General features: G+C 66.5%; 101 protein-coding genes and 1 pseudogene (2 of these 102 cut by a window edge). 51 read left to right on the top strand and 51 right to left on the bottom strand.

The annotated features are described in order from the left end of the window. Positions 1–279, top strand: partial view of a prolipoprotein diacylglyceryl transferase gene (locus tag AC0VYB_RS14605; protein ID WP_063248872.1) — the end only. It extends 1683 nt beyond the left edge of the window; 279 of the gene's 1962 nt are visible here — the last part of the coding sequence; its start codon lies beyond the left edge, outside the window; the stop codon is at positions 277–279. Between the two features lie 6 nt (positions 280–285). Here AC0VYB_RS14605 and AC0VYB_RS14600 read toward each other — a convergent pair whose 3' ends face one another. The 4 genes from AC0VYB_RS14600 to AC0VYB_RS14585 form a co-directional block, all read right to left on the bottom strand. Then, positions 286–795, bottom strand: a complete 510-nt coding sequence (locus AC0VYB_RS14600) for a putative immunity protein (RefSeq protein ID WP_063248873.1) — start codon at positions 793–795, stop codon at positions 286–288. Then, positions 792–1406, bottom strand: a complete 615-nt coding sequence (locus AC0VYB_RS14595; protein ID WP_063248874.1) for a putative immunity protein — start codon at positions 1404–1406, stop codon at positions 792–794. Before AC0VYB_RS14595 ends, AC0VYB_RS14600 begins: the two co-directional genes overlap by 4 nt. 211 nt (positions 1407–1617) lie before the next feature. Beyond that, positions 1618–3075: an NAD-dependent succinate-semialdehyde dehydrogenase gene (locus AC0VYB_RS14590; RefSeq protein ID WP_063248875.1), complete on the bottom strand. Its 1458-nt coding sequence runs from the start codon at positions 3073–3075 to the stop codon at positions 1618–1620. A gap of 225 nt (positions 3076–3300) precedes the next feature. After that, positions 3301–3621, bottom strand: a complete 321-nt coding sequence (locus AC0VYB_RS14585; protein WP_009376399.1) for a GNAT family N-acetyltransferase — start codon at positions 3619–3621, stop codon at positions 3301–3303. A gap of 123 nt (positions 3622–3744) precedes the next feature. Between AC0VYB_RS14585 and AC0VYB_RS14580 the strand changes: the two genes are divergently transcribed. After that, positions 3745–4332, top strand: coding sequence for a GNAT family N-acetyltransferase (locus tag AC0VYB_RS14580; RefSeq protein ID WP_009376398.1), 588 nt, complete (start codon positions 3745–3747; stop codon positions 4330–4332). An 11-nt stretch (positions 4333–4343) separates the two neighbouring features. Here AC0VYB_RS14580 and AC0VYB_RS14575 read toward each other — a convergent pair whose 3' ends face one another. Both AC0VYB_RS14575 and AC0VYB_RS14570 read right to left on the bottom strand, forming a co-directional pair. Continuing rightward, positions 4344–5750, bottom strand: a complete 1407-nt coding sequence (locus tag AC0VYB_RS14575; RefSeq protein ID WP_475384785.1) for an SLC13 family permease — start codon at positions 5748–5750, stop codon at positions 4344–4346. A 137-nt stretch (positions 5751–5887) separates the two neighbouring features. Then, positions 5888–6919: a YeiH family protein gene (locus AC0VYB_RS14570; RefSeq protein WP_193338277.1), complete on the bottom strand. Its 1032-nt coding sequence runs from the start codon at positions 6917–6919 to the stop codon at positions 5888–5890. Between the two features lie 86 nt (positions 6920–7005). On the opposite strand from AC0VYB_RS14570, the gene AC0VYB_RS14565 reads away from it, so the two are divergent. The 6 genes from AC0VYB_RS14565 to AC0VYB_RS14540 all read left to right on the top strand — a co-directional run bounded on the left by AC0VYB_RS14565 (position 7006) and on the right by AC0VYB_RS14540 (position 13279). Then, positions 7006–7926 (top strand): LysR substrate-binding domain-containing protein, encoded by a 921-nt coding sequence (locus AC0VYB_RS14565; protein WP_475384784.1) that lies wholly within the window; start codon positions 7006–7008, stop codon positions 7924–7926. Between the two features lie 90 nt (positions 7927–8016). Beyond that, positions 8017–9270, top strand: a complete 1254-nt coding sequence (locus AC0VYB_RS14560; protein ID WP_475384783.1) for a trans-sulfuration enzyme family protein — start codon at positions 8017–8019, stop codon at positions 9268–9270. Then, the gene (locus tag AC0VYB_RS14555) at positions 9263–9835 is read left to right on the top strand and encodes a GNAT family N-acetyltransferase (protein WP_259800849.1); all 573 of its coding nucleotides are present in this window, start codon (positions 9263–9265) and stop codon (positions 9833–9835) included. Before AC0VYB_RS14560 ends, AC0VYB_RS14555 begins: the two co-directional genes overlap by 8 nt. 139 nt (positions 9836–9974) lie before the next feature. Continuing rightward, a complete protein-coding gene (locus tag AC0VYB_RS14550; RefSeq protein ID WP_259800848.1) occupies positions 9975–10733 on the top strand; it encodes an enoyl-CoA hydratase in 759 nt (252 codons plus the stop codon). 62 nt (positions 10734–10795) lie between these two features. Continuing rightward, positions 10796–12433, top strand: a complete 1638-nt coding sequence (locus tag AC0VYB_RS14545; protein ID WP_009376391.1) for a long-chain-fatty-acid--CoA ligase — start codon at positions 10796–10798, stop codon at positions 12431–12433. A 132-nt stretch (positions 12434–12565) separates the two neighbouring features. Then, a complete protein-coding gene (locus AC0VYB_RS14540) occupies positions 12566–13279 on the top strand; it encodes a YceI family protein (protein ID WP_259787739.1) in 714 nt (237 codons plus the stop codon). A gap of 54 nt (positions 13280–13333) precedes the next feature. On the opposite strand, the gene chrA is transcribed toward AC0VYB_RS14540, so the two are convergent. Further along, positions 13334–14629, bottom strand: a complete 1296-nt coding sequence (gene chrA, locus AC0VYB_RS14535; protein ID WP_475384782.1) for a chromate efflux transporter — start codon at positions 14627–14629, stop codon at positions 13334–13336. A 163-nt stretch (positions 14630–14792) separates the two neighbouring features. Beyond that, complete coding sequence (locus AC0VYB_RS14530; RefSeq protein ID WP_259787736.1) at positions 14793–15656, bottom strand: hypothetical protein; 864 nt, start codon at positions 15654–15656, stop codon at positions 14793–14795. Positions 15657–15751: 95 nt separating this feature from the next. On the opposite strand from AC0VYB_RS14530, the gene AC0VYB_RS14525 reads away from it, so the two are divergent. Continuing rightward, on the top strand, positions 15752–16729 hold the full coding sequence (locus AC0VYB_RS14525; RefSeq protein WP_259787735.1) for a 3-hydroxyacyl-CoA dehydrogenase NAD-binding domain-containing protein: 978 nt from the start codon (positions 15752–15754) through the stop codon (positions 16727–16729). Positions 16730–16732: 3 nt separating this feature from the next. On the opposite strand, the gene AC0VYB_RS14520 is transcribed toward AC0VYB_RS14525, so the two are convergent. Continuing rightward, complete coding sequence (locus AC0VYB_RS14520; protein WP_259787734.1) at positions 16733–17086, bottom strand: nuclear transport factor 2 family protein; 354 nt, start codon at positions 17084–17086, stop codon at positions 16733–16735. Between the two features lie 137 nt (positions 17087–17223). On the opposite strand from AC0VYB_RS14520, the gene AC0VYB_RS14515 reads away from it, so the two are divergent. The 5 genes from AC0VYB_RS14515 to AC0VYB_RS14495 all read left to right on the top strand — a co-directional run bounded on the left by AC0VYB_RS14515 (position 17224) and on the right by AC0VYB_RS14495 (position 23647). After that, on the top strand, positions 17224–18606 hold the full coding sequence (locus AC0VYB_RS14515; protein ID WP_095376275.1) for an NAD-dependent succinate-semialdehyde dehydrogenase: 1383 nt from the start codon (positions 17224–17226) through the stop codon (positions 18604–18606). A gap of 115 nt (positions 18607–18721) precedes the next feature. Then, positions 18722–20101 (top strand): short-chain fatty acid transporter, encoded by a 1380-nt coding sequence (locus AC0VYB_RS14510; RefSeq protein WP_259788367.1) that lies wholly within the window; start codon positions 18722–18724, stop codon positions 20099–20101. Positions 20102–20307: 206 nt separating this feature from the next. Continuing rightward, positions 20308–22368, top strand: coding sequence for a choline BCCT transporter BetT (gene betT / locus AC0VYB_RS14505; protein WP_259788369.1), 2061 nt, complete (start codon positions 20308–20310; stop codon positions 22366–22368). 97 nt (positions 22369–22465) lie between these two features. Further along, positions 22466–23077, top strand: coding sequence for a DNA-3-methyladenine glycosylase I (locus tag AC0VYB_RS14500; RefSeq protein ID WP_375544642.1), 612 nt, complete (start codon positions 22466–22468; stop codon positions 23075–23077). 132 nt (positions 23078–23209) lie between these two features. Further along, positions 23210–23647, top strand: a complete 438-nt coding sequence (locus tag AC0VYB_RS14495; protein ID WP_009376381.1) for an NUDIX hydrolase — start codon at positions 23210–23212, stop codon at positions 23645–23647. A gap of 102 nt (positions 23648–23749) precedes the next feature. On the opposite strand, the gene AC0VYB_RS14490 is transcribed toward AC0VYB_RS14495, so the two are convergent. Further along, entirely contained in the window at positions 23750–24301 is a 552-nt protein-coding gene (locus AC0VYB_RS14490; RefSeq protein WP_009376380.1) for a hypothetical protein, read from the bottom strand. Positions 24302–24483: 182 nt separating this feature from the next. On the opposite strand from AC0VYB_RS14490, the gene AC0VYB_RS14485 reads away from it, so the two are divergent. Beyond that, positions 24484–25896, top strand: coding sequence for an MFS transporter (locus tag AC0VYB_RS14485; protein WP_475384781.1), 1413 nt, complete (start codon positions 24484–24486; stop codon positions 25894–25896). 102 nt (positions 25897–25998) lie between these two features. Here the strand turns inward: AC0VYB_RS14485 and AC0VYB_RS14480 are convergent, their stop codons facing one another. Further along, on the bottom strand, positions 25999–26379 hold the full coding sequence (locus tag AC0VYB_RS14480; protein ID WP_475384780.1) for an ArsR/SmtB family transcription factor: 381 nt from the start codon (positions 26377–26379) through the stop codon (positions 25999–26001). Positions 26380–26395: 16 nt separating this feature from the next. On the opposite strand from AC0VYB_RS14480, the gene AC0VYB_RS14475 reads away from it, so the two are divergent. Then, entirely contained in the window at positions 26396–26884 is a 489-nt protein-coding gene (locus AC0VYB_RS14475; protein ID WP_063248880.1) for an SRPBCC domain-containing protein, read from the top strand. Between the two features lie 9 nt (positions 26885–26893). Here the strand turns inward: AC0VYB_RS14475 and AC0VYB_RS14470 are convergent, their stop codons facing one another. Then, a complete protein-coding gene (locus tag AC0VYB_RS14470) occupies positions 26894–27259 on the bottom strand; it encodes a VOC family protein (RefSeq protein ID WP_063248881.1) in 366 nt (121 codons plus the stop codon). Between the two features lie 110 nt (positions 27260–27369). Between AC0VYB_RS14470 and AC0VYB_RS14465 the strand changes: the two genes are divergently transcribed. Together AC0VYB_RS14465 and AC0VYB_RS14460 are read left to right on the top strand one after the other, a co-directional pair. Then, positions 27370–28389: a helix-turn-helix transcriptional regulator gene (locus AC0VYB_RS14465; RefSeq protein ID WP_063248882.1), complete on the top strand. Its 1020-nt coding sequence runs from the start codon at positions 27370–27372 to the stop codon at positions 28387–28389. Positions 28390–28401: 12 nt separating this feature from the next. After that, on the top strand, positions 28402–28875 hold the full coding sequence (locus AC0VYB_RS14460; RefSeq protein WP_063248883.1) for a hypothetical protein: 474 nt from the start codon (positions 28402–28404) through the stop codon (positions 28873–28875). Between the two features lie 39 nt (positions 28876–28914). Here AC0VYB_RS14460 and AC0VYB_RS14455 read toward each other — a convergent pair whose 3' ends face one another. Then, a complete protein-coding gene (locus tag AC0VYB_RS14455) occupies positions 28915–29919 on the bottom strand; it encodes an aldo/keto reductase family protein (RefSeq protein WP_063248884.1) in 1005 nt (334 codons plus the stop codon). A 121-nt stretch (positions 29920–30040) separates the two neighbouring features. On the opposite strand from AC0VYB_RS14455, the gene AC0VYB_RS14450 reads away from it, so the two are divergent. Further along, positions 30041–30832 carry a sulfite exporter TauE/SafE family protein gene (locus tag AC0VYB_RS14450; protein ID WP_063248885.1) on the top strand — a complete coding sequence of 264 codons (792 nt, stop codon included), beginning with the start codon at positions 30041–30043 and terminating at the stop codon, positions 30830–30832. A gap of 91 nt (positions 30833–30923) precedes the next feature. On the opposite strand, the gene AC0VYB_RS14445 is transcribed toward AC0VYB_RS14450, so the two are convergent. Continuing rightward, the gene (locus AC0VYB_RS14445; protein WP_063248886.1) at positions 30924–31838 is read right to left on the bottom strand and encodes a LysR family transcriptional regulator; all 915 of its coding nucleotides are present in this window, start codon (positions 31836–31838) and stop codon (positions 30924–30926) included. A 153-nt stretch (positions 31839–31991) separates the two neighbouring features. Here AC0VYB_RS14445 and AC0VYB_RS14440 point away from each other — a divergent pair, with 153 nt between their 5' ends. From AC0VYB_RS14440 to AC0VYB_RS14415, 6 genes are read left to right on the top strand one after another with little or no spacing between them, the layout of a single operon-like run. Further along, complete coding sequence (locus AC0VYB_RS14440) at positions 31992–33611, top strand: BCCT family transporter (protein ID WP_095376283.1); 1620 nt, start codon at positions 31992–31994, stop codon at positions 33609–33611. A 55-nt stretch (positions 33612–33666) separates the two neighbouring features. Beyond that, the gene (locus tag AC0VYB_RS14435; RefSeq protein ID WP_217987195.1) at positions 33667–35127 is read left to right on the top strand and encodes an aldehyde dehydrogenase family protein; all 1461 of its coding nucleotides are present in this window, start codon (positions 33667–33669) and stop codon (positions 35125–35127) included. 18 nt (positions 35128–35145) lie between these two features. Next, on the top strand, positions 35146–36879 hold the full coding sequence (locus AC0VYB_RS14430) for a hypothetical protein (protein WP_205772106.1): 1734 nt from the start codon (positions 35146–35148) through the stop codon (positions 36877–36879). Further along, positions 36876–37907, top strand: coding sequence for a membrane dipeptidase (locus AC0VYB_RS14425; protein ID WP_475384779.1), 1032 nt, complete (start codon positions 36876–36878; stop codon positions 37905–37907). Before AC0VYB_RS14430 ends, AC0VYB_RS14425 begins: the two co-directional genes overlap by 4 nt. Further along, positions 37864–38595, top strand: coding sequence for a hypothetical protein (locus AC0VYB_RS14420; protein WP_141236351.1), 732 nt, complete (start codon positions 37864–37866; stop codon positions 38593–38595). The genes AC0VYB_RS14425 and AC0VYB_RS14420 overlap by 44 nt, the downstream gene beginning before the upstream one ends. Beyond that, complete coding sequence (locus AC0VYB_RS14415; protein ID WP_063248890.1) at positions 38592–38969, top strand: RidA family protein; 378 nt, start codon at positions 38592–38594, stop codon at positions 38967–38969. Before AC0VYB_RS14420 ends, AC0VYB_RS14415 begins: the two co-directional genes overlap by 4 nt. Here AC0VYB_RS14415 and AC0VYB_RS14410 read toward each other — a convergent pair. The 6 genes from AC0VYB_RS14410 to AC0VYB_RS14385 all read right to left on the bottom strand — a co-directional run bounded on the left by AC0VYB_RS14410 (position 38966) and on the right by AC0VYB_RS14385 (position 46026). Next, positions 38966–39739 carry a hypothetical protein gene (locus tag AC0VYB_RS14410; protein ID WP_223289922.1) on the bottom strand — a complete coding sequence of 258 codons (774 nt, stop codon included), beginning with the start codon at positions 39737–39739 and terminating at the stop codon, positions 38966–38968. The genes AC0VYB_RS14415 and AC0VYB_RS14410 overlap by 4 nt on opposite strands. Before the next feature lie 115 nt (positions 39740–39854). Further along, positions 39855–41060 carry a calcium:cation antiporter gene (locus AC0VYB_RS14405; protein WP_063248891.1) on the bottom strand — a complete coding sequence of 402 codons (1206 nt, stop codon included), beginning with the start codon at positions 41058–41060 and terminating at the stop codon, positions 39855–39857. 146 nt (positions 41061–41206) lie between these two features. Next, positions 41207–41920, bottom strand: coding sequence for an O-methyltransferase (locus AC0VYB_RS14400; protein WP_231882147.1), 714 nt, complete (start codon positions 41918–41920; stop codon positions 41207–41209). Between the two features lie 359 nt (positions 41921–42279). Further along, positions 42280–43512, bottom strand: coding sequence for a M20 metallopeptidase family protein (locus tag AC0VYB_RS14395; RefSeq protein WP_063248893.1), 1233 nt, complete (start codon positions 43510–43512; stop codon positions 42280–42282). A gap of 2 nt (positions 43513–43514) precedes the next feature. Then, the gene (locus AC0VYB_RS14390; protein WP_063248925.1) at positions 43515–44648 is read right to left on the bottom strand and encodes an amidohydrolase family protein; all 1134 of its coding nucleotides are present in this window, start codon (positions 44646–44648) and stop codon (positions 43515–43517) included. A 25-nt stretch (positions 44649–44673) separates the two neighbouring features. After that, a complete protein-coding gene (locus tag AC0VYB_RS14385; protein WP_223289923.1) occupies positions 44674–46026 on the bottom strand; it encodes a type I glutamate--ammonia ligase in 1353 nt (450 codons plus the stop codon). A gap of 211 nt (positions 46027–46237) precedes the next feature. On the opposite strand from AC0VYB_RS14385, the gene AC0VYB_RS14380 reads away from it, so the two are divergent. Next, positions 46238–47155: a MurR/RpiR family transcriptional regulator gene (locus AC0VYB_RS14380; RefSeq protein WP_063248894.1), complete on the top strand. Its 918-nt coding sequence runs from the start codon at positions 46238–46240 to the stop codon at positions 47153–47155. 92 nt (positions 47156–47247) lie between these two features. On the opposite strand, the gene AC0VYB_RS14375 is transcribed toward AC0VYB_RS14380, so the two are convergent. From AC0VYB_RS14375 to AC0VYB_RS14345, 7 genes are all read right to left on the bottom strand, one after another. Further along, positions 47248–49482, bottom strand: a complete 2235-nt coding sequence (locus AC0VYB_RS14375; protein WP_063248895.1) for an arginine/lysine/ornithine decarboxylase — start codon at positions 49480–49482, stop codon at positions 47248–47250. A gap of 92 nt (positions 49483–49574) precedes the next feature. Next, positions 49575–50894 (bottom strand): class-III pyridoxal-phosphate-dependent aminotransferase, encoded by a 1320-nt coding sequence (locus tag AC0VYB_RS14370; protein WP_063248896.1) that lies wholly within the window; start codon positions 50892–50894, stop codon positions 49575–49577. Further along, positions 50894–52330, bottom strand: coding sequence for an APC family permease (locus AC0VYB_RS14365; RefSeq protein WP_063248897.1), 1437 nt, complete (start codon positions 52328–52330; stop codon positions 50894–50896). Before AC0VYB_RS14365 ends, AC0VYB_RS14370 begins: the two co-directional genes overlap by 1 nt. A gap of 260 nt (positions 52331–52590) precedes the next feature. Beyond that, complete coding sequence (locus tag AC0VYB_RS14360) at positions 52591–53070, bottom strand: DoxX family protein (RefSeq protein ID WP_063248898.1); 480 nt, start codon at positions 53068–53070, stop codon at positions 52591–52593. A 109-nt stretch (positions 53071–53179) separates the two neighbouring features. Further along, positions 53180–53746, bottom strand: a complete 567-nt coding sequence (locus AC0VYB_RS14355) for an NADPH-dependent FMN reductase (RefSeq protein ID WP_063248899.1) — start codon at positions 53744–53746, stop codon at positions 53180–53182. Next, positions 53746–54834 (bottom strand): LLM class flavin-dependent oxidoreductase, encoded by a 1089-nt coding sequence (locus AC0VYB_RS14350; RefSeq protein ID WP_223289924.1) that lies wholly within the window; start codon positions 54832–54834, stop codon positions 53746–53748. The genes AC0VYB_RS14355 and AC0VYB_RS14350 overlap by 1 nt, the downstream gene beginning before the upstream one ends. Before the next feature lie 155 nt (positions 54835–54989). Further along, entirely contained in the window at positions 54990–55442 is a 453-nt protein-coding gene (locus AC0VYB_RS14345; protein WP_063248901.1) for a MarR family winged helix-turn-helix transcriptional regulator, read from the bottom strand. Between the two features lie 257 nt (positions 55443–55699). Between AC0VYB_RS14345 and AC0VYB_RS14340 the strand changes: the two genes are divergently transcribed. Genes AC0VYB_RS14340 through AC0VYB_RS14330 form a run of 3 tightly spaced genes read left to right on the top strand, consistent with a single transcriptional unit; the run spans position 55700 to position 58384 of the window. Then, positions 55700–56239: a MogA/MoaB family molybdenum cofactor biosynthesis protein gene (locus AC0VYB_RS14340; protein WP_475384778.1), complete on the top strand. Its 540-nt coding sequence runs from the start codon at positions 55700–55702 to the stop codon at positions 56237–56239. 1 nt (position 56240) lies between these two features. After that, positions 56241–57233 (top strand): formate dehydrogenase accessory sulfurtransferase FdhD, encoded by a 993-nt coding sequence (locus AC0VYB_RS14335; RefSeq protein ID WP_063248903.1) that lies wholly within the window; start codon positions 56241–56243, stop codon positions 57231–57233. Positions 57234–57292: 59 nt separating this feature from the next. Then, positions 57293–58384 carry an aminotransferase class V-fold PLP-dependent enzyme gene (locus AC0VYB_RS14330; RefSeq protein ID WP_475384777.1) on the top strand — a complete coding sequence of 364 codons (1092 nt, stop codon included), beginning with the start codon at positions 57293–57295 and terminating at the stop codon, positions 58382–58384. 116 nt (positions 58385–58500) lie between these two features. Here AC0VYB_RS14330 and AC0VYB_RS14325 read toward each other — a convergent pair whose 3' ends face one another. Beyond that, a complete protein-coding gene (locus AC0VYB_RS14325; RefSeq protein WP_475385269.1) occupies positions 58501–59361 on the bottom strand; it encodes a zinc-binding dehydrogenase in 861 nt (286 codons plus the stop codon). Between the two features lie 48 nt (positions 59362–59409). Continuing rightward, positions 59410–59553 carry a hypothetical protein gene (locus AC0VYB_RS14320; RefSeq protein ID WP_452115532.1) on the bottom strand — a complete coding sequence of 48 codons (144 nt, stop codon included), beginning with the start codon at positions 59551–59553 and terminating at the stop codon, positions 59410–59412. 359 nt (positions 59554–59912) lie between these two features. Here AC0VYB_RS14320 and AC0VYB_RS14315 point away from each other — a divergent pair, with 359 nt between their 5' ends. Together AC0VYB_RS14315 and AC0VYB_RS14310 are read left to right on the top strand one after the other, a co-directional pair. Then, the gene (locus tag AC0VYB_RS14315) at positions 59913–61271 is read left to right on the top strand and encodes a DUF2252 domain-containing protein (RefSeq protein WP_475384776.1); all 1359 of its coding nucleotides are present in this window, start codon (positions 59913–59915) and stop codon (positions 61269–61271) included. Between the two features lie 44 nt (positions 61272–61315). Further along, a complete protein-coding gene (locus AC0VYB_RS14310; protein ID WP_095376285.1) occupies positions 61316–61675 on the top strand; it encodes a hypothetical protein in 360 nt (119 codons plus the stop codon). Positions 61676–61712: 37 nt separating this feature from the next. On the opposite strand, the gene AC0VYB_RS14305 is transcribed toward AC0VYB_RS14310, so the two are convergent. From AC0VYB_RS14305 to AC0VYB_RS14295, 3 genes are all read right to left on the bottom strand, one after another. Beyond that, positions 61713–62888, bottom strand: coding sequence for an MFS transporter (locus AC0VYB_RS14305; protein ID WP_475384775.1), 1176 nt, complete (start codon positions 62886–62888; stop codon positions 61713–61715). 49 nt (positions 62889–62937) lie between these two features. Next, complete coding sequence (locus tag AC0VYB_RS14300) at positions 62938–63606, bottom strand: HdeD family acid-resistance protein (RefSeq protein ID WP_259801075.1); 669 nt, start codon at positions 63604–63606, stop codon at positions 62938–62940. A gap of 150 nt (positions 63607–63756) precedes the next feature. Next, entirely contained in the window at positions 63757–64884 is a 1128-nt protein-coding gene (locus AC0VYB_RS14295) for a magnesium and cobalt transport protein CorA (protein WP_238614668.1), read from the bottom strand. A 117-nt stretch (positions 64885–65001) separates the two neighbouring features. Between AC0VYB_RS14295 and AC0VYB_RS14290 the strand changes: the two genes are divergently transcribed. From AC0VYB_RS14290 to AC0VYB_RS14265, 6 genes are all read left to right on the top strand, one after another. Further along, complete coding sequence (locus AC0VYB_RS14290; RefSeq protein WP_475384774.1) at positions 65002–66252, top strand: CDP-glycerol glycerophosphotransferase family protein; 1251 nt, start codon at positions 65002–65004, stop codon at positions 66250–66252. A gap of 121 nt (positions 66253–66373) precedes the next feature. Then, positions 66374–66763, top strand: coding sequence for a glycerol-3-phosphate cytidylyltransferase (gene tagD / locus AC0VYB_RS14285; protein WP_475385268.1), 390 nt, complete (start codon positions 66374–66376; stop codon positions 66761–66763). A gap of 48 nt (positions 66764–66811) precedes the next feature. Continuing rightward, a complete protein-coding gene (locus AC0VYB_RS14280; RefSeq protein ID WP_475384773.1) occupies positions 66812–68200 on the top strand; it encodes a glycosyltransferase family 2 protein in 1389 nt (462 codons plus the stop codon). Positions 68201–68415: 215 nt separating this feature from the next. After that, positions 68416–69177, top strand: coding sequence for a CDP-alcohol phosphatidyltransferase family protein (locus AC0VYB_RS14275; RefSeq protein ID WP_475385267.1), 762 nt, complete (start codon positions 68416–68418; stop codon positions 69175–69177). After that, on the top strand, positions 69174–70097 hold the full coding sequence (locus tag AC0VYB_RS14270) for a glycosyltransferase family 2 protein (RefSeq protein ID WP_475384772.1): 924 nt from the start codon (positions 69174–69176) through the stop codon (positions 70095–70097). Before AC0VYB_RS14275 ends, AC0VYB_RS14270 begins: the two co-directional genes overlap by 4 nt. A gap of 63 nt (positions 70098–70160) precedes the next feature. Then, positions 70161–73859 carry a bifunctional glycosyltransferase/CDP-glycerol:glycerophosphate glycerophosphotransferase gene (locus AC0VYB_RS14265; RefSeq protein ID WP_475384771.1) on the top strand — a complete coding sequence of 1233 codons (3699 nt, stop codon included), beginning with the start codon at positions 70161–70163 and terminating at the stop codon, positions 73857–73859. Between the two features lie 53 nt (positions 73860–73912). Here AC0VYB_RS14265 and AC0VYB_RS14260 read toward each other — a convergent pair whose 3' ends face one another. Together AC0VYB_RS14260 and AC0VYB_RS14255 are read right to left on the bottom strand one after the other, a co-directional pair. Then, positions 73913–75433, bottom strand: coding sequence for a glycosyltransferase family protein (locus AC0VYB_RS14260; RefSeq protein WP_475384770.1), 1521 nt, complete (start codon positions 75431–75433; stop codon positions 73913–73915). A 182-nt stretch (positions 75434–75615) separates the two neighbouring features. Beyond that, entirely contained in the window at positions 75616–76914 is a 1299-nt protein-coding gene (locus AC0VYB_RS14255; protein ID WP_475384769.1) for a CDP-glycerol glycerophosphotransferase family protein, read from the bottom strand. 165 nt (positions 76915–77079) lie between these two features. Between AC0VYB_RS14255 and AC0VYB_RS14250 the strand changes: the two genes are divergently transcribed. Genes AC0VYB_RS14250 through AC0VYB_RS14230 form a run of 5 tightly spaced genes read left to right on the top strand, consistent with a single transcriptional unit; the run spans position 77080 to position 83260 of the window. Then, a complete protein-coding gene (locus AC0VYB_RS14250) occupies positions 77080–78144 on the top strand; it encodes a TetR family transcriptional regulator (RefSeq protein ID WP_475384768.1) in 1065 nt (354 codons plus the stop codon). Further along, positions 78141–79688: an ABC transporter substrate-binding protein gene (locus tag AC0VYB_RS14245; RefSeq protein WP_475384767.1), complete on the top strand. Its 1548-nt coding sequence runs from the start codon at positions 78141–78143 to the stop codon at positions 79686–79688. The genes AC0VYB_RS14250 and AC0VYB_RS14245 overlap by 4 nt, the downstream gene beginning before the upstream one ends. Before the next feature lies 1 nt (position 79689). After that, on the top strand, positions 79690–80643 hold the full coding sequence (locus AC0VYB_RS14240; RefSeq protein ID WP_475384766.1) for an ABC transporter permease: 954 nt from the start codon (positions 79690–79692) through the stop codon (positions 80641–80643). Beyond that, positions 80640–81548 carry an ABC transporter permease gene (locus AC0VYB_RS14235; protein WP_475384765.1) on the top strand — a complete coding sequence of 303 codons (909 nt, stop codon included), beginning with the start codon at positions 80640–80642 and terminating at the stop codon, positions 81546–81548. Before AC0VYB_RS14240 ends, AC0VYB_RS14235 begins: the two co-directional genes overlap by 4 nt. Continuing rightward, positions 81548–83260, top strand: coding sequence for an ABC transporter ATP-binding protein (locus AC0VYB_RS14230; protein WP_475384764.1), 1713 nt, complete (start codon positions 81548–81550; stop codon positions 83258–83260). Before AC0VYB_RS14235 ends, AC0VYB_RS14230 begins: the two co-directional genes overlap by 1 nt. A gap of 64 nt (positions 83261–83324) precedes the next feature. Here AC0VYB_RS14230 and AC0VYB_RS14225 read toward each other — a convergent pair whose 3' ends face one another. Both AC0VYB_RS14225 and AC0VYB_RS14220 read right to left on the bottom strand, forming a co-directional pair. Continuing rightward, on the bottom strand, positions 83325–84938 hold the full coding sequence (locus AC0VYB_RS14225) for a DEAD/DEAH box helicase (protein WP_475385266.1): 1614 nt from the start codon (positions 84936–84938) through the stop codon (positions 83325–83327). A gap of 228 nt (positions 84939–85166) precedes the next feature. Continuing rightward, positions 85167–86282, bottom strand: a complete 1116-nt coding sequence (locus AC0VYB_RS14220) for an alpha/beta hydrolase fold domain-containing protein (protein ID WP_475384763.1) — start codon at positions 86280–86282, stop codon at positions 85167–85169. A 254-nt stretch (positions 86283–86536) separates the two neighbouring features. Between AC0VYB_RS14220 and AC0VYB_RS14215 the strand changes: the two genes are divergently transcribed. Continuing rightward, positions 86537–87241: a peptidyl-tRNA hydrolase gene (locus tag AC0VYB_RS14215; protein ID WP_475384762.1), complete on the top strand. Its 705-nt coding sequence runs from the start codon at positions 86537–86539 to the stop codon at positions 87239–87241. Between the two features lie 6 nt (positions 87242–87247). On the opposite strand, the gene AC0VYB_RS14210 is transcribed toward AC0VYB_RS14215, so the two are convergent. Together AC0VYB_RS14210 and AC0VYB_RS14205 are read right to left on the bottom strand one after the other, a co-directional pair. Continuing rightward, positions 87248–87430, bottom strand: coding sequence for a hypothetical protein (locus AC0VYB_RS14210; protein ID WP_475384761.1), 183 nt, complete (start codon positions 87428–87430; stop codon positions 87248–87250). Between the two features lie 99 nt (positions 87431–87529). Next, on the bottom strand, positions 87530–91168 hold the full coding sequence (locus AC0VYB_RS14205; RefSeq protein WP_475384760.1) for a choice-of-anchor G family protein: 3639 nt from the start codon (positions 91166–91168) through the stop codon (positions 87530–87532). A 544-nt stretch (positions 91169–91712) separates the two neighbouring features. Between AC0VYB_RS14205 and lhgO the strand changes: the two genes are divergently transcribed. The 4 genes from lhgO to AC0VYB_RS14185 all read left to right on the top strand — a co-directional run bounded on the left by lhgO (position 91713) and on the right by AC0VYB_RS14185 (position 96757). Beyond that, positions 91713–92921 carry an L-2-hydroxyglutarate oxidase gene (gene lhgO / locus AC0VYB_RS14200; RefSeq protein ID WP_313450131.1) on the top strand — a complete coding sequence of 403 codons (1209 nt, stop codon included), beginning with the start codon at positions 91713–91715 and terminating at the stop codon, positions 92919–92921. A gap of 168 nt (positions 92922–93089) precedes the next feature. Next, positions 93090–94082: a UDP-glucose 4-epimerase GalE gene (gene galE, locus AC0VYB_RS14195; protein ID WP_063250682.1), complete on the top strand. Its 993-nt coding sequence runs from the start codon at positions 93090–93092 to the stop codon at positions 94080–94082. 92 nt (positions 94083–94174) lie between these two features. Next, positions 94175–95530 (top strand): sodium/glutamate symporter, encoded by a 1356-nt coding sequence (locus AC0VYB_RS14190; RefSeq protein ID WP_063250680.1) that lies wholly within the window; start codon positions 94175–94177, stop codon positions 95528–95530. Positions 95531–95611: 81 nt separating this feature from the next. Then, positions 95612–96757, top strand: coding sequence for an FAD-dependent oxidoreductase (locus AC0VYB_RS14185; protein WP_475384759.1), 1146 nt, complete (start codon positions 95612–95614; stop codon positions 96755–96757). A 30-nt stretch (positions 96758–96787) separates the two neighbouring features. Here AC0VYB_RS14185 and AC0VYB_RS14180 read toward each other — a convergent pair whose 3' ends face one another. Next, positions 96788–97360, bottom strand: coding sequence for an alpha/beta fold hydrolase (locus AC0VYB_RS14180; protein WP_259800935.1), 573 nt, complete (start codon positions 97358–97360; stop codon positions 96788–96790). Between the two features lie 14 nt (positions 97361–97374). Further along, positions 97375–97674: an alpha/beta fold hydrolase gene (locus AC0VYB_RS14175; RefSeq protein ID WP_236586968.1), complete on the bottom strand. Its 300-nt coding sequence runs from the start codon at positions 97672–97674 to the stop codon at positions 97375–97377. 134 nt (positions 97675–97808) lie between these two features. On the opposite strand from AC0VYB_RS14175, the gene AC0VYB_RS14170 reads away from it, so the two are divergent. Then, positions 97809–99518 (top strand): formate--tetrahydrofolate ligase, encoded by a 1710-nt coding sequence (locus tag AC0VYB_RS14170; protein WP_201671973.1) that lies wholly within the window; start codon positions 97809–97811, stop codon positions 99516–99518. Between the two features lie 70 nt (positions 99519–99588). Here AC0VYB_RS14170 and AC0VYB_RS14165 read toward each other — a convergent pair whose 3' ends face one another. Genes AC0VYB_RS14165 through AC0VYB_RS14155 form a run of 3 tightly spaced genes read right to left on the bottom strand, consistent with a single transcriptional unit; the run spans position 99589 to position 102043 of the window. Beyond that, on the bottom strand, positions 99589–100152 hold the full coding sequence (locus AC0VYB_RS14165; RefSeq protein ID WP_063250675.1) for an antibiotic biosynthesis monooxygenase: 564 nt from the start codon (positions 100150–100152) through the stop codon (positions 99589–99591). A gap of 47 nt (positions 100153–100199) precedes the next feature. Then, entirely contained in the window at positions 100200–100994 is a 795-nt protein-coding gene (locus AC0VYB_RS14160; RefSeq protein WP_475384758.1) for an NAD(P)-binding domain-containing protein, read from the bottom strand. Further along, complete coding sequence (locus AC0VYB_RS14155; RefSeq protein ID WP_475384757.1) at positions 100991–102043, bottom strand: helix-turn-helix transcriptional regulator; 1053 nt, start codon at positions 102041–102043, stop codon at positions 100991–100993. Before AC0VYB_RS14155 ends, AC0VYB_RS14160 begins: the two co-directional genes overlap by 4 nt. A 106-nt stretch (positions 102044–102149) precedes the next feature. Here AC0VYB_RS14155 and AC0VYB_RS14150 point away from each other — a divergent pair. Continuing rightward, a pseudogene (locus tag AC0VYB_RS14150) lies at positions 102150–102452 on the top strand (VOC family protein); the annotation flags it as partial. Between the two features lie 212 nt (positions 102453–102664). Here AC0VYB_RS14150 and AC0VYB_RS14145 read toward each other — a convergent pair. The 3 genes from AC0VYB_RS14145 to AC0VYB_RS14135 form a co-directional block, all read right to left on the bottom strand. Next, the gene (locus AC0VYB_RS14145) at positions 102665–103501 is read right to left on the bottom strand and encodes a MetQ/NlpA family ABC transporter substrate-binding protein (RefSeq protein WP_063250670.1); all 837 of its coding nucleotides are present in this window, start codon (positions 103499–103501) and stop codon (positions 102665–102667) included. An 82-nt stretch (positions 103502–103583) separates the two neighbouring features. Beyond that, entirely contained in the window at positions 103584–104258 is a 675-nt protein-coding gene (locus AC0VYB_RS14140) for a methionine ABC transporter permease (RefSeq protein WP_009376267.1), read from the bottom strand. Then, positions 104255–105229 carry a methionine ABC transporter ATP-binding protein gene (locus AC0VYB_RS14135; RefSeq protein WP_475384756.1) on the bottom strand — a complete coding sequence of 325 codons (975 nt, stop codon included), beginning with the start codon at positions 105227–105229 and terminating at the stop codon, positions 104255–104257. The genes AC0VYB_RS14140 and AC0VYB_RS14135 overlap by 4 nt, the downstream gene beginning before the upstream one ends. Positions 105230–105584: 355 nt before the next feature. Here AC0VYB_RS14135 and AC0VYB_RS14130 point away from each other — a divergent pair, with 355 nt between their 5' ends. After that, positions 105585–106862, top strand: coding sequence for a metallophosphoesterase family protein (locus tag AC0VYB_RS14130; RefSeq protein ID WP_475384755.1), 1278 nt, complete (start codon positions 105585–105587; stop codon positions 106860–106862). Between the two features lie 88 nt (positions 106863–106950). On the opposite strand, the gene AC0VYB_RS14125 is transcribed toward AC0VYB_RS14130, so the two are convergent. Beyond that, positions 106951–109089 (bottom strand): catalase, encoded by a 2139-nt coding sequence (locus AC0VYB_RS14125; protein WP_040341229.1) that lies wholly within the window; start codon positions 109087–109089, stop codon positions 106951–106953. A 304-nt stretch (positions 109090–109393) separates the two neighbouring features. On the opposite strand from AC0VYB_RS14125, the gene AC0VYB_RS14120 reads away from it, so the two are divergent. Continuing rightward, the gene (locus tag AC0VYB_RS14120; RefSeq protein WP_167560457.1) at positions 109394–109906 is read left to right on the top strand and encodes a GtrA family protein; all 513 of its coding nucleotides are present in this window, start codon (positions 109394–109396) and stop codon (positions 109904–109906) included. Between the two features lie 44 nt (positions 109907–109950). On the opposite strand, the gene AC0VYB_RS14115 is transcribed toward AC0VYB_RS14120, so the two are convergent. The 4 genes in view from AC0VYB_RS14115 to AC0VYB_RS14100 are tightly spaced (at most 1 nt apart) and all read right to left on the bottom strand, a layout consistent with a single transcriptional unit that may run on beyond the window. Continuing rightward, positions 109951–111297 carry a DUF6716 putative glycosyltransferase gene (locus AC0VYB_RS14115; protein WP_167560455.1) on the bottom strand — a complete coding sequence of 449 codons (1347 nt, stop codon included), beginning with the start codon at positions 111295–111297 and terminating at the stop codon, positions 109951–109953. Beyond that, positions 111284–112267, bottom strand: coding sequence for a polysialyltransferase family glycosyltransferase (locus tag AC0VYB_RS14110; RefSeq protein WP_259819630.1), 984 nt, complete (start codon positions 112265–112267; stop codon positions 111284–111286). Before AC0VYB_RS14110 ends, AC0VYB_RS14115 begins: the two co-directional genes overlap by 14 nt. 1 nt (position 112268) lies before the next feature. Further along, entirely contained in the window at positions 112269–113660 is a 1392-nt protein-coding gene (locus tag AC0VYB_RS14105) for a polysialyltransferase family glycosyltransferase (protein WP_009376257.1), read from the bottom strand. After that, positions 113657–114605: the 3' portion of a glycosyltransferase family 2 protein gene (locus tag AC0VYB_RS14100; RefSeq protein WP_063250664.1), read on the bottom strand. 26 nt of this gene lie beyond the right edge of the window; the window shows 949 of its 975 coding nt (coding positions 27–975); its start codon lies off the right edge, out of view — the gene reads right to left on this strand; the stop codon is at positions 113657–113659. Before AC0VYB_RS14100 ends, AC0VYB_RS14105 begins: the two co-directional genes overlap by 4 nt.

The raw sequence follows: 114605 nt of genomic DNA, 5'->3' as shown, positions 1-114605 counted from the left end.
TCGCCGACCCCGCTGCCGGTCCCGAGCTACGTCGACGCCGCCGAGGCCGACCACGCCGTCCCGACACCGAAGGCCGCCGACGCGAGCTCGTACGAGACCGAGGCCCGCAGCCGTGAGGACATCGCTGCGCAGTTCGCCGAGGAGCTCGGCTACCGGGCCGAACTCTCCGACTCCGCCCGCGACGACAGCCCGCTCGAGCACGGCCGCAAGGCCATCCGCGCCGATCGGGCCCCGGCACTCGACGCCGTCAACGACGTCCTCGCCCGCCGCCGCGCCTGAGCGGCCTCAGTCGGAGAAGACGTTCCAGCAGATGCTGTCGCGTCGCCGCTGATCGTCGAGGACGAGGGCGCGCACCGGATCGGGCAGCCGCTCCCGCTGCCAGTCGCGTTCGCTGTGTCCGGCGTCGGGGTCGTCGGGTCGGGCGGCGGTCGCCGCCTTGATCGCATAGGCCGCGGCACCGAGGTCGTGTTCGGCGACGTGCCCGACGCACGCGGCCTGCCCCGCTGCGTACGCCGCGAAGCGCGCCGCGCCGGTCAGGGGTCTCGCCGCTCCCATCGCATGACCGCCGAGGGCGCGCGCGGCCATCATCGGCATCTCGCCGCGCGCCCACGCCCGCGCGGCGGCGACGGCCTCAGCTGGTCGCGGGTCGTCCGGGGCGACGGCGGCGAAGAGGGGCAGCACGTGTTCGGCGCACTCGGCGGCCCACAGCGCGAGAAGCTGGTGGTGCTCGTCGGTGAGGGTGCCGCCTCGGCGGATCGTGATCATCCGGGGATCGCGGTCGGTCGAGAGGATCATCGTCGCCCCTCGGCGGCGTCGGGCGCTGTGCCTGCGTCGGCACGCAGGACCGCGTCCACCTCGGCGAGGGTCTGGGCCAGCGGATTGCCGCCCGCCTCGAGTCGGGGGTAGCGGCAGAGCACGGCGACCACGGTGGGCGGGGCGCGTGCCGCGAACTCCTCGATGAGCCGGTCGTGCGCGCGGCGGCCCTGCGCCGCCGTATCCGCGGTGGGTTCGCATGCTGACGGCCCGGACGCGGAGAGTTCGAGCGCGCGGATCGTGTGGGCGCTCGCGCGGAGGATGTGCTTGACCTGGACCGCGTCGGCCAGCGGATGGAGGTAGGCCGAAGCGGCGGCATCGCCGGCGGCCATCGCCGCGTGGAAGGCCACGGCGCTGTCGGTCTCCTTCGCCGCGCGGTGGGCGGCCGGTGCGCTGATGCGCTGGAGCCGCGAGCGGGGGAGTCCCCGGGCGAACTCGTGTGCTGCAGCCAGGGCGTCACGGGGACGGGAATCGGTCGGGCGCTCGGACTCGAACAGGGGCAGCACCTCGTCGGCGGAAGCAGCGGCGAACGCCGTGACCGCTCGGATCTCGTCCATCGAGAGGTCGACGTCGCGGGTCCTCGCAGTGCTCACAGTTCTTGAGTCTAGGCGCTCCCCGTGGGAGGTCAACGGCCCACCCCCTCGGCGGGCGCAGCAGCACCCGAGGACGGCACCCCGGGAACAGCACCCCGGGGACGCGAAAGGCGGCCGACACCCTCACGGGTGCCGACCGCCTCGGCGAGGTCTCGCTCAGCCGGATCGATCAGGTGGGAGCGACCGGCTGAGGTCGACCGAGCTCACGGCCTCAGCTGCGGGGCGTGGCCACGTACTTGAGCTCGAGGTACTCGTCGATGCCGACGCGTCCGCCCTCACGGCCGAGACCCGACATCTTCACGCCGCCGAAGGGAGCGGCCGGGTTCGAGACGAGACCGGTGTTGAGGCCGATCATCCCGACTTCGAGCTTCTCGGCGAGGCTGAGCGCCCGGTTGATGTTCTCGCTGAAGAGGTAGCCGGCAAGGCCGTACTCGGTCTCGTTCGCCAGCGCGATCGCCTCCTCGTCGGTGTCGAAGGTGACGATCGGGGCGACGGGACCGAAGATCTCCGTGGTGCGGATCTCGGATCCGGCGGGGACGTTCGTGATGACGGTCGGGTCGAAGAAGAACCCGGGGCCGTCGATCTTCCCGCCGCCGGTGAGCACGGTGGCACCACCCGACACGGCATCGTCGACGAGGGCTGCGACCTTGTCGAGCGACTCCTGGTCGACGAGCGGGCCGACCTCGGTGCCGTCGTGGAGGCCGTTGCCGACCTTCATCGAGCCGATGCGCTCGGCGAGCTTCTGGGAGAACTCATCGGCGATCGAAGAGTGGACGAAGAGACGGTTGGCGGCGGTGCACGCCTCGCCGCCGTTGCGCATCTTCGCGAGCACCGCGCCCTCGACGGCCTTGTCGATGTCCGCGTCCTCGCAGACGACGAACGGGGCATTGCCGCCGAGCTCCATCGAGGACTTCATGACGTTGTCGGCGGCCTGCTTGAGGAGGTTGACGCCGACCTCGGTCGACCCGGTGAAGGTGACCTTGCGGGCGATGCCCGACTCCATCCACGGGGTGACGACCCGACGCGCCGACTCCGAGGTGACGACGTTGAGGACGCCGTCGGGCAGGCCAGCCTCCTTGAGGACGTCGACGAGCATGAGCGAGGTGAGCGGGGTGAGCTTCGCGGGCTTGAAGACCATCGTGCAGCCGGCGGCGATCGCCGGGCCGATCTTGCGGGTGCCCATCGCCAGCGGGAAGTTCCACGGGGTGATGAGCACACACGGGCCGACGGGCTCACGCGAGATCATCAGGCGGTTCTTGCCGTCGGTGGACAGGGTGTAGTCGCCGCTGATGCGCACGGCCTCCTCGGAGAACCAGCGGAAGAACTCGGCGCCGTAGGCGACCTCTCCCTTGGACTCGGCGAAGGGCTTGCCCATCTCAGCGGTCATCACGGCCGCGATGTCGTCGGAGCGTTCGATGAGGAGCTCGAAGGCGCGGCGCAGGATCTCGGCGCGGTCGCGCGGGGCGGTGGCCGCCCAATCGGCCTGCGCGTCGCCGGCGGCCTTGATCGCGGCTTCCGCATCGGCGGCGGAGCCGTCGGCGACGGTGGTGATGACGTCACCGGTCGCGGGGTTGATGACATCGATGGTCTTCCCGCCCTCGGCATCACGCCACTGCCCGTTGATGAACAGTCCGGTGTTGAGCTTGTCGATGATCGGCGTGATGTCCACGGCTGATCCTCCTTGGTTGTCGTGTCGAGGCGGCTGAGCTAGCGCCAGGTTCAGTGTAAGGGGCCGTGTGGCCGCAGACGATGCGGATTTCGCACTGTGAGAGCGCCGTTCCGAGTGGTCATCGTCGTCCGAACCGTCCGAGCGGACGGTATCCGTACGAAGAGGGCTTAGGTGTGAGCCCGCCCGGCCGGCGGTGCGGCGGGTGAGGCGGTGAGAACGCTGACCTCAGGCGACGTATTCGTCGAATTCGTGGTTCTTCTCGAGGAATCCCATGACGTACGAGCAGGTCGTGCGGAACCGCAGACCCGCCTCGGTGGTGGTCTCGAGGGCGAAGCGCACGAGCTTCGCGGCGATCCCCCGGCCGCCGTACTCGGGGGAGACCTCGGTGTGGGTGAAGGTCCGCGCGGTGGGGACGTCGCCGGCGCCGTCAGCGGTGTCGACGTAGTCGATGAGCCCGATGACCCTCCCGTCGTGGGAGACGGTGAAGCGGTTCTGCTCGGGATCCTCGGCGAGGGTGTAGGTCTGACCGTCGATGTCGATGTCCATGGCTGCTCCTGTCCGCAGGATGAGGTCGCTGTGCTCGAGTCCGAGCCTACCCACTAATCTTGGAAGGAGTGTTGAAGTCTGCGGCGGGCACCGATCCTGCCGCCGTCCCTAGGAGCCGCCCATATGACCTCGCAGCCCCCGGCCACGCTCGTCGACGCCCACGAGCTCATCCTCCAGGAGTCCGGCTACGTCGTCAGCGTGCTCACCGAGACCGACATCGACGACTACGTCGCCCTCGTCGCCTCCGCGTACCGCGGGGAGGACTCGAAGAAGGGGTGGACGACCGAGGCGGACCTGCTCAGCGGGCAGCGTCTCGATGCGGCGATGGCCAGGGAGATGCTCGCCGAGGCGGAGTCGACGATGATCCTCGTCCGCTCCGTCGACGGTCCCGCCGTCGCAAGCGTCTACCTGCGTGAACCCGTTGACTCCGTCGCCTACCTCGGCGTCCTCGCCGTCTCGCCCCTCGGCCAGGGGCAGGGGGTGGGCTCGGCGCTCATCAACCTCGCCGAGGCGTGGGTGGTCGAACGCTGGGGTGCCCGCGCGCTGTCGATGAGTGTGATCAGCAAGCGCTCCGAGCTCATCGCCTACTACGAACGGCGCGGCTACGAACGCACCGGGGAGACCGAGCCCTTCCCCTACGGCGACGAGCGCTTCGGCGTGCCGATGGTCGACGACCTCGAGTTCGTCACCCTCGTCAAACAGCTCGCCTGAGGGCCGGACGCTCAGAAGAGCATCGCCGGGAGAACGAGCCCGCCGACGAGGACGATCGGTCCGATGATGACCATCGACATCCCGAACTTGACGAGGATGCGGGTGAGCCGCGGCTTCTCCTCACCTGGGGCAGTCGCGACGACAGTGGCACCGAGTGTCGAGAACGGGGAGACGTCGACGACGGCCGAGCAGATGCCGAGCGCGGCGATGAGCGCCCACCCGGGAACGCCGCCGGCCTCGATGAGCGGCAGGGCGAGGGGGACGAGCGCGGCGAGGATGCCCGTCGTCGAGGCGAACGCCGAGACGAGACCCCCGACGACGCAGAGGACGAAGGCAGCGAGAAGCGGGGATCCGATCGCCTTCGCTCCGTCCCCGAGGAGGTCGACGGCCCCCATCTCCTGGAGCACGCCGACGAAGGTGATGATGCCGCCGACGAGGAGGACCGTCGACCGGTCGATCTTCGGGAGCGCGGCCTTGCCCGTCGCGGGATCGACGAGAGCGAGGATCGCTCCGAAGAGGAAGCAGAGCAGGCCGATGTCGGGCTCCTGACCGAGGGCGGCAAGCACGACGACGGAGCCGATGAGGCCGACCATGAGCACGACGGTGAGGATCTGCACCCCGGTGAACGGCCTCGTACCGGAGTCCGCCGAGGCAGCGCCGGCATCGAAGAGGGCCTCGTCCTCGTCGTCCTCTCCGAAGGCGACCTTCGTCGCCGAGGCGCCGCCGCGGGAGATCCTCGGCTCAGCCGCTGCTGAGGCGGCGGTGCTGTTCGAGTCCGCCACGCCGCCCCCGCGGGAGGAGACCGCGGCCGTCTTCCGCCCGGCGAACAGCCGCCTGCCGAACATGAGGTAGGCGACGGTGAGCATGAGCAGATAGACGATGACGGCGATGCCGAAGAGAAGGAACGGGGAGAGGCCGATGCCGGCGTCGTCGGCGGTGCTGTAGGTGACGATGCCGTAGAGGCTGGTCGGGGCGAAGCCGCCGGCACCGATCGCGAAGCAGATCGCCAGACCCATGAGCGCATAGTCGACCCCGTACTTCCGGGCGACCTGCATGCCCACGGGCATCATCACGAGACCGGCCAGCGGCGCACCCATCGAGGCGATGCCCGCGGTGATGACGAAGAAGACGAGCGGCAGAAGCACCGCGGAGGAACCGACCTTCTCGAGCGCCCAATCGATGATCCTGTCGACGGTGCCGTTCTCCTGCGCAATGGCGAAGAAGTAGGTGACACCGGCGAGGAGGACCATGATGGAGAGGGGGAACCCGGCGATGATGTCCTCGACGGTCATGTCGGTGAGCAGGAGACCGGTCCCGGCCGCGCCGACGAGCATGAGCACGCCGATGTGCACCCCGCGGACGGCCCCGACGGCGAAGAGGGCGATGAAGACACCTAATGCGATGAGCTGGGCAAGCATGTCGTCCTTGAGGTAGCTGAGCAGACTCTGAGTGCGATCGGTGAGAGACTACCAGCCGGTGCGGACATGGCCCGGCAGCACCATGCCGGGGGAGGGGGACTTCCCGATTGTCGGCACCGCACCGTGCGATGGCCCGCTCACGTCAGGAGCAGGGCACCGCCGAGGGCGACGAGGGCGACGACGATCGTCGTCATCGTCGCCAAGGCGATCGGCCCACCGCCGAGGCTCCGCAGCGCGCGCCACTGCACACCCCGACCGAGCGCGAACATCGCCATCGACAGGCACACGGTCTGGACGATGCCCAGCCCGGTCACGGCCATCTCGGGCAGGAGCCCGACCGTGCGCAGCCCGGCCATGAGGAGGAACCCGATGACGAAGAGGGGGACGATCGGGGGACGCTGTCCGGCCGGCGCGGGCACGGCGCTCTCATCCCCAGCCTCGGCGGAGGCAGTGCGCACCCTCGCCTCGGAACGGCGCATCACGAGTTCGAGGATCGCGACGGTCGGGGCGAGCATGATGACGCGGGCGAGCTTGACGAGGACCGCGACCTCGAGTGCGGCCGGCCCGATGATGCCGCCGATCGCGACGACCTGGGCGACCTCGTGGGTCGAGGCGCCCGCCCACATGCCGGCGGTCGCCTCGTCGAGACCGAGACCGCTGCTCGTCAGGGGGACCACAGCGATCATCGCCGTGCCGAAGAGGACGACGAGGCCGATCGCGGCGGCGACGTCCTCCTTCTTCGCCCGCATCGTCGATTCGATTCCGGCGACGGCCGCGGCCCCGCAGATGCCGAACCCGCACCCGATGAGGAGGGCGAGGTCGCCGTCGACGCGGGTGAGGCGTGCCAGGAGCATGCTCGTGGCGATGCCGACGGCGACGACGACGGCGGCGAGGACGAGGACCGGCCAGCCGAGGTCGAGGATGTCGCCGAGGACGACCTGCGCGCCGAGGGCGACGATGCCCAGACGCAGGAGGGGTTTCGCTGCGAAGTCGAGTCCCGGGCGGAACCTCGCCGGAAGGGTCGGTACGGCATTGCCGAGGACGATGCCGAGGACGATCGCGACGAGCAGCGGGGAGACGACGGGGACGAGGGCTGAGACGGGCCACGCGATCGCGGCGGCGAGCGCGGCGAGTCCGAGGCCGGGCAGGAGGGGGACGATGCGGTGCATGCCTCCAGTCTTCCGCCTCGTCGAGTGCCGCGGTAGACGGCGAAAACGGCGCAGTCCATATGAAACTGATATGACATGATGTGCTCATGCGCGATGTCTCGGACATGCACCGGTGGCCGGAGCTGCGGGCCCTCGGCCTCCTCGTCGCCCTGAGCGGGGGAGCGGGGTCGATCGGTCAGGCCGCCGAGGCGGTCGGACTCGCCCAGCCCAACGCCTCCCGGAGCCTGCGCAACCTCGAACGCGACCTCGGCGTCCCGCTGCTGCGACGCTCCCCGCGCGGGACCTCCCTCACCGCTGAGGGGCAGGCCGTCGCGGAGTGGGCAGCCCAGGTCGTCGACGCCTACCGTGCCCTCAACGTGGGCACCCAGGCGATCCGGGACGCCCGGGCGGGCACGGTGCGGGTCTGCGCCTCCCTCACGGTCGCCGAATACCTGCTGCCGGGGTACCTCGCGACCTTCACCTCGGCGCATCCGGACATCGACGTCGGGCTCGGTGTCGAGAACTCCGCGGCCGTCGTCGCCGAGGTCCGGGCGCTGCGCTGCGATCTCGGACTCGTCGAATCGGTGTCCCTGCCGAGCGGATTCCCCACCGCAGTCATCGGCCGGGACCGGCTGATGATCGCCGCCGCCCCGTCGTTCGCCGCCGCGTGGACGGAGCCGATCACCGCCGAGGCGCTCGCCGCGACGCCGCTGCTCGTCCGTGAGGTGGGGTCGGGGACTCGGGAGGCCGTCGACACCGCACTCGCGGAGTTCGGGGGCGTCTCGGTCGCGGGGGAGTACGGGTCGAACTCGGCGCTGCGGGTCGCCGCCGCCACCGGTGTCGCCCCGGTCGTCCTCTCCGAACTCGCCCTGCGCGACGACTTCCGCTCCGCACGGCTCGTGCCGCTGCCGGTCGCCGAGTCGATCGACCTCGATCGCAGGCTCCACGCCCTGTGGTCGCCGAAACGCCGGCTCTCACACGGGGCGCGGGCCCTGCTCGACCACATGACGAGCGCGCAGGTGAGGTGACGGGCCCCGTTTCCGGGGCAGGTCGAGCGCCGTTGCCGACAGTCCGAGACGTGCAGACTCACCGAGCGCTCCACGTCCTATATTGGGCACATGACGACTCGTGAGCCCGCCTACTCCCCGGAGACCGTCCTCGTCGAAGCCGCGCGCCCGCCGCGGGTGCCCGGCGCTTCGGTCAACCCGCCCATCGAACTCTCCTCGACGTTCATCGGCACCACAGGGATGGGCGATGCCCCCTTCGGATACGGGCGCCTCGACACCCCGGCATGGACCCCGTTCGAGGAGGCGCTGGCCGAACTCGAGCACGCCCCGGTGCCGGGACTCGTCTTCGGCTCGGGACTGGCGGCGATCGCCGCCGTCCTCAGCCTCGTCCCGGCAGGCGGCACGCTCATCATCCCCCGCCACGCCTACCAGGGCTCCCTCCAGTCCGCCGACGAACTCGCCGCACGCTGCGGGTTCACCGTCCTCAGCGTCGACATCGCCGACACCGAGGCCGTCATCGCCGCCCTCGACACAGCAACCGCGACCGACCCCGCGACCGCGACCGACCCGGCGGCCGGCTCGGCGATGCTGTGGATCGAATCGCCGACGAACCCGATGCTCGAAGTCGCCGACGTCCCCGCGCTCATCGCCGCAGCGCGGCAGCGGGGTGTCCTGACGGCCTGCGACAACACCTTCGCGACACCCCTCCTGCAGACCCCGCTCGACCTCGACGCCGACATCGTCGTCCATTCGGTGACGAAGTACCTCGCCGGGCATTCGGATGTCGTCCTCGGCGCGGTGCTCGTGGGCGACCCGGGCCTGCGGGAGACGCTGCTCGCCGAGCGGGCGATGCGCGGAGCGATCGCGGGTCCCTTCGAGGTGTGGCTCGCCCTGCGCGGAATGCGCACGCTCTCCGTCCGACTCGACCGCGCGCAGGCCAACGCGCAGACCATCGCCGAGCGGCTGAGCGAGCGCGCTGGTGTCCTCGAGGTCCGCTACCCCGGGCTGTCGACCGATCCCGGCCATGCGCGCGCGGCCGCGCAGATGTCCGGGTTCGGGGCGATCGTCGCCTTCGCCGTCGACTCCGCGCAGACCGCGACCGCCATCGCCGAGGCGGTGCGCCTGTGGACGCCCGCGACCTCCCTGGGCGGCGTCGAATCGCTCATCGAACGCAGGCGTCGGCACGCCTCGGAGCGGGAGACGGTGCCCGAGGGCCTGCTCCGGCTCAGCGTCGGCATCGAGCATGTCGACGACCTCTGGGCCGACCTCGATGCCGCGATCACAGCGGCGACCGGGACCAAGGCCGCGAGCCCTGGGACCGGGGCGGAATCGTCGTCCCACCGGGATGCACAGGCCAATGCCTGAGATCGTCACCGCGGACTTCGTGCTCGACCGGCCGACCCTCGACGACGTCGACGAGATCTTCGCGATCGAGCGTGACCCGCGGGTGTGGACGCACTTCCCGTCCGGACGGGTGACCCGACGCGCGGACGCCGCTGCGACCCTGGGGCGGCGCATCCTCCGGTGGGAGCGCGACGGCCTCGAGATGTGGATGGTCCGTGAGAGGGCGTCGGGTCCGATCGTCGGCTTCTGCGGGTGCAGCCTGCGCGGGGGCACAGAGGCGGAGCCGAAAGGACCCGACTCCTTCTGGAACCTCGGCTACCGGTTCTCCCCCGAAGCGCAGGGGAGGGGCCTGGCCACAGCCGTCTCGCTGCTGGCCATCGACCGCGCGCGGGAGGTCGACCCCGAGCTTCCGGTCGTTGCCTACCTCCTCGAGCACAACTTGGCCTCGGCCAGGGTCGCCGAGAAGGTCGGCCTGCGGCTCCGACACCGCGCTCCGGACGCCGGCAACCCCGATCCCGCGGCTGTGCGACTCGTCTTCGCCGATCGGGAGCTCACGCCCGCGCAGCTCGGCGCGACCCTGCGGTAGCGCGGACACCGTTTCCCGCACGACTTCACCCGAACTGCCTGACCGACGGAGCAGGAGTGATCGAAGTGTGACCCAGATCAACTTAACGTGCGTTAAGCTGAGGGCAGGGAATCCGTCGTCTGCAGCAGAAGGAGCCGCCGTGCCTCCGAGTGTCCTCGTCGATCACAGCGCGGGTGTCGCGACCATCGCGTTCAACCGTCCCGAATCCCTCAACGCGCTCACCGGCGAGACGTTCCTCGCCCTGCGCGACGCCGTCGCCGAGGCGGCGGGATCGGCCAGGGCCATCGTGCTCACCGGCAGCGACCGGGCGTTCAGCTCGGGCGCGGACCTCCAGTCCGGCACGGACGACGTCAGCCTCGACCTTGACGATGCGAACGCGATCATCCGCTCGCTCGTCGACGTCAGCGTCCCCACGATCGCCGCGGTCTCGGGCCCGGCCGCCGGAATCGGCTGCTCGCTCGCGCTCGCGTGCGACTACGTCATCATGAGCGAGGAGTCCTACCTCATGCTCGCCTTCGCGAAGATCGGCCTCATGCCCGACGGCGGGGCGACGGCCCTCGTCGCCGCCTCGGCGGGCCGGCATCGGGCGATGAAGATGGCGCTGACCGCGCAGAAGGTGTGGGCGCCTGAGGCCCTCGACTGGGGACTCGCGAGCGAGGTCGTCCCCGCCGGCACCCAGCTCGACCGCGCCCAGCAGCTCGCCGGCCAGTGGGCGCAGGGTGCGCCGCTCGCCTTCTCCCGCTCGAAGGCGGCGATCAACCAGGCGAGTCTGACCGCCCTCGACGACGCCTTCGCCCGCGAATCCGCCGACCAGACGTACCTGCGAGGCACCCGCGACTTCGCCGAGGGGGTGTCGGCCTTCATCGAGAAACGCACCCCGAGGTTCGTCGGCGAATAGGCCGCTCGACCTCCACCGCCCCTACCCGAACCGACCCACGAGTGAACGAACAAAGGAGTCTCATGCTCACTGGCATCCCGTCGACCCTCGGCGACAGCTACCAGCTCAACACCACTTCGATGATCCGCCATGCCGCCACGGTCTTCGGCGAACAGGAAGTCGTCTACCGCCGTTCCGACGGCTCGTGGGGACGGTCGGACTACGCCGAGGAATTCCGGCGTATGGCCCAACTCGCCCACGGCCTGAGCGAACTCGGCGTCGGTGCCGGCTCCATGGTCGGCGTCCTCGACTGGAACTCCCGCCGCCACTTCGAACTCTACTTCGCCGTTCCCGGCCTGGCCGCGACGATGCTCCAGCTCAACCTCCGCCTCGCACCCGAGGACCTCGCCTACGTCGTCAGCCACTCGAAGTCCGATTGGATCTTCGTCGACGAGACCCTCCTGCCCGTGGCGGAGAAGCTCGCCCCGAAGCTCGACGTCAAGGGCTGGGTCGTCATGACCGACAAGCCCGCGAGCGAGATCGAGACGAGTCTGGACAACGTCGTCTTCTACGAGGACCTCATCAAGGACAAGCCCGAAACCTACGACTGGCCCGTCGTCGATGAGAAGACCGCCGCGTACGCCGGCTACACGACCGGCACGACCGGGCGACCCAAGGGCGTGTACTACTCGCACCGGTCGATCTACCTCCACACGATCGGCGGCCTCGCGGCCCTCGGCGCGACGTTCAACGACACGGTCATGCCGATCACCCCGATGTTCCACGTCCTCTCGTGGGGCTTCCCGCAGAACGCCGTCGCCGCCGGGGCGAAGCTCGTCCTGCCGGGCAAGTTCGCCGCCGAGGAGTTCGGAGCGATCGCCCGGGCCTTCATCGAGGAGAAGGTGACGCTGGCCAACGGCGCGCCGGCGATCTTCGCCCCGATGCTCGCGATGATGAAGGACATGCCGCAGCCGCCGGACCTCTCAGGCGTCCGCCTCGTCTCCGGCTCCTCAGAGCCGCCGCTGTCGATGATGCGCGGGTTCAAGGAGATCACCGGGGCCGATGTCATCCACGGCTACGGCGCCACCGAGACGACCCCATTGGCGACGACGAACTGGCACATCAAACCGGGCCTCGACATGGACGAAGAGGAGCGCTGGGACTTCAAGCGCTTCCAGGGGCTGCCGATCATCGGCGTCGAGGTCAAGGTCGTCGACCCCACCGGTGAGGAGCTGCCGCGTGACGGGAAGTCGATGGGCGAGGTCCTCATGCGCGGCCCGTGGGTCACCGAGTCCTACTTCCAGCTGCCGGACAACTCCGAGCGGTTCCTCGACGGCTGGTGGCGTTCGGGCGACGTCGGGGTCATCTACCCCAACGGCTACCTCAAGCTCACCGACCGCCTCAAGGACGTCATCAAGTCCGGTGGCGAGTGGATCTCCTCGATCGACATGGAGAACGCGATCCTCGACTGCACGAGCGTCAAGGAGGCCGCCGTCATCGGCGTCCCTGACGAGAAGTGGCAGGAGCGCCCCGTCGCCTATGTCGTCGCCGAAGACGGCGCCGAGGTGACCCGGGAGAAGATCGTCGAGGTCCTCGGCGACCGGTTCGCGAAGTGGCAGCTGCCCGACGAGATCATCGTCACCGACGAGCTCCCGCGCACCTCGGTGGGCAAGCTGGACAAGAAGCTGCTCCGGAAGGAATGGGAGGGCGCCGAGGCGTAGGCGCGCTCCGCAGCCGGAGAATCCCTGAGGAGTCATCCTCAGGGATTCTCCGCATTCGGACGGGGACTGTCCAGGGATTCGGCAGGACGGAAAGGGTTCCGCAGGTGTAGTTGAACTTTGTACCATCGACTCATGACGAATTCCCGCCCGTTCTTCGCCCGCCCGCTCGTGTGGATCATCGCGATCGCCGCCGTCCTCGCGACCGTCGCCGCGATCGTCGCCACACGGATGTACGTCTCCTCGCAGAACGCCGCCGCTCCCGAGGAGTTCCTCAGCGAGGACGTCGCCGAGGCGACCACCCCCGGGCAGTCCTCGGGCTCGGCCGACGCGATCGCCGGACAGTGGTCGATCGGCGAGGGTTCGGAGGCCGGCTACCGCGTCGACGAGGTCCTCAACGGAGAGGACGTCACCGTCGTCGGGCGCACCGACGACGTCACCAGAGAGGTGACGATCGACGGCTCCGAGCTCACTGCGGGCACGGTCACCGTCGACCTGCGCACCGTGACCACCGACAGCTCCCGCCGGGACGGCTACTTCACCTCCCGGGCCATCGACACCTCGGCGAATCCGGAGGCGACCTTCACCGTCGCCGAGGCGGTCGACCTCACCGCGCTCGCCGACTCCGGAACCGCGGAGATCGAGATCCCCGGGACCCTCGACATCAACGGGCAGAGCCGAGAGACGACTGCCCAGGGCACCGTGACCCGCACTGATGCCGGCCTGCGCGTGGTCGGGGCGATCGACGTCACCTGGCAGGACCACGGTGTCACCGCTCCCGACCTCGGATTCGTCTCCGTCGAGGACGCAGGCGTCGTCGAGTTCGCCCTCGACCTCACCCGGGCCTGAGCAGCCCGGGTGCGGCGGTGAGGCGGCCGGGAACCGCACCGCAGAGGCTGGGGCTCACAGGGCGATCCACCCGATGAGGGCGGCGGTGAGGACGACCGCCCATGCGGGCACGTTCCAGCGGGTGAGCGCGATGAACGCGGCGATCGCGATCGCCAGGGTCGCCGGTGAGGTCACGCCCTCGATGAAGACGGGATCGAAGAGTGCGGCCCCGAGGAGACCGACGACGGCGGCGTTGACCCCGAGGAGGGCCCGCCTGGCGTGGACGGAGGAGTGGAGACGCTGCCAGAAGGGCAGTGCACCGATCGTCAGCAGCGCCGCAGGCAGGAAGATCGCGATGAGGGCGATGCTCGCCCCGAGGATGCCTGAGGGACCCGAGATCGTCGAGGCTCCGAGGAACGCGGCGAAGGTGAAGAGCGGGCCGGGAACGGCCTGAGCGGCACCGTAGCCGGCGAGGAACGTGTCGTGGTCGACGAGTCCGGTCCGCACCGTCTCGGTCTCGAGGAGGGGGAGGACGACGTGCCCGCCGCCGAAGACGAGCGCTCCCGCCCGCGAGAAGATCTCGGCCAAGCGCACTGCCGGATCACCGGTGAGGGCGGAGAGTGCGGGAAGGACGAGAAGGAGCGCGGCGCAGACGGTGAGCGCCGCAGCCCCGGCGCGGCGGGAGACCGGGACCCGGAACCCGGTGGGGGCGGCGTCGGCGGTGGCAGCGGAGGACGAAGAGTCGGCAGACGAGGCCCCGGCAGCGTCCGCCTCGGCGGGGGAGGGCTGCGACGCCGGACCCGCAGTGTCCGGGGTGCGCACCCATGCGAGCCCGAGCGCTGCGCCGACGGCGATCGCGAGGAGCTGGATCGCCGGTGACGGGATGAGGAGGACGATGATCGCTGCCAGCCCGGCGATCGTCGCGCGCCGGGCATCGGGGGTGAGCGACTTCGCCATGCCGAGCACTGCGCCGGCGACGATGGCGACGGCGGCAGCCTTGACCCCTGCGAGCCAGCCGGTGCCGAGCGCATCCCCGAGCGCGTCGAAGCCGTAGGCGAAGGCGACGAGGAGCACGGCCGAGGGCATGGTGAAGGCGAACCAGGCGGCGAGCAGACCCCCGTAGCCGGCGCGCTGCAGGCCGATGGCCATGCCCACCTGGCTCGAGGCGGGTCCGGGGAGGAACTGGCAGAGGGCGACGAGATCGGCGTAGGCATCGTCGTCGAGCCATTTCCGGCGGGCGACGAACGCCTCACGGAAGTACCCGAGGTGGGCGACGGGCCCGCCGAAGGAGGTCAGCCCGAGGCGGAGGAAGATGCGGAAGACCTCGCCGACGGTGCCCGGGTGCCGCCTGCTCACCTCTCGGTCGCTCATCTCTGCTCCTCGTCATCCGGTGAACTGCCTGCGCCCAGTCAAGTGCGCGAAGGTGTCGCGGAGGTGAACGCGCAGGCGGGCGTCACGGACGTCGGGCTCACGGGTGCGGCGTCACGGACGCTGCGACGTCACGGGCGGTGCTGCCGCACCGACGTCCCGGCTCTTACGGGTGGTGGAGGAGGTACGTCCCGCCTTTGAGGCACGTGTCGACGACCCAGCCGTCGGCGATGAGCGCGGTGAGCGATTCGCGCAGGGCAAGACGCCAGCGGGCGGCGAGCTCGGCGTCATGGCGGCGGAGGCTCTCGATGTCCGAGGGGAAGTCGAGGGAGACGACGGCGGCCTCCCGCGGGACCTCGGAGACGAGCGGTTCGCCGGACTCGTCGGCGCGCAGGCACGCGAACGCGGTGTCGGCGGCGACGGCGGGCACCCTCGCGGGCCGGTCGAGCGGCCACGAGACCATCATCCGGTCGCTCGCCTGACCTTCGTTGAGGCCGTCGCGCATCTGCCCGTAGAAGTCCTCGAGGTATTCGACCATGCTCACACCGAGGCGCTGGAAGTTGAAGTAGGCGTTGCGGGCGATGAGCGGATCGAAGGTCCACGTCATCTCCGTGATGCCCAGGCGCAGGCACCACAGGCGCTGGTGGAGCTTCATCGCCGACCCCGCGCCGTGGCCGACGTGCTCGTGGCGGACCCCGGCGATGTGGGAGTGCATGATCGTGCCCAGCGGCTGTCCGAAGAACCCGATCGTCACCCCGATCATCTCGTCGGGGTCATCGGCGCTGTACGCGGCGGAGACGTAGTTGCCGGCGTGGGCGAAGGCGACGATGAGGCCGGGTTCGAGGATGTTCGTGCCCGTCTTGTCGACGTTCCACACCTCGTCGAGGAGGAGGGAGGCCTCGGCGGCTTCGGCCGCTGTGTGCAGCTCCCGGACGACGACGCCTGCGGCCTCGGCAGCGGCCGTGGACTCGTCCTCGGCGAGGGCGATGATCTCCGAGTCGACCGTTCTCAGTCCTGCGCGCGCTGTCATGGTGACATTGTGCCACCGAACGTCTCGGTCACAGCCGCCGACGAGGCGATTTTTCGTCCCCGCCGCAGGCCCGTGGGCAGGTATAGCCTGATCCCATGACTGATCCTCAGCCCTCCGTCGCCGTCATCGGGGCCGGCACCATCGGCCGCTCCTTCGCCCGCCTCTTCGCTGTCTCCGGGTACGACGTCACCGTGTGGGATCCGCGGGGCGACCTCGCCGAGGTGGTGGCCGGCGTCCGTGCCGAGGTCGCGACCGATGCCCGCGCCGAAGCCGCCGACGCCGGCTCCGATGACCCCGACCTCGTCGGGTCGGGCATCGCCGCCGAGCGGCGACGGACCGGCTCCGTCGAGGCCGCGGATTCGCTCGAGGCGGCGGTCGCCTCGGCGGGATTCGTCCAGGAGTCCGGACCCGAGGACCCGGAGGAGAAGCCCCGGCTCTTCGCCCGCCTCGCCGAGGCGGCACCGTCGACGGCGGTCTTCGCGACCTCGTCGTCGACGATCCCCGCCTCGCACCTCGCATCGGATCTCCCCGCCGAGGCGGCCGCCCGGGTCATCGTCGGCCACCCCTTCAACCCGCCCCACCTCATGCCGCTCGTCGAGGTCGTTCCCGCGCCGACCACGAGCGCGGACACGGTCGCCCGTACCGTCGGGTTCTACCGCAGCTGCGGGCGGGAGCCGGTGGTGCTGCGCCGCGAGGTGCCGGGCTTCGTCGGCAACCGTCTGCAGGCTGCGCTGATGAAGGAGGCGATCGCCCTCGTCGAGAACGGGGTCGTCACGGCGGGCGAACTCGATGCGGTGATGCGGAACTCGCTCGGGCTGCGGTGGGCGGCGGTGGGGCAGTTCGCTGGCATGCACCTCGGCGGGGGAGAGGCGGGGATCCGCGGATTCATGGCCCACATCGGTCCCTCCCTCACCGGTCTCGACCCGTTGCCGCTCGAACTCGGGGACGAGGCGCTGGAGGAGGTGTTCGGGCAGGTCGAGGACGCCTACGGGACGAGCCCGAGCACAGAGGACGCGGCCGAACGCGACCGCATCCAACGCGCCGTGCTCACTGCGCGCGGCCAGGAGGAGTGAGCCTCAGACGGCGGCCTGGTAGAAGTACGTCGTCCGTTCGCTGATGAGTCCCTGCTCGTCGAAGCGGAAGAAGTCGGCGAATCCGACCCGGGTCTCCGATCCGTCCTTGAGGCGCCCGGCGAAGACCCCGCGACTGGCGGCATGCGTGCCTTCGACGAGGATCTCGCCGAGCTCGTGGGCCCCGGATTCGATGACCCGCTCCCCGAGGTAGAAGTCCGTGATCGCCTGGCCGACCATCGTCGGATAGCCGGGGCGGTCGTAGCTGGCATCGGCGGCGAAGAGCGCCGCGGTGGCGACGGGATCGCCGGCGTCGACAGTCGTGTAGTAGCGCTCGACGAGTTCTCTCACTGCAGTCATGACCACAACCTAGCAGTCGCGCGCCGAGTGGGAAGAGCGGAAGGGTCAGGGAATTGGGAGGGTGCGGGAATTGCCGCGGCAGGGGATCGGCCATAGCGTGAGAGGAGAACAGGCTGACAGCAGAGACGAGGAGAGTCATGTCCACCATCTACCGTGTGACCGACCCGGCGACCGGTGAGGTCGTCGAAGAGTTCCCCACCGCCTCCGATGCGGAGATCCTCGCCGCCCTCGACCGGTCGTCGACGGCGTTCGCGGAGTGGAGCCGGACCCCGGTCGCCGAGCGTGCCGCACTGCTCACCCGGGTCGCCGACATCTACGCCGACCGCGCCGAGGAGCTCGCCGAGGTGATCAAGCTCGAGATGGGCAAGGCGGTGCCCGAGGGCAAGGGCGAGGTGGCCCTGAGCTCGAACATCTACCGGTACTTCGCCGACAACGCCGAGGCGTTCATGGCCGACGAACCGCTGCGCGGACCCGAGGATGGGACCGCGTGGATCCGGCGCAAGCCCGTGGGCTCCCTGCTCGGCATCATGCCGTGGAACTTCCCCTACTACCAGGTCGCCCGCTTCGCCGCCCCGAACCTCGCGCTCGGGAACACGATCCTCCTCAAGCACGCCCCGCAGTGTCCGCGCTCGGCGCAGATCATGGAGGAGATCTTCCGTGAGGCGGGTCTGCCCGAGGGCGCGTACATCAACATCTACGCGAGCAACGAGCAGGTCGCCGACATCATCCTCCCCGACCCCCGCAACCAGGGTGTGTCCCTGACCGGGTCGGAGAGGGCCGGTGCCGCGGTGGCCGCCGAGGCGGGGAAGAACCTCAAGAAGGTCGTCCTCGAACTCGGCGGCTCCGACCCCTACATCCTCCTCGACACCGCCGATGTCGCGAAGAGCGCGAAGACGTTCTTCAACACGCGCATGGGCAATACGGGCCAGGCCTGCAACTCGCCGAAGCGGATGATCGTCATGGACGACGTCTACGATGAGTTCCTCACCTCGATTACCGAGGCGGCGAAGAAGGCCACCCCGGAGGTGCCCGGGGAGGAGGGCTCGCGCCTGTCCCCGCTGTCCTCGGTCGCCGCCGCCGACAGATTCATCGAGCAGGTCCAGGACACCGTCAGCCAGGGCGCGACCCTGCTCGCCGGCGGGAAGAAGTACGACGGGGGTGGAGCCTACGTCGAACCCGTCGTCCTCGCCGACGTCGAGAAGGGCATGCGCGGCTACTACGAGGAGCTCTTCGGCCCCGCCGTCATCGTCTACCGGGTCGGCAGCGAGGAGGAGGCGGTCGAGCTCGCCAACGACACCCCGTTCGGCCTCGGCGCCGCGGTCTTCTCCGGCGACGTCGAGCGCGCCGAGCGGGTCGGGGCGCAGATCGACTCCGGCATGGTCTTCATCAACTCGCCCGAGGGATCCCGCGAATACCTGCCCTTCGGCGGCGTCAAGCGCTCCGGCGTCGGCCGTGAGCTCGGCCCCCTGGCGATGGACGAGTTCGTCAACAAGCAGCTCGTCTTCCAGAAGGACAGCTGATCACCGGCACCCGGCCACTCAGACTCGGCCACAAGGGGGCGTCGTCCGCAACCGCGGACGACGCCCTCACTGTATCCTGATGTGACGCACAGCACTTTCCCAGCAGGAGGTTCCCATGCCGGCCCCCACTCCGTCGTCGCAGATCAACGCCGCCGCCTCCTCAGGGGTGATGCGCCCGATCAACCGGTTCCTCGAACGGTGGATCCCCTCGGCTCTCACCTTCGCCATCGTCCTCACCCTCATCGTCGCCGTCCTCGCCTTCGTCCTCACCGGGGCGAGTCCGCTCGAAGTCGTCACCAGCTGGGGTGTGGGCCTCTCGGGTCTCCTCGAGTTCATGACCCAGATGTGCCTCATCCTCCTCCTCGGCCACATCCTCGCGAACACCGGCCCCGTCCAGGCGCTGCTCTCCCGCCTCGCCCAGGTGCCCGGCAGTCCGGCGTTCGCCTACGTCTTCGTCTTCCTCGTCGCGGCGATCGCCAGCCTCATTACGTGGGGTCTCGGTCTCGTCGTCGGCGCGCTGCTCGCCCGTGAGGTCGCCGTGCAGGCCAGGCAGCGCGGGATCAAAGTCCACTTCCCCCTCCTCGTCGCCGCCGGCTACTCGGGCATGGTCGTGTGGCACATGGGCTATTCCGGGTCGGGTCCGCTCACCGCAGCGACCCCGGACTCGTTCCTCGCCGAATCCCTCGGCGGGGAGATCGTGTCGGTGAGCGAGACGATCTTTTCCACCTGGAACCTGCTCGCCATCCTCGGCGTCCTCATCGTCTGCAGCCTCCTCTTCTACCTCATCGCTCCCAAAGGCGGGGCCACGGTCTTCGAGATGCCCGAGGCCGTCGATCCGACGACCCGGTCCTCCTTCGCCGAGGAGGTGCTCACCCCCGCCGACCGGATCGACGCCTCCCGCGTCCTCACCCTCGTCCTCGGTCTCGCCCTCGTCGCCTATCTCGTCGTCCACTTCGCCCAGGGCGGCGGACTCACCCTCGACATCGTCAACTGGTCGTTCCTCGCGCTCATCCTCCTGCTGGTGAAGAACCCCTTCGAACTCATCCACCTGACGAAGAACGCGGCCTCGAACGTCGGAGAGATCCTCCTCCAGTTCCCGCTCTACGCCGGCATCCTCGGCATCATGAGCGGAACCGGACTCATCGCCGTCTTCTCCGATGCATTCGTCTCGATCGCCACCCCCGTCTCCTTCGGCGTCCTCGCCCTGCTCTCGGCCGGGCTCGTCAACTTCTTCGTCCCCTCCGGCGGGGGACAGTTCGCCGTCCAGGGCCCGATCATGCTCGACGCGGCCAACCAGCTCGGCGTCGATCCGTCGATCGCGATCATGGCCGTGTCCTACGGCGACCAGTGGACGAACATGCTCCAGCCGTTCTGGGCGCTGCCGGTGCTCGCGATCGCCGGGCTGAAGATGCGCGACATCCTCGGCTACACATTCATCACGTTCCTCGGGTCGGGAGTCGTCATGGCGCTCGCCCTCCTCCTCGTCTCTCTCTGAGACTCCGCTGCGGCTCCGAGCGGACTCAGGCGCGTCACGGCAGGGAGGGCTACTGAAAACTACGATATGGTAGCCTGCATCGTTGGTTGCCCACGAAGACGCAGGCGGTTCCCACCCCAGCGCCCGGTCAGGGTGCTTCGATGGGCCAGAGCACTGAGATCAACGACATGTCGGGGCGCTCCAGCGCCGGACGAGGGAGCGAGCAGATGTCAGCACAGACGCAGCAATCCACGGACGACGCGAAGGGCAGGGCGAAGCGGCTGCCGCCCGTGAACAAGCGCGTCTTCATCTCGGCGGCGGTCGGCACCCTGGCCATCACCGTCTGGGCGTTCTTCGCCCCGGCCAACGCGCAGGCGGTCCTCGGTGCCGTCGTCGGGTGGACCTCGGACTGGTTCGGCTGGTTCTACGTCCTCCTCGTCGCCGTCGTCCTCGTCTTCGTCATCTACCTCGCCGCCTCCCGCTACGGCTCGACGAAGCTCGGCCCCGAACACTCGAAGCCGGAGTTCGGCCTGCTGCCGTGGGCGGCGATGCTCTTCGCCGCCGGCATCAGCACCGACCTCATGTTCTTCGCCGTCGCCGAACCCGTCACCCAGTACCTCCAGCCGCCGAGCACGGAACCCGAGACCGTCGATGCGGCCCGTGAGGCCACGGTGTGGACGCTCTTCCACTACGGGCTCAGCGGTTGGGGGCTCTACGCACTCATGGGCATCGCCCTCGCGTACTTCGCCTACCGGATGAACATGCCCCTGGCGATCCGCTCGGCGCTCGCCCCGATCTTCGGCAAGCGCGTCCAGGGCGCCCTCGGCGACACAGTCGACTTCGCCGCCCTCCTCGGGACGATCTTCGGCGTGGCGACCTCGCTCGGCATCGGCGTCGTCATGGTCAACGTCGGCCTGGGCGTCATCGTCGGTCTGCCCGTGAGCACCGCCGCGCAGGTCGCCATCGTCGTCGTCGGTGTCGGCGTCGCGACACTCTCGGCGGTCTCCGGCGTCGACAAGGGCATCAAGTTCCTCTCCCTGCTCAACGTCTTCGCCGCGATCGCGCTGAGCATCTGGGTGCTCGTGGCCGGGAATACGAAGTTCCTCCTCAATGCCTTCGTCCTCAATGTCGCCGACTTCGTCCGCCTCTTCCCGAACATGGTCGGGCAGACCTTCGCCTTCGAGGACACGGGAACATGGATGACCGACTGGACCCTGTTCTTCTGGGCCTGGTGGATCGCCTGGGCATCGTTCGTCGGCCTCTTCCTCGCCCGCATCTCCCGCGGACGCACGATCCGCCAGTTCGTCATCGGCACCTTGACGATCCCGTTCATCTACATCTTCATGTGGATCTCGATCTACGGGAACTCCGCTCTCGACATCATCCGCGGCGGCAACCGCGAGTTCGGGGAGCAGACGATGCTCAACCCGGAGGGCGGCTTCTACGAACTCCTCGCCCAGTATCCGGCGTTCATCGTCATCGCTGCACTCGCGACGATGACGGCGCTGCTCTTCTACGTCACCTCAGCGGACTCCGCTGCCCTCGTCATGGCCAACCTCTCCTCGTTCCTGCCCACCCCGCAGGACGACGGGCGGGCGAGTCTGCGGATCTTCTGGGCCGTGCTCACCGGCGCGCTCACCGTCGCGATGCTCATCGTCGGCGGCATCGGCGCCCTGCAGAGCGCGACGGTGATCATGGGCCTGCCGTTCGCCTTCGTCATCATCCTCGTCATGATCGGCCTCTACAAGGCGCTGCGGGTCGAGGGCAACCGCGTCGACAGCGTCGAGCAGAGCCTCTCCGGTTCGCTCGCCCGCCGGTCGACCCGCGGACACGAGACGTGGAAGAAGCAGCTCTCCCGCGTCCTCGCGTTCCCCAGCGGCAGCAAGGTCCGCGACTACGAGCAGTCCGTGCTCATTCCCACCCTCGGCGAGATCGCGGCCGAGATGCGGGAGCGGGGAATCTCCGCCCGCTGTGGTCGCGTCGACAACGAGGGACGCTTCGACGACGAGGGCGACCTCGTCGAACTCGAAGTCGACGGTGAGGGGCAGTACCCGTTCCGCTACCAGGTGTGGCCGCACAAGGTCAGCGTGCCCTCATTCGGCGGCCGGGTGCCGCGCGGAACCGAGGACTACTACCGGATGGAGGTCTACCTCGACGGCGGTGCCGGTCAGGGCTACGACATCATGGGCTACACGAAGGACCAGCTCATCGACGACGTTCTCGACAAGTACGAACGCCACGTCGAGTTCCTCCAGATGCAGGAGAACATCACCGGCGGAACGGACTGAGGGGACTGGACTGAGGATGGCGGAGCGTTCGGCGACCCCGACGACTGACGGCGAAGGCGCGGCCTCCGGCGGAGGCGCGACTGTGGATGACACTGCTGTGGACGGCACTGCGACTCGTGGCGGTCCCATCGTCGGCGAGGACGGCCTCGCCCGCACCCCGTGGGCCTACGGCGATCCGCTGCTGCTGACGTACTACGACACCGAATGGGGTCTGCCGGTCCGTGACGAGTCCGGGCTCTTCGAGCGGCTCAGCCTCGAGGGCTTCCAGGCGGGGCTCTCATGGCTGACGATTCTGCGCAAACGTGAGCGTTTCCGTGAGGTGTTCGCAGGCTTCGACGCCGAGGCGGTCGCCGGCTTCGGCGAGACCGAGATCGAAGCGCTGCTCACCGACCCCGGCATCATCCGCCACCGCGGGAAGATCGAGGCGTGCATCGGCAATGCGCGGGCGATCGTCGACCTGCGCGCCGACGGCGGGATCGTCGACTTCATCTGGGGCTTCCAGCCCGAGGACACTCCCCGGCCGGCGACGGTCGCCGAGGTGCCGACCACCGCACCGGAGTCCGTGGCCCTGTCGAAGGCGCTGAAGAATCGGGGATTCCGCTTCGTCGGACCGACGACGATGTACGCCCTCATGGAGGCCATCGGTATGGTGGACACGCACCTCATCGGCTCCCACCGCCGAGGTGCCTCCGGGGTCTGGCCGAACTGACAATCCTGCGCTCGGGTCGCCCGCGACCCTGCCCGAACCCGGCCAGCCCGCGGCCGTGCCGAAACCTCGCCCGCCCGCGACCGTGCCGAACCCCGCGACGAAGCCCGCACCACCTGAGCCCGAAAGGAACCGATGAAGGACATCCGCGTCAGCGCCCTCGTTCTCACCCATCCCGAACGACCCGAGATCCTCATGGTGCGCAAGACCGGTACCACGTCGTTCATGCTCCCCGGCGGCAAGCCCGAGACCGGCGAGAGCCCTGAGGCGACGATCATCCGGGAGATCGCCGAGGAGCTCGGGCTCGACCTCGACCCGGAGAGGCTCATCCCCGTGGGCACGTTCACCGCAGCGGCTGCGAACGAAGCCGATCACCGGGTCATCGGCGATGTGTTCCGCTACGAGGGTCTTCCGGTTGGGCTGAGCATCGACGAGATCAGCCATCAGGCGGAGATCGCTGCGGCAGGCTGGTTCCCCTACGATCCGATGCCCGCCGACACCGCCGAGCGGCAGTTCGCCCCGCTCACTCGTGATCGCGTCGTCCCGGCGCTCGCCGAGCAGGGCGTCCTCTGAGTGCGCCTCGGGCCCTGCAGTGTTCCGTGCCGTCGGCCAGCCGCGCCTCGAATCGTGCGCTGGCCCGTGCCGTCGGCCAGCCGTGTCAATCCTGCGCTCCTATCAGCCCTGCGGCTGGCGGGAGTAGGCGATGAGAGCCCGGTAGAGGTCGAGCGGGGCGCAGTTCGCCCCTTTGGCGAGGGACTTCATGAGCTTCCGGTAAGCCGTGTAGTCGACCCTGCTCGGGTTGGGGGTCTCGAGGAGACCGTGGCCGTGGAGGACCCCGACGGCGCGGGAGTCGAGGATCGAGTACTTCTTCGGGTCGAAGACGGTGAGCAGGGCGCTGGCGAGGGGATTGCCGACCCCGGGCAGGACCTTGAGGAAGGGCAGGCGCAGATGGTTCGGGGTGTCGTCGTCGAGGGCGACCCCGGTGACATAGTCAATGTCGTCGCCGGAGAGCTCTTGGGCGGTCGGCAGCACGGCCACGGCCTTCCATTCGACGACCTTGAGAAAGTTCTTGCGCTTGTAGCCCTCCCTGCGCACGACCTTCGGGGCGATGTCGTCGAAGATCTCGGCTTCGAGGTCGGAGAGTTCGTAGAGCGGTTCGAAGCGGAGGACGAAACCTGTGTCGATGAGGCCGGAGGACGCGTTCTCGGGATGCTGCGACGAGGTCATGCCGCGATTCTACAGAACGTCGAGGGCCCCTCGGTGAACGGCAGCGGATCCGGGATCGACCACGGACGGGAGCGCTCCTGACCACGGGCGGGAGGCCTCTGAGCATGCGCGGAAGGGCACTTGACCTCGGGCGATGTGAGACGTGGGGCCGCCTCGGCGAGGATGGGCGGTAAGGTCCGACTATGGCACTCCGATCCGATGACGCTCGCACCCTGACCCCCGCGCTGTTGGGGTTGGTGTGGTCGGCGATGTTCGGATTCTCCGGGTTCTTCCTCAGCTATTCGACGATGGTCTCGATCGGCGTCGCCGACGGCCTCTCGACCGTCACCGGCGGGGCGGCGCTGACAACGATGATGGTCGGCGTCATCGCCGTCCAGCCGTTCGCCCCGAGGCTGGGGGAGCGGCTCGGGATGCGGGCGGCCCTCCTCGTCGCCCTCGGTCTGCAGCTGCTCGGTCAGGTGCTCGGGCTCGTCGTCGGTCCTCCTCTGCTCAGTCTCGTCCTCGCCGGGATCAGCGGGGGCATGGGCTTCGGGCTCTTCGTCGTCCTCGCCAATGCCGCGGTGCCGGGGACCGTGTCGGCGGACAGGCTCGGTCGGGCGCTGGGGATCTTCGGCGGGGTGACCTCGCTCGCCGCGGCCATCGGGGCACCGGTCGGGCTGTGGCTCATCGGCGTCGTTCCCGAGCGGTCGTTCCGGCTCATCGCGTGCGGGACGCTTCTGCTTGCGGTGCCGACGCTCGTGCGGTTCCTGCCCGGGCGCACTCACCCCTCCCCACCCGCCGAGGCGGTGCCCGGTGACGAGGTCGATCGGGGCGGGCCGCACGGGCAGGGTCTGCGCGGCGACGAACCGCACGATGATCGTCGCCGCGGTGGCAGTTCGTCGGGCCCCGGGGCGGTGCCGCGCGCCGAGGGCACCGAGCCCGACGCGGCCGCGCTTGCGGAGGCGGCCCGGGACGCCGAGGCAACCGGCAGCGCGGAGGCAACCGGCAGCGCGGAGGCAACCGGCAGCGCGGAGGCAACCGGCAGCGCGGAGGCCGTCGGCTCGTCGACGTCGTCGCGCGAGCGCGGGGCGCTGCGTCTCCTCATCATGCTCGCCCCGTTCCTCGTCGGCATGATCACCTTCGGCCTCATCGTCGGGTTCGGGCCGGGCCGCGACGTCGCCCATCCTGCGGTCTACATCCTCATCATGCAGGTGTGCTCGGTCATCGGCAGGTTCGCCGCCGGCGCCGTCGCCGATGCGCGCTCACCGCTGGGCCTGAGCCTCCTCGGCGTCGGGATGGCCGCCATCGGGCTCACCGTCACCGCGGTCAGCGGGGCGGGAGTCGTGCTCGGGATCGCGATGGCGATCGTCGGCCTCGGGCTCGGCACCCTGCAGTCGGCGAGCCTCGTCATGGCCTTCATCACCGCCCGGACACCTGGGCGGGCGAGCGTCGCATGGAACATGAGCTTCGACATCGGCCTCGGCATCGCCGGCGTCACCGGGGGACTCGGGTTCACCTACCTCGGGGACACGGCGACGTTCCTGCTGTGCACGGGAGTGCTCGTCCTCGCCGGTCTCGTCTCGTGGCTCGCGGTGAACCGTCGAACGAGCCGCTGACCGCGGGTGCTGCGATCGGCCAGCGCGCGAGGACGGCGGTGCCTGACCGATCAGTTGAGCGACCCCGAGCATGACCGCCGTGCTCGGCCGAGCCGGGCAGTCTCAGTCGGGGCTGGTCGCGGTCCCCTCATCGTCGAGCATCGCGAGCATGTCGACGGCCGCCCGTGCGTAGTCGCCGATCCAGCGGTCGTGGATGCGCTTGATCGGCAGCGGTGCGAGCGCGAGCACGCGCGTCTTGCCGACCCTGCGGCCGGTGAGCAGTTCGGCGCGTTCGAGGACGCGGATGTGCTGGAGCACGGTGGTGCGGTCGAGTTCGGGGAAGGCCTCGGCGACGGCGCCTGTCGTCATCGGCTCTGCTCGGAGGAGGTCGAGGATGCGGCGGCGGGTGGCGTTCGCGAGCGCCTTGAACACGGCGTCGTCGCGGGCATCGGCGTCCGAGCCGTAACCTTCCGACTGCGCACCTGTTCCCTTCCCGACCGACATGTGATAAAAATATCACATGAATGATGAGCAGAACGACAAGAGTGCGCAGCTGGAGGAGCTCTCCTTCACCGTCACCGGGTACATCTCGAAGACGCCGCACGAGACCTATGAGGCCGTCGCCGATCCCGAGCAGCTCTCGAAGTACTTCACGACCGGCGGCGCCCGCGGGCGCCTCGAGAAGGGCGCCGAGGTGAGCTGGGACTTTGCGGACTTCCCCGGCCGGTTCCCCGTCGACGTCATCGAGGCCGTGCCCGACGAGCGGATCGTCATCGCGTGGGAGGGCAACGGGCATACGACCGCGCCGAAGACGGAGACGACCTTCGAGTTCACCCCCGTCGACGACGGGACCAGGACCCTGGTGACGATCACCGAGAAGGCGTGGGAGACGACCGTCGGGGGAGCCGAGGGCGCCTTCGGCAACTCGATGGGCTGGACCGGGATGCTCGCCGCGCTCAAGGCCTGGGTCGAGTACGGCATCAACCTCCGCGAGGGCTTCTACAAGTAGACGCGCAGCTCAGTCGACGGGCGAGACGCGGATGAGATTGCCGTCGGGGTCGGCGATGACGAAGGTACGGCCGAAGACGTCGTCGTGGGGTTCCTCGACGACGTCGACGCCCTTGCCCGTCCATTCGGCGAAGACCGCGTCGACCGCCTCAGCGGATCCGGGAACCATGAGTCCGACCTCGGAGGTGCGGGCTCCGGCCCGGGTGATCGCCTCGGCGCCCCCGCTCCACACGGCGAAGAGGACACCCGGGGCGACCTCGAAGGGGACATAGCGGGGTGTGACCATCGCCGGCGACATGTCGAAAAGGTCGGAGTAGAACGCGGTCGCGGCCTCGACGTCGGTGACGTAGACGAGGAAGAGGTTCGGGGTGGGCATGGCTGCCTCCTCTGCTGGTATGCCTGTGCTGACCCGACTACAGTGACAGCAGAAGGTGACAGTCCATGTCATCTTTGGGTGTGGTCGTCGAGAAATTGTGAGGAGCTGCGATGGAGCGCCCGCAGAGACTCCTCGCGATCCTCACCGTGCTCCAGTCAGGCAGGCGGACGACGGCGGCCGATCTCGCCGGGCAGTTCGCCGTCTCCAAGCGCACCATCCTCCGCGACATCGACGCCCTCGCCGAGGCGGACGTCCCCGTCGTCGCCGAACGCGGCCGCTACGGCGGGATCTCGCTCGTCTATGCCGCCGACGTCGACGTCGCCCGACTCTCCGACAGGGAGACGGAGGCGCTCGGTCTCGTCGGCCTCGATGTCGCCCGTGCGCGCGAGCTGGGTCTCGAGGCCCACACCCGCAGCGCCGCACGGAAGCTCTCGACCCGGGCGCCGTGGCCGGGAACTCCGGGGACTGGGGGCACCGCTGCCGACGGTCCGTCGCCGGGGCTGAGCGACCTCGTCGCCATCGACACCGCGGGTTGGTTCGACGCCGAGCGGGCGATCGAGGCCGGATCGCTCCTCGACGCGCTCCGTCGCGGGCACCGTCTCTCCCTCTGGTATCGGACGAGCGGCCGCACGGATGCCGAGCGCCTCATCGTCGATCCTCACGGCCTCTACTCCCGCGGCGGGCGCTGGTACCTCATCGCCGAGGTCGACGCGCGCCCGAGGATGTTCGCTCTCACCCGCCTCGAATCGTGGCGCGAGCTCGATGAGTCGAAGGAGGTCCGGTCGAGCGCTCCCCTCGCCGAGGTGGCTGCCAACCTCGTCTCAGCGCTCGAACAGCGACGCGACGTCGTCGTCACCGCGCTCCTCGACACGGCGACCGAGGACCTCGCCCGGCGGATCCTCGGGAGCCGACTGCTCAGCGTCGAACCATTCGACGCCTATGGCCGGGGCGCGGACGATTCGGGTCGGCAGGGGCTGAAGATCACCGTCGGCTACGACGAGGTCGACGGGGTGCGCCAGCTCATCCAGTTCGCTGACCACATCGAGATCCTCGACCCGCCCGAGGCACGAGCGCTCGTGCGCGGACTCAGCGAGGATCTGGCCGCGCGACACGGAGACGACCGACCGTGAGAGAGTGACGGTATGACTCCGACTTTTCGCAAGCGGCTCTCCTTCGGCAGGTTCGTGCTTCTGACCGCGGGGATCGGCGCCGCGAGCGGCCTCATCATCTCGCTTGTCGTTCTCGAGTTCGACCCCGGGCAGATCGTCATGCTCGTTGTGAGCACCGCATTCGGGGGAGTACTCGGTCTGGTCATGGGCATCCCAGCGGAGTTCGCGGTGCGTCTGGCGGCCCCTCGGCTGCGCAGTCGAGTCGGCGCGGTGCTCTGCTGCTTCGGCCTCGGTCTCGTCTCCGTGCTCGTCGCCCTGAACATCCTCGGAATGATCATCCAGGGTCCGGGTGACTACATCGGCGCGTATGAGTGGTCGGCCCTGCTCTTCGCGCTCGCCCTGGGCCTGCCCGCCGGCGTCCTCACCGCGTGCGCGACCTCCCACATCGTCGAACCGGTCGAGCCGAAGAACCCGAGGATCGACCGGTTCACGGGACTTCCGTACTGACGGCCCGGCAGAGCCGCCTCGGCGGGGAAGGGACCGCCCTCAGACGATGCGGGTGGGCGGGGACTGGGTCTTCGCGGGATCGGTCTCGGGGAGATCACCGAGGGCTTCATCGATTCGGGCGAGCACCTCGGCGTCGAGTCTGACCCCGGCGGCGGCCGCATTCGACTCGACCTGCTCGGGACGTGACGCCCCGACGAGGGCTGTGGCGACGTTGTCGTTGGCGAGCACCCACGCGATCGCGAGCTGACCCATCGTCAGCCCGAGGTCGGAGGCGATCGGCTCGAGCTTCGCGACCGCGGTGAGCGTCTCGTCGTTCATGTAGCGGGAGATCATGTCGGCCCCGCCCTTCTCATCGGTCGCCCGTGAGCCCGCGGGGGCCGGCTGCCCGACCTTGTATTTGCCGGTGAGCACGCCCTGCGCGATCGGCGACCACACGATCTGAGAGATGCCGAGCTCCTTCGACGTCGGCACCACCCGCTCCTCGATGACCCGCCAGAGCATGTTGTACTGCGGCTGGTTCGAGATGAGCTGGATCCCGAGGTCACGGGCGAGGTAGTGCGCCGCACGCAGCTGATCGGCGTTCCACTCGCTCACCCCGATGTAGAGCGCCTTGCCTGCGCGGACGATGTCGGCGAAGGCCTGCATCGTCTCCTCGAGCGGCGTCTCGTAGTCGTACCGGTGGGCCTGGTAGAGGTCGACGTAGTCGGTGCCGAGTCTGGTGAGCGACCCGTTGATCGACTCCATGATGTGCTTGCGTGACAGTCCGGTGTCGTTGTGGCCCTTGGGGCCGGTGGGGAAGTAGACCTTCGTGAAGATCTCGAGCGACTCGCGACGCTGGCCGGCCAGCGCATCGCCGAGGACCTGCTCGGCCGCCGTGTTCGCGTAGACGTCGGCGGTGTCGAAGGTCGAGATGCCGGCGTCGAGCGCGGCATGGACGCACTGCGTGGCGATGTCGTTCTCGACCTGGGAACCGTGGGTGAGCCAGTTGCCGTACGTGATCTCCGAGATCTTCAGACCGCTGTTTCCGAGATATCTGAACTCCATGTCCTCAGCCTACGACCGTGAGTCAAGTCCCCCTGTCCGGTCGCCGCGGAGAGGTCCCGTCGGGAGCGACGGTCGTGGCACAGCCCTTGTCCGCCGGGCTCGCGTGCGGTGTGATGGGGAGATGGACTTCGCGGTGCTCGTGCTCGTCGGGGTGCTCGTCGGCCTGACGACCGTGCTCTTCGGCTTCGGCGGCGGGTTCGTCACCGTGCCGATCATCACCGTCGTCGACGCCGACCTCGGTGCGGACACCGCGCGCGTGGCCGCGGCCACCTCGGCGCTCGTCATGCTCGTCGGCGCCCTCGTCGCCACCGTCTCGACGAGGCGGGAGACGCTGGCACACCTGACCGGCAGGTGGTGGCTCTTCGGTCTCCTCGCACTCGGCGGGGGACTCGGCGCACTCGCCGCGCGGTTCGCCCCCGAGATGCTCCTCCAGTGGGGCTTCGTCGTCTACGTCGCCGTCACGGCCGTCGACATCGTGCTGCGCCCGGGATTCTTCCGGAGGAGACCCGAGGCCGACGCCGAGACGGGCGAGGGCGGTCGCGGCATCTCACCGGTGTGGGGTGTGCCGATCGGCGGCCTCGCCTCGTTCCTCGGGGTGGGAGGCAGTGTGATGACCGTGCCGATGATGCGGCGCTCGGGAGCGACGATGACGGTGGCGACGACCTTGGCGAACCCGCTCACGCTCATCATCATGACCCCGGCGGTGATCATCACGCTCACCGCGCACGGGCAGGTCGAGGCACCCGGCTTCGTCGGGTCCGTCGACGTGCGATCGGCGGCCGCCCTCCTCCTCGGGGCGATTCCGATCATCGTGCTTCTGCGCAGGCGCGTGCCGCGGATCCCCGACCTCGTCCACGCGTGGGGCTACCTCATCCTCCTCGTCGTCGCCGGGACGGTCGTCGCGATCGCGTGAGGCACTGCGGCGGGCCATGGCGTACTTGACCGGTCGCCGGGTTCGCGAAATCCGGTTGGTCGATTAGGTGTCACCGCACTGTTCGAGCTTGTCACCCGGTCCCTTGAGTTCCGGTGAGTTCGACTGACTTCAGGGTTTCGACAGTCAGGTCGTGGAACTGAAGGACGCTGATCTGAGACTCCTTACTGCGGCGAGCGACTTGGACCTCGCTGTAGGCTTCGGGCTCTCGCAAATGCAGATAACGGATCCCTTCCCGTCTCAGGCTCTTCACGGAGTGCGGGACGATCGCGATTCCCAGTTCCGCTGCAACGAGCGCGAGCACTGTGGTGAACTGCCGCGCTTCTTGAGCAAACGGGAAGGGGCTGGGCGAGGTGAAGGCGAGGCCCGACAACAGGCTCCACGTGCGCGGAGCACTCAGGCGTGGGAGGCCGACGAAGTCGAAACCTGAGAGATCGTCCAGACCGACTGTATCGGAGGTGGCAAGCGGGTGAGCGTCGGAAACCGCAACGACCAGACGCTCGTGGAAGAGCGGCGTCACTGTGAGGTCGTCGGCAGGTGCGACGTCGCGAGTGATCCCCAGGTCGATCTCGCCGCGTCGGAGAGCTTCGACCTGCTGCCAGGAGTTGAGTTCACGCAGGTCAAGTAGTACTGCTGGGCGGATGCGCCGCTGAGAGGAAACGAGCGGCGGGAGGATCTCTCCGGCAGCTGAGGTGACGAACCCGAGTGCGACCCGACCCGTCCACCCTGATGCAGCCGCGCGCGCTGTGTCACTTGCCGCATCAGCCATTCGGATTGTCCGTCGCGCCATTTCAATGAAGGCTTCTCCGGCTGCCGTCAGCACAACTGTGCGACTCGTGCGGTCGAAGATTCGAACGTCGAGGCTCCGCTCCAAGTCGCGAATCTGTCGCGAAAGCGAGGGTTGGGCCACATGGAGTCTATCGGCGGCCCGGCCGAAATGCAGATCTTCGGCGACCGCGACCGCGTATCTGAGTTGCCTGAGTTCCATATCGACATTCTGCAGTATTGCCAATTATGAATCAATCAATACTAAACAAGTCTTGGACTGAAATGATTCAGCTCCCTACGCTGGACGATGAAAACGGCACGCAGAAGTGTCAGCTCGGGCAACGCGGCCCGGTTTGATGAACGGATTCGATCAATGAGCAAAGACCCCAATTACGCTCCGGCAGATTCTGACGACCCTCGTCCCCGTGCCGACTGGTCGGTTGCAGGGTGGAGCACGGGAATCCTCGCTGCATTCGTCGTCGCCGCACTCGTCGCGCCCGACTTCGTCGCGGACGGTGTCGCATTCGGCTTCGCAGCGGCCACGTCGTGGTTCGGTCTCTACTGGCAGTGGCTTCTCCTGTTGACGTTCTTCGTCGCACTTGCGCTCATCTTCACCCCGTGGGCGAAGGCGCGTCTCGGAGGATCGGCTGCGCCCGAATACGGTCGCTTCAAATGGATTGCCATGATCATGACCACACTTCTGGCTGGAGGGGGAGTGTTCTGGGCTGCCGCCGAGCCGCTGTACCACTATTCGACCGTGCCTCCGTACTTCGCGGGAACTGAGCAGGGCAGCCAAGAGGGCGTATTCGCCGCACTGGCCGTGAGCTTCGTTGACTGGGGTTTTCTCGCTTGGGCGATCCTCGGCTCGCTGGGTGCAATCGTCATGATGATCGCAGCGGAGAAGGGACTGCCACTGCGTCCGCGGAGCCTGCTCTATCCGATCCTCGGCAGAAAGGCGGCCACCAGCCGTGTCGGTGCGGTGGTCGACGTCGTGTGCATCGTTTCCGTTGCTGCTGGGACCATTGGTCCTGTCGGTTTCCTCGGCCTCCAGATCTCCTATGCCCTGGAGTCGCTCTTCGGCATCCCAGACGTCTATTGGGTTCAGGTGATGGTGATCGCCGTGCTCACGGCAATTGCAGGCGTGAGCGTCTTCTCCGGAATCAACAAGGGCATTCAGCTGCTCAGCAGCGTCAACGTCTTCTTAGCTCTGGGGTTGATCGCCGTAGTCCTGGCGCTCGGCTCCGCCTGGTATGTCTTACGCGGCCTGTTGGGAGGGCTGGGCCTGTACATTGCCAACTTCGTTCCGCTCTCGCTCTTCCAGGGTGACAGCGCATGGACCGCGAGCTGGACGGTCTTCTTCTTCGGGTGGTTCCTCGGATACGCTCCGCTGATGGCCATTTTCGTGGCGCGGATCTCAAGGGGGAGGACCGCTCGGGACCTGCTCATCGGCACGAGTATCCTGCCGCCGATTGCGACGACCGTCTGGTTCGCCGTGCTCGGCGGCACGGGCATCTACGTGGATCAAAAGGCCCCGGGGGCAGTGACTGGACCCCTTGCGGACGACGGACTGCCTGCTGCGATCATCGCGATCACTTCAGAACTGCCGATGTCTGTTCCCATCGCCATCGGATTTCTGGTGCTGACGATGACCTTCGTCGCGACGACGACAGATTCGATGTCTTTCGCGATCTCTCAGTCGTGCATGAGCGCAGGAGATCCGGGCCCCCGTCTCCGGGTGATCTGGGCGGTGCTCATCGGAGCAGCTGCCGCAGTCCTGATCTCGATCGGCGATGGAGGAGTCGGCGCCCTCCAGTCTGCGATCGTCATCGCCGCTGTTCCCGTCGGCTTCGTCATGCTGCCCTCCCTTGTTGCAGCACCAGTCCTTCTGCGGAATTTGGCCCTTGAGCAGGGGGTGGTTTCGCGGAAAAGGCAGATCGGCCTGCGGGCGACACGAGAAGAGGCACCCCGGGTGGAGCCGGACGCCGCGACGTGAATATCCAGTCAGTACACATCCCTATACGCCACACCGACCTAGCAAGGAGCAGCACATGATGAACGGACCTCAGAAAATCCGCAGCCTCATCGGCGGAGAGTGGGTGAACGGCGACGGCGGAGATGTCCGAAGTCTCGATCCGGCCGACCCGGATGGAGCCGCTGTCGCCGCCTATCGTGCCGTCACCGAAGAACAGATCGATGCTGCGGTCGGAGCGGCCGTAGCGGCCGCGCGAGAGTGGGATCAGGTGGGCGTTCTCGCTCGTGGAACGATCCTGCGAAGGGCTGCGGACATACTCGACGATCGAGCGGATGAGGTCGCGCAGCTGATGACTCGTGAGCACGGAAAGACCCTCACGGATTCGCGAATCGAAGTCGCCGGCACAGTCGAGACCCTGCACTATCACTCCGCTGCCTCTCGCCGTCCGAACGGGGCCACCTACCCTGCTACTCATCCGGAGGAGGTCGTGCGCACACTGCGCAGACCGGTCGGCGTAGTGGGCATCATCACGCCGTGGAACTTCCCCATCATGATCCCGGCGTGGAAGATCGCTCCGGCGCTCCTGTGGGGAAACACCGTCGTCTGGAAACCTGCGAGCGACACCCCAGCGTGCGCGGCGGTATTCGCAGAGATCCTCCACGAGGCAGGTGTGCCGTCCGGGGTGCTCAACCTCGTCTTGGCCCCGGGCTCGCTCGGCTCGCACCTCGTTGGCAACTCGGCGATCGATGCGGTCTCGTTCACCGGTTCCGTCCCAGTCGGTGAACAGATCAGGGCGACGGTCACGGGCCGCGGCGCACGTCTGCAGATGGAACTCGGCGGACACAATCCGGCCCTCGTCTTCCCCGACGCGGATGTCGAAAACGCCGCTGAACTCATCGTCGCCGCCTCAGTCAACAGCACCGGTCAGAAATGCACGGCAGTTCGCCGGATCATCGCAGTGGGAAACAGCTACGAACCGCTTCGAGAGGCACTGGTCAGGCGGTTCACGGCACTTCGCGTCGGACCGGGTACCGACTCTGAGAGCGAGCTCGGCCCGGTCATCAATGCGCGTGCGGCGGAAGAGATCACCAGTGCCATCGATCAGGCTGTGGCGGAAGGAGCTGAGGTCATCGCTCAGGCTCCGATTCCGACGACAGTCGGGTGTTGGGTGCCTCCGACTCTTCTCGAGGGAAGCACGGATCAGGCGATTGCGCGCCAGGAGGTCTTCGGCCCAGTGCCTCTGCTCATGCGCGCCGACGATCTCGACGACGCAATCGGACTCGCCAACGACACGGAGTTCGGACTGACCGCTTCGGTGTTCACCGATGACGAGCGGATCGTTCGACGCTGCTTGGCTGATCTCACCGCCGGCCTGATCAAAGTCAACGGGCCGAACACGGGTTCGGAGATTCACGCGCCCTTCGGCGGCCTTGCCGCCTCTTCATTCCCTGCACCTCGTGAACAGGCGAGTGACTCTGCAGCCGAGTTCTTCAGCATCACCAAAGCCGCGTACCAGCGTCTCAGCCCAGTGACCTGAGGACGGCGAATGACAGTGATGACGAACATTGCGGATGTATCCATGCGCAGTCCCGCAGAAGTCTGCCGCCCGACTGATATGGGCGGCGCGAGAGCGACACGGCACAGTTTCGCGCGACAGCTCATTCGAAAGATGTCGCTCGATCATTGGACCATTCGGCGAACCGTCTTCGAGCTCGACGACTTGGGCCGAGGCACTGCCGCTTACGAGATCTCGGCCAGCCAGGACCAATTTCTCACACTTGCCCTCTTCTCCCAGGTGATCTCGGAGGATGCGCGCACTGACAGAGTGATCGCAGAGAGATGGGATGTGACGGGCGCGCTCGTCGAAGGTTCGCTCGATGCAGGTGCCATCGAAGACCTCCGGTCACACGTGACCGTCCAAGAGGAGGGTCGCGCGATGCCGAGCACGGTCATCTGGGGCCGGGCGAATCGGAGCGTGCGATTCTTCGACCAGGTAGTGAATGACCTGGCAGCAGGTCGGCAGCCGAATGCTGACATCCTAGGTCTGTCCCCGTATCTCCTCCGGTCGACCGCGTTCTACAGCAACGGGAAGTTCGGCATGAGGGACTTCGAGGGTTTCGCCGCGGAACATGTGCTCGCGGTTCCGTACCGAGCACACATGATCGCTGCCTGGTTATTCAGGGAATTCAGTCTCGACCTAGCCGAACACTGCGCCAGGGCAAAGAATCCAGGCGCGGCGTCGTTCGACGAAGAATGGGCACGATACTTTGGTCTGGGCAATGCCACTGGTCTTGGCCTCGTACCGTACGTCGTCAATCATCCGGAGATCCTCGATGCTTGGCTATGGTCGCGAGAGTTTCCTCTTGCAACGGCGCTCGACCGTGAGGATCGGCCCTCGAGTGAGCCTGTCTTCACCGTGGCAACGCTGTTGGAGCGAATTGCCGCCTACCTTCGCCAACAGGGCCCCGACGAGCCTGTGCCCTTCACCTCCGGCGAACGACTGGCCGAAAGTATTGACCCCATGAGCGCTCTTGTGAGGGAGTACGTCGACTTCGGCACCATGAACTCGACGGCGACGGCTACTCCCTGGCGGACTCTCCACGATGCTGCGGATCGCGCGGGCCCCGAAGTAAGAGGCATCGTAGCCACTGTGATCACCGAACTCACCGGTGACCTCGACTCGGAGGTGGAGGCGTCTCTGGTCCGCGTCGAAGATCGCCACGTCGATCCGAAATGGCGAATCGGGCATCTTCGTGATGCGATCGGCAGGGACTACTCGTGGATCGATGAATTCGACTTCTCCGACTCGTCGCAGACCGACCGCTTCTGGTTCACTTCTGCCACGAGCGAGGAGCCTCGAAGGGGCTGCACCGGTTCGGACGAGGGCCTCGACATGCAACATGGTGTCAACGTCGCCGAGGAGATCCACAACCTGCGAGAGTCGGTAGCGTCGTTGCCAAGCGATCTCACCGTCGCAGAATTCCTCGTCTCCCAACCCAGGTTTCGAGCCGCTGTCGCACGAGTGCAGAAGGTCGGTCCGTTGAGATTCGGAGAGTTGCGAGCCAATCTGCGCTCGAGCGGGTTCCTTCCGCTCAATCCGCAGCGTCTCCAGCTGGCCGTTTACGGCATGGACAACTACAACCCGCAATCGACGGACTGGCTGCGGGTGACCCTCTTCTCGGGCGCACCGCGAGTGGCGGACATCAACGCCGGCACTGCTGACGATGACTGGATGTTCCCGCTCCGACCCGAGTCCAACCACCGAGCTGAAAGCGCAGGGAAGGCATGACCCATGGCAGGAAGTTCCATCATGACGCGATCATCGTCGATGGACTGCAGATCAACAACTGGTCTCGCGCAGTTCTCCAGGAACTGATCTCCGGCGGAGTGACAGCCGTCAATGCGACTGTGAGCGTGTGGGAGGGCATCGAGGAGAGCATCCGTGCGATCGGCGAATGGAACCAGTTCGCCGACCGAAACAGCGATATCGTGACGTTGGCGCGTTCGAGCCAGGATATTCGGAGGGCGAAGACTGAAGGCCGGGTCACGGTCATTCTCGGGACGCAGAACACAAGCCTCTACGGGGACGACTACCGCTTGGTCAGAGTATTCGCTCAACTCGGGGTCAAGATCGTGCAGTTGACCTACAACAATCAGAACAGCGTCGGGGGCTCGTGCTACGAACCCACTGACAGCGGTCTGACTCGTTTCGGGGTCAACGTCGTGCACGAGATGAATCGCGCGGGGGTCCTCATCGATCTGTCGCACGTAGGCGACCGCACGTCGATCGACGCGGCCGAAGCATCGGCATCTCCGGTGGCTATCACCCATTCGAACCCGGACTGGTTCGTCAGTAGTCCCCGCAACAAACCTGATGCTGTCATCGAAGCGGTGACATCACGCGGTGGTGTCATCGGCGCCTGCCTTTACCCAAACGTCGTCGGCGGAGCGCACGCCCAGCTCAGCGATTTCTGTCAGATGGTCTACCGCCTGGCGGAGCAGGTCGGCATAGGGCATGTCGGCCTCGGCAGCGACTGCACTAGGAACTGGGGCGACGAATTCGTCGAATGGCTGCGCAGTGGACGGTGGCGTCCCCCGTCGCAGGAGACCGCCACGTGGCCGGCATGGCCGCACTGGTTCACTGGACCCGAGGACTTCCCCAGGCTGACAGAGGGCCTTCTGGCAGTCGGGTTCACGGAGACGGAGGCCCTAGGCGTATTGGGAGAGAACTGGCTGCGCCTCTTCGACGAAGTCTTCCCGGAAGGAGGATCGCGTGATGGCGGCATCGTGCATGATCGAACGCGTGAGCCTGCGTGAAATGCGAGAGGTCTCGTATCGCGCATTGAGGGTTCTCGGAGCCAGCCATGGTGAGGCCCAGGAAGCATCGGAGGCCGTGCAGTTCGCCGAGCTCAACGAGGGCATAGGGCTGCAGTCGGTTCTCGCCATCGCGGCTCACGGATGGTCGGATACGACCTGTGAGGTCACTTGGTTCGAATCTGAGAAGACTGCGGTCGTCGATCTCGTTTCTTCGCAGCCGCTCTGTCTGCTCGCATTCGCGGCCTCCGCGGTCGAGTTGGCCACGTGCGCAGATCGGGCAACCGCGGTCAGGTGTGAGATGAATGAGCTCAACGGACTGCTCGATGCGCATCTGAGATTGGGCGCATCCCGCCTGGATGGCGCTGTCTACGCGGCTCGGCGCTGCGCGGGCGAGCTGTCATTGCGCGGTGCGACGGCTGCGGGCGACCTGGTGACGATGAGGGGAGAGGTGGCCGATTTCCTCGATCGGCTTCCCGTGGAACTCAATGATGGTCAGACTGTCGTCGCAGTCGACGGCGGTGAGTGGGCGTCGGTTTTCGAACAGTGTGTGTCGCATTCGGCTGAAGATCTGATCGCTCGTCGAGCTGGTGCGTCCAGTAACGGTATGGGCGTCTCTGGCAAGCAGTGGGAACTGACGCGAAAGATCGCTGCAGTCTTCAACCAACCGGACAAGGAGATCAGACCATGACCGAGGTCACCTACCGCAGCAATCCACGCGGCGAAGTCCTGCCGTACGCCGCTTCGGCGACCGCAGGCGGCATAGTGTGGCTGTGCGGACAGATACCTACCCACGAAGACGGATCAGTTCCCGAGTCGATGCACGATCAGGTGACTGCGGCACTTGCCAATCTCGAACGAGCGCTGGTCGCAGCACAGTCTTCCTTGCGGCACATAGTCAAGTTGACGGTCTTTCTTGCCGATCTCGGCGAGTTCGACGATTACAACTCTGCTTACTGCGACTATTTCGGAGCGGTCGCCCTTCCTCCACGCACGACGGTCGAGGTGGCGCGGTTCCGAGGTGAGAAGCGGATCGAGATCGATGCAGTCGCAGTGGTCGCTTAGGCGCCACCGTTGCGGCGACGGTGGAGTATAGGCGGCAGTCCGAAGAAGATCGGCGGCCTCGCTGTGGTAGATGGCTTATTCGGAGCATCGCTCACGATCGGCGTACCGGTGTCGCCGTAGTCGTCCGACTCGACCTCTCTTTGCTCGGTATGGTTGTCGTCGAGCGCCCACGCGCTCTCCCAGCTGATGAGTTCGCCGGCGTGGCAGACCGGGTCGCCGCCGGTCGAGGGCGGCTCCGCCCACAGCCACAGGTTGACCCCGTACTCGATCACGGTGATCGTCGCCTCCCGGTCGCGGCCGGTGTTCTCCCTGACCAGGGCACGGTGCACCTTCGCCGAGGCGGTCTCGAGTTCCTCCCATCCGTCGCGCCGGTGCGGGAGGAGGACCCACGTCCCCGCGGGGACGTCTGCCGGGACGAGCGAGTCAGGAGTGACGACGCGGGTGAAGCCCAACGGTTCGGCGGCAGCATCGCCAGGTTTGTCACCGCTGACGGGGCCGACTCCGGACTCCTCGAGAGCCGTGAGGACTTCACCGAAGCAGGCCTCGACCACCTCGGCCGTGGGGGCGACGATGAGGAGGCCGGTCGCCTCGGCGAGAATGTCGGCAGCCGACAGGGACGACAGGGGAGAGGCGCGCAGGTCGGCGAGCACCTCATCCCAGTGCCCGGGCACGGGAACGGAGTCGAGCAGCGCATGGGTGCGCTCCCGTTCGGCATCGTGGCGCACCGTCGACCTCCTCTCACCGCGGCCGGTGTTCTTCCACCATGCCACGAACCCCTGACACGCGCGGACCGGTTCGGCTCCTGACACGAGTGGACAGCCGCGACGAGACGGACGTCGTCGGCGCGAACCCCGTCGACGCGGACCTCGCCCAGGTGAGCCTCGTCTATGCGAACACGGTGAGCCCGTAGACGGCGAAGACGACGAGGAGGGCTGCCCCGTGGACGGCGGTGACCCTCTTCGCGGCGAACGTCGTCACCGAGAGCACGATGACGACGGACAGGAGCAGAAGGTTGGTCGGAATCTCGGCGAGGACGATCTGCTGTCCGGTGAGCATCCCGATGACGAGGACGACGGGGATCGTCAGCCCCACCGTGGAGACGAGCGCCCCGTGGCAGAGGTTGCTCACCCGCTGGACCTCGCCCTGCCAGGCGGCGCGGATCGCGGTGATCGTCTCGGGGAGGAAGACGATCATCGCGATGACGATGCCCGAGAGCGCGACCGGGGCGCCGAGGCGGCCGAGCCCGTCATCGAGGAGGACCGCCATGTCATGGGAGAGGAGGACGATGGGCAGCACGGTGACGACGAGGAGGCCGAGACGGGTGAGGATCTCGACCCGGTGAGTCGACAGGGTTGCGACGATGCCCGGGCGCACCGCCTCGGCGTCGGTGGACGGGGCGGTGGCGACCCTGGACGGGGCGGCGCCGTCGGCGGACGGTCCGCGCGGACCGGGGGCCGCCTCGGCGAGGCGGGGATCGACCTCACGGAAGTCATCGGCCTGCGCCCCCATCTGCCGGGTGAGGAAGAACGCGTAGAGGCCGAGAGTGAGGACGATGATCGGGATCCCCTGCCACGGCAGGTAGCTGCCGTTGATCCCGATGACCGCCGGCAGCGCGAACGCGAGCGCGGAGAGGACGACGATGAGTCCGAGGTAGGTCGAGGTGCCCGTCCGGTTGTGCGCGAGGTCCCCGTGGCGCAGGCCGCCGATGAGGAGGCAGAGCCCGACGACGGCGCCGAGGATGATCATCGACACCGCCATCACCGAATCGCGCGCGATCGTCGCATGATCTCCGGGACCCAGCAGGACCGCGGCGATGAGGATGACCTCGATGAGGCAGATGGAGATCGTCAGCACCAGAGACCCATAAGGATCGCCGAGGCGGCCGGCCAGGTGCTCGGCCTCGTGCACGACTCCGAACGCACAGATGAGGATGACCGCGACGATGACGATGAGCGCGGTGATGAGCAGGGGCGCCGGCGCCGGCGGTTCGAGGAGGTGACCTGCGAAGAGGAGTGCGAGGTAGGTGCCCCAGCCGAGGGCGAGCCTGATGATCGCGGTAGGGGTGATGATGCTGCGCAGTGCGGCGGTCATGACGGTCTGTTCCAGTTCTCTGAGGCCGTCCTCATCGCGGTGGGAAGCGAACGGGTCGTCCCGTTCGTCACTGTGTTTTCAGGTTACTCAATCCCGCCGAGGTGGTCCAACCGGAGGTCGGTTCACCGGTGGTTGGCGAACCGGGACTACCGTCGACGGGCGATGATGAGGCCGTCCCAGCCCTTGACGCCGACAGTCTGCAATGCGGTGGCGTCGAGATTCGGGTTCTCAGCAATCATTCGCGTCACCGTCTGCACTCCGGTGACGCGCGGATCGTCCGGGTTCTCATCGGTGACCGCGCCGTTGCGCACGACGTTGTCGATGATGATGACCGCACCGGGTTCGGTGAGTGCGAGTGCCGCCTCGAGGTACCTCGGATTGTTCGGCTTGTCCGCATCGATGAACACGAGATCGAACGGCTCGGTGCCAGTGCTGGTGCCGCTGTCGATGAGGGTTCGGGCGGATTCTGCGGCGGGCCCGACGTGGATCTCGACCCGGTCGCCCACCCCTGCGCGGTCGAGGTTCGCGCGCGCCACCTCGGCGTTGTCGGGTTCGAGTTCGAAGGTGACAACGTGACCGTCGTCGCCGACGGCACGGGCGAACCAGATCGTCGAGTACCCGGCGAGAGTGCCGAACTCAAGGATCCGCTTCGCGCCCGCGATCTGGGCGATGAGGCCGAGGAGCGCACCTTGGTTGGCTGCCACCTCGGCATTGGGCATCGTCGTGTCCGCTCCAGACTCACGAGCGGCGACGAGGGCATCGTCTTCCGGGGTGAGGTGCGAGATGAAGTATTCGTCGACCTCGCGCCAGGCGACGGTGGAGTCGTAGCGATTGACCGGGGTCGTGCGTTCCTCGTTCACCATTATCAAAGAGCCGAATGCTCTAGGCGTGAGCCGAAACGAAATTGGTCTACGTAGGTCTTTCCATCTTCGGCCTGCTCGGCCCACGAACCGAACGCGGTTTTGATTGCGTTCAGATCGGTATGCGCGTCAGATTTGCACCCGTAGACCTGGGTGACAGCGTCCCGGACTAGCGCGGAGATCGAGCGTCCAGTTCGCTCGGCCTCAGCATCGAGGAGTTGTCGCTCGGTTGACGTGAGCGAGATCCGGGTCCGCACCATGATGCAATTATCCACCATCCTGCGGACCCGCGCAGGAGGCCGTGTTGCCGACTGGGTCTCATTCGCCGAGGCATCGAGCGAGAGAGCCCATACCTGCCCCTACTCGGATCCCGAACCGAGGATCGATTCGGCCCCGGCCAGATAGCCGGCGATCATCGCCCGCGCCACGTCGAGCACCGACCGCTCAGGTGGCAGATATCCCGCGTTGTGGAGTGAGGCTTGCGGCTGACCGGTGCCGACGAAGCTCATGGCCGAGGGGACGGCCTCTGAGAAGAAAGAAAAATCATCGGCACCCAGCGACCGCATCGGTGATGCCACGGACGCACCGAGGCCCTGCGCCTGCGTTGCGAAACGTCGTGCCAGGTCGGAGTCGTTGATGAGCACCGGTTCCCCGTCGATGATCGCCACATCGGCCTCAAGACCGTAGGCCTGCGCGATCCGCCTGGCCATGGTCCCGATCGCCGCCTGAATGTCCTTGCGTTCCTGCGCCGAGGTGGTCCTCACAGTGGCGCGGATACTTCCGTGGCGGGGCAACACGTTTCCCGCACCATCCCCGACACTCATCGTCCCGACACTGACCACTGCCGCCGACATCGGCCCGATAGTCCTGCGGACGATCTCTGGCAGCGACAGGGCGACGTTTGCGACCGCCGCCACCGGGTCAGAGGCGTTGTGCGGATAGGCTCCGTGACCGCCTCGGCCGTGCACGGTGATGTGGACCTCGTCCGCCGCTGCGTTGATATAACCCTCACCGATCGCCACTTGCCCCAAGGGCACACCTGGGTGGTTGTGGACGCCGATCATTCTCGCGATCGAGGCTTTTTCGAGCCCTTTTTCCGAAACGATGTCGAGAGCACCGGAGGGATAGGACTCCTCACGAGGTTGGAAGACCGCCGCCAGGGCGGTCGGCAGCGCCTGGCCGGTGCGTTCACCGAGCTCGGGGATCGCCCGAATGACAGCGACGAGCGCGGCCATGTGCACGTCATGCCCGCATGCGTGCATCGCTCCGTTCGTCGAGGCGAAGTCTGCTCCGGTCGCTTCCTCACCCGGCAGAGCGTCGAGCTCGGCACGAATCCCCACAGCAGGACCATCCGCAGGCCCGATGCGTCCGATGCGACCGGTTCCCGCGATCGTGTCCAGGGACATGAACGGGGAGAGCTCGGCCTCGATGACCTCGGCTGTCGCTTGTTCCTGACCACCGAGGTTGGGGGAGGAGTGGATGCGACGGCGAAGATCCAGTGCATGGTCGAGGTCAGCTTCGACCGCAGCCAGCCATGCGGCGCCGATCTCCGCGGACCGTTCGGTCGAGAACTGCTCCTGCCTGATATCCATACTCACCAGTCTTGCCCTGCTTCGTTCGTTGTCAGGCCGTAGACCCGACGTGCATTGCCTGCTGCGATCATTCCGGCGATGCGGCGAAGCTCATCCTCCGGCCAGCCATGCCTGGTCGCCCAGTCGTTGAGGACCGAGTCGAGTCCGTCCCTGAAGAGGATCGACCCGAGACTGTAGAGCTCGGCGGCTCCCCACGCGTCGGAAGAGAACAGCGCCTTGTGGAAAGGGGTGAGCTCAAGCGATTCGGCGATCACCTGAGCGGCCTGCGCGCCGGTGTAGTTGATGGCCAGACCGACATCGGCATAGACATGCTCGAAGCAGTGCGCCAAATAGCCGGCCTCACGGTGATACGGATAGCAGTGGAGCAGCATGACGCTCGCCCCCGAACCGCGGCTGAGCCGCAGGAACTCGGTGAGCAGGAGTGGATTGCAGCGGTGCAGATCGACATCGGGATCGCCGTAGCCGATGTGGAACTGGATCGGCACCTTTCGGTCGACGGCCTCCCAGATGAGGTGACGGATGATCGTCGCGTCCTTGAGGCGGGCTGGGCCGTCGGTGCTCGCTGTCATCCACTCATTGACCGCTGCGTCGACCTCTTCGGCAGTTGGCCGCTCGGGATCGAAGTCGAGGCCGATGCGGTAGGCGGCGATCGACTTCACGCCGACCGCGGTGCGCAGACGCGCATCGAGCTCGTCGGTGAAGACGGACCGGAAGTCGGTGGGGGAGACCCCCGATTCCACCAGCTCCTCGGCGATGCGTTCGAGACGGACCACCTCGGCGACCTGAGTGCCGGCACGCACCCCCATCTGACGGGGACCGAGGATCTCGTCCCCACGGTGTCCGGTCTCGATGAGGAGGGTGCCGTAGCCATGCCCGGTTAGCAGCCGTGTGTTGACCTCGACCGCGCCGAGGCGGGTCCTCTCTGCGATGTAATCCTCGGGAGCGGCGAAGGCCGGAAGTCCCAAGAGCGGGGCACAGTACCGTCGGATCATGAAGCCGAGTTGGGTGTCGAAGAACGTCGTGCCTGAAGGGCTCGGACGGTCGGACTCGGTGATGAGGTCTTCGAATGCCCCACGGTCGAGGTCGTGTTCGAGCACGCCGTGGCAGTGGTGGTCGACGAGTTCCAGCTCGTTCATCCAGTCGAAGTGCACGCCGGCGTCCTCAGTAGAACTTCCGGTAGGCGGCGCACTGCTGTGAGGGTTCGAGGTCGCCGAACTCGGCGATCTCCGCACGCTTGACGGCCAGGTAGGTCGCCAGCAGCTCGGGATGGAACCACTCACGGACCACATCATCGGACTCGAGGCGGTCGATGGCCTCGCGGAGGGACGTCGGAAGCTGACCCTCGGCGCTGACGGCGGCATCGGGGTCACCGACGACCACCTCGGCGGGTTCGAGATCCTGCCGCAGTCCCTCCATGCCGGCCTTGAGCAGGATGCCCAGCAGAAGGTACGGGTTGGCTCCGATGTCGCCGCCGCGGAACTCGAAATGCAGCTGCGGGCGAGGGTCTGCTCCGCCGATCTCGTTCGTGGGCACGATCCGCAGCAGCGCCTCACGATTCTGCAGGCCGAGGAACGACGCGGCCGTCGACCAGTTGTGTGGGCGCAGCCGCTGGTAGGACACGACGAGAGGCGCGAAGATCGCGGTCAGCGACGGGGCGTACTTGACGATTCCGGCGGCGAACTTCGCGGCCTTGACCGAGATCCGCCCGGGACGGTCGGCGTCGAAGACCAGAGTCTCGCCGTCGAGGTCGTTGAGGCCGAAATGGACGTGCACTCCCGAGCCTCCGTCGCCGGCGATCGGGACCGGGGTGAAGGTGACTTCCCTGTCGTGGCCGGCGAAGACCGCGGCGACGGTATCGCGGACGAGCACGGCACGGTCGGCCGCGGTGAGTGCCGGGGCCGGGGAGACGGTGAGCTCGAACTGGTTGGGAGCGTATTCGGGCAGCCAGTTCTCCGGCTGGGCACCCATCTCGGCCAGAGCGGCCATCGATTCCGAACCGATCGGTTCGAGGGCGCGGTGGGCCTGCAGGGAGAACGGCTGAGTCGGAGCAGTGTTGCCCAGATCGGTGAACTCGTGCTCGAAGGCGGCGTTGACCTGGATGCCGAACTCCTCCGACAGCTCTGCGATCGCCTGGCGGAGGAACGACCGAGCATCCCCGTGCCAGGGCGTGCCGTCGGTGTTGACCTGATCGGAGAACACGATGGTCAGCGGAGGCTGGCCGGGAATGAGGGTCGTCCGCACGGCGGAGTCGAAGTCGGGAAGCAGGCGAAGGTCGCCGGAGGAGTCGAAGGGGATATCGTCGGTGATGTGACCACTGGGGCCGATGCCGAGGTTGGCCGGAACCCATCCCACCGACGTCGAGGTCTTCAGCGATTCTGCGCGAACCGCACGGCCTCGGGTGTGTGCGGAGAGGTCGGATGTGGCGAGGAAGACGAGTTCGCCGGGACCGGGCCGCACGCTCTCGTGCAGCCACTCATGGCAGTCCAGGTCGGCGGAAGTGGGTTCAGTGCTCACGGTGTGACTCCTTGTCCGAACGTCGGTGTTCGCTCGTGGCTGGCGGGCTGGAATCGCAGGACGGTCTGAGGCGATCCCAGTTATGTAATGAAGAATATCAAATTAGGCGATATGGTCAATATCTGTAATTAAAATTTCAGAAAGTCCTTCTCCCGCCTCGTGACCGCGTGCGAACACAGTACAGTCGGGGGAGAGACAGAGAGGCGATGAGATGACACGCAAGGACGCGACCGCCGAGGACGAGCCGGACGTACAGGGTTCGCGAGGCGAGGACGGGCCGAGCCTGGCGGTGGGCCTGCGCGCCGCCATGTCGACCTTCACCCCGGCAGAGAAGAAGATCGCCCGTGCGATCCTCGCGTCCTATCCGTTCTCCGGACTTGAACCGATCTCGAGCCTCGCCGACTCCGCGGGAGTCAGCGCCCCATCCGTCGTCCGCTTCGCCCGGACGCTGGGATTCAACGGCTACCGGGAGTTCCAAGAGAGGCTGCGACAGGAGATCCGCGTGCGTGAGGAGTCGAACCTCTCGCAAGCCGAGACGCGCCCGCGCGGTCAGGAGCCGCAGTTCGACGCCGCACGATCCGCCTACCATGCGGGGATCGACCAGACCTTCGACTCGGTGATCGGGGACGACCTCGACAGTACCGTCAGACTGCTCGCGCAGACGAAGAGGTCGGTGGTCTTCCTCGGGGCAACGTACTCGGGGTTCATCGCGGACATCTTCCATGCCCAGCTGGCCCCGGCAAGGCCGGGCACGATGCGGCTGGCGGCGAATCCTCTCGTCGCAGCCGGGCAGCTCCTCGACCTCAAGCGAGGGGATATCGTCGTCGCCTTCGATGTCAGACGCTACGAACCCGGAGTCACGGACGTCGTGCGCACAGCCAAAGAGCTCGGCCTGACGACGATCGTGTTCACCGACCCCTGGATGTCTCCCGCTGCCGCCTTGGCCGACCACGTGCTCACCGCCGACGTCCGCGCAGCGGGTCCCTCGGACACGATGGTGCCGATGCTGGCACTCGTCGAAGCGGTGAGCGAACTCGTCGTGGTCGAACTCGGTCAGGCAGGGGTCGACCGTCTGGGACGACTCGACCCGCTGCGGCTCCGGCTCGGAGGCACAGCCAACCACGCGTGAGCGCCATCCCGGCACGAATGTGACCGGCAGCGGTCCTCGCGCGGCGGCCGTTGGTCCACGTAAAACCGCCACCGGTCAGACTGCCGTTGGCCTCAGCCCTCCTCGATGACGCAGGCCACCGTGTTCTCGCCGCCGGACGCGGCCGTCAGCCCATGGGTGATGCCGTTGAAGCCGGGGTAGCGGCGAGCCAGCTCGGCCTCCGCCTTGAGATACTCGACGATCTTCGGGCTCACTCGTTCCCCGGGCACGAGCAGCGGGATTCCGGGCGGGTAGGGCGTGAGCAGGACCGCGGAGATGCGTCCCTCGAGCTGCGAGATCCCCACATGCTCGATCTTCCCGCTGGTCATCGCCGCCCAGGCGTCGGTCGGCAGGAGAGCGACCGCAGGCTCCTCGAGGTAGATGTCCGTGGTGAGGTTCGCGAAGTCGTGTTCGCGATAGAGCTCGTGGAGCCGCTGGCAGAGATCCTTCAATCCCAAGCCCGCATACTGCGGTGACTCCGCGACGAACTCCGGCATGATCTCGTCGATGCGGACGTTGCTGTCGACGGCACTCTTGAATCGGTGGAGTTCGGCGATGAGCGTGTTCCACCGTCCCTTCGTGACTCCGATCGTGAAGAGGATGAAGAGTGAGTAGAGGCCGGTCTTCTCGACGACGACACCGTGTTCGGCGAGGTACTTCGAGAGCACCAGGCCGGGGATGCCGAAGTCGCCGAATTCGCCGTCGATGCTCAACCCCGGAGTCGTCAGGGTGACCTTGATCGGGTCGAGCATGGCGAAGTCCTCGCCGATCTCGCCGAACCCGTGCCAGTTGTCGGAGGCACTCAGCTGCCATTCGGCGCGTTCCGCCAGTCCCTCTCGCGGAGGAGTGTCCGGTCCCCAGACACCGAACCACCAGTCCGAGTCGGCACGCTCATCACCGATGCGGATGATGGCCCGACGGAACTCCATCGCCTCGGTGATGGTCTCTTCGACGAGAGCATGCCCGCCGGGCCCGCGCATCATCTCCGCGGACACATCGCAGCTGGCGATGATCGAGTACTGCGGACTCGTCGACGTGTGCATGAGGTAGGCCTCGTTGAAGATGTCGCGGTCGAGCTCGGTCTCTTCGGAGTTCTGGACGAGGATCTGTGAGGCCTGCGAGAGACCGGCTAGGAGTTTGTGCGTCGACTGCGTGGCGTAGACCAGCGACTTCTGCGTCTTCGCGGTCCGCTCATCGACGCCGTGCATGCCCCGGTAGAGCTCGTGGAACCGGGCATGCGGGAGCCAGGCCTCGTCGAAGTGGAGGACGTCGACGTATCCGTCGAGGGTCGACTTGATCTCCTCGGCGTTGTAGACGACCCCGTCATAGGTGCTCTGGGTCAGGGTGAGGATGCGCGGGGTCACGCTCTTATCGGTGATGGCAGGGTGGGACCGGATCTTCTCCGCGATGGACTCGGGGGAGAACTCGCTGCGGGGGATCGGGCCGATGATCCCCGCACGGTTCCGGGTCGGCCAGAGGTAGATCGGAATCGCTCCGGTGAGGATGATCGCGTGGAGGATCGACTTGTGGCAGTTGCGGTCGACGAGAACGACATCGCCGGCGCTCACGGCAGAGTTCCAGACCACCTTGTTCGAGGTGGAGGTGCCGTTGGTGACGAAGAACAGGTGGTCGGCGCCGAAGGTCTCGGCGGCCCTGGCCTCGGACTCCGCCACGGGGCCCGTGTGGTCGAGGAGCTGGCCGAGCTCTTCGACAGCGTTGCACACGTCCGAGCGGAGCATGTTCTCACCGAAGAACTGGTGGAAGACCGTACCAGCCGGTGACTTGAGGAATGCGGTGCCTCCCGAATGCCCGGGGCAGTGCCAGGAGTAGGCGCCGTCGTTCGAGTAGTCCATCAGGGCCTTGAAGAAGGGCGGTGCCAGGCGTTCGACATAGCGGGTGGCCTCCCGGTGAATGACCTTCGCGACGAACTCGGGGGTGTCCTCATAGGCGTTGATGACGCCTTCGATCTCGGCGAGGACCTCCGTTGGAAGGCTGCGTGCCGTGAGGCTCTCTCCGTAGAGGAACACCGGGACATCGGCGCTCTGGGAGCGGATCTGCCCGAGCAGTTCGCGCAGTGCATCCGACGAATTCTCCGCGCCCGTCGCGGCGTGGCCGGTGATCCGGTCGACAACGATGAGCAGGCCCGACTTGTCATTGAGGAGCCGGGCCGATTGGAACGGCGTGATCTCGGTGACGGCGGTGCCCAAGGCGGTCAGTGCCCGCTTGACCGCCTCCAGAGGATCGGCATGGTCGGTGTCGGCAGCGCTGTGGTCGGAGACGACGGCGAGCGTGAAATCATTCTGGCTCATGGGGTTCCTTCGCTGTGGGTCGGAAATCACTGGAGGTCGGTGCTCTGCGGGTGCAAGGGGTACGTCGATCGGGGTGTGGCAGGCGGGCTTCGTCACCAGCCGGCGAACCGGTCGAGCACCTCGGCGGGCACTCGCCCGGACACGGCATCGTCGAGGGCGCCCAGGATGATCTCGATGCCGCGGTCGAGGTCGTCCGGGGTGATCGGCAGCGGTGGGCTGATCTCAAGAACATTGTCTCGCACAACGTAGACGACGGCACCGAGTTCCCAGGCCCGGTAGATCGTCAGCGCGGCCAGCTGCCCATCATCAAGTGGTGACCCTTCCGGGGCACGGAGCTCGACGCCGAGGAGGAGCCCACGCCCGCGGACCTCGACGATGGACTCGGCCCCCGCACGGTCGGTGCCGCGGTAGTCGGCGATGCGCTCACGGGCACGGGATCCGAGTGAGTCGACCGCCTCGGCGAGGGCCGGATCGGTGGCAAGACCGAGGACAGCCTCGGCGGCCGCCGCACAGATCGGGGCACCGGCATTGGTCAGCAGCGCCGAGGCGGGGGCGACGTCGAGGACGGCTTCGGGGCCGACGGCCGCCGAGATCGGCAGACCGCCGCCCAGGGACTTGCCCAGGGTGACGATGTCGGGCCGGATGTCCGAGGTCTCGAAGGCGAAGAGCGATCCGGTTCTGCTCAGTCCCGCCTTGACCTCGTCGAGGATGAGCAGCGTGTCCGTGGCGTCGCAGAGTTCGCGCAGCATCGGAAGGAAGCCGGCGTCGGGCACCCGGACTCCGCCGTCGCACTGGATGGCTTCGGTGATGACCGCGGCGACCGTGCATGATTCCAGCGCCTCGGTCAGCTGCGGGCGCAGCTCACTCAGCGCCGCCTCGGTGAGGGGGTAGTCGAAGACGAGTGACCCGGGACCGGGGGACTCGGTGATGCCGGAGACGTCGCGGGAGGTGCCGAAGCCGCCGTGGTAGCTGCCGGAGAAGGAGACGATGGTGGGTCGCCCGGTGGCGCGACGGGCAGCCTCGACGGCGGCCGTGTTCGCGTCGCTGCCGCTCAGTCCGAGGTAAGCCCGTTCGGGGTGCTTCACCGGCACCGTGTTCACCAGCCGTTCGGCCAGCTCGGTGGTGCCGGTGACCGCGGCGGACAGCGCGGAGGAGCCCGCGCCGGTGAGAGCGGCACGGTGGACCGCCTCGGCGATGGTGGGGTTTCCATGCCCGAAGGCCGAAGCGGTCCAACTGGCCGAGAGGTCGATGAGCTCCCGGCCCGAGGCGGTGCGCAGCCTCGCACCGGATCCTCCGGAGACGACCAGAGGGAAGAAGCGCAGATTCTGGATATGGGCCAGCGCGGACTGGTCGCGGGCGTAGGCGGCTTCCTCGGTGGCGCGCTGTTCGGGGGTGAGTTCGGCGATGTCCATCAGTCGATGTCCTCCGCGGTGAGGCGGGAGCCGATGCGCTGTGCGAGGGCCGGGCGGCTGATGACGATGATCAGACCGATGAGGCACCAGAGGCCGACGGCCCAGGGGAAGTACGTGTACGGGGCTTCCTGGCCGGTGACCTGGATGACGTAGACGAACACGAGGTAGACGAGGCCGAGGGCGGGGATGATGATCTCCCATTTCGGGATCCCCGAGTTCGCTCGGAAGGTGTGCCGGATGACGCCGACGGAGGTCATGCCGTAGGCGACGACCATGCACAGGGTGCCCAGCGTCGCGTACCAGTAGTAGGCGTCGACGCTGGTGGCGCCGAAGACCCCGAGTCCGAGCGTCATCAGGGTGGTGAGGACGATGACGGTGGTCACCGAGGTGGTCGGGACCTTGCTCACGGGGTGCTGGCGGGCCAGTGCGGAGGGTCCGAATCCGTCGCGGGCGAGGGCGAAGAGGAGCCGGGAGGCGGCGGCCGAGGAGCTGAGGAAGGCGCCGAAGGCGACGAAGAAAGCGACGACGGAGATGAGCACGGCGAACCAGGTGCCGATGTAGGTCGCCGACAGGCTGGTCAGGGTGGATGCGGCGGTGGCGAAGGCTTCGACGCCGGCCGCGTCCGTGCCGAACCCGATGGTCTGGGCGAACATGACGAAGACGTAGACGATGCCGCCGATGATGACGGCCATGAGCAGCGAGCGCGGGATGATGCGCTTGGGTTCGGCGGTCTCTTCGCTCATGGACGATCCCGATTCGAATCCTGCCCAGGAGAGGAAGCCGAACACCGAGGCGGTCATGATTCCCGACAGCGCATTGTCGCCGGGAGTGAGCACGCTGAGGTCGATGCCGGTGCTGACCGGGGCGTGGCCGGTGCCGACGCGGGCGATGATGACGATCGAGAGGATGATCATGGCGGCGATGCCGACGAAGCCGATGCCCAGCAGCGTTCGGGCCACCGTCGCGGATTCGCGGAGGTTGAGTGCCAAGGCGATCACCCCGACAACGAGGGCAACGATCATCCACATCCCGGGAGCCATCGTGATGCCGATCTCCGAGAGCATCGCCTCGAAGAAGACGGCGCAGGCACCGAGGATGCAGGCGGCGAAGAAGATGTAGGTGCCCAGGAGGGCGAAGCCGCCGAAGAATCCGGCGCGCGGTCCCAGGGTGATTCCGGCCAGGGCATAGACGGAGCCTGCGTGAGTGATCTTGCGCAGCAGCCTGATGAAGCCGTAGGCGACGAACAGGGTGCCGATGAAGGAGACGAGGAAGGTGAACGGGACGGCCTTGCCGACGAGGCCGGCGACCCCGATGCCGTTCAGCGCCATCGCCATGACCGGGCCCATGAACCCGATCGAGATGGCGGTGACTTCCCAGGTGTGCAGGGGCCTCTTCAGTGATGTGCCGGCTTCTTTGCCGGGCTTCGTGTCTTCCACGGTTCGTCCGTTCTTCCAGGCGAATGTAATTTCAGTTACACAATAGGTCATTGATTCCAGAAATGTAACCACAATTTTCGGTGGATTTTTAACTGCCGGGGCGGCGTGGATGCTTGGTGGCCGTGATTGACGTCCGGGTCCGCTCCGTTATGGAATCATCCATCACGGAGCGGACCCGGAATGAGTCCTGCGAGTCGGTGGGTTCGCAGAAGTGCGACCTGCTGAGGCGGGAGACAGTCACCCGCCGAGGTGGTTGTGTCTCAGGCGTCAACCGCGACCGACCGTGCTCCCGCAGCCCGCTTACGACCCTTGCCCTTCTTCCCAGCGAAGAGGAAGCAATCGATGCTGAACCGGCCCGGTCCCGCGGCGGCGATGAGCAGTGTGCCTGCGGCCAGGGCTGCGACGAGTTCCCAGCCGCCCTGATCGACGAACGGGGTCGGCGTGAGGTGGACGATCACCAGAGCCCCGATGACGTTTGCGGCCAGGAGGATGCCGACGATGGGGGTCAGCGCACCGAGGATGAGCAGCGCGCCGCCGATGAGTTCGACGAAGGTCGCGAAAGGTGCGGCGATGTCCGGGAGTGGCACTCCCATCTGCGAGAACGAGTCCGTTGTTCCGGCGATGGTCCACTCGTTGAACTTCTGCCAGCCGTGGGCGATGAAGATGGCGCCGAGGGTGATTCGGGCGATGGCGGTGATGATGTCGCGGGCGATGGTCGGAAATCCGGTCGTTGCGTACATGCTGAACTCCAAGGTTGGTTGAAAGTGCAACCACACGTTATTGGGTGAACATGACAACGTACTGAGAACCGACCATTCGGTCGCCTGCGACAATCCTGGGACTGGCCGTTCAGAACCCGTAGGCGGCTTCCTTCTCCTCACGGATTGCCGCGTAGGTCTTCGTCAGCACGATCGTGTCCTCGACGAGGCGGTCGAGGCGGGCGATGACATCCTCGCTGACGATCTGACCGCGGTGCAGATCGCGCTCCTCGACGAATACGTACGGGGAGACGACCTGCGCCTTCATGTAGGTGAGGATCGGCAGGAGGTGCTGCTGCGGGATCAGGTAGTGCTTCGCCGAACCCGCCGTGGCGATCGCGGCCACGACCTTGTCGCGGAAGGCGTTGACGGGCAGCAGGTCGAAGACGTTCTTCAGGCTCGCTGGGATCGAGGCCTGGAAGATCGGCGTGCCGATGACGATCGCATCGGCGTCCATGAGCGCCGCGGTCACCCGCCCGGTGTCACCGGAGTATTCGGTGAAGTTCCGGCCGTCGGAGAAGACCATGTCCGCCTCGGCGAGGTCGATGAGCGTGACCTCGATATCGGGATCCTGCGCCATAACCGCCTGCGCGACGTAGTCCATCACCGTGCGCGTCTTCGTTCCGACATTCGAGCCGGAGAGGACGACGACCTTCATCAGGCAGCCTCCTTAGTCGCGGTGTACTTCTTCACGGCCGGAATGATCTCCGAGCCGATGGTCTCGATCTGCTTCATCACCCGTTCATACGGCATCCCGCCGAAGTCGATCTGGCCGAGGTAGCGCTGATGTCCGAAGACCTCGTGCTGATGGAGGATCTTCTCGACGACCTGCTGCGGGCTGCCGATGTTGACGATGCTCGCCGGGTCGACGCTCTGGGCGAAGAGCTGCTTGGGCATGCCTTGCCCGTTCGTGCGCTTCATCCCCTCGTTGATGTGCGGGTAGAGCCCCTGCAGCGCCTCCTGCGAGGTCGGCGCCGTGTAGAGGAAACCGGCCGTGGCGATCGGCAGACCGGCAGGATCGAAGCCGGCGTGACGTGCCGCCTGCCGGTAGGCATCGACGGTGGGTTTGAACGACGAGGTGGTCCCGCCGAGGTGGGCCATCACCATGGGTACACCCGCCAGTCCCGCCTTGACCGCGCTCGCCGGCGCACCGCCGACCGCACGCCAGATCGGCAGCGGGTTCTGCTCGGGGCGGGGGAGGACCTCGGCGTTGTTGAGCGGGGCGCGGAACTGCCCGGACCACGTCACCGATTCCTCACGGTTGATCGTGTTGAGCAGGTCGAACTTCTCTTCGAAGAGCTCCTCGTAGTCGCGCAGATCGTAGCCGAGGAGTTCGAACAGTCCGATCCGCGAGGCGCGACCGGCGACGAGTTCGGCCCGACCTTCGGAGAGGTGATCGATCGTCGCGAAGTTCTCGAACACACGCACCGGATCCGAGGTGCTCAGGATCGTCGAGGTGCTGCCGATGCGGATCGTCGACGTCGCCTGCGCGATCGCGCCGAGGATGACCGCATGCGCCTGCGAGGCGAAGAATTCCTGGTGGCTCTCGCCGACGCTGAAGAAGTCGAAGCCGGCCTCCTCTGCGGCCTGTGCGTAGCCGACGAATTCGCGGATGCGCTCGCCCGCACTCACCCGGGACCCGTCGGCCGGGTTCGGCAGATGATCGCCGAGGCTGTACATCCCGAACTGCAGCCCCTGAGTGGGGTCGAATCCGACGGGATCAAGGGTGGTCGTGTTCTCGCTCAAGGTCTCTCCCATGCGTGTGAGACCGTCCCGCAGGGCCGATCTCGATTGATCATTTGCCCTGTCAACTGATAAGTGCGGAGATTTATTCCTGACCACGTCGAGGTGGTGCTCTGATCCTCGCCGAGGTGACCCACCCGAGCCGTGCGCCGAGGTGGTCAGTCGCCTTCTTCCGCCTTGGCGCGCTCGGCGATGCTGTGGTCGTAGAGCTTCTTCATCAGCGCGTGCAATGTCCGCTGCTCGTCCTCATCGAGGGCGTCGTCGAACAGGGCGGACTGCTGGTGGAGCTGGGAGGGGAAGGCGCGTTCGAGGGTCTCAAGTCCCGCCTCGGTGAGGGAGATGTGCTTGGTCTTCCATGTCTGTTCTCGGGTGATGAGCTCGTCGCGTTCGAGGCGGGCGAGCATCCGGGAGATTCCGCCGCCGCTGACGGTGAGGCCCTTGGCGAGGTCGGTCTGGGTGACGGGTTGGAAGTTGCGAATGTGGGCGAGGGCCTCGAACTGGGCGACGGTGAGGCCGAACTGGCGCAGGTGATCGTTCGAGAGCTGGTTGCTGTTCTGGACGAATCTCACCATGCGCAGCCAGGTGAGTGTGCTAAGCGTCAGGTCGTCCATCGTCCCTCCCGGTCTCCGCGCCGGGCCCTCCTGCCGCGGCGCTGCCTCTCACTGTACTGATCAGCCACTGTACTGATGCGCCACTGTGCTCATCAGCCCGACCGCACTCATCAGCCCGACGGTGCTCATCGGCCAGATGATGTTGACCGGCGCGACCGTGCGCGGAGGGCGCCGTCTCTGACCACCCCCTTCGATGTCCGCCCGACATGGGACAATGGGCGCGGAGTCCATGAGTGTCGTGAGCAGGGAGTTCGAGGATGACCACCACAGAGCCGACCGTCGACCGCCTCGGCGAGGGCCGATCGGCCGCCGTCGTCATCGCCTCCACCTCGGCGGCACGGGGTGAGGCGGCGGACACGACGGGACCGATCCTCGTCGACTGGCTGCGGGGGCGCGGGTACGACTGCCCCGACCCGATCGTCGTCCGTGACGGTGAACCCGTCGGTGAGGCTCTGCGGGAGCTTCTCCTCACCCCCGCCGAGGCGGCCCGCCCCCGCATCGTCGTCACCTCCGGGGGCACCGGGCTGGCGCCCGACGACCGCACCCCGGAGTTCACCGCCGAACTCCTCGAGCGGCAGTCGCCGGGACTCATCTACGCGATGTGGCGCAAGGGGCTCGAATCGACGTCGTCGGCAGTGATGAGCAGAGGTGTCGCCGGTGTGCGGGGACGCAGCTTCGTCATCAACTTCCCCGGGTCCAAGGGCGGGGTGCGTGACGGGATCACCGTCATCGACGACCTCCTCGAGCACATCCAGACCTCGGTCGAGGACACGACCGATCACGGTCCGAGGGTCTGAGATGCAGCAGCGCAAGGCCGTCCGGGCCCGCGTCCACCGCTTCGATGCCACCGGTGAGATCAAGGTCGGTCCCGATTCGCTCGCGGGAGAGGAGCCGCTCGAGGTCAACCTCGACGGCGAGCAGTTCTCCGTGACGATGCGCACCCCCGGCAACGACGTCGAACTCGTCTCCGGATACCTCCTGTCCGAGGGAGTGATCACCTCAATGGCCGACATCGCGGAGATCGACTTCTCGACCGGGCTCGCCCCCGACGGTTCGCGGAACTACAACGTCGCCGGCGTGCGACTGCGACCCGGTGTGTGGAACGCGGCCGCCGCGCCCGCCCGGTCCGTCTACACGTCCTCGTCGTGCGGGATCTGCGGAACCGCGGCCATCGACGCGGTGACGAAGCCCTCGGCCTACCCGCTCATCCCGCTCCTCGGCGTCGGGGGAGACCAGGCAGCCGGCACCGGCACGGCCCCTGCGGAAGGCGGTGGCCCCGACGCGGAACCGGAGGCACGTGGTGGCGGCATTGCGGTCCCGAGCGATGCCCCGCACCTCGACGAGGACGGTGACATCGTCTTCCCACCGCTGCTCTCCCCGGCGCGCGTGGGCGAACTGCCCGACCGCCTCCGCGAGGGGCAGGCCGTGTTCGAGAAGACCGGGGGAGTCCACGCCGCCGCCCTCTTCGCCGTCGGCGACGATCCCGACGCCGAACCCGAACTGCTCGTCACCCGTGAGGACGTCGGACGCCACAACGCCGTCGACAAGGTCATCGGCTGGGCGATGGCCGAGCGCGGGCTGCCGCTGTCTCGCACCGTCCTCCAGGTCTCGGCCCGAGCGTCGTTTGAACTCGTCCAGAAGTCGGCGATGGCGGGCATCCCGATGATGTCGGCCGTCAGCGCCCCCTCCGCGCTCGCCTTCGACTACGGGCGCACGAGCGGAGTCACCGTCATCGGCTTCAACCGGGGCGGCCGCTTCAATGTCTACTCCCACCCCGAGCGCATCGCCTGAGCAGGGACGACACCTGCGGGCCTGGTCCGGCGTCCGTGCCGGGTGCTAGGTTCGCAGACATGGGCAACGACGACGACGTCACCGAGGTGGGACCGCTGACCCTCACCGAGGCGCAGCGGCAGTGGGACGTCGAGCCCGGATACCTCGACACGACCTCCTACGGACCCCCGCCTCGGCGGGCGTGGGACGACCTGCAGGTCTCCCTCGACGCGTGGCGGCGGGGGACGACGCCGTGGCGGACCTGGGTCGCATCGGTCGAGCGGTCGAGGGAGCTCTTCGCCGCGCTCGTCCACGCCCGCCCCGCGGACGTCGCGACCGGTGCCGCCGTCTCCCAGCTCCTCGTCCCGGTGGCTCAGACGCTTCCCGACGGGGCGCGGGTCCTCGTCCCCGACGTCGAGTTCACCTCGGGGATCTTCCCCTTCGCAGTCCACGCCGACCGCGGGGTCGAGGTGCGCACGGCTCCCGTGTCCGACCTCGCCGAGGCGGTCACCGCGGACACGGATCTCATCAGCGTCTCCGCTGCCCAGTCCTCGACGGGGGAGGTCGCCGACCTCGCCGCGATCACGCGTCGGGCCCGGGAGGTCGGGGCGATCGTCGTCGTCGATGCGACGCAGGCCGCCGGCTGGCTTCCGCTCGACGCCTCCGAGGCCGACTTCCTCGTCGCCGCGGCCTACAAGTGGCTGTGCGCACCGCGGGGGACGGCGTTCCTCGCCATCCACCCCGAGCTGCAGGCCAGGCACGAGGAGTATGCGGTCCGGCTCAAGCCGCTCGCCGCCGGCTGGTTCGCCGGTGAGGGCGACGCGGTGTACGGGATGCCGCTGCGTCTGGCCGAGGATGCCCGCGCCTTCGACATCTCCCCGGCCTGGCACAGCTGGGTGGGGACGGCTCCCGCTCTCGAAACGCTTCTCGCGGTCGGGGTCGAGACCATCCATGACCACGATGTGGGGCTCGCGAACGCCTTCCGCACGGGGATCGGGTTGGAGGAGTCGGATTCGGCGATCGTCTCCGTCGATCTGCCGGAGGGGGCGCTCTCGCGCCTGCGGGCCGCGGGCGTCCGGTTCTCGATCGTGGCCGGACGGGCGCGCTTCGCCTTCCACCTCTACACCACCGACGCCGACGTCGCGACGGCGCTGGAGGCCGTGAGGGGGTGAAGGACCATGCGCGGATGCGGGCCGTGAACGGGTGAGGGCCGTGCACGAGTGAGGCGGGAGGCGGCTCGCACCGTGGGTGATCAGCCGATGCGGAACACTCAGCTCGTGCGGAGGGCTCAGCTCACGCGGAGGGCGATCTTCGTTCCGCTGCCCGCATGGAGGCGGTGGATCGCCTCGACGGCGTCATCGAGGTCCATCTCCTCGGTCCAGCCGGTCGTGTCGTACTCACCGGCTGCCATCCGGGCGATGACTCCGTCGAAGTCCGCAGGCGTGTAGCCGACTGAGCCGATGAGTTCGAACTCACCCATCATCATCGCCGAGGGCTGGATCTCGAACCCTCGCTCGTGCGGGGACTGGAGGACCACGCGCCCGCCGGGCGCAAGGTTGTCCAGGCCCGAGGACAGGGCCGCCGGCACACCGGCCGCGTCGTAGACGATGTCGACGCCGTCGCCGTCGGTGCGCTCCGCGATCGCGGCTCCGAGGTCCTCGGTCGTCGGGTCGATGACCTCGGCTCCGAGCGCTGCGATCTTCGCCCTGCGGTCCGCACTCGGCTCGGACACGAGGATGTCGGTGACGCCGTGGGCGCTGAAGGCGTACCAGGCGCCGATGCCGATCGGTCCGGCGCCGGCGATGAGCGCGGTATCGCCGGCCTGGGCGCGGCTGCGGTCGACGCCGTGCCAGGCCACCGTCATCGGTTCGACGAGGGAGGCGGTCCTCAGATCGACGGTCTCGGGCACCCGGTGGAACTGGGAGGCGTTCACCGTCACGAACTCCGCCATCCCGCCGCCGTCGGCGTTCGCCCCGGTCGAGGCCATGAGACGACAGCTCGTCGGACGGCCCTTGCGGCAGGCGACGCACTCACCGCAGCTGTAGGCGATGGGGAAGACCGCCCCGCGGTCGCCGACCTCGATGCCGGTGACGCCCTCTCCGACCTCGACGACCGTTCCGGAGAACTCATGGCCGAGGGTCTGGGGCAGGTGCGCACCGGTGACGGGATGCGGACTGAAGACGTCGATGGGAAGGGCTTAGGGCGCGAAGTACATGTGGACATCGCTGCCGCAGATGCCGACATACGCGTTCTTGAGCATGATCTCACCGGCGCCGACCGTCGGCTCGGCGACGTCGTCGATGCGCAGGTCCTCTCTGCCGTAGAGTCGGACTGCCTTCATGGGTGTTCCTCTTTCTCTGGGTGTGCGGTCTCTGGGGTGTGCGGGGAGTCTCTCCGGGTATGGTGCGGAATCCCGGGGTGTGCTGTCTTCAACGATCCTCGTCGGAGGCGTGCTGCGACAACCGCCGAACGCGGCGGAATCGTTCCCCACAGCCCGCCGTCTGCGCGGGCTGCACGGCGGAAGGCGGCTGTGCCGCGATCGGCCGAAGGCGTTGCCGGGCGGGCTTGTCGGGTCGGTCACGCAGCGCTGTCGGGTCCGACCGCCTCGGCGAGATCGTTGCCTACGGGATGATCCAGGGGACGGTGACGGGCATTACGATGGGGCGACGAACTCCGCGCCGAGCGAACGAGGTGGAAGAGATGGACGTGTCCGATGGCCGGTCTCTGCGGGAAGCGACACCGCGCTCGAGTCACGCCGAGCTCGATCTGCCGCCCGATCGTGATCCGGTCGGGGTGATCTGCCGGCAGAACGAGTCGCGGCTGCCTGACCTGCTCGGCATCAGAACCCAGCGGCTCGCCGAATCGCCGTTCAGCTACTACCGAGGTGCGGCCGCGCAGATGGCCGTCGACCTCGCCGCCGGGGTGACGACCGGCCCCGTCGTCCTCTCCAGCGGGGACGCGCACGTGGGCAACTTCGGCTTCTTCGCCTCGAAGGAGCGCTTCCTCATCTTCGACCTCAACGACTTCGACGAAACCGAGTTCGCGCCGTTCGAATGGGATGTCAAGCGACTGGCCGCCTCGGCGTTCCTCAGTGCGCAGGTCCACGGCCTCGGTGAGGAGGCGGGGCGCAGGGCGGCATTCGCCGCGGTCAAGGGCTACCAGTATCGAATGGGTGCCCAGATGGCCGTGACTGCGCTCGATCGCTTCTATTCGATCGTCGACTCGGACACGCTGCTGGCGGCGATCAGCGGCGAGCATCACCACACAGCGACGAAGAAGGCGATGAAGAAGGCGCGCAGCCGCACGGGTGAGAAGGCGCTGAAGAAATTCGCCACGGAGTCCTCGGATTCGGGGCTGCGCATCGTCGACCAGCCGCCGCTGACCCGTCATCTCGATGACCCGTCGATCGATGTCGAGAAGCTCTTCGCCGAGTATCGGAGGACCGCGCGCACCGACGTCGCGGTGCTCCTCGAACAGTTCGAGGTGGCAGATTCGGTGCTGCGCGTCGTCGGGGTCGGCAGCGTCGGCACGCGCTGCTTCCTCGTCCTCGTCACCGGGCCCGACGGTGAACCGCTGCTGCTCCAGGTCAAGGAGGCGCAGGAGTCGGTCGTCTCGGCGTTCGGCGGTCAGCCGAAGTTCTCCGATCACCCCGAGGGGCAGAGGATCACCTCGGAGGGCGAACGGGTCGTCCGAGCCCAGCTCGTCCTCCAGTCGGTCTCAGACCCGTTCCTCGGGTGGACGACATTCCGGGGCAGCGGCTACTACTGGCGCCAGTTCCGCGATATGAAGGGCAGCTACGATCTGGCCGCGCTCACTGCCCCGCAGCTCGAGGCATACTCCCGACTGTGCGGCGAGGTCCTTGCCCGGGCGCATTCGCAGTCACCGGGAGCTCGGCTCATCGCCGAGTATCTCGGGACGTCGGACACCTTCGCGACCGCCGTGGCTGTGTGGGCGGAGAAGTACGCCGTGGTGGTCACCGCGGACCACGGACTCCTCGTCGAGGCGGCGAAGAGCGGGGAGTACCCCCTCCTTGGGGATCCTGGGGCACTCGACGGCTGATCCGGCGCTGGGACTTCCGGCCGCCTCGGCGCATAATAGAACGTATGAACGAATATCGAGCGCCGAAGTGGCTGACGACGTATCAGGACTTCAAGACCCTGTGCTCGGCGGTGTCGGGGGAGTACATCCGCTTCTACCTCACGACCGGGTGCGATGCAGTGACGTACACGCATTCGCAGAACACGCGCGGTCTGCCCCGCTATTCGTGCCTGCTCACCGCTGAGGACGGGGCGACTCTTCTCCTCGAACTCGACGAGTGGATCGGGCGGATGGATGAGGTCTCAGCGTCCGTGCGGGCGTGGCTGGCGGCCAACGCCAGCCTCCGCGGGTGCCGGCCGAACAAGTCGCATTACGCCGGTGACAGCTATTGGCGTCGACAGTGGCAGCTGGCCAATCCGTGGTGAGGGAGGATTGCGGCTCGGTGCCCGTCATCGGTGCACGTCAGGCCCGACGGGGCCGTTCGTAGGCACGGCGGCTGAGGACGACTGCGACGGTGAGGACGAGGGCGAGAACCGCGGTGATCGCGAAGAGGAGAGTCCATTCGCCGTGATCGCCGAGGACCCCTCCCGCCCACGCGCCGAGCGCACTGCCGGCGAAGAGGAAGCCGGCGAAGAGCGAGACGACGGTGCCGCGCACCTGCGGACGCACCGAGGTCGACCATGTCTGCAGCGAGGAGTGGAGGAAGGACCACGTCGCGCCGAGGAGGAAAGCGGCGATGATCACCGTGGCGATCGAGAGGTTGAGAGTGAGCAGTGCGAAAGCGATGACAGTGGCCGACCCGCCGATGGCCATGAGACCGGGCATCGGCACTCGCCGCGACAGGGGTCCGACCAAGCGGGAGGTGACGATGACTCCGACGCCGTAGGCGGCGGTGGCCAGCCCCGCGACGGCGGCGCCGACGCCGAGCGATTGCAGTGCGGGCGCGAGCAGCGTGAGGACGCCGAGGACGGCCGCCCCTTCGACGAAAACGAGCGCGATGACGACGAGCACCCAGCGGTCGCCGAGAGCAGTGCGGATGGTCTGGAGGACGCCGGTGCGCTCCTCGCGGTGGGATTCGGGCACACGGGTGAGGCCGATGACCGAGAGCACCGCGAGTGCTGAGGGGATCGCGAAGACGACCCGCCAGTCGATGACGTCGGCGATGATGCCCGCCAGAGCCGTGGCCAGGGCGGTGCCGACGGCGATGGCGGCCATGAGGTCGGCAAGCGCCGGCTGTCGATGCTCCTCGTCGACGGTGTCGCCGACGTAGGTGAGCGAGGTCGGGACGATGGCCCCGTAGAACGCGCCGCCGAGGGTGCGGGCGACGATGAGGACAGTCAGCGACGGGGCCAGCGCCGCGACGACGCCGACGATCGCTGCGGCGATGAGCGCCCAGCGCATGAGTCGAATCCGGCCCACCCGGTCGGAGATCATGCCCCACAGGGGTTGGCTCACCCCGTAGGCGAGGAAATAGGCGCTGGCGATGCCCAGAGCCTGGGCGAGCGGGACATCCAGGTCGGTGGCCACGAGCACGAGGAGCGGACTGACCGCGAACCGATCGAAGCTGCTGACGAACGCTGCGAGGGAGACCGCCAACGGTGGGCGGGTCGGGGCACTGGGGATGTCGGCGTCGCTCACGAGTCCTCACTGTACTCGCGAGCGACGCCGCCCTGTCGGGCTGTGCGCCTCAGCCGTTCATTGCGCGCTTGGCCTGCGAACGGGCCGTGAACGCCATGACGATGAGGAAGATCCCGAAGACGATGACGTAGACGCCGATGATCCACAGCAGGGCGGTGACCGCCGAAGCGGGTGAGGTGAAGACGACGATCATGACGATGATGGCGAAGATGATGTCGAGCACCCCGAGGAGCTTCGACCAGCCTCGGAACGCCTTGGACGCGAGCGTGAAGATTCCACGAACGAGCATTCCGAAGGCCATCAGCCAGAGGATGACTATCCCGGAGGCGATGGCGAACGTGAGCGGGGCGATGAAGATCGCGATGCCGGCGATGATGTAGACGATTCCGGCGACGAGCTCCCACCCCCACGACAGACCCTGCTTGCGGGCCGTGTTCGCGTTGACGATTGTGAGGATGCCGTCGACGACGAGCCACGCTCCGATCCAGATGCCGACGACGACGGCGACCGCCTCGGGGGCGAGGAAGATGAGGAGTCCGAAGAGGATCGCAAGGATGCCGCGCAGGAGCACGACCCAGAACACTCCGCGCCCGAGATCGGTGAGGAGCGAACGGGCGGAGTCCGTCGGATCAGGTCTGCTGGTGGCCGGACCGTTACCGGGTGTCGAGTCCGAACTCGGGTAGTCGGAGGATTCGGGGCTGTTCGGGGAGGTGGTCATCACCGCTCCTAGGGGTCGGGGAAGTGCTGGGGGGAGTCCATTATCATCCCTGCAGGAGCCCATTGCAAGGATCATTGAGGTGTTCTGCACCGGAAGCGTCAGCTCCCCAAGCGGATGATTCAGCAGAACGTCACGGTCGCGGGGGCGTGGTCACATCCATTTCTTCTTGCGGAAGACGGTGTAGAGGGTGACACTCAAGCCGATCATGAGGAGGAGTGCCATCGGATAGCCGAAGGCCCAATGGAGTTCGGGCATGTTGTCGAAGTTCATCCCGTAGACCGCACCGATGAGCGAGGGGGCGAAGAGGATCGCGGCCCACCCGGAGATCTTCTTCATGTCCTCGTTCTGCCTCTGCGCGACCAGCGTCGCATTGACGTTGAGGATCTGGGATAGGGACTCGCGCAGTTCACCCGCCTCGGCGAGGACCCTGGTGAGGTGGTCGGTGACGTCGTTGAGGTACGCCCGCAGCTCCTCGGGGATGTCGTACTTCGTCGCCCCGTTGCTCAGCGCCTGTGTGAGCCTGTTGAGATGTGTCGTCGCGTGGAGGACATCGATGACCTCCTGGCTGAGCCGATAGATGCGCTCGGCCGCTGCCGGGTCTCCGCTGAAGACCTGCCGTTCGATGCCGTCCTTGTCGTTCTGGAGACCGTCGATGACGGGGAAGTAGCCGTCGACGACGCTGTCGAGGAGGCGGTAGACGAGAGCTTCGGGCCCGAGCGAGAGCAGTCTGCGATCGGATTTCCCGATGAAGTCGACCTTGGAGAAGTGAGCGACGAGCTCATCGGTGTCTGCGGGGATGGGCTGGCCGTCGATGAAGCGACCGTCCTGGCAGATGATGACGAGGTCCTCGCCCTTCATGAGGAGGTGGAACTCGCTGAAGTCCACTTCCTCCTCGGCGTCGAGGTAGAGGGCGGACTTGAGGACGACGAAGAGCACGTCACCGTAGCGTTCGACCTTCGGTCGTTGGTCGGCGTGGAAGAGGTCCTCGACGAGGAGGGGGTGAAGTTCCCAGGTGGTGGCGATCTCCGCCAGCAGTTCAGGAGTCGAATGCGGGACGATGACCTGCGTGATCGTCCCAGGCTGGGACGAGCCCTCGGCCGCACAGCTCGCAAGCGCCTCGGCGAAGGTCGAGGACACCATCACCGTCTGCGGCTCGCTGTCGACGATCTGACGGCTGAGCAGAACCGGTGCCGGTGAGGCCGGAGTCGGTCGCTGCTTTGCGGCGGGGCGGGGCAGGCGACTGATCGGGGAAGTGGGAAGGCGGCGCGACGGTGCCATCGGGATCTCCTTGATTGGGCTCACACCCCAAACTACTCGTTCGCACCGTCCACCGCGCGGCGGGACCTGGGCAGTCGCTGAAAGGGGACCGCCGAGGCGGGCAGGCACAATGGTGCCATGACGTCCCTTCCCAAGAAGATCACCGAGAACGTACGATCCGCAGCCAAGCTGGCGAGATCGACATTCAAGGTCGGGTCCAGAATCGCTCAGGGGCGATGGACCGAATCGCGTCTGTCGGCCGACTTCGCGCCGCAGCCTTCCGACCGCTTCGTCGCCTGTGCCTACTTCGCCTCGGACATGTCGTCGGTCTACCAGCTCGAACAGTGGCTGTGGTCGTTCGACAGGCTCGCCGAACGTCTGCGGGAGGCTGGGTACGGAGACGAACCCTTCGGCATCTTCGTCCGTGACGCAGTCGTCGCGCGGCACCTGCGGGCGAAGACGCGGATGCCGGTGCGCTTCTCCCGCCTCACCAGGGGTCTCGACGCGTACATGACGTCACCGAGCCTTCGCGCCGTCTTCTACGTCAATCAGGCGACGGGCAACTTCCAGGCCCTGAAGTTCCCGCGACCCGCTCACGTCCACCTCAGCCATGGGGAGAGCGAGAAGATCTCGATGATCTCGAATCAGCTCAAGGCCTATGACTTCATCTTCACGGCAGGGCCGGCAGCCCGGGCGCGGATAGCGAGGACGCTCATCGGCATCGACGACGATCGGATGATCGACGTCGGGCGACCCCCGCTCGATCGTCCGCGAACGGTGCCAGGCGCGTGGGGCGACTTCGCGCAGACGGCACCACGCGGCCGTGTGGTCTTCTGGGCCCCGACATGGGAGGGAGACTCCCCGTCTATGGCCTATGGAACACTCCCGACGAGCGGGCTGGCGATCGCCGACTCCCTGCTGAAGGCAGGACACCGAGTGATCTTCCGGCCGCACCCGCGCACCGGCGTCCTCGACCGACGTTTCGCGGATGCGTTGGAGTCTGTGACACGCCGCCTTGAGGGCGACCCGCGCGGCTTCGTCGACGGGTCCCCAGCCGTCTCGTGGCAACTCGATGTCGCCGATGCCGCGGTGTTCGAGATGTCATCCGTCGCCTTCGACTGGCTGTCGACGAACAAGCCCCTGATCATGATCGCACCCACGCGCGCCGAGGCTGAGGTCCTCGACGACGGTCTGTTCGATCGCGTGCCCACCGTCGATCCGAGGGAAGCCGGCGCGGTCGGAGAGCTCATCACCGCAACGGAGGGCGATCCGGGCACGAGTGACCACTACCTCGGCGACACGAATGAAGGTGCTCAGATCTCCCGCTTCATCGCAGCCGCGGAGCGTGTCATCGACAGCCGGTCGACGCAGTCTAAGGCCCGGGCTTAGGTGCCGAGTTCCGAATTCAGCCGCGAGGTAACGGACTGGTAAAATTGCGGTGAAATTCTAGATTCTGATGGAACCTGTCCGTTCTCTGCGCTGGTTCCTCGACAGTTGGGAACCGAAACCGATGCGCCGAGTCATCACCTATGGCACGTTCGACCTCCTGCACTATGGTCACATCCGGTTGCTGCAGCGGTGCAAGGAACAGGGCGACTACCTCGTCGTCGCCCTCTCGAGCGACGAGTTCAATGCGGGCAAGGGCAAGAAGTCGTACTTCACGTTCGAAGAGCGCAAGCGCATGCTCGAGGCCATCCGCTACGTCGACCTCGTCATCCCCGAGGACAACTGGGAGCAGAAGGTCACCGACGTGGACAAGTACCACATCGACACCTTCGTCATGGGCGATGATTGGGAAGGGAAGTTCGACTTCCTCAAGGACAAGGTCGACGTCGTCTACCTTCCCCGCACCCCGGAGATCTCGACCACGCGGATCAAGTCCGAACTCGGCAAGTCCTGACAGCCGACACTCTCCGCCTCTCTCAATCCCCGTTTCAGAGACGAGTACATGAGCACTCCCATCCGCGTCAGCGTGATAACATCCATCTTCAATGCTGAGCCCTTCCTTCCTGAATTCCTCGAGAGCTTCCTCTCCCAGACCCTGGGGCCGGAAGCGACAGAGCTCATCGCCGTCGATGACGGTTCGACCGACGGCAGCGGAGCGCTGCTCGATGAGTTCGCGGATCGCCACGACAACATCACGGTCATCCACCAGGAGAACTCCGGATGGCCGGGAAAGCCCCGGAACGTCGGTCTCGACGCCGCGCGGGGGGACTATGTGTTCTTCGCGGATCCCGATGACGAATTCGGCGGTCCCGAAGCGCTCGAGAGGCTCGTCGACTTCGCCGACGAGCACGGCAGCGACGTCGTCGTTCCGAAGATGGTGCCGAAGGGGAACCGTGCGTACGCCCAATGGCGGTACAAGACGACCCAAATCGACGCTGATCTTGTCACCTGTTTCACGACGCTGACTCCGCAGAAGCTGTTCCGCCGTTCCTTCCTGACGGCAGAGGGGATCCGGTTCCCAGAGGAGAAGGTTCGGCTCGAAGACGGCCAGTTCCTCTCACGGGCCTATCTGCTCGCCGACCGGGTGTCGATCCTCACCGGATATGACTTCTACTGCATCATCCACCATCCGGAACAGCGCCATCTGAGCAGCCGGGCCGTCGACCCCGAGAACTACATCGGATCGGTCGCAGTGATGAGCGAGAACGTCGAGAATCTCTGCAGTGACGACGACCTCGCCGACCGGATCATCAACGAGATCTATTTCAGGAAGGTGCTCGCCAACTTCACGAACTCGCGAGTGGCCGGACACTCACCCGCTCTGCGACAGGCGTGGCTGGAGAACCAGCAGACCTTCGTCGACCGGTTCATCACCGACAGCCGCTACGCAAAGATGAACGACGTTTCACGCGTTCGCACTGATCTCGTCCGCTCCGGCGACCTGAAGGCCATTGTCACCTACGCGTCGGCAGGACAGGTCGACTTCCTGTTCGACTCTGCGAGCAGCTCACAGGGTGCTATCGAGCTGAGAGGGGAGCTCAGCACACCGCTGGACGATGCGCGTCTCGTCGTCACCGAGCGGGATTCGCCGGGAAAGGGCATCGAGCTGCCGATGGTCGTCGAGGGCACTGCTGCCTCAGTGACGGTGCCCAGACCCGTTCTCCGACGGTCGGACGCGACCCGCAGATTCGATCTGTGGCTGTCCCCTGGACGTGGTCAGCAGAACCGGAGGATCGCTGGGCCTGCCGCGCCGTTCAGCCGGCATTTCACCGATGACCGCGACATAGAGCTCTACACGACGGTGAAGGGAAACCTCAGTATCGCCGTGCGGAAGGGCATGACGGTCACGGACCGCGCCAAGCGCCGGCTCAAGCGCCTGCTGGGCCGGTGATCCAGGAGCCGAAGCATCCGAAGCAGAGCGTCCGCGAGAGCCGCAAACGTGCACCCGCACACGTTTCGTACCCCCGCGGGTGAACAATGGGTAAAATCGACGGGAACTGTTCTGTGCCGAACCGAGCCGAGGAAGAGAGGGAGCGTGTGAGCACTCGTCAGCAGACTTCGCACCCGACCCTGTCCGAACTCCGTGCGAAGGCACAACCGTCTGAAGTGCGGAACAGGAAGAACGCCGAGCACTGGACTGCCCAGCTTTATCTCAGGCACATTTCGATCTACTTCACCATGTTGCTCGTACGTACTCATATCACCGCAAATGGTGTGACCGGGATGATGATCGTCTCCGGCTGGTGCATCGCCGCGTCCCTCCTCGTCCCCGGCATCTGGGGAGCGGTGCTCGCAGTCTTCTTCTCGCAGGTGCAGATGTACATCGACTGCTGCGACGGCGAAGTCGCCCGATGGCGGGGGACCAGCGGTGCGAAGGGAGTGTTCCTCGACAAGGTCGGTCATTATACGACTGAGGGCCTTGTCGCCTTCGCTCTCGGAGCCAGAGCAGTCGGCGAATGGTCGAACCTGCAGACCGACCCCGGTGGCACCTACCCGTATCTGCTCGCCGGTTCGATGCTCGCCTCCTTGGTGCTGCTCAACAAGGCCCTCAACGACATGGTCCATGTCTCCCGCGCCTTCAACGGCCTCGACAAGCTCGCCGACTCCCAGGCGGCGACCGCACTCAACCCCGGCGTCACGGCCAAGCTCAAGCGCGCCGCCCGATTCGTTCCGTTCCACCGGATCTATCATTCCGTCGAGCTGTCCCTGCTTGCCCTGGCCTCGAGCATCGTCACCGCGATCATCGTCCCCCTCGGCGCGGCTCCGCTGACAGGCGAACGGTGGCTCGTCATCGCCCTAGTTCCCCTGTGCCTGCTCTCGGTAATCGGCCACTTCATGTCGATCATGGCATCAAAGAGGCTGTCATGACCGAGTCCTCCCGCATCCTCGCTCAACGCTTCGAAGCGAACCGGAAGTACACGTTCGGCGTCGTCGTGCTCACTCAGGGCAAACGGCTCGAAGAGCTCAATCGCGGCTTCGACTCACTCCTCGCACAGAAGGGTGTCGAACTCGACATCGTCTGTGTGGGCAACGGCTGGGATCCTCGGGGAATTCCGCCCGCGGTCAAGCGACTTGGGTTGCCGGAGAACCTCGGCATCCCCGCCGGCCGCAACGCCGGAGTGCCGCACGTCAAGGGTGAGTTCCTCTTCTTCCTCGACGACGACGCATGGCTGCCCGACGACACGACTCTCATGCGCATGGCTCAACTCATGCGAACCAAGCCCAAGATCGGCCTCGTCCAGCCCCGCGTCGAGGAGCCCGGCGGGCCAGCCTCTCCGAAGCGGTGGATTCCGCGCCTGAAGAAGGGCGAGGCCGACCACTCGTCCAATGTCTTCTCCGTTTGGGAGGGCGCCGTGTGCATGCAGCGCAAGGCCTTCGACGAATGCGGAGGATGGCCTGCGACCTTCTGGTACGCCCACGAGGGCATCGAGCTGGCCTGGCGGGTCTGGGATGCCGGATACTCGGTGTGGTATATGGGCGATCTCGCCGTCGCCCACCCGGTGATGGACCCGAGCCGCCACGACGAGTACTTCTACATGAACGCTCGCAACCGTGTGTGGCTGGCCAGGCGGAACCTGCCGTGGCCCTTCAATTGGATGTACGTCGGTTCATGGACGCTCATGCAGTGCCTGAAATGGGCGAACAAGCCCGACCAGCTGCAACCGTGGTTCGAGGGCTGGCGCGACGGCTGGAAGCTTGATCCATGGAGCGAGAACGAACGGCACAAGAAGTTGTCGGGTCGCGGAGTGCTGCGCATGGCCCGGCACGGACGACCTCCCGTCGTCTGACTTTCTGTTCGAGCTGCCGACCCACCCACCACAGACCTACACCTGCCGATCAGAGGAAACTACATGCAGAGGAAAGACCTGCTTCGGACCGCCACCGACAAAGGCAGACGGCTCGCCCGTCGTCTTCCAGAGCCGGTCCGGCGGCGCGTCAACGGAACCCTCGAGTCGAATCTCCTCAAGCAGGTCATTCGCGTGGCGGTCGGAGCACAGCGACGCGAGACCGGCCCGCTGGTCACAATTGTGGTCCCCGTCTACAACGTGGCCCAGTACCTTCCGGAGTTCCTTGACTCCGTTGTGGGGCAGACGTACAAGAACCTTGAAATTCTCGTAGTTGATGATGGGTCGCCCGACGAGTCGGCCTCAATCGCCCGGCGCTGGGGGCGTTGGGACAGGCGAATCCGGGTCATTTCGAAGCAGAACGGAGGGCTGGGAGACGCGCGTAATGCGGGGTTGAGATCAGCCCGAGGAGAGTACATCACGTTCGCGGACTCGGACGATGTGCTGGCCCCGAACGGTATTCGTGCAATGGTTGAGACCATCGAAAAGTCCGGCTCCGACTTCGTCGTGGGAACGATGGTTCGAGCACAAGGTGGAAAGACCTGGTTGCCGCAGTGGACGAGGCGCGCGCACAGCACCAACCGCATCGGAATCACCGTCGATGAGTTCCCCGAGATTCTCCTCGATGTATTCGCCTGCAATAAGATCTGGAACACGGAATTCTTCAGGACGAGTGTCGGCGGCTTTCCCGTCGGAGTCGCCTACGAGGACCAGGAACCGTCAGTCAAATCCTATCTGAACGCAGCCAAGTTCGACGTTATCAAAGACCACGTCTACTATTGGCGCATCAGAGATGACGGCTCTTCGATCACTCAGCAGAAAGCCAAGATCAGCGACCTGAGGGATCGGATCAAGGTCTCTCTGGCCGTCGCCGGCCATATGACTTCGAGCAACTTGGAGGCCGTCCGCCGAGGATGGTACCGAAAGATCTTCGGCACCGACCTGATTCAGTACATCGAACAGGTGCCTCGCACAGGTCCTGAGTACTTCGAGGAACTCTGTGACGGTTACCAGGCGATCATCACCCTTTGCGAAGAGGACTTCTGGCGCGATGTCGCCACCTACCCCAAACTTGCCGCATGGTGCGTACTCAATCGGGACTACGAGTCCCTGATGGAGGTCATCGCCGGAAACATCGAACGCGGTCGTGGTTATCGGCTGTCGCGTCGTGACGGAGTGCTGTCCGCCCGCCCGATGTATCTTGATGCGCTGGTGAATCAACCGGATGATGCTGTACTCGAAATCCGCGATGAGTACCTTGATCTGGTGGCGAAGGCGACGAACATCGAATGGATTAATGAAACTGAGGTCATCATCGGCGGACATGCGTTCGTCCGCAGCGCTTTCGAACGGGCCGAGCCCACCGCGATCTCCCTTGCGCTGATCAACAGTGTCACCGGAGACCGAATGGAGATTCCGACGACTCAGATGAGTGACACGGGATTGAACGCGATCGCCCAAACCGAAGCACGCGACTGCACGAATTCGGCGTTCGAAGCACGCATTGACGTATCGGAGCTGACCTTCAACCTCGACGCAGATGCCTCCGCTGATCAAGGGGAAGCTTGGAAGGTCGCTGTAACGGTCGAATTCGGCGATGTGCGCAGGGAAGAAGTGATCAGAGACATCGCCGACGACGGCGGTGCGGCAGTTCTCGGTCACTCGGGAATGAGTGCCGCCGGCAGGGTGGTATCTCTGAGCCACGACCAGCAGGAAGGGCTTCGCTTCCGCTTAGCGCGACCTAAGACGACAGTCCGGGATCTGTCATTGCAGGGGCGAACTCTGTCCGTGTCAGTTAAGTCGCTGGTGGATTCAGAAGTGGCCAAGCTGGAGCTCCGTTCCAAGGTTGGTCGGACTGAGATCCAGGCTGCTTCCACTCGAATCGACTCCGAGGGGTTTGCCCATTTCACCGTCGAATTGCCTAGGCGATTGTCGACGGTGAAGAAGACGAAGAGAAGCCGCTGGGAAGTTCACGTCCGCCTTGCCGACGGCACTCGTCGGATGGTGCACGGTGGTCGAAGTACCGTCGTCGAAGCGTCCCAGTTGCAGCAGTCGAATCAGCTCGAGATCGACTTCGACCCGCGAGGATACGTTCGGCTCGATGAATGGCCGTCACGATTCACAGCAGAGGAAATGAAGGTTGATGGAGAGTCTCTGATCGTGGAGGGTCATTTCCTGAGTCCCAATCCGAAGCTGTACCCGACTGTGGCGCTGGTCGGAGATTCTCTCTCCGCCGAACCGTCTGAATTCGAGTGGGCCGAAGGCACCGGTGAGTACCGCGCACGGTTCGAGCTCAGTCGGAAAGATTGGTATGGCAGAACTGTATCGCTTCCGCTCGGCGTGTACGCAGTACGAGGGCAGTTGCAGGATTCTCGCGGCCAGGCTGATGGAGGACTGCTTCATGCATTCATTCCCGGTCGAAAGACGGTAGGTCTTCCGATGGAAGCCGAGACTGAGCTCTCCCGCGTGAAGATCACTCGCACTCGCAAGGCCTTCAGGCCGTGGATCAGAGTGCTTCCTGCGCTTCGCAAGCATGAACTTGGCCTGGTCAATCGCAGACAGATGATCGACAACGCCCAAGCGCGCAAGGCCGCCGACGGACTCAGCGACTCCATCGTCTTCGAAAGCTACCATGGCAAACAGATCTCAGACAGCTGTCGCGCGCTTTTCGACTGGGTCGTAGCCGAACGGCCCGATCTGACCTGCTACTGGTCAATCTCATCGAACAGTGTCTCCGTTCCCAAGGGTGCGACCGCGATTGTCCAGGGTTCTCAAGAGTGGTTCGACGTGATGTACACAAGCAGATATCTCGTCAACAACAGCAACTTCCCGGGATACTTCAGGATTGGTCCTGATCAGAAGTACCTGCAGACCTGGCACGGCACACCGATGAAGAAGATCGCTGAGGATATGCCGCCGGCAAATCTCTCCCTGGGCTACCGAGTGCTGATGCGCCGCGAGGCGAAGGCTTGGGGAGCTCTGCTGGCGCAGAATGATTTCGCTGCAAGAACACTTCCTGCCGCGTTCCGATACGAGGGTACGACACTGGATCTCGGTTACCCGAGGAATGATGTCCTTGTAGGTGAGGCCGCACAGCGAGCTCGAGAAGTTACTCGAAATCGCTTGGGAATCGGCACCGACGACTTCGTTGTCGTGTATGCGCCGACGTTCCGGGACGACGCGAAGGCCGCCGGAGGTGGCTACGCCTTTGAGAGCGAACTCGACATCGATCGCCTCCTCGCAGATCTGCCCGACCGATCCGTGGTGCTGGTCAGGGGTCACGCGAACACGACAGGTGCCAATTCCTGGTCTGACAGCGATCGTGTCATCGATGTCAGTACCTACGGTGAGATCAGTGAGCTCTTCGCAGCCAGCGATGCGTTGATCACTGACTATTCCTCCATGATGTTCGACTACATTGTGACTCGAAAGCCTCTCCTTTTCTACGTCCCGGATCTGGAGGAGTACGAGAATTCGACACGAGGCTTCTATCTCAGCTTCAGCGAGATCTGTCCCGGCCCTATGCACAGGGACACGAAAGGACTGGCAGTCGATCTCAATCGAGCCAGTCGTGATCCGGAATCATTCATCGACGCTCGCTACACCGAATTCGCCGTTGCCTTCGCGCCGCACGATGACGGTCATGCAACGGAGCGAGTGGTCGAGGCGTTGCGGGAACGCGGCTGGTTCGGCGCCCCATCGTGACACTCCGCTTCAACGCCGCAATTACAGGTCGGATCAAAATCAGCGGGTCGAGGTCAACCCCGCCGAAGTCGTCGAAATGCCTTCGACATCTGGAGCTTGACTCCGGATTCGCGGCTTGATTCGCTTGTCGCGGCCGGAGTATGTCGCTGTAGCAGCTCGATGATTGTCTGTATTTCGGCAGTCGCGAACTTCGCGATATCGACGGGGGCAAGATGCACAGGCCACCAATTAACCTCGTAGTGACGATCAGAATTGTTGAAGTGCGGAAACCGTGAGTCCATCACCCCACGTAAATCAACTCCTGCGTCGCCTTTCTCCCGAGTCACCAAGGTGAGAGTCAACCGCTCACGTGAAAGTCGCAATTCGAATGCGAGCCGTCCGAAGGGTGAAATCATGAAGTCGGCCACGAACACTTCTGGCTTCCAGAACCATAGTTTCTTCATCCCGTCGTTCTTCCATCGCTGGAAATAGACCTCTTCGATGAGCGCGTCGAATGCGAATTCTGCCTGTTCTGCTTCGGAAGGACGCTCTCCCGCTATGCTCCTCGGATAGTTTGACACCCCCGCAAAGGTGTCACTCAGCAGCTCTTTGAGCTGGCGGTCTATGACAAACTGGGGGGAGTAATCCGGAAGGCGGCCAGAGCGGCTCCATTTCCAGTTTGTGGTGATTCCCTTGAAATGTCTATGAGTGATTTCGGGAGTTTTCGCGTGAGAGGCTCCACCGATGCTGTGGGTCTTCCATTGCGTGGCATCGGCGATTCGTGAAGTAAGCGCACTCCATTTCCGAGTGGTCGGATGAGCGTGGGGGTCGGTGTAGTAGAAGTCGCGGAACCTCGGAACGGTGCTGTCTGAACGGGGCGTGTCTTCCACCCACGCTCCCGAATACGACAGGTAATCGGCCGGATACGACGTCGCTACGTCAAGGATCGGGGTGTTCTGATTGACGAGCAGAAGTTCATCGATGTCGTGTGCGATGACGAACTTCGACTCGCTGAGATACTTCCACCGCGCGTGCTCATTGATACCGTACTCGCAGAAATCCGAATCCCAGGGGCGTTCGACCGGGCCGTTCCATTTGCCGCCCTGGGGGCCGAATTTGAACGGCCAGTCGACGACGACTGAGACATCGGCACCGCCTGCCGCGACGGCATTCGACAGATCTTCGAGTGAGTAGTCGGTGGAGTTGTTGTCATAGATGACCACTCCATCGACGTGGTGATTCCTTACATAGAATCTCACCCAGTCAGTGATCCATTGGAGCTCATTGTTTTTCGATTTGGTGACGAGGACAATCCTGTCTTTGAACGCACCAGTCCGTGAATCGCTTATCGGAAGTACAAAGGTCTGTCCGGCGAGCACCAAGGTGATTGAGTCTGCAGACTCTGGCAATCCACGAATAACGACGTGGCTTGTGCGGTCCAGTTCGCGCACGTCGATTTCCGCATCTTCGACAGCTTCTCGGAGCGATTCAAGCACGGGCTCCTGCAGGTTGAACAGCGGAGGGCCCGAGAGGTGCACAGCGTCGCCAACCCGGTAGCAATCGTAGAAGATGGTCTCAGCGTCGAAGTTCTCCATATAGGTGTCCTCGCGATGCTCAGGCGCCCGCGGTGGATTCCGCTGAAGAGACGCTTCGTCTGTGGCGAGCGAATTCACTGAGTCTACGGATGAGACTGATTGATTGTGCACGTTAGGTTCGTCCTCTGGGATCTGAGTAGCTCTTCGAAGGATTCGAGTCGTTCGGCCCGTGATCTCAACGTTCAAGTGGTTGCGCCAGGCTTTGGGCGTTCGCCCGATCGTGAGCGCACAAGCTGGTCTATGGTATCGATGAATAATCTGACGGAATCTCCAGGCAATCGATCTCCGAAATAGAACTGCCGAGTCTCATTCCTGACCGATTGGCGGTCATCGTCGATCAGCGCCTGTTCGATGACTGCGCTGAACTCACCCTGGTTGGACGAGGAGAGGACCGGCGTCGCCCTTGTCACCGGGGCGTCGTCGTGAAGCGCGTCTCCTCGTCCCCGCCTGTCTGTCACAATGAGCGGGGCGTCAGGGCGGAGATACAGAAAGTCGAGGCCAACGCTTGAGATATCGGTGACAAGAAGATCGACGTCGGCGAACATCGGCAGGATGTCGCCTTGCATTGAGACGACGTGCTGCTCGTCGTCATCGCTGGCCTCTGAGTTCGCAGCGTCGATCAGCTCTCGGATGCGTGCATCCGCCGCGACAATTGCTGGGTCGTCGGAGGTTTCGACTCGGGGGTGAGGCTTATAGACGACGCGAGAGTTCGGAACAGTGAGCATCGCTTCGACGATGGACACCCCGAACAGGTCGAGTGAGGTGTAGTTGTTCGCCTCGTTCTCGCCTTCCCAGGTGGGAGCGTACATCACTGTGCGCTTCGGGGTTGGCGGCAGAGTTGACACCAGTTCGATGTCGAGCTGTGGCCTACCCACTTCGACGAGCTTGTTGAAGTCGAACTCGATGAGGGCCTTCTTGTGGCGTTCGATTGCCGCAGGTCCAGCCACGAAGACACGGTCGTAGGCTTTGACCTGGTTCGACACCATCGAGAGTTTGTCGCTCTCGCCGTGGTTGAGATGTACGTGAACCATCGGCGCATAGCCCAGCGACTGGAAGTTGCGCACGCCGTTGTTGACGTAGAGCGCGACCTTTGGGTCGAGTTCGAAGTAGAAGTCCTGGAGGGGATCGAACTGACGCTTGAGTACGAGGGGCAGGTTTGTGACTTTGCGCAGTGCCTGCAACGAACCCGGGTCTCTCAGAACTATCGCAACTCTGTTGGTGCGGTCGAGCTTCTCGAAGATGGGAATCCACTGGAGAATCTGATACAGCTTCGCTCTTCCGTCGCCGAAGTAGGCGATGATCGGAGTGTCGAGGCCGGTGCCGTCGAACTCGGCTTCGAGCCGTTCGATCGCCTTCGCGCCGCGGATCCAGCGACTGGTCGCCTGCCACGGCTGCGAATTGAGCGCCGACAATGCAGCCGCTCGCACCCACCGTTTGACGGGAGGCCTCTTCGCGGTCAGCTTCTTCAGACCCGAGCGCATATGGTCTCCCATCCTTCCGATGTTCCCGATTGCTCCCGAAATTCTAGTGCATCGCACCTGCTCGGACGGCGAACGGAACACAAGTGACCCGATCGAGACCGGCTGAAACTGTATTGTGTCCTAGTAACTCTTGCCAAAATCGCAACACGCGTGCAGACTGGGGGAATGTTCGGCGGCAAAGAGGCAGCGGACGGCGATCAGGCCGGACTCGGCACACGTGTGCGCGCCGCAATCCGCCGGGCGGGGATCAACCACAGCGAAGTCGCCCGCAGCATCGGACTCGAACCGAGCAAGCTCTCGAAATCGCTGGCAGGCACACGGAAGTTCCGCGTCGAGGAGATCACAAGGATCGCCGAGATCACCGACGTCACCACCGACTGGCTCACCCGCGGACAGGGGGAGGGACCGCCTCGGCGAACGATCACCTCGGTGCCCGCCGATTCGGTCACCCCGGTCGGGAGCGGATCCGAGCCGACCGTGTCGGCAGGGGCACGCGATCATGCGTCGCCGGCGAATGTCGGCATCGGACCCACAGCGGTCGGCGACGACGCCGACGAGACGTGGATGTCGAAAGGGACACGCAACCGGCGGCGCATCGTCGAGGTCGCGTGGGAGCTCTACGCCGACCGCGGCATCGAATCCGTGCGGGTCCACGACATCGCCGAGGCGAGCGGCCTCTCCGTCTCCGCCATCAACTACCACTTCCGCACGAAGACCCAGCTGCTCGAGGCGGCACTGCGGTACTCCCTCGAGATCATCGCCACCGCCCGGGACCTTCTCGAACCCGATGATCCCGTCGAGGTGCTCCGTCGCTTCGCCCGCGTCCATGCCGGTGTCGACCCGACGGTGCGTCGCGTCTGGTCGATCTGGATCCAGAGCTGGGCCCGCGCGGTCGTCGACGAGCGCTCTCGCCTCAATCTCACCGCCGTCTACGGCGAATGGCTCGAACTCATCACCGGCGTCGTCGTCGCCGGTCAGCGCTCCGGCCAGATCCGCGCGGGGAACACGGATCTCATGGTCAAGAGTCTGAGTACGTTCATCGACGGCCTCGGCATCGCCCGCAGCGCCCGCCAGATGACGATCAGCGACGACGATGCCCTCCACCTCATCGAAGGGTTCCTCCGCGCTCACATCCTCGTCCCCGAAGCATCCGAATCCGCCGAGGCGCCTGCGCCTCAGCCGTCCAGTCGTCCTCCCCAGGACGCAGCGTCCCAGGAAGAAGGCACATGAGCACACCGAACCGAAGACAAGCACTCGGCGCCGGACTGTCGCTGACGGCGCTCGCCGGCCTGAGTGCCTGCGGCGGGGGAGCCGTCGGCGCGATCGACGCAGGCGAACCCGTGCGCGGAGGCACCCTGCGGGTCGGCGTGACCGGCGGCAACGCCGCAGATACCGTCGACGCCCACATTCCGGTCAACAGCGGCGACGTCGCCCGCGCAGTCAACCTCTACAACGCGCTCTACGGATGGGACGATGAGGCGCAGGTGGTTCCACTGCTCGCCGAATCCTTCACCTCCAACGCCGATGCCACGGTGTGGACGTGCACCCTCAAGGAGGGACTGAAGTTCTCCGACGGCAGCGACATCACCGGCGACGATGTGAAGTTCTCCTTCGAGCGGATCACCGATCCCAAAGATCCGAAGACCGCCGCGGCGAACTTCACGATGCTCGACGAAGTGGTCCCGACCGGTGATCGGACCATCGAGTTCCGGCTCTCGGAACCCAACGGACTCTTCAACGACGCCGTCGCCGAGTACACCGCCGCGATCGTCCCCCGCGGCTACGATCCGGCGAGCCCCGTGTGCTCTGGACCCTTCAAACTCGAATCGTTCACTCCGGGGCTCTCGTCGGTGCTCGTCGCCAACGAGTACTGGTACGGCCACGACGACACCTACCTTGAGCGCGTCGAACTGCTCAACTTCAACGACACAGACGCGCTCATCAATGCGCTGCTCTCCAGCCAGGTCGATGCCATCGCCCAGATCCCCCTCGCGCTCGTCGAAGTGATCAACGCCGACGAGCGGATGAGCATCCTCAACTCCGAGACCGGAATGTGGCTGCCCTTCACGATGCGCGTCGACCGCCCGCCCTTCGACGACCCGAAGGTGCGGCAGGCATTCCGCCTGGCCGTCGATCGCGAGCAGATGATCGAGCAGGTCCTCTCCGGTTTCGGAACCCTGGGCAATGACATGTTCGGTCCGCTGAGCGAGAACTATCCCGACTTTCCGCAGCGGACCCAGGACATCCCTAAGGCGAAGCAGCTGCTCGCCGAAGCCGGGTATCCCGACGGGCTCGATGTCGAGCTCGTCACTGCCCCGATCCAGTCCGGTGCCGTCGAATCCGCTCAGGTCTTCGCGCAGCAGGCCGCGGCCGCCGGGATCAGAGTCGACATCCGCCGCGTCGACGTGACGACCTTCTTCGGAGACCAGTACCTCCAATGGGACTTCGCCCAGGACTTCTGGTACACCCGCGACTTCATGCCGCAGGTCATCGCCTGTGCGCTCGAGGAGTCTCCCTTCAACGAGACGCATTGGAACGTCCCGGAATTCAACGCCCTCTTCGATCGGGCACGCGCCATCCCTGAGGCCCCTGAGCGCCGGGACCTCGAGCACGAGCTGCAGAAGATGCTCTACGACGACGGTGGTTACATCATCTGGGGCTTCGCCAACCAGGTCGACGCCTACCAGAAGTACGTCGGAGGACTGAGACCCAATGCCACCGGCCGCCCGCTGGGCGGGTGGCGCTTCGACCGAGTATGGATCGGGAAGGTGTGACATGTTCGCCCAAGTCATCATCCGCAGGCTGATCTTCTCCGCCTTCATCCTCCTCGCCGTCTCCCTCATCGTCTTCGGCGCGACCCTCCTGCTGCCCGGAGACGCCGCCCGGGCGATCCTCGGCCAGCAGGCCACCCCCGAACGCATCGCAGCGCTCAACGAACAGCTCGGACTCAACCTCCCTGCGTGGCAGCGCTACCTCGAATGGCTCGGCGGCCTATTCGTCGGCGACTTCGGCACCTCGACCGCCACAGGCGGTCCGGTGTCCGAACTCCTCGGGGAGCGCATCGGCAACTCCTTCATCCTCATGGCCCTGGCTGCGATCATCTCCGTGCCTCTGGGCATCGGACTCGGCGTCTACTCGGCGCTGCACCGCGGCACCCGCCGTGACCAGGCCCTGACCGGGATCAGCCTTGTGCTCGCGGCGATGCCGGAGTTCGTCATCGGCATCGGCCTCATCGCGATCTTCGCCACCTCGGTGTTCCAGATCCTTCCCGCCGTCACCCTGGCACCGCCGGGCCAACCGGTGTGGACGATCCCGGCTCAGCTCGTCCTCCCCACGGCCACCCTCGTCCTCGTCGTCACTCCCTACATCGTGAGGATGATGCGGGCGACGATGATCGAAGTCCTCGATTCCGGCTTCGTCGAGATGGCCCGCCTCAAAGGCGTCCCCGAGCGCCGCGTCATTCTCCGCCACGCCCTGCCGCACGCGCTCGGTCCCGTCGCCCAGGTCATCGCGATCCAACTCGCGTGGCTGGCCGGAGGCGTCGTGGTCGTCGAGTTCCTCTTCCGCTACCCCGGCATCGGCCAGGCGCTCATCGACGCCGTGACCTACCGCGACGTCCAGGTCGTCCAGGCGATCTCGATGCTCGTCGCCGCCGTCTACGTCGTGGTCAACCTGGCTGCCGACATCGTCGGCATCCTCACCAACCCGAAACTGAGGAGCGCAGCATGAGCAGCAGCCTCGACGACATGAAGTCCTCGGCCATCGAAGCCGCGGAGGTCCCCAAGGAATCACAGACGACCTACGTCCCGTTCTCCCGCCGCGTGCTCGCGCAGAAGCAGGGACGGATCGGGCTGACGCTCACCGCGATCGTCGTCCTCTTCGCCTTCTGCGGCCCCCTGCTCCTGCCGTGGGCGACCGGGTCGACGGCCACTGAGTTCGTCGGCAAGCCGTTCTCTGCCTACGGGATCTTCGGCACCGACAACCTCGGCCGCAGTGTGCTCTCCCGGTTCCTCGCCGGCGGCTTCACGCTCATCATCTACTCCGTCCTCGCCACCGCGCTGGGCATGGTCCTCGGCGCTGCCGTGGGGATGCTCGCCGCGTACGTCGGCGGGCGCTTCGATGCGATCATCATGCGCCTCAACGACGTGCTCCTCGCGATCCCGCAGCTCGTGTTCGCGCTGCTGGCGATCACGGTGCTCGGTCCGCAGGGGTGGGTGCTCATCACTGTCATCGGCATCACGCACGCACCGCGCATCGCGCGTGTGGCGCGCTCGGCCACCCTGGGCGTCATCAACGAGGACTACATCCTCGCCGCGGAGATGTACGCGATGCCGCGAACGAAGCTCCTCGTCCGCGAGCTGCTGCCGAACATCACCGGACCGCTGAGCGTCGAAGCCGGACTGCGACTGACCTATTCGATCGGTGCGATCGCCTCGCTGTCCTTCCTCGGACTCGGCCTCCAGCCGCCCGCTGCCGACTGGGGTCTGATGATCAACGAGAACCGCATCGCCCTGAGCATTCAGCCGTGGGGCGTGCTCCTGCCGGTCATCGCGATCGCGCTGCTGACCATCGGCACCAACCTGCTCGCGGACTCCTTCGCGCGAGCCACCGCCTCGACCACAGTGGAGGAATGATGACGACGACCAATGACGTAGTCGCCCCCGACGAATCAGTGCCGAACGAGAACATCGTCCTGCGCGTGTCCGATCTGCGCATCGACACGAGCGCCGGGGACGAGATCCTCCACGGGGTGAGCTTCGCACTCGCCCGCGGTGAGATCCTCGGCCTCGTCGGGGAGTCCGGTTCGGGGAAGACGACGGCCGGTCTCGCCTGTATGGGTCACTTTCGTTCAGGACTCAAGTACGGTTCAGGGGCGGTGAGTCTGTGGCCGCGCGGTGACGACACCGCCGTTGAGGTCCTCGACCTCGACGAGGTGGCCGTGCGCTCCCTGCGGGGGTCCCGGATCGCCTACATCCCGCAGGACCCGGCGCTCTCGCTCAATCCGGCGATGCGCGTGGGCGATCAGATCCGTGAGGTCCTCGACATCCACGGCTTCGGTTCCTCCGCCGCCGAGCGGGAGGCCCGGATCTCCCAGGTTCTCGTCGATGTCGGCCTGCCCGGTGACAAGGCGTATCAGAACCGGTGGCCGCACCAGCTCTCGGGCGGACAGCAGCAGCGCATCGGCATCGCCATGGCGTTCGCCATGTACCCCGATGTGCTCATCCTCGACGAGCCGACGACCGGCCTCGACGTCTCCACCCAGGCCGTCGTCCTCGACACCATCCGCCAGATGACGGTGGCCAACGACGTCGCCGGTCTCTACATCACCCACGACCTCGCCGTCATCAAGGACATCTCCGATCGTGTGGCCGTTATGCTCCGCGGAGACCTCGTCGAGGAGGGGTCCGTCGCGCAGGTGCTCTCGAGGCCGCAGCACGACTACACGAAGATGCTCATCGCCGCCGTGCCCGACCTCGCCGGTGACAAGACGATCGGAGAGCAGTCAGGGACCGCGGTGTCGGAGTCCGAGGAGACTGTCGCGACTTCCGATTCCACGGCTTCGCGGCCCGATGACGCGACGACCCTCCTCACGGAGGCACCCCTGCTCGAGGTCTCGGACGTGGCGCTTGCGTACGGGAAGGCGCAGATCCTCGACGGCATCAACCTCGTCCTCGAACCGGGGGAGTGCACGATGCTGCTCGGGGAGTCGGGGTCGGGCAAGACGACGCTGTCCCGATGTGTGGCCGGACTCAACGACGACTACTCGGGAGCTGTGCGACTGCGCGGAGTCGAACTCGCGAAGTCGACGCGGAAGCGGACGAATGACGAGCGCATCGGCATCCAGTACGTCTTCCAGTCCCCGTTCTCCTCGCTCAACCCGCGGCGGTCGATCGGACAGTCGCTCACCGTTCCCCTCGAGATGAGCGGCGAGGGCACGGCTGCGAGCAGGAAGGCCATCGTCGAGGAGGCGCTCGACTCGGTGCGCCTGGGGCGGTCGTTCTACCACCGGCGTCCTGGTGATCTCTCCGGTGGGGAACGGCAGAGGGCGGCGATCGCCAGAGCGCTCGTCAACGCACCGTCGGTGCTCGTCTGCGATGAGATCACCTCGGCGCTCGATGTCAGTGTCCAAGCGTCGATCATCGGGCTGCTGCGCACCCTGCGGGCCGAACGGCAGCTCGCGATGCTCTTCGTCACGCACAACATCGCGCTCTCGCGTCACATCGCCGACAACCTCGCCGTCCTCAACAAGGGCGTCATCGTCGACTACGGGTCCGCGGACGCCGTGCTCGAGAATCCGCAGCACGAGTACACGAAGTCCCTCATCGCCGACGTGCCGACGTTCTGAGGACGGGCGGCTCACCGGTGGCCGCGGGGTCAGGCGGTAGGGCCGAGGATCCGGCCGTGCCGCCTCAGCTGCTCGTCGAGTAGACCTGCTGGGAGCCGCCGGCGCGTGAGCGGTTGCGGCGACGGGTCTCCGCGGTGGTCCCGCGCGCATCCGAACTCCGCCGCGTCCCGCCCTGGGACGAGGCCGCGGCGCGGGACTGACTCCCTCGCGTCTGGTCCGCGCGAGACCGGGACCTGTCAGAGGTGCGTCCCTGACCCTTCGTGCCGTTGTGGGCGCGTCCGGTACGGGACTCACCGGATCGGGAGCTGCGCGTCGTCGACGCGGTGTTCTCTGAAGTCGGCGCGCCGGACTTCGCACCAGTCTGTCCGCCGGTACCGCGGCGACCGCGGCGGCGACGCGCGGAGCGCTTGTGCGATGGAGCCTGGCCGGCAGGTGCGGCCTCCGTTCCCCGCACCTTCTCCGGCTGGCCCTCCTGGGGTTCGACGAACGGGGCGACCTCGCCGACGAGCGGGCTCACCTGAGCGGAGTCGGCGGTGACCTTCTGCGGCTTGACCGAGATCTTCGCCTTGCGCAGAAGTGCCAGGGTGTCCTTGCGCTCCTCGGGCGTCATGATGGTGACGACATCACCGGCGCTGCCGGCGCGCGCGGTGCGACCTGAGCGGTGGAGGTAGGCCTTGTGCTCGGTGGGCGGGTCGACGTGGACGACGAGTTCGATGGCATCGACGTGGACACCGCGGGCGGCCACGTCGGTTGCGACGAGGACCTTGACGCCGCCCTCGGCGAATGCGGCGAGGTTGCGTTCCCGGGCCGACTGGGACAGGTTGCCGTGCATGTCGACGGCCGGGATACCCTGCTTCGTCAGCAGCCGGGCCAGCCTCTTGGCGCGATGCTTGGTGCGGGTGAAGAGGATCCGGCGACCGGATCCAGATGCCAGCCGGTGGACGAGCTCGCTCTTGTCCTCGGGGGTGACTTCGAACAGATGGTGGGTCATCGCGTCGACGTGTGAGGTCGGATCGTCGACCGAATGGAGCACCTGGTTGTGGAGGAACCGTCGTACGAGCTTGTCCACGTCGTTGTCGAGGGTCGCGGAGAAGAACATCCTCTGACCCTTGACCGGGGTCTTCGCGAGCAGTCGGGTGACGCCGGGCAGGAAGCCCATGTCGGCCATGTGGTCGGCCTCATCGAGAACGGTGACCTCAATGCAGTCGAGGGAGACGATGCCCTGCTGGAGGAGATCTTCGAGCCGACCGGGGCAGGCGACGACGATGTCGACGCCGGCGGCCAGCGCGGTCTCCTGCCGCTTCTGCTTGACCCCGCCGAATATCGTCGTAGTCGTCAGCCCGCACGCCTTGGCGAGCGGGTCGAGTACCGCTGCGATCTGCGTGGCGAGCTCACGGGTAGGAGCGAGGATCAGACCGCGCGGGGCGCGGCCCCTGGCCGGTCGTGACGGCTGCGTCTCGGCGAGCCGGGCGACCATGGGGATGGAGAAGGCGAGGGTCTTGCCCGAACCGGTCTTCCCGCGGCCGAGCACATCGCGTCCGGCGAGGGTGTCACCGAGCGTGTCCTGCTGGATGGGGAACGCTGCGGTCTTGCCGTCGGCCGAGAGCTGATCGACGAGAACGGTGGGGACGCCGAGGTCGGAGAACGAACGGGCGGAAGTGGTCGTGGACGCAGTGATGGCGTGGCCTTTCGACGCGCCGGGGTACTCGGCATCCGCGTGTGCGGAGGGAGCGGAACTTCCCGGCAGGGTGTCCGAACGCGGGACCGCGTTCTGGTTCGCCGAGAGGAATGTCGTGTGCCGCAGCCGGTGAGAGCGTGCGCAGAGTCGAGAGGTCCTGACGACGCAGGGATTCCGCAGAGCGGAGATCGCAAGGCCTCCAACGATACACCCCAGAGGCTGTCGGCGTCAGTCCACCCGACCGAGGTGTGATGCAGCGAACGTCGAGGCCGCCTCGAGAGCGGCGTTCGCCTCGTCGAGCATCCTGCCGAAGTGGAGGAAGGAGTGGAGGACCTGCGGGTACTCGATGTATTCGACCTCGGTGCCCGCCCGCCGCAGGAGAGCCGCGAGGGCGCGACTGTCGTCGCGCAGAGGGTCGAGTCCGGCGGCGGCGATGAAGGTCGGGGGAAGGCCGCGGAGATCAGCGCCGAGGTGGTCGACGTAGGGGCTCTCTGCGTCTGCGGGGGACGAGTAGTGCAGAGCGGCGATCGACGCGAGAGCCTCCGGGGTCATCCCGTCCCATGCGCCGCCGAAGAGTCGCCTGCTCTCGGAGTCGGTGAGACCGTGACCGCCGTAGAAGAGGAGGAGCGCCCTGATGGAGGTGAACGCCTTCTCGACGCCGACGCGTTCGGGTGTGTGCTGGATGCGTTCGGGTTCGTCGCGCAGGAGGAGGGCCGCTCCGAGGGCGAGCATCGCCCCGGCGGAATCGCCGGCGACGGCCAACCGGCTGCCGTCGATGCCCAACGTGCCGCCATGGGCGACGAGGCGGTCGATGACGGCGGCGCATTCGAGCAGCGCCTGCGGGAAGACCGCCTCCGGAGAGAGCGAGTAGTCGACGGCGATGACGGCGGCTCCCGAGGCGACAGCGATCACCCGTGCGATCCGGTCGTGGGTATCGAGGTCGCCGAGGGAGAAACCTCCTCCGTGGAGGAAGACGACACCCGGGAGCATCGAGTCGTCTGTGGGTCGGTGGATGCGCACGGGTACCTCGACGTCGCCGACCCGGATGTACGCGTCAAGCCTCTGTGCCATCGTCGGTCCGTCCTCATTCCAAAAGGCGCGTTCGGCACGGTACTCGGCTCGGGCAGCAGCGAACTCCGTCGGCGCCAGGGCGTCCCTGGAATCGTCGGGGACAGCCTCCCGTCCTTTACGGGCGGTGACGACATCGTCGGCGGCCTTCCGGCATTCGGCGGCGCGAGCATCCTGGACCCGGAGCACTTCCCGCATCTGCGTCGACAGCGCCTCGCGGATGTCCCGCGGCATGGTCGACCCCTGCGGAGAAGGGGAGGTCGCATCGTGAGTCATCGTGTCCCTCTTCGGATCTCTGAACGCGCGGACGTGCACCGTCCAGCCTACTCGCGGGGTCGCGGACCCCGGAGTGCGCGGTCCGGGCGATCTCCCGGCGGCCCGCGCCCGTAACCGGTCTCGGCGGGAATAAGCGGTGGCCGGCGACGTTGTCATAGTCGAAGTGAGTGATCGACAAGGGCACGCGAAGGCACACGCGCTCGCGTCGACGAATGTGCCGAGGCCGGGGAGCCGGCGGGGGACGGAGGAAGCAGATGTCAGAGCAGACGCGGATCGAACAGATGCGCCGACACGAGACCGATCATGAAGTCCCGTGGTCGCTGCCGATCGTGGTCCGCAAGTCGAAGACGGGTCTGTCTCGCCACATCGACGTGCTTGAGGCCACGGCGAGAGCCGTGGTCACGTTCCTCGACGATCCGCGCTCGCAGCCGGGCGGAGAGTGGAGCGACGCTGTCGCATACTGGCGCGACGGGGCAATCCGCAAGGTCGTGCGCCGCGGCGACGGGAAGAAGCTCGAGGATGCCCGTGCTCTCGGCAGCGTGACTGTGAGCTTCGGTGGGACCGAAGACTATGCGCCGGCAGAGGCGTCGGTCTTTCCGCCCGGGCCGGTCTCCCCGCTGCCGCCGCAGCTGTCGAAGCTGCAGGTCGGGGGCACGGAGTTCCCCGCCGAGGGAGAGACCTCCGTGCCCGCCGCCGAGGCGGTCGTGACGATCGAACTCTCCCCGCTGGTCACTCTGACGACGGGCAAGGCCGCCGCTCAGGTCGCCCACGGGGCCCAACTCGCCTTCGAGCAGATGTCGCCGGAGCAGCGAGACCGATGGCGAGAAGCCGACTTCAGTCTCCGCGTCGTCACTCCGAGTGAGGCCGATTGGCGCACGGCAAGCAGGCCCGTGAGCGTCATCGACGCGGGCTTCACCGAGGTGGACGGACCGACGGAGACCGTCCGCGCCTGGTGGTGACGGAGATCAGGTGCTCTCGGGGAGCTCGTCCTCTTCGCCCTCTTCGAGCGGCCTCGTCTTCGTGCCGTTCCCGAACTCATCGAGAATGATCCGGCGTTTGACCATCTCGCCGGTCTCCTCGTCCATGACTTCGATGATGTCGCCCGGGTGGGTCGACGGCTGATAGAAATCCTCATTGACTCCGGTCATCGGAACCACCTCCCGTATTCCACTGACGGTACCCTCGTGTGACCTGAGTCTCAAGCATTGTCCGGCGAGGCAGTCCTCCTGATTCTGAAACCGCTGATCTCATCGGCCTGCCGAGTTCCGGTTCCGGCGAGTGGCCAGCGTGACCGCCGCGCCGGCGGCCAGGAGCAGACCGGCGAATCCGAGCATCGCCGTCAGGCCATCGGTGCCCGTCCTCGGCAAGTCGCCACCACCTCCGGATGCGTTCGCGCTCGACCCCGCCGAACCGCCCGCTCCGCCGGAGCTGGACGAACCGTTTGATCCGGCGGAACCACCGGAACTCGCCGAACCACCGGCGTCGGAGGCTGCGGTAGAGGACGACCGGGAGTCCGAGTCGGCAGTCGCCGACGTCGACGCATTCCGGTCGGAGGCGGCGTCGACAGACGCCTTTGAGGAGGCATTCGCGGCCGCTTCCGTGGAGGCTTTGCTCGACGAGTCGGCATTCGAGGCTGCTTCCGCCGCTGCTGATTGATCGGCGTTCGCTGCCGCCGACTTGTCGGCATCGGCGTCATCCTCATTGTCCGCGTTGGCGGCTGCCTGCGAGGCTTCGTTGGCGGCGGCATTCGCATCCGTTGTCGCATCGGCGGTGGTGTCGGTGGTGGAGTCTTCCGTCGCTGCGGACTCGGCTGCTGCTTCGGCGTTCTCGTTGGCAGCTGCCGAGGCGGTGGTGTTCGCGTCTTCGTCGGCTGCGGCTTGTGCCGCGGCTTGTGCGGCGGGGTCGCCATTGTCATCGGCATTGGCCGATGCCGAGGCGGAAGCAGCGGCATTGACGTTGACTGCGCCATCGGGGTCGGCAGAGGCGTTGGGATCCGCCGAAGCGTCTGGGTTTGCCGCAGCATCCGGATCTGCCGCAGCGTCCGGGTCTGCGGTGGCGTCGGGATCCGTGGAGGCGTCGGCGTTGGCGGCTGCTTCCACGGAGGCCTGGGTGGATGAGTCGGCGGTTGAGGCGGCTTCGGCTGCTGAGGAGGCGTCGGCGTTCGCTGCCGCTGATTGATCGGCGTTCGTCGAGTCCGTGCCGTCGGCGTTGGCTGCTGCCTTGGCTGCTCCCTTGGCCGCTGAGTTCGCATCCGTTGTCGCATCGGCGGTGGTGTCGGTGGTGGCGTCTTCCGTCGCTGCGGACTCGGCTGCTGCTTCGGCGTTCTCGTTGGCTGCCGCCGAGGCGGTGGTGTTCGCGTCTTCGTCGGCTGCGGCTTGTGCCGCGGCTTGTGCGGCGGGGTCGCCGTTGTCGTCGGCGGTGGCCGATGCCGAGGCGGAAGCGGCGGCGTTGACGTTGACTGCGCCATCGGGATCCGCGGAGGCATCCGGGTCTGTCGAAGCATCTGGGTCCGCGGCTGAGTCAGGGTCGGCTGCCGCGTCAGGATCGGCTGCCGCGTCGGGGTCGGCTGCCGCGTTCGGGTCCGCCGAGGCGTTCGGATCTGCCGTTGCGTCGGGATCCGTGGAGGCGTCGGGGTCGGTTGCCGCGTCCGGGTCCGCCGAGGCGTCTGGGTCAGCGTTGGCGTCGGGATCTGCCGCCGCGTCCGGATCCGCGGTTGCATCAGGGTCGGCGGCCGCGTCGGGATCCGCGGCTGCGTCCGGGTCCGCCGCAGCGTCCGGATCTGCCGCAGCGTCCGGATCTGTGGCCGCGTCGGGGTCGGCGGCCGCGTCTGGGTCTGCCGCAGCGTCCGGATCCGTCGAAGCGTCGGCATCGGCCGCAGCCTGCGCCGAGGCTTCATTCGACGAGTCAGCGGTCGACGCGGCTTTGGCGGCGGCCGCAGGTCCGGCGTCAGCGGCTGCGGAGGCCTCCGCATTGGTGTCGTCAGTGTTGTCCGCCTGCGCCGCAGCCTGCGACGCCGCGGTCGACGAGGCGCTCGGATCTGTCGTTGAATCGGCCGAAGCCTGCGACGACGCATCCTCGGTGGCTGCCGATTCGGCCGCCGCTTCAGCGTTGACGTCAGCTGCTGCCGACGCGGTCGTGTTCGCATCGTTGTCGGCTGCGGCCTCCGAGGCAGCCTGGGCTGCGGGGTTGCCGTCGTCGTCGGCGGTGGCTGACGCGGACGCCGATGCCGCGGCGTTCGTGTTCGCGTCCGGGTCGGCTTCGTCCTCGGCGCTGGTGCGCACCGACGACGACGCGAGGTTGACGTCGACCGCGTCGGCGCCGGGAAGGACCTCGAGGCTGACCGCGTTGACCGTGAACATGTCCCGCGGTGCCGCCGCGGCTGCGAACGCCTCCGCCCGATCGCCCTGCTGTGGCACCGGCGTAGTGAATTGTTCGTTGATGGTGAGGTCGATGACTTCGTCAAGTGCCCCGAAAGCTGGGTCGAGAGTCCTCAGGACGGGATCGATCAGTCCCGTGACGGAGCCCGACACCTCCTCGGCGGTCGCGGTGATGATCGAACCGACGACCGGTTTCGTCACCGCGAGGACCGCATCGATCACCGGCGTGGTGATCGCGCCCAGCACGGTCCCGACGGGGACTCCGAGCAACGAGAGATCGGTCGTCACCGTGGGCTGTGAGGAATCGGTTCCCGCGAGCTGCCCCAGAGTCGCGTCGACAGTCACGGTGCCGGTGACCGCGGGAACACCCAGGGCCGAGATCCGTCCGGGCAGCTCGATCTTCACGTGCACATCGTTGAGTGCCTCGGTGAGAGTCTCGTTGACACGACCGCTGAGCGCCCCGAGAGCATCGGCGACGGCTGTCGTGATCGTCGAGATCGTGCTCGAGGTGAGCACCTTCGTGTTCGGCGCCAGTCCATTGAGATCCTCGCCGTTGCCTCCCTCGACGATCTTCGCGAGATCGATCGCGATGTCCCCCTCTGCGATGTCGATCGATACGATGCCCGACTTGTCCTCGAGCTTGTCCCGCACGGCGTTCTCGACGACGCTGTTGAGAGCATCCCTGACCTCGACACTGACTGTGGTGTCCGCTCCGCCGACCCCCACCGAGGCGATGCCTGCGTTGACGTTGACACCGATCTTCGCGAGTTCGCCGGCGAGCCCCTCGTCGCCGATGGCATCCTCGAGCGCGCTGCCGGAGCCGTCGACAGCAGCCTCGAGGGCATCCGAGAGGTCCGCCAGGGCAGGGCTGGAGAGCGTGAGCACGCCGTCTGCGACGACGTAATCCGAACTCACGGTCTCGGAGTCAGCCTCGGCACGCGAGGCCAGCGCACCGAGTTCGAGGCTGAGGTCATCGACGACCTCATCGGTGACATCGCTGAGCCCGAGCTGTCGCAGCAGGGGAGTGAGACTGACCCGAGCATTGCCGTAAGCGCCGGGGTTGGCAGGATCGACGTTGATCGCCCCGTCCTCGCCCACTGCGCCTGCACTCGCGACTGCGCTGTCGTACGACGGAGCATGACCGAAGGCGTTGAGCGCGCCGACCTCGCCGAGGTGGAGCAGACCGTTTCCGTCGTCACCGCTGATCAGCGGCAGCGAGACGTTCGGGAGTTGGACGTTGAGCGCCTGCAGTGCGGCCACATCGAGAGGAGTGTGATCCGCGGTCGGACTCGACGGGTAGGTGCTTCGGGCGGAGGCGACGTCGAGAAGGTCGGCGCTGATGATGTCGGTGTCGATCAGCTGGCCGTGGGCCTCGGCGAGCTCATCCGGGTCGACGGGCACAGCGGTCCCCGGCGCGGTGATGAGAACGGTGAGGCCGACCGCCGTGGCGGCGGCGACTGCGCCCAGCGTGGCGCGACGTCGGTTGCTGGATCGGCTGCGAGTCGTCATGGCCCCCACTTCGGAAGAGATCGGCGTTGATTCTTGAGCATTGGCTGAGTGCGCACCGGCAGTCTGCCGAGCGTTCCATTACGAGATTACGGAGTCATGAAAAAGTAATCACGAGGTAATTCATAACGTTATAAATCCGTTACTGTTACCGGAAGGTAGAAAGTGCAGAGTCCAGCAGAGGTGTAGTGGGTAGTAATTATGAATTCAACTACGGGCGAGATTCACCGGACACCCAGCTGGGCGGCTTCGGTCGATCGATGAGCACCTGGCCGCCGGGTCCCCTCTTCCTGCCTGGCAGGAGTGGCGATGCGGCGGCAGATTCGGGCCGCGTCCGACGCGTGGATGAGCGCTCAGAAGGCAGATCGGTCCCGCCGGACTGTCCTGATCAAACCTCCGTCTTAAGCGTCGTTAATGAGAACTACAGAGGTGACACCCTCGAGAGGAGTCCAGTCTGCGAGGCGTTCGTCGCGTATGTCGACATCCTTCGATAGGGTGCGAGAACCGTGATGATCGAGGGCGGCCGAGCCGCCGCAGGAGGGCGCCCATGGGCAGACGTGTCGCCGTCATCGGCGCGGGCATCATCGGTGCCGCGGTCGCGAGAGAGCTTCTCCTGCGCGACGACGCGGTCGATGTCACCCTCTACGAGAAGGAGAGCGGACCGGCCGCGCACCAGACCGGACACAACTCCGGTGTCGTCCATGCGGGTCTCTACTACGAACCGGGCAGCCTCAAGGCGACGCTGTGCCGTCGCGGGGTGACCCTGCTGCGCGAGTTCGCCGACGCCCACGACGTCGCCGTCGACGAGTGCGGGAAGGTCGTCGTCGCCACCGATGACGTCGAGGTCACGCGGCTGCGCTCCATCTTCGAGCGGGCCGAAGCCAACGGCGTCCCCGACGTCGCGATGCTCGACGCCGATGAGCTCAGTGCCGTCGAACCGGGCGTTCGCGGCGTCGCCGCCCTCCACTCACCCCACACGGCGATCATCGACTATCCCGGACTCACCGCAGCAGTCGTCGCCGACTTCCGACGCCGAGGCGGTCGGGTGCGCTTCTCGACGCCGGTGTCCCGGATCGAGCGCCGTCGGGGACCGCGAGGGGAGCGTGCCCTCGTCCGCTCGGACAGGGACGCCCACGAATTCGATGCCGTCATCGCCTGCGCGGGCCTCCAATCCGACCGACTTGCCGCCCGCTCCGGAGAGAGCCGCCAGCCCTCGGTGGTGCCGTTCTTCGGCCAGTACTTCATCCTCGACGACAGTGCCGGCGACGTCGTCAACGGCCTCGTCTACCCGGTCCCCGACCCGAAATACCCCTTCCTCGGCGTCCACGTCACCCGCCGCATCGACGGCGGCCTGATGATCGGACCCAACGCCTTCCTCTCCCTCTCCCGGGAGGGCTATTCGGGGCTCGGGTTCAGCCTCCGCGATTCGCTTGCCGTCGCCGCTGACACAGGCTTCTGGCGATTCGCCGCCGGCAATATGGCCACCGCCTGGCGTGAGATCGGAGGCGTCCTCTCCACCGAGCGCTTCGTCGCCGAAGCCGCCCGCTATGTGCCCGAGCTCGCCGGGGCCACCGGGCACCGGGCGACCCGGGGCATCCGAGCCCAGGCGATGAACCGCGACGGCACCCTCGTCGACGACTTCGTCATCGACCGGGCCGGACCGACGATGTTCGTCCGCAATGCACCCTCCCCGGGAGCCACCTCGGCGCTGGCCATCGCCGAACACCTCGTCACGGCCGCGGTCATCGACACCTGATCTCCGCACCGGTCACCCCGCCGGCCGCGGACAAGGCACCCGAACGCCGAATCAGCGCTGGTCAGGAGCGCACGTGGCGCCCGGACCCCCGGCCCGTCTAAGCTTGACCCGGCATCGCCGAGGCGCAATCCGGGATGCCGGTCACTGACACAGCGATGAAGGAGATGCATGGCGGTTCTGGTCACCGGAGGTGCGGGATACATCGGCTCGCACGTGGTACGGCTGCTCACGGAGCGCGGTGACGACGTCCTCGTCGTCGACGACTTCTCGACGGGCATCGCCGAACGCGTCGACGGACTGCCCGTGCTCGACCTCGACCTCGCAGCCTCTGACGCCGAGGACCGCCTCGTCGCCGCCATCGAGGAGCACGGCGTCGACTCGATCATCCACTTCGCCGCGAAGAAGCAGGTCGGCGAATCCGTCGAACTGCCCCTGCACTACTACCGACAGAACATCGGGGGGCTGGCGAACGTGCTCGCTGCCGTCGACCGCACCGGCATCGACTCGCTCGTCTTCTCCTCCTCGGCCGCGACCTACGGCATGCCTGACGTCGCGCTCGTTCCCGAGGACCTCGACTGCCGACCGATCAACCCGTACGGGGAGACCAAGCTCATCGGCGAATGGATGATCGACAACGCGATCACCTCGGCGACGATGCGCGGCAAGGACTTCAACGCCGTCAAGCTGCGCTACTTCAACGTCGCCGGCGCGGGCTGGCCCGAACTCGCCGACACCGCGGTGATGAACCTCATCCCGATCGTCCTCGAACGTCTCGCCGCCGGCAAGGCCCCCGTGATCTTCGGCGACGACTACGACACTCCCGACGGCACGTGCATCCGTGACTACGTCCACGTCAAGGACCTCGCCGAGGCCCACATCGCGGCACTCGACTACATGAAGTCCGGGGACACCACCGAAACCGTGTTCAACGTCGGCACCGGCACCGGAGCCTCCGTCAGGGAGGTCATCGACGCCATCGCCGAGGCGACCGGACGTGAGATCGTGCCCGAGATGGGGCAGCGGCGGGCCGGTGACCCGCCTGCCCTCGTCGCCGACGTCACCCGGATCTCGGCGCTGCTCAGCTGGAAGGCCGAGTACGGGCTGCCCGAGATCGTCCGCAGCGCCGTCGCTGCCGCGGGAATGCTGCCCGACCCGAAGTAGGCACCGGCCCCGCGCCTGCCTGTCGGCCCCCCGGCTGCCGCCCATCGCACCGCCATGCCCTCAGGCATGCCCTGAGCTAGGAGACCCGCCCCGTGGATCCCACACCCTTCACCCCCTACGCCCTGCTCGTCGACGCCGGACTCATCGGCGGCCTCCTCGTCATCGGCACGATCCTCCGTGCCCGGATCCGGGTCCTGCAGACGATGATGGTCCCCGCAGGCGTCATCGCCGGGTTCATCGGTCTCGCGTTCGGACCCAACGGTCTCGGCTGGCTGCCCTTCTCCGACCAGCTCGGCACGTACAGCTCCCTGCTCATCGTCGTCGTCTTCGCGTGTCTGTCGCTGACGAGCGACTTCAACATCTTCAAGATCGGCCGCTCGGTCGCCGGTTTCGCCAGCTACGGGGTGCTCATCTACGCCACCCAGACGGCCTTGGGCATGGGGCTCGTCCTCTTCCTCCTCGGCCCCCTCCTCGGCGCACCCGACCATGTCGGACTCCTCCTCTTCGCCGGATGGGCCGGCGGGTTCGGCTCGGCGGCGGCGATCGGCACCGTCTTCACCGAGGCAGGCGACCCCTCCGTGCAGTCGCTCGCCTTCACTGCCGCGACCGTCGGCATGCTCACGGGCATCATCGGCGGGATCATCCAGGCGAAGTTCGGCGCCAAGAAGGGCTATGCGCGCGAATTCGCCGGCATCGGCACGGTCCCCACGGAACTGCGCACCGGCGTCCTCGACCACGACGAGGACAAGCCGCGCATCGGCACGCACATGTTCTCCGCCAGTGCGATCGAATCCCTGACGTTCCAGGCCGGCATCATCGTCGCGGTCGCGGCCGGTGCGTACGGGGTCAACCTCATCCTCGGCGATCTCATGCCCGCGGTGACCTTCCCCCTCTTCTCGATCGCCTTCATCGTCGGACTGCTGCTGCGTGGCATCCTCGTGTCGACGAAGACGACGAAGTTCATCGACAAGGAGACGCAGAATTCGATCTCCGGCACCGCGACCGACGTCCTCATCGTCTGCGGCATCGCCTCGGTCGTCCCGAGTTTCGTCGCCGACCAGTGGCTGTCGCTGCTCATCCTCTTCATCGTCGGACTCGCCCTCTGCCTCTTCCTCGGCCTCGTCGTCGCCCCGCGGGTGATGAGCGAAGGGTGGTTCGAGCGCCAGCTCTTCACCTGGGGCTGGGCGACGGGAGCCGTGGCCACGGGCATCGCCCTGCTGCGCATCGTCGACCCCAAGCTCAAGTCGCGCACCCTCGAGGACTTCTCGCTCGCCTACCTGCCCGTCATCCCCGTCGAGATCGCCGCGGTGACCTTCGCCCCGCTGCTCGTCATCGCCGGTGCGGCCTGGGCGGTCGTCGGCATCTGGGGCGCTATCGCCGTGGCCGCGGCGGCCGTGGCCCTGTCGATCATGGCTGCGAACAGGCGGGAGCTCGTGCCTACCGCATAGTGCGATCCGCGTTCGCCGGATCCTGCCAGACGGTCTAGGCTCGGAGGACAGCCGCAGTCGTCACCCAAGGGGAGGCTCTCCATGACCGAGCACATCGTCATCGGAGCCGGACTCGCCGGTGCTGCGACGGCACGTGCGCTCGCCGACCGCGGAGAGAACGTCACCGTCCTCGAGCAGCACACACCGGCCACTGCGCTGGGCAGTTCTCACGGTTCGGCGCGGATACTGCGCTTCGCCTATCCGCAGCGCCTCTACGTCGACCTCGTCGTCGCCTCCCGCGCGCTGTGGGCCGACATCGAGCAGGCCGCCGGTCTCGAACTCATCACCGCCACCGGAGCCGTCGACCACGGCGAGGTCAGGCACGTGAGCGAGCTCGCCGCCGTGTTCGACACCGTCGGCATCGAACATGAGGTGCTCTCCTCGGCAGAGGCGACCGCGCGGTGGCCGCAGATGAGGTTCGACACCGAGGTCCTCTGGCATCCCGCAGCCGGCGTCATCGACGCCGAGACCGCGGTGACGGCGATGCTCGACCTCGCCGTCGCCACCGATCGGGTCCGCGTCCTCGAGGACTGGACCGTCGCCGAGGTGGGGCGACGGTCCGGGGGCGGCTTCCGTGTCACCTCGGCGAGCGGGGGTGCCGTCGACGCGGACACCGTCATCGTCGCAGCCGGCGGCTACCTGCCGGCCCTCCTCCCTCACCTCGGTCTGCCGGAGGGCTTCCGGGCTGCGCTGCCGAGGTTCGACGTGCGGCAGGAGCAGGCCTTCCACTTCCCCTATCGCGACGCAGACGACCCGGGACAGCCTGCGGCAGCGTGGCCGACGTTCATCCACAAATCGGGGGAGATCTTCACCTATGGGCTGCCGGGTGGGCGCGACGCCGGTTTCTCGGGGCTCAAGCTCGCGGAATTCAATGGGGGCAGGGTGATCCCCTCCGCGCTCGACCAGGACGACCGGATCACCCCCGAGATGCGCGAGCGGATGACCGACTACGTCCGAGAGCACCTGCCCGGCCTCGCCCCCGAACCTTACGCGGAGACGACCTGCCTGTTCACGAACACTCCGAGCGAGGACTTCCTCATCGACTCCGCCGACGGCGTCGTCCTCGTCTCCGCGTGTTCGGGTCACGGAGCGAAGTTCGCCCCGATGATCGGCGAACTCGCCGCCGACCTCGCCACCGGACAGGGCAGTGTGCCGGAGGAGTTCCGCGCCGCACACCATGCTCGGTAGTGCTCGTCGGGAGCGGAGCTCCCGGCGACCTCACGCCGAGCTGATCGTCAGCCACGCGGTCACCTCAGCGGCGAACGCTTCGGGAGCCTCGAGCACGGCCAGATGCCCGACCCCGGGGAAGCGGGTGACATCGACCGGGCCGGGAAGCGCTTCGGCGAGGCGGCCCGCCTGCTCGACGGGGAGCCACGGGTCGTCCTCGCCCCAGCCGATCCGCACGGGGCAGCGGACCTGGCCGAGGCGCTCGGAGATCGGCTCCGTGTCCACCGGTGACAGGGCGGCGATCTGCGCATAGAACGCCGCCTGCCCGTCCGGAGTCGACCACGGTCGAGTGAGTTCATCGACCCATCCCTGCGGAAAGTCCGGTCCGCCGGCGCCGGTGATGTAGGCGTGGACGAGTGCCTGATGCAGCGGCGGGGGAAGGGCGGCGAAGACCGACTCGTTGTCCGCGACGTGCCTGAAGAACGGTGAGCCCCACGGAGGCAGGGTGACGATGTCGCTGAGGTGGAGCGAGGCGAACTCGACTCCCTCGAGCAGATGCGCACCGAGCGCGACGGCCCCGCCGATGTCGTGGGCGATGACGTTCGGTCGCTCGAGACCCCACAGGCGGATGAGCTCGGTCAGCCGACGGCGCTGGGCGACGAGATCGACGGGGCCCCCGCCTCGGCGGCAGCGATCGAGGCACCGTAGCCGGGCATGTCCCAGAGGAACACACGGTGAGTCGAGTTCAGGGCGCGCGCCAACGGCCACCACATCCGTGACGACCACGGAGTGCCGTGGCAGATGACGACGTCGCCGCGGCTGTCTCCGCTCACCGGGCCCAGCTGCCATGTCGCGACCTCGGCCGTCGTCGGCGGCGAGTGGGCATCGGAGCGGACGGTCACGGAGACGAACTCGGGTGGCGGGCGGTCCTCGTCCATGGTCTGACGATAGACCCTCGGACTGACACGAGATCACGGTGCCGGACAGGGGGAGAGGGGACTCAGGTGCCGTGCGGGAGATTCCCCGGGTGTCGGCTGTCACAAAACGACTTACGGCAGGCATGATGGGCACTATGAGCATTGATCTGGACATCGCCCTCGCCGCCGAGCTCGATCCCATCGTCGACATCGCCGCCTCGCTGAACCTCGATCCGAAGGACATCGTCCCGTTCGGCTGGACGAAGGCGAAGGTTCCCATCGATGTCCTCGACGCGGCCGCGGAGTCGGCCACGGACGGCAAGCTCATCCTCGTCACCGCGATGAGCCCGACACCGGCCGGTGAGGGCAAGACGACGACGAGCATCGGCCTCACCGACGGTCTCAACGAGTTGGCGAAGACGAACCCGGAGATCGGTCAGGCCGTGCTCGCCCTGCGCGAACCGAGCATGGGACCGGTCTTCGGGATGAAGGGCGGGGCAGCCGGCGGCGGATACGCCCAGGTCGTGCCGATGGAGGACATCAACCTCCACTTCACCGGGGACTTCGCCGCGATCGCCGCTGCGAACAACCTCGCCGCGACGATGCTCGACAACCACATCCACCACGGCAACGAACTCGACATCGACCCCCGCCGCGTCCACATCCGCCGGGTCGTCGACCTCAACGACCGGACCCTGCGCAACGTCACGGTCGGCCTCGGCGGGCTCAACGGGGGAGTGCCCCGCGAGGACCACTTCGACATCGTCGTCGCCAGTGAGGTCATGGCGGTGTTCTGCCTGGCCACGTCGGTGGCGGACCTCAAGGAACGGCTGGGACGGATCGTCCTCGCCCACACCCGCGACCGCACCCCCGTCACGGTGGCCGACATCGGTGCGGCCGGCGCGATGACCGCGCTGCTGCGCGATGCGCTCGCCCCCAACCTCGTCCAGAGCCTCGAGCACTCCCCGGCGTTCATCCACGGCGGACCGTTCGCCAACATCGCCCACGGATGCAACAGCCTGCTTGCGACGAAGGCGGCGCTCACCCTCGGCGACTGGGTCGTCACGGAAGCCGGCTTCGGCGCCGACCTCGGGGCCGAGAAGTTCCTCGACATCAAGTGCCGGGCCGCCGGGATCTGGCCCTCGGCCGTGGTCGTCGTCGCCACCCTCCGCGCCCTGAAGTACCACGGGGGCATCGAGGTGAAGGACGTCCAGACCCCGAACACCGAGGCGGTGCTCGAGGGCATGAGCAACCTCGTCCACCACTGCACGAACCTCCGCGACATCTTCGGCCTCACCCCGGTCGTGTGCTTCAACCGCTTCCCCTCGGACACTGATGAGGAGATGGCCGCCGCGATCGAGCAGCTTGACTCGCTCGGCATCGCCGCCGTCGAATCGACCCACTGGGCCGACGGAGGCAAGGGTGCGCTCCGCCTCGCCGAGGCGGTCGTCGAGGCCGCCGAGAACGCCGGGGACGGCGACCCGGCGGAGCGTGCCCGGTACAGCTACGAGCTGAACCAGCCCCTCGAGGACAAGATCCGCACGATCGCCCAGCGCATCTACGGCGCCTCCGACGTCGAGATCCCTGCGAAGGTGAAGCGCAAGCTGAAGCAGATCACCGATGAGGGCTACGGGGACGCGCCGATCTGCGTCGCGAAGACCCAGTACTCGCTGAGCACCGATCCCAGCCTGCGCGGTGCGCCGACAGGCCACGTCATCGAGGTCAGGGACGTCCGGCTCTCGGCTGGAGCGGGGTTCCTCGTCGTCATCGCCGGGGACATCATGACGATGCCCGGTCTGCCGAAGGAGCCCTCGGCGCTGAAGATCGACGTCACCGAGGACGGGGACATCACCGGGCTGTTCTGAGCGATCGGCGTCCCCGGCTCACCCGGCTGGTTGGAGTCGGCGCGGTCCGCGCCGCCCTGCGTGCCCGTCGTCAGTTCCGGGGCTTCTGCAGCCACGGGCGCAGCAGCCGGGTGCTCACGGGCAGGAAGATGTAGGTCATCAGCGGGGTGAGGATGCAGATGTTGAGGAGGACCGCGAGCACCGGCGGCCAACTCTCGAGGTGGGGCATGAGGAGGAACGTCGAAAGCAGGCTGAGGGGGAAGAAGGGGAGGAAGATGCTCACGGCCTGCTTCCACCTCGGCGGGACGACGGTCTCCGGGATCGTCACCGCGTTCTCCCCCTGAGGTTCGAACCAGCCCTCGATGCCCGTGCGGTGCTCGACCTTGGTCGTCTCGACGAGTTCGGCGGCGCTGTCGATCCACCACTGCCGGTCGTCGGATTCGTCCCAGGCCTTGAGCGACTTCGCGTCGGCGAAGCGGTAGAGCACGTGCCATTCGTCGGAGTCCGGAGAGGTCCGCACCCACCCGGACCCGAGGTAGCCGGTGCGTTCGCGGACGAGTTCCTGTCCGGCCTGGACCCACGCGTTGAAGCGGCGGTGCTGTCCGGGCAGGACGGTGCGGGTGATCGAGACGGTGATCGGAGACGGCTGAGGCATGATTGCGATTATAGGGACCCGCCGTATGTGACCTGCGTCGGGGTCGGTCAGCCACTCACCCGCTCGAGCACTGCCGTCAGCGCCCCCGCGAGCCGTGCCCGTGTGGCCTCGTCCATCCACGCGGCCCGCAGCTGGGCGTTGAGTCCGCCGGGAGTCTCGTTGGCGGCGACGAGCTCGGAGATCGGCGTATCGGTCTCTGCCAGTGTCGTCCCAAGACCGACGAACTGTCCGCGGACGATGGTCTCAGCATCGGTGCGCGCCCAACCCTGGTCGATGAGCCAGTCGGTGATGACCTCGAGGAAGGCGAAGTGCGCGGACATCGTCGCCGTCGTCGCCGACAGTGTGCTGAACATCGCCTCGGTCTCGGCGACCACGGTGCCGCCGGGGCGGTCGAAGAGTTCGACGGTCGTCGCCTCGGCGGGGAAGACGGCGGTGACCCCGCGGCGTTCGCGCACGGCCGGCAGCGGGATGACGCGGACGATGCGGGGATCGTGCGGCAGGAGCGCGTGGAGCCGGTCCGAGGTCACTCCCGCCACCGCACTGACGACGGTGCGGTCGGCGGGGATCTCGAGGGCGGTGAGGACGTCGTCGACCTGGTCGGGAAGGACGGAGACGATGATGAGGTCGCTGCGGTCAACGACGTCCTGGTTGTCGGCGGCGACCGCGACGCGCGGATGACGTTCGGCGAGGTCGGCGGCGCGCTCGCGACTGCGTGGGGAGAGGACGATCTGTGGGGCGACGGTGTCGCTGCCCGCTGCGTCCAGTGTTTCAGCTGCGCACAGTCCGTCGACGATCGCCGAGGCGATCTCTCCGACGCCGATGATGCCGATCGTCGTGGTCATGGTGCCTCCCGGGTTCGTCGAGTCGGATGTGGGTGTCTTCGCATTGTGTCATCGGTGGGGGAGTGCGAGTAGGCGTCTGTGAGTTCGGCGCCGATGCGGGCGAGTTCGGTGCGCACCTCCGGCGGGTCGAGGACCTCGATGGTCCGTCCCCAGCCTGCGAGCTGCTCGGCGAGGGCGACGACGAGGTTGGCGCCCACCGTCGCGATGACGGTGTCGTCCTCCTCCGTGACGACCGTGAGGTACCGGCCGAACTGGGCCTCCAGGATCGGCAGCGTCCAGGCCGGACAGCGGATCCGTGCCGTGACCGATGAGCGCAGGGATTCGACCTCGGCGACGTGGCGGGCCCAGAATCCGGCGAGATCGAAATCGCGCGGGCGACCCGTCCTCGTCGGGTCATCCTCGGGACGCGGGGGTCCGACGACGACACCGCCGAGGCGGTCGACCCTGTAGGTCCGAGCTCCGTCTGCGGTGTCCGCGGTGTCCGCAGGGTCGGCGACGAGGTACCAGACGCCGGCCTTCGCGACGAGTCCGAGCGGCCGCAGGGCCGTGTGGCGGCCGGTGCCCTCGCGTGAGGTGTAGTCGGCCTCGATGAGGCGGTCACCGATAAGAGCGGCGCGCAGAGCCTCGAGTCTGTCCCGGAACGCGTCGTCGCTCATCGGCGTCCGACTCCACGGGGTGTGGTCGTAGTGGATCGTCGTGGCGAGGACCTCCGCCTCGGCGCGCAGGCTCTCGGGAAGCGCGCGGATGAGCTTGCGCGTGGCGAGCCGGGTGTCGGGGTCGGAGAGCCCGGCCGTGCCGAGCATCCAGAAGAGCGACCGCGCTTCGGGCCCGCCGAGCCCGGTGAGGTTCGTACGCGCACCCCCGAGCAGCCCCCACCCGCCTCCGCGCCCGGGCCGGACGTGGACCGGGACTCCGGCGGCCGACAGCGCTTCGAGGTCGCGTCGGGCGGTGGCGAGGGAGACCTCGAGTTCGGTGGCCACCTCGGCGGCGGTGACCTGATCCCGGCTCTGGAGGAAGAGGAGGAGGGCGAGAAGTCTGTCCGCGCGCATGGTCCGAGTATTCCAGGAAAAGTAGTCAGAGGATGAGCACTTTGGGCGGAATCATCGACGATGACCCCACACCCGCGTCGACACGACGCCGATCAAGGAGAACGACATGAGCACTCTGACAGGTCTGACGACGATGGTCCTCACCGCTGACGACGTCGCCGCGGCGGCCGACTGGTACGCCGACGTCCTCGGCATCTCACCGTACTTCCTACAGCCGCCCGAGGGCGAGCCGGCCTACATCGAGTTCCGCATCGGACCAGACGAGGACGAACTGGGCATCATGAGCCGGGTCTTCGCGCCGGAGGGCACAGCACCGGGCAGCAGTTCGGTGACGTACTGGCACGTCGACGACGTCGATGCGACGCTCGACGACCTCGTCTCACGGGGCGCCTCGGTGCACTCACCGGTGACCCCGCGCGGGGAGGAGTTCGTCACCGCCTCGGTGATCGACCCCTTCGGCAACGTCCTCGGGCTCATGCGCAGCCCCCCATTGGGCAAGACGGCACTGAGGGCTCGAGGCCGTACGTGCGAGAGCGCCCGGCCTGACGGCGGAATCCATGCGGGATCCACCCTCGGACGGGCGCTTTCTGTGATCTCAGCGAGACTGCGTTGCTCAGCCGATCAGAAGCTCGGGAGCACCGAACCGTCGGACCACTTCTCCTCGATGAACTTCTTCACCTCGGGGGTGTGGAGCAGGTCGTTGAGTTTCTTGATGTTCTCATCGTCCTTGTTCTCCGTACGCACGGCGAGGAAGTTGCCGTACGGGTTGTTCTCGGCCGATTCGATGAGGATGCCGTCCTTGGCGGGGCTGAGGCCGGCCTCGAGCGCATTGTTGCCGTTGATCACCGAGGCGTCGACGTCCTGCAGGGTGCGCGCGAGCTGGGCGGCGTCGGCCTCGACGAACTCGATGTTCTTCGGGTTGTCACGCACGTCGGAGAGCTTCGCGCTCACCGCGTCGACGCCGTCGTTCAGGGTGATGAGATCGGCCTCTTCGAGCATCTTCAGCGCTCGACCCTGGTTGGCGGGATCGTTGTTGATGCCGATCTTCGCGCCCTCGGGCAGGTCCTTGACGTCCTTGACCTTGTTCGAGAACAGAGCGAAGGGCTCGAGGTTGATCGGTTCGAAGCCGGTGATCTCGTAGCCCTGGCCGTCGATCTCGGAGTCGAGGTACGGCTTGTGCTGGAAGTAGTTCGCGTCGATGTCGCCGTCGGAGAGCGCCTTGTTCGGCAGGGTGTAGTCCGTGTACTCCTTGACGTCGATGTCGAGTCCGGCATCGGCGGCGAGGTTCTCGTCGACGAAGCGGAGGATGTCGCCCTGCGGCACCGGGGTGGCGCCGACTGTGAGCTTGGTGACGTCGCCGTCCTTCTGCCCGACGGTGTCGGTGCCGCCGCCGACGAGGCCGCAGCCGGTCAGGGCCAGGGTCGCTGCCGCGGCGACTGCGATGAGCGTGGTCTTCATGACTCTCCTTGATTGTGTCGTTCGTTGGTGAAGGTCTGTCGGGTCCGCGGTGCGACCACGGGAGGGTGCGGGTCGGGCCGCCTCAGCGGTGGTCGACGAGGCGGGAGATCCGGTCGCCGGTGAACTGGATGAGGGCGACGATGAGGACGAGGACGATGATGCAGGCGAGCATCGTGTCCGACTGGTAGCGCTGGTAGCCGTAGGAGATCGCAAGCGCTCCGAGTCCGCCGCCGCCGACCGCCCCGGCCATCGCCGTGTACGACACGAGCGTGACCGCGGTGACCGTGGCCGCACCGATGAGCCCGGGCAGGGCTTCGGGGACGTAGACCTGCCGGATCACCTGGCCGTTCGAGGCCCCCATCATCAGGGCCGCTTCGACCTTGCCCTCGGAGACTTCGCGCAGGGCGTTCTCGACGAGGCGGGCGTAGAACGGGATCGCCCCGACCGTGAGCGCGACGACCGTCGCCTGCCACCCCAGTGCCGTGCCGACCATGAACCTGGTGAACGGGATGAGGGCGATGATGAGGATGATGAACGGGATCGAGCGGGTGATGTCGACGATGAGGGAGAGCACCCGGTAGAGCACGGGGTGCGAGTTGAGCCCGCCCTTCGACGTCGTGAACAGCCAGATCCCCAAGGGCAGCCCGAGGAGGACGGCGAGTCCCGTCGACCACAGGGTCATGAGCAGGGTCTCGATCGTCGCCGGCCACATCTGGTCGGTGATCGCGGGGTTGTCGAACCACATGGGATCGTTCACTTCGCTGCCACCTCCTCGGCGTGGATGCCCGCGGTGTCGAAGGCGGCGATGAGCTGCCCCGCCTGGTCGGGACCGGAGACGGAGAAGCGGATGCGACCGACCTGACGGTCCTCGACGGTCTCGACGGCACCGGCGAGGATCGCATCGGCACCGATGTCGACGCTGCCCGCGCACGTGAGCACCCGCGGCAGCGTCGTGCCCGCCAGAGCCACCTCGACGATCCCGGACTCACCGTCGCCGAGGCTGACGGGAGGAAGGGGGACGAGATCCTTGGCCAGGGACGAACCCGGTTCGGCGATCACCTCGGCGAGCTTCCCGGTCTTCGCGACCCGACCATCGGCGAGCAGGGTCACGGAGTCGCAGATCTCGCGGACGACGGACATCTCGTGGGTGATGATGAGGACGGTGATGCCCAGACGGTCGCGCAGGGAGCGGATGAGCCCGAGGATCTGTTCGGTCGTCGAGGCATCGAGGGCCGAGGTCGGCTCATCGCAGAGGAGGACCTTCGGTTCGGCGGCGAGTGCGCGGGCGATGCCGACGCGCTGACGCTGACCGCCGGAGAGCTGCGCGGGATGGTTGTCGAGGCGGTCGCCGAGGCCGACGAACTCGAGGAGCTCCCGGGCCTTCGCCTGACGTTCGGCCTTGCCGACACCGGCGATCTGCAGCGGGTGGGCGACATTGTCGAGCGCGGTGCGCGAATCGAGGAGGTTGACGTGCTGGAAGACCATGCCGATGTTGCGCCTGGCCTGGTGCAGCCCGGCACCCGTCTGCTCGGTGAGGTCGGTGCCGTCGATCGACACCGTGCCCGAGGTCGGACGCTCGAGGCCGGTGAGGCAGCGGATGAGCGTCGACTTGCCGGCGCCGGAGCGACCGACGATGCCGTGGATCTCTCCCGCAGGCACGCTGAGATCGATCTCTTCGAGCGCGACGGTGTGTCCGAACACCTTCCGCAGACCGCGCAGTTCGATCACGGGCCTCTCCTCCTGGGACGTCTGGGGTGGGTGGCAGGCGGTGGCCTGCTCCCTCGTCAGGGCGCACAGGCACCGGGTGAGGGCACATGTGCGGACGATTCAGCATGCCAAGGTGTGTGATGAGGCTGTGGTGCCCATGACACAAAAGGACGCATAGCGGGCCGAACGTGACGAAGACCTCAGCGGCGAGGGGTGTCGAAGGCGGTCGCGCGCCCTGAGTGAACTTCTGGGGTCGTGGTTTCGTCCGCAGAAGTTACCTCCGGGTTCAATCCGATGACATTGTCCGTCCATAGTCTCGATCGTCGTGGCTGTGCGCATGTCCGCGTCGCAGCCGAACGCGACAGAGAGGCGGAGAATGAACGACGACACCCCCAACGACACCGAGGATCACCGAGCAGACAGCGAGCGCTCGAAGGGCTCGGCGGCGTGGAACCGGCGCGGCATGCTCCAAGCCGCAGGCGTGACGGCGCTCGGCGCCGGACTGGCCGGAATCGGCGCGGTGCCCGCGGCGGCGAAGCCGTGGAAGGACAAGAAGCCGAAGAAGGCAAAGAAGGACAAGGGTCGGTCCGAGGAGGGGATCGTGCGCGGGGAGCTCGCGTTCCCCGCGTCGGGCGCGTTCACCATCGTTCAGTTCAACGACACTCAGGACTCCCACACGACGGATGTGCGCACGACCGAACTGCAGAATGCGGTCCTCGACGATGCCAAGCCGGACTTCGTCGTCATCAACGGCGACGTCATCGACGGCGGTCCGAAGACGGTCACCGAGGTCAAACAGGCCATCAACAACGTCGTCCTGCCGATGGAGCAGCGGCAGATTCCCTGGGCGCTCACGTTCGGCAACCACGACGAGGACAGCACGGGCAAGACGGGCTTCGACGAGGCCGACATGATCGACTTCATCAGCCAGTACCGCTACAACCTCAACACCACCGGCGCCGACGTCACCGGCACTTCGAATCAGGTGGTCACGGTCTCCTCGTCGACCGGCGACGATGACGCCTTCGCCATCTGGCTCCTCGACTCCGGCCGCTACGCCCCTAAGGAGATCGCCGGCCAGAGCCTCGAGGGCTACCCGAACTGGGACTGGCTGCGCTTCGACCAGATCGAATGGTACGCCCAGGCGTCACGAGCCCTCGAAGAGCGCGCCGGTCGTCTCGTCCCTGGCCTCGTCTTCCAGCACATCGCGCTCCACGAGCACCGGATGATGTGGTACTCGAGCATCGACTTCCGCGGCGAGTCCGCCCACCCGGCGGCGAAGAAGAAGCACTCGATCGTCGGCGAGCGGAACGAGAACGAGTGCCCGGGGCCGTTCAACTCCGGAATGTTCAACGCGATGCTCGCGAGAGGCGATGTGCAAGGCCTGTTCGTCGGTCACGACCACATCAACACCTATTCGGGTAACTACTTCGGCATCGAACTCGGCTACTCTCCGTCGACGGGCTTCGGACCCTACGGGCTGCCGGGGGAGAAGCGGAACCAACTGCGCGGTGCCCGCGTCTTCACCCTCGAAGAGGGCGTCGATGGCGTCTACACCGGGTCCGAGGTCAGGTTCGCCCGCGACTACGGCATCGACATCAGCCCAGCCGCCCAGCGCGGCACACCTGCGGAGTTCCCCGAGTACGTGAAGTGAGCTGAGCGTCCGGGACGCTGAGTACGGCCCTCGCTGTCACCCGTGTCACACGGGTTCCAGCGAGGGCCGTACTCAGGACCGCAGCGGATCAGCTGTCAGCCCGTGACCAGGCTCGATGCTCTTCCAATCCGGTTCTCAGCTTCGTCAGAAGGCTCTTGACCTGAGCGCCGGTGAAGATGCCGGGGTCGGAAGCAGGGACCCCATACTCCTCGAGAAGGGCGTCTGCACCACCGGCGACTGCGATGAACTTGAGGTGCCGCCACGCTTCGGAAAGCAGCAGACCCACCACCGGGTCGGCGTCGACGCCGTCGAGGAGCAGCAGCGCATCAAGCTCACTTGAGGCAGCGGTGAGGTAGGTCCGCTCGACGGGGACATCTCCGACCCGACCGCCGACAGGAGCGATGGTGATCGGCACCATCCCCGCCTCGACCAGGAAGTCGCGAGCCGTGACGACGTGCTTCGGGTCAGTCTTCGGCCCGGTGACGATTCCGACTCTGCGGCCGTCGACCGGCCACTTCTCACCGATCTGGGAGAGTGCGGGACTGGCGGCTACGTCGTCGGCAGGGGGTGTGTTCGGCCTTCCCGGACTCAGCCCGAGACCCGAAGCGACCCGTTGGGCGAGTTCGGCGTCGACTGCCGCCAGTACGTCGACCTCGCGCTGCCTGATCGTCTCGTCCCAGCATTTTCCGAGCTCGAAGGTGAAGGCGTCGACGAGGTGCGACTGTTCCACGGGTGTGAGACTGAGCCAGAACATGCGGGCCTGCGTGAAGTGGTCGTCGAACGAGACCGGGGAGCGGCGTTCCTTGACCGACTTCGGCAGCTCTTGGGCGATCTCGACGAACGTATGGTCGTCATCTGGGTCGGCAGTGAAGGGGTTTCCGCCGTCCAAGGTGTTGGGCTTGTACGGGGCGACCCCGGTGTGCACGGCGGTCTGGTGCATCCCGTCACGGAAGAGGTCGTTGACCGGACAGTGGGGGCGGTTGATCGGGATCTGGCTGAAGTTCGGTCCGCCGAGGCGAGAGATCTGCGTATCGAGATACGAGAACAGCCTTCCTTGGAGGAGTGGGTCGTTCGTCACATCGATGCCGGGTACGAGATGTCCAGGATGGAACGCCACCTGCTCCGTTTCGGCGAAGTAGTTGCTCGGGTTGCGGTTGAGAGTGAGCTTGCCGATCGGTTGGACGGCGACGAGCTCTTCGGGTACGAGTTTCGTCGGATCGAGGAGATCGATCCCCTCGAAGGTCTCCTCGGGGGTGTCGGGGAACACTTGGATGCCGAGCTCCCACTCGGGGAAGGCCCCTGCTTCGATCGCGTCGGCAAGGTCTCGACGGTGGAAATCCGGGTCGATGCCGTTGACCATCTGAGCCTCCTCCCAGACGAGCGAATGCACCCCGGCGGTCGGCTTCCAATGGAACTTGACGAGCGACGTGTCCCCGTCTGAGTTCTCGACTCGGAATGTGTGGATTCCGAAGCCTTCCATGGTGCGGAAGGACCGTGGGATGCCGCGATCGGACATCTGCCACATCGTGTGGTGGGTCGCCTCCGTGTGCAGCGAGACGAAGTCCCAGAACGTGTCATGAGCGCTCTGCGCCTGCGGGATCTCACGGTCGGGTTGAGGCTTCGCAGCGTGGACGACATCAGGGAACTTGACGGCGTCCTGGATGAAGAAGACCGGGATGTTGTTGCCGACGAGATCGAAGACGCCGTCAGAGGTGTAGAACTTCGTGGAGAAGCCTCGGGTGTCTCGCACGGCATCGGCTGAACCACGGGAGCCGACCACAGAGGAGAAACGCGTGAACACCGGAGTCTCGACGCCCTTGCGAAGGAACTCCGCCTTTGTCACGTTGCTCGCGGTGCCATAGGAGACGAACGTTCCATGCGCCGCCGCGCCCCTGGCATGGACGACTCGTTCGGGAATCCTCTCGTGGTCGAAGTGAGTGATCTTCTCGCGCAGGTGGTGATCCTGAAGCAGGACCGGTCCGCGGGGGCCGGCCTTGAGCGAATGATCGGTGTCGACCAGCCGTGCCCCTTGCGCGCTAGTCAGCCAGTCACCTTGCTGAGCCTGGTCCGCCTGACTGTCCTTGCTGGGCACCCCTGTCGGCGTCGTCGGCCGAGGACCGCTCTGATCGGGTTTGGGCGGCAGCGGCGGATGCGGGGTCGTGGGTTCTTCGGGTGTGGGCTCAGCTGGGGTCGGATTTCCAGGTACGCCCGGGCGATCGTCTGCCATTTCGCCGTCTCCTTCTTCTCCTGTGTGAGCGAGGTTCCATTTCTGAGAGTAGGTCCGCATCGCCGGGAGCACAAGCCCCCTTGTGCGCAAATTGTCGCTTGTCGATAGAGATGCGGGAGCCCCGGGCCTCGAGTCGCGAGAGTGCACGACCGCGAGGCGGCCATCGGATAGGCGGGTTGTGTCGAGTATCTGGCGGGCGGTTCTCTTCATCGTCATCGGGTTCGGCACTGCGCGGGCACAACGTCGAGACACACCTGAGGACGCTCAGCGAGTCCGGAAGCTCGCGCCCTAGAGTAGTGCTGTCATGAAAGAGTCTGTATCGGCCCGGCTGCGACGCCTCGCGGTGGAAGCCTTCAAGTTCCTCACTGTCGGCGGTGTCGGCTTCGTCGTCGACGTGGGACTCTCGAACGTCCTCACGTATGGCCTGGGGCCGATCCCCGCGCTCCTCGACGGCAGCCCGATCAAGGCGAAGATCGTCTCGACGATCGTGGCGATGATCGTCGTCTGGATCGGCAACAAGCTGTGGACCTACGGCGACCGGACGACGGGTTCGAATCTCCGCGGCATCATCCTCTTCATTGTCGTCAACCTCGGCGGCATGGTCATCACCGTCGCCCCGCTCGGGGTGACGTGGTATCTGCTCGGCATGCGCGATCAGCTCACCTACAACATCTCGACGAACGTCATCGGCATCGCCCTGGCGACGGCCTTCCGCTTCTATGCCTACCGGACGTGGGTGTTCAAGGATGCCACCCCGCCCGCCGAGGTGGTCGTCGAGTTGGACGAATCCCGAACCGCCACCGACGACCGGGCCTGAGATCGCACGGCCTGTGCCCGATATTCGTCGGCTGATGTGCTCGCTCAGCGGCCGTAGCGGATCCTCCGGTACACCCGGATGAACGGCGTCGGTGTGAATGTCCGGACCTCGGCACGCATGAGCATGCGCTTCTGCTTCCACACCGACCTCCGCCTGTCGGGCAGCTGCCCCTGTCGAGAGCGGACGGCGAGCAGGCCGAGGCTGCGGCGCAGACTTCCGTCGTCGGTGTGGAAGTAGTTCTCCGCCAGCCACACCCGATCCGGGAAGCCGATCCGCCCGGCCGCAACGTCGGCGAGGGTCCCCTCGGCGCCCGAACCGGCGTAGACCTCGTTGAGCAGTCCCCGATCGAACCCGAAGTCGGAGATGAGCAGCGTCGGGATCCCCCGGTCGATCGACTCGAGAGCGGCTGTCGACGACACGGTGACCAGGGCCGCACCGGGAGTGAGGAACGCCGTGAGCGGGCCGTAGCCGATCTCGAGCCGCTCGGCCCCGGGAACTGCGCGCTTCTTGAAGTCGGCAATGATGTCGAAGTAGGAATGCTGTTCGTGATGGGTCTCATGCTCACCGGGACGCGACCGCATCTTGACGATGGCCCGCGACTCGGGATGACGCTCGGCGAACTCCGCGAGAGCGGCGATGATCGCCTCCCGTTGCGCGGCGCTCGCCGGAACCTTCGCCTGTGGGGCGAAGACGAGCGTTCGCGGGGTTGCGGACAGCGAATGTGGGGCCGGCGGTTCGGGAAGCGATTCCGAGCGGAGCATCGGAAGCCTGCCGAGGAGGATCTCGGCGGGGACTCGTCGCATCGCACTCACTGCCCGGTATTCGCTCACCTCGGTGAACGAGTGCGCAAGGAAGGCGTCCATGAGCCGCCGGTAGTTCATTCCCTTGCCGCTGGCCGGCAGACCCATCCCCGGCAGCCCGGAGATGAGTGCGGGTCGTCGTTCGAGGGCGCTCGCGGTGAGGAAGAGCTGGGCGACGATCGGGCCCGTCGCGGCACCGAGGACGATGTCCGGTCGATGCTGGGAGATCACTGCTCCGAGTTCGCTGCGGGACACGACAGGGATGGTGTGACCTTCCCATGCGGTGTCGGCGACGGCGTTGGCGATCTGCTCGTCGGTCGGCAGGATCGGATTGTCGACGAGGTAGACGTGTGCCTCGACATCGGGCAGTGTGCTCAGCAGCTGGGTCGCCCATTTGAGGTAGGACTCGCTGTCGGAGACGGAGACGATGCTGATCGGTTCGTGTCCGGACGGGATCGTCTGCTCGTCGGTGCCGTGGGCATGCGCTGCCCCCGACGGGCTGTCGGCGGGCGAGGGCACTACGGTGTCGGCGACTGGCAGTGAGGCCGTGTCCGGCTCCAGTGGGGGGACGGGGGAATCAGGAATCGACATCACCGGTGACCGTTCGCGCGTTGAGGGACTTCCGCAGACTATCGGGTGAGGCGCCGGTCCACCATTCCGCCGGAATCTCGGTGACGTCGATGCGCACATCGGGATTGAGCACCGACAGCGAGACCGCGGCCGTGCTCGGCAGGCTGCGGATGACGGATCCCGGGGGAAGGTTGATCAGCCGCAGCTCGATCGGCAGCCCCACGTGCTTGATGCGCACCCGATCGTCGGAACCGAGGCGCTCGAGGAACTCATCGGTCTCACGCCGGTGCGGGTAGTAGGTGATCGGGCCGGCGGCGGTGAGACCGTCGAGCCATCTGCGGTAGTCGGCTTCGCTGATGAGCCCGTCGGCGACGAGAGCGGAGCCGATCACCGGTGTGTCACGAGAGTGACCGCCCCCGGTCGGCAGCGACTGCAGATGCTCGAAGCGATGCCGGGTGATCTCGCCCCCGGCGCGGAGGAACTTGGTGCGCAGTCCCTTCGGCACCGGCAGCGCGGTGTGCCACCGCAGCCGTCCGGAACCCGCCAGGCCGCGCAGACGGTCGGCGATGTAGGCGGCCATGACAGCCCGGTGGGCCTTGAGCTTCTGCCTGGGACGGACGAGCGGCCCGCGCTTGGCAGCGAGCGTCTCGATCGTCGAATAGGTCGCCAACCCGTCGTCGAGGAGGACGATGTGCGGCATCTTCCGCTCGAGGTAGGCCACGGACAGAGCCTTGTGGATCTGTCCGGAGCACGGGTCGCCGAGGTAGATGACTGAGGGGTTGAGGGACCGGAGGATCCCCGGCTTCGCCCCCTGGCGTTCGAGGCGGACGTTCGCGGGGAGCCACTCCGGGTCGAAGGCGTCGAGGAACGAGGACATCCCCTTCGCGTTCGCCCGCGCCCGGATGAGGAGGTCGTCCTCGGGGTCGTGGGCTTCGAGGGCAGAGAGGAACTGCAACGGCGATTCGACGAAGGCGATGGCCGTTCGCGGCATCTCAGCGGCGTCCGGTCAGTTTGGCGACGTCGATCTTGATTCCGCGCTTGTCGAGCTTCGACAGCGCCGATTTCGCGTTCTTGCGCAGAAAGCGCTTCCCCGTCCTCAGGACCCGCCCGCGGCTCGACGCTTCGAGACTGCCCGGCAGGTCGAGTCGGGTGAGGCGTTTGCGCTTGAAGTAGACCATGTCGTCGGTCCCGAGAGCACGCGTGAGGAAACTGATCGCCGGCTCCCGCAGATGCGCCATGATGTTCGACTGCATGCAGTAGGTGACGGCGTCGATGAGGGCGTTGAAGTCCCGAAGACCGCGGCCGTTCGGACGGTCGGTGAGGGAGTAGCCGCCGCGGTTGAGCGCGTCGACGATCGTCAGCGGGATGCGGTTGCTGTTCTGATACGGGGCGATGCGCTCGAGGAGCAGTTCCGTGCCGACGGCCGCAGTCTCGGTTCCGAACAGTGCCTGCGTGGTCACCAGTCCGGTCGAGAAGCACGAGACGACGAGACGGGGCTGCGTCCTCGAGGCCACCACCTCGGCGAGGACGGGAACATCGGCGAGGACGAAGCGCAGGCCGAGGGACTCGGCGCGACGCCTCAGCGGTTCGACGACCGTTCGGGCCGAGGTCGGGTGCGGCTTGAAGATCACCGTGCTCACACCGCGTGTCTTCACCTCGTCGAGCATGTCGAGGTGAAGCTGGATCTCCTCCTCTTCGGTGATGAGGTCGATCTCTGCGAGATACTGGCCGAGAACGAGGGCGCTGTCGTCGATCGGCTCCGACAGGCCTGAGGCCTCGAGCGCTTCGTCGGATTCACGAGCCATCTCCTCGATGACCGGTCGCAGCTCGTCGACGGTCAGGGCAATGCGATTGGGCGCATGTTCGGCGAGCTGGCGTGGCATGACCCCCGGCAGCAGATCGGTGTAGTGGGCGTTCTCGAGGCGCTGCCACAGCGGGCGTCCGAGTGGGTTGCGGATGGGTCCATAGCTCATGAGGCCATCGGAGTGCACAGAGATGAGTGCGTCGGCGAAGACCTGAGTGAGTGCGTGTGCAGGATGACCGGGCAGCGATTCGACGACGAGTGAGATGTCCTCGTCGGGCGACAACGACCACAGCCGCTCGAGCAGCGCACGCATGATCGGTGCGCGAGTGGGCGAGACCCCGAACTGCTTGGGGTGGCTCGGCCAGATGGCCGCGTTCCAGTCGACCACCGAGTCGAAGCGGCTGAGCAGGGTCGCGGAGCCGAGAAGATCTGTCGCCGAGGGTGTGATCTCGGGCGCGTAGGCGTTGTTGGCGACGACCAGGATGCGGCGTTCGTCAGCTGGCCCGAAGTGGCCCGCATCGATGTTCGCAGCAACGTTCGCGAGCTGATACAGCGTCGAGATCTGGATGAGCTGTGTCATGCCTGTGCCCTCCTGAGTACCGGGGCGATGACCGGAACCCGGTCGTCGCCGAATCTTTCGACCACCCTCTCGACCAACTCGGGCTTGATCATCTTCACGTTCGTCGTGGCCCCGGCGAGGAGCTTCTGCTTGACCTCGGTCGTCATCTGGTCCGATCGCCTGACAAGCTGGTGGTAGAGGATCGAGAGGAAGTTCCTCACCGCTTTGGTCTCGAATTCGTCGATCTCCGGGTCGTTCTCCAGCATCGCGAAGACGGTCCGGAACGCCGGAATGAAGTCCAGCTGCCTTTCGTCGTAGATCGAGGTCAGCGACGTCGACATCCCCTTGCGGTAGCACAGACCTGCCGAGTTGATGACGGCGAACGAATCGGACTCGAGGTGCTGCCGCCAGGTCCACGGCCTGTCCTCGCAGGTCCGCAGCGCGGGGTCGAAGGTGAGCAGGCCGCGATCGGCCATGCTGCGGGTGAAGATGCCCGTCCAGCAGGCCGGATAGTCGACCATCGTCGGCATGTTCGCCGGCATGATGTAGTCGCGCGGGTTGAGCGCGCGGTTCCGGACGGCACAGGGCGCCTGACTGAGGCTGCGCTTCGTGCCTTCGACGAGCACGTAGTCGATCTTGACGAAGTCGACACCCAGCCCGGTGATTGCGTCAGTCATCTTCCGCAGGTGTCCCGGCGCATACCAGTCGTCACCGTCGAGGTAGGTGATCGTCTGACCCGTCGATGCTTCGAGGGCTAGGTTGCGGGATGCCGAGACTCCGAGCGACGCGGGATTCTCGATGGTCACCAGGTTGAGCCTGTTCTCGTATTCGGCGATGACGTCGGCCGTGTGATCCTCCGAGCCGTCGTTGACGACGATGACTTCCAGCTCATCGGGGGCGAACCCCTGCATGGTCAAGCTCTTGAGACTGCTCCCTATGGTCTGTTCGGCGTTCTTCGCCGCAATG

This window comes from Brevibacterium sp. Z349TD_9, from assembly GCF_056173565.1.
The sequence above is the reverse complement of the archived record's forward strand: the minus strand, read 5'-3'. Positions and strand labels throughout refer to the sequence as shown.

What these genes read in the sequence shown, in the direction of transcription:
- AC0VYB_RS14450 (WP_063248885.1), top strand. Translation starts at nt 30,041, where the DNA reads ATGGACTTCGCGGTGCTCGTGCTCGTCGGGGTGCTCGTCGGCCTGACG.
- AC0VYB_RS14295 (WP_238614668.1), bottom strand. Translation starts at nt 64,884, where the DNA reads ATGGCACCGTCGCGCCGCCTTCCCACTTCCCCGATCAGTCGCCTGCCC.
- AC0VYB_RS14510 (WP_259788367.1), top strand. Translation starts at nt 18,722, where the DNA reads ATGCCGGCCCCCACTCCGTCGTCGCAGATCAACGCCGCCGCCTCCTCA.
- AC0VYB_RS14160 (WP_475384758.1), bottom strand. Translation starts at nt 100,994, where the DNA reads ATGACCACGACGATCGGCATCATCGGCGTCGGAGAGATCGCCTCGGCG.
- AC0VYB_RS14310 (WP_095376285.1), top strand. Translation starts at nt 61,316, where the DNA reads ATGAACGAATATCGAGCGCCGAAGTGGCTGACGACGTATCAGGACTTC.
- betT (WP_259788369.1), top strand. Translation starts at nt 20,308, where the DNA reads ATGTCAGCACAGACGCAGCAATCCACGGACGACGCGAAGGGCAGGGCG.
- AC0VYB_RS14490 (WP_009376380.1), bottom strand. Translation starts at nt 24,301, where the DNA reads ATGACCTCGTCGCAGCATCCCGAGAACGCGTCCTCCGGCCTCATCGAC.
- AC0VYB_RS14480 (WP_475384780.1), bottom strand. Translation starts at nt 26,379, where the DNA reads ATGTCGGTCGGGAAGGGAACAGGTGCGCAGTCGGAAGGTTACGGCTCG.
- AC0VYB_RS14230 (WP_475384764.1), top strand. Translation starts at nt 81,548, where the DNA reads ATGACGACGACCAATGACGTAGTCGCCCCCGACGAATCAGTGCCGAAC.
- AC0VYB_RS14255 (WP_475384769.1), bottom strand. Translation starts at nt 76,914, where the DNA reads ATGCGCTCGGGTCTGAAGAAGCTGACCGCGAAGAGGCCTCCCGTCAAA.
- AC0VYB_RS14415 (WP_063248890.1), top strand. Translation starts at nt 38,592, where the DNA reads ATGACCGAGGTCACCTACCGCAGCAATCCACGCGGCGAAGTCCTGCCG.
- AC0VYB_RS14235 (WP_475384765.1), top strand. Translation starts at nt 80,640, where the DNA reads ATGAGCAGCAGCCTCGACGACATGAAGTCCTCGGCCATCGAAGCCGCG.
- AC0VYB_RS14555 (WP_259800849.1), top strand. Translation starts at nt 9,263, where the DNA reads ATGCCTGAGATCGTCACCGCGGACTTCGTGCTCGACCGGCCGACCCTC.
- AC0VYB_RS14265 (WP_475384771.1), top strand. Translation starts at nt 70,161, where the DNA reads ATGCAGAGGAAAGACCTGCTTCGGACCGCCACCGACAAAGGCAGACGG.
- AC0VYB_RS14430 (WP_205772106.1), top strand. Translation starts at nt 35,146, where the DNA reads ATGACGAACATTGCGGATGTATCCATGCGCAGTCCCGCAGAAGTCTGC.
- AC0VYB_RS14540 (WP_259787739.1), top strand. Translation starts at nt 12,566, where the DNA reads ATGACGAATTCCCGCCCGTTCTTCGCCCGCCCGCTCGTGTGGATCATC.
- AC0VYB_RS14280 (WP_475384773.1), top strand. Translation starts at nt 66,812, where the DNA reads ATGAGCACTCCCATCCGCGTCAGCGTGATAACATCCATCTTCAATGCT.
- AC0VYB_RS14475 (WP_063248880.1), top strand. Translation starts at nt 26,396, where the DNA reads ATGAATGATGAGCAGAACGACAAGAGTGCGCAGCTGGAGGAGCTCTCC.
- AC0VYB_RS14390 (WP_063248925.1), bottom strand. Translation starts at nt 44,648, where the DNA reads ATGAACGAGCTGGAACTCGTCGACCACCACTGCCACGGCGTGCTCGAA.
- AC0VYB_RS14370 (WP_063248896.1), bottom strand. Translation starts at nt 50,894, where the DNA reads ATGGACATCGCCGAACTCACCCCCGAACAGCGCGCCACCGAGGAAGCC.
- AC0VYB_RS14155 (WP_475384757.1), bottom strand. Translation starts at nt 102,043, where the DNA reads ATGCGCGCGGACAGACTTCTCGCCCTCCTCCTCTTCCTCCAGAGCCGG.
- AC0VYB_RS14345 (WP_063248901.1), bottom strand. Translation starts at nt 55,442, where the DNA reads ATGGACGACCTGACGCTTAGCACACTCACCTGGCTGCGCATGGTGAGA.
- AC0VYB_RS14520 (WP_259787734.1), bottom strand. Translation starts at nt 17,086, where the DNA reads ATGACTGCAGTGAGAGAACTCGTCGAGCGCTACTACACGACTGTCGAC.
- AC0VYB_RS14105 (WP_009376257.1), bottom strand. Translation starts at nt 113,660, where the DNA reads ATGACACAGCTCATCCAGATCTCGACGCTGTATCAGCTCGCGAACGTT.
- AC0VYB_RS14580 (WP_009376398.1), top strand. Translation starts at nt 3,745, where the DNA reads ATGACCTCGCAGCCCCCGGCCACGCTCGTCGACGCCCACGAGCTCATC.
- AC0VYB_RS14440 (WP_095376283.1), top strand. Translation starts at nt 31,992, where the DNA reads ATGAGCAAAGACCCCAATTACGCTCCGGCAGATTCTGACGACCCTCGT.
- AC0VYB_RS14330 (WP_475384777.1), top strand. Translation starts at nt 57,293, where the DNA reads ATGGGCAACGACGACGACGTCACCGAGGTGGGACCGCTGACCCTCACC.
- AC0VYB_RS14175 (WP_236586968.1), bottom strand. Translation starts at nt 97,674, where the DNA reads ATGGACGAGGACCGCCCGCCACCCGAGTTCGTCTCCGTGACCGTCCGC.
- lhgO (WP_313450131.1), top strand. Translation starts at nt 91,713, where the DNA reads ATGGGCAGACGTGTCGCCGTCATCGGCGCGGGCATCATCGGTGCCGCG.
- AC0VYB_RS14240 (WP_475384766.1), top strand. Translation starts at nt 79,690, where the DNA reads ATGTTCGCCCAAGTCATCATCCGCAGGCTGATCTTCTCCGCCTTCATC.
- AC0VYB_RS14220 (WP_475384763.1), bottom strand. Translation starts at nt 86,282, where the DNA reads ATGACTCACGATGCGACCTCCCCTTCTCCGCAGGGGTCGACCATGCCG.
- AC0VYB_RS14250 (WP_475384768.1), top strand. Translation starts at nt 77,080, where the DNA reads ATGTTCGGCGGCAAAGAGGCAGCGGACGGCGATCAGGCCGGACTCGGC.
- AC0VYB_RS14360 (WP_063248898.1), bottom strand. Translation starts at nt 53,070, where the DNA reads ATGTACGCAACGACCGGATTTCCGACCATCGCCCGCGACATCATCACC.
- AC0VYB_RS14165 (WP_063250675.1), bottom strand. Translation starts at nt 100,152, where the DNA reads ATGCCTCAGCCGTCTCCGATCACCGTCTCGATCACCCGCACCGTCCTG.
- AC0VYB_RS14565 (WP_475384784.1), top strand. Translation starts at nt 7,006, where the DNA reads ATGCGCGATGTCTCGGACATGCACCGGTGGCCGGAGCTGCGGGCCCTC.
- AC0VYB_RS14170 (WP_201671973.1), top strand. Translation starts at nt 97,809, where the DNA reads ATGAGCATTGATCTGGACATCGCCCTCGCCGCCGAGCTCGATCCCATC.
- AC0VYB_RS14560 (WP_475384783.1), top strand. Translation starts at nt 8,017, where the DNA reads ATGACGACTCGTGAGCCCGCCTACTCCCCGGAGACCGTCCTCGTCGAA.
- AC0VYB_RS14270 (WP_475384772.1), top strand. Translation starts at nt 69,174, where the DNA reads ATGACCGAGTCCTCCCGCATCCTCGCTCAACGCTTCGAAGCGAACCGG.
- AC0VYB_RS14205 (WP_475384760.1), bottom strand. Translation starts at nt 91,168, where the DNA reads ATGACGACTCGCAGCCGATCCAGCAACCGACGTCGCGCCACGCTGGGC.
- AC0VYB_RS14435 (WP_217987195.1), top strand. Translation starts at nt 33,667, where the DNA reads ATGATGAACGGACCTCAGAAAATCCGCAGCCTCATCGGCGGAGAGTGG.
- AC0VYB_RS14455 (WP_063248884.1), bottom strand. Translation starts at nt 29,919, where the DNA reads ATGGAGTTCAGATATCTCGGAAACAGCGGTCTGAAGATCTCGGAGATC.
- AC0VYB_RS14185 (WP_475384759.1), top strand. Translation starts at nt 95,612, where the DNA reads ATGACCGAGCACATCGTCATCGGAGCCGGACTCGCCGGTGCTGCGACG.
- AC0VYB_RS14425 (WP_475384779.1), top strand. Translation starts at nt 36,876, where the DNA reads ATGACCCATGGCAGGAAGTTCCATCATGACGCGATCATCGTCGATGGA.
- AC0VYB_RS14470 (WP_063248881.1), bottom strand. Translation starts at nt 27,259, where the DNA reads ATGCCCACCCCGAACCTCTTCCTCGTCTACGTCACCGACGTCGAGGCC.
- AC0VYB_RS14210 (WP_475384761.1), bottom strand. Translation starts at nt 87,430, where the DNA reads ATGACCGGAGTCAATGAGGATTTCTATCAGCCGTCGACCCACCCGGGC.
- AC0VYB_RS14545 (WP_009376391.1), top strand. Translation starts at nt 10,796, where the DNA reads ATGCTCACTGGCATCCCGTCGACCCTCGGCGACAGCTACCAGCTCAAC.
- AC0VYB_RS14600 (WP_063248873.1), bottom strand. Translation starts at nt 795, where the DNA reads ATGATCCTCTCGACCGACCGCGATCCCCGGATGATCACGATCCGCCGA.
- AC0VYB_RS14120 (WP_167560457.1), top strand. Translation starts at nt 109,394, where the DNA reads ATGAAAGAGTCTGTATCGGCCCGGCTGCGACGCCTCGCGGTGGAAGCC.
- AC0VYB_RS14290 (WP_475384774.1), top strand. Translation starts at nt 65,002, where the DNA reads ATGACGTCCCTTCCCAAGAAGATCACCGAGAACGTACGATCCGCAGCC.
- AC0VYB_RS14380 (WP_063248894.1), top strand. Translation starts at nt 46,238, where the DNA reads ATGACACGCAAGGACGCGACCGCCGAGGACGAGCCGGACGTACAGGGT.
- AC0VYB_RS14320 (WP_452115532.1), bottom strand. Translation starts at nt 59,553, where the DNA reads ATGAAGGCAGTCCGACTCTACGGCAGAGAGGACCTGCGCATCGACGAC.
- AC0VYB_RS14460 (WP_063248883.1), top strand. Translation starts at nt 28,402, where the DNA reads ATGACTCCGACTTTTCGCAAGCGGCTCTCCTTCGGCAGGTTCGTGCTT.
- AC0VYB_RS14495 (WP_009376381.1), top strand. Translation starts at nt 23,210, where the DNA reads ATGAAGGACATCCGCGTCAGCGCCCTCGTTCTCACCCATCCCGAACGA.
- AC0VYB_RS14355 (WP_063248899.1), bottom strand. Translation starts at nt 53,746, where the DNA reads ATGAAGGTCGTCGTCCTCTCCGGCTCGAATGTCGGAACGAAGACGCGC.
- AC0VYB_RS14115 (WP_167560455.1), bottom strand. Translation starts at nt 111,297, where the DNA reads ATGTCGATTCCTGATTCCCCCGTCCCCCCACTGGAGCCGGACACGGCC.
- AC0VYB_RS14395 (WP_063248893.1), bottom strand. Translation starts at nt 43,512, where the DNA reads ATGGATATCAGGCAGGAGCAGTTCTCGACCGAACGGTCCGCGGAGATC.
- galE (WP_063250682.1), top strand. Translation starts at nt 93,090, where the DNA reads ATGGCGGTTCTGGTCACCGGAGGTGCGGGATACATCGGCTCGCACGTG.
- AC0VYB_RS14215 (WP_475384762.1), top strand. Translation starts at nt 86,537, where the DNA reads ATGTCAGAGCAGACGCGGATCGAACAGATGCGCCGACACGAGACCGAT.
- AC0VYB_RS14525 (WP_259787735.1), top strand. Translation starts at nt 15,752, where the DNA reads ATGACTGATCCTCAGCCCTCCGTCGCCGTCATCGGGGCCGGCACCATC.
- AC0VYB_RS14530 (WP_259787736.1), bottom strand. Translation starts at nt 15,656, where the DNA reads ATGACAGCGCGCGCAGGACTGAGAACGGTCGACTCGGAGATCATCGCC.
- AC0VYB_RS14245 (WP_475384767.1), top strand. Translation starts at nt 78,141, where the DNA reads ATGAGCACACCGAACCGAAGACAAGCACTCGGCGCCGGACTGTCGCTG.
- AC0VYB_RS14445 (WP_063248886.1), bottom strand. Translation starts at nt 31,838, where the DNA reads ATGGAACTCAGGCAACTCAGATACGCGGTCGCGGTCGCCGAAGATCTG.
- AC0VYB_RS14125 (WP_040341229.1), bottom strand. Translation starts at nt 109,089, where the DNA reads ATGGCAGACGATCGCCCGGGCGTACCTGGAAATCCGACCCCAGCTGAG.
- AC0VYB_RS14405 (WP_063248891.1), bottom strand. Translation starts at nt 41,060, where the DNA reads ATGACCGCCGCACTGCGCAGCATCATCACCCCTACCGCGATCATCAGG.
- AC0VYB_RS14375 (WP_063248895.1), bottom strand. Translation starts at nt 49,482, where the DNA reads ATGAGCCAGAATGATTTCACGCTCGCCGTCGTCTCCGACCACAGCGCT.
- AC0VYB_RS14145 (WP_063250670.1), bottom strand. Translation starts at nt 103,501, where the DNA reads ATGAAGACCACGCTCATCGCAGTCGCCGCGGCAGCGACCCTGGCCCTG.
- AC0VYB_RS14570 (WP_193338277.1), bottom strand. Translation starts at nt 6,919, where the DNA reads ATGCACCGCATCGTCCCCCTCCTGCCCGGCCTCGGACTCGCCGCGCTC.
- AC0VYB_RS14300 (WP_259801075.1), bottom strand. Translation starts at nt 63,606, where the DNA reads ATGACCACCTCCCCGAACAGCCCCGAATCCTCCGACTACCCGAGTTCG.
- AC0VYB_RS14110 (WP_259819630.1), bottom strand. Translation starts at nt 112,267, where the DNA reads ATGCCGCGAACGGCCATCGCCTTCGTCGAATCGCCGTTGCAGTTCCTC.
- AC0VYB_RS14585 (WP_009376399.1), bottom strand. Translation starts at nt 3,621, where the DNA reads ATGGACATCGACATCGACGGTCAGACCTACACCCTCGCCGAGGATCCC.
- AC0VYB_RS14340 (WP_475384778.1), top strand. Translation starts at nt 55,700, where the DNA reads ATGACCACCACAGAGCCGACCGTCGACCGCCTCGGCGAGGGCCGATCG.
- AC0VYB_RS14485 (WP_475384781.1), top strand. Translation starts at nt 24,484, where the DNA reads ATGGCACTCCGATCCGATGACGCTCGCACCCTGACCCCCGCGCTGTTG.
- AC0VYB_RS14260 (WP_475384770.1), bottom strand. Translation starts at nt 75,433, where the DNA reads ATGGAGAACTTCGACGCTGAGACCATCTTCTACGATTGCTACCGGGTT.
- AC0VYB_RS14130 (WP_475384755.1), top strand. Translation starts at nt 105,585, where the DNA reads ATGAACGACGACACCCCCAACGACACCGAGGATCACCGAGCAGACAGC.
- AC0VYB_RS14515 (WP_095376275.1), top strand. Translation starts at nt 17,224, where the DNA reads ATGTCCACCATCTACCGTGTGACCGACCCGGCGACCGGTGAGGTCGTC.
- AC0VYB_RS14335 (WP_063248903.1), top strand. Translation starts at nt 56,241, where the DNA reads ATGCAGCAGCGCAAGGCCGTCCGGGCCCGCGTCCACCGCTTCGATGCC.
- AC0VYB_RS14465 (WP_063248882.1), top strand. Translation starts at nt 27,370, where the DNA reads ATGGAGCGCCCGCAGAGACTCCTCGCGATCCTCACCGTGCTCCAGTCA.
- AC0VYB_RS14575 (WP_475384785.1), bottom strand. Translation starts at nt 5,750, where the DNA reads ATGCTTGCCCAGCTCATCGCATTAGGTGTCTTCATCGCCCTCTTCGCC.
- AC0VYB_RS14315 (WP_475384776.1), top strand. Translation starts at nt 59,913, where the DNA reads ATGGACGTGTCCGATGGCCGGTCTCTGCGGGAAGCGACACCGCGCTCG.
- chrA (WP_475384782.1), bottom strand. Translation starts at nt 14,629, where the DNA reads ATGAGCGACCGAGAGGTGAGCAGGCGGCACCCGGGCACCGTCGGCGAG.
- tagD (WP_475385268.1), top strand. Translation starts at nt 66,374, where the DNA reads ATGCGCCGAGTCATCACCTATGGCACGTTCGACCTCCTGCACTATGGT.